Below are 96,485 nucleotides of genomic sequence, written 5' to 3'. Positions count from 1 at the left end.
TAGAAAGGTACACCTTTTTAGCAATGCAATATGCTTGTCTCATTTTAAAATCCACCCTTTCTGCCATACTAAGAGGGACAGGAGGAAAAACAATATGAATAATTTTTATGGTTACGTCAGAGTCTCCACTCTGGATCAAAACGTTGAACGCCAGCTGATCGAATTGATTAAATGGGGTGTTTTAGAAAAAAATATTTATTGTGATAAATTATCGGGAAAAGATTTCAACAGACCACAGTACCAAAAACTGAAGCGAAAACTAAAAGAGGGCGATGTGCTGGTGGTCAAGAGTCTGGACCGTCTTGGGAGAAATTACGAAGATATTCAGCAGGAATGGAGAGACATTGTTAAAATCACAAAAGCTGATATTGTAATTATCGACATGCCGATTCTTGACACAAGGACCAATAAAGATTTAATTGGAACGCTGATCTCAGACATTGTGCTGCAGCTGCTTTCCTATGTAGCCCAGGCAGAAAGAGAAAGTATCCGGCAAAGACAGGCAGAAGGGATTGCCATAGCGAAAGCACAAGGGAAGCACTTAGGGAGATATCCCTCTCCTCTTCCTGAAGAATTCTTCCCAGTCTATGAGAAATGGCAAAACCGGGAATATTCACTGCGGTCAGCCAGTGAAACACTGGGAATTACTATCAGTCAGTTTCGTACGATGATAAAAAAGCATGAAAAAGCATTTGATAACCTGACTTGAAAACAAACAGCATTTTGTGTTACAATAAACAGATACGAAAAGAACTACTGAAAGAAGGTGACTGTTACGAAAATACAGGAATCTGCCGAAAATTATCTGGAAGCAATTTTAATGCTGCATCAACGCAACGGATATGTCCGTTCTATTGATATCGCCGGTGAATTGGAATTTTCCAAGCCCAGCGTCAGCGTAGCAATGAAGAATCTGCGTGAGAATGGTTTTATTGATATGGATGAAAACGGACATATTACACTGCTGGAGAAGGGACAGGAAATTGCAGAACGGATGTACGAGCGCCACACCTTCCTTTCCGACTGGCTTATGGCTCTTGGGGTGGAACGTAAGATTGCCTTAGACGATGCCTGCCGGATTGAGCATGTGATCAGCGCTGAAAGTTTTACAGCAATTAAAACATTTGTCAATGGCAGGCAAAAGGGATAACAGATAAGCAGCATTGCAAAGGAGAGTATGTTTTATACTGACTGCCTCCTTTTCAATGCTGCTTATTTATTTCATCTTCCATTGGATGACATCGGGTCTTAATCCGGTCCAAAAGTTCCAGAAAATCCGTCCTGTATTCCAGTGGCTCAAGAATCCTCACATGATCCCTGAAACCAAGCAGCCAGCTGAATAAAGACTCCTTATCTGACCAGCTGACTGTCATTGTCAGCCTGCCATCATCGTCTTCCGTAAAACTGTTGATTCCGTACTCTTCGATGAGACGCCATTTCATGATTCCATCAAATTCTGCCGTTACATGTACTTCATTGGTCCAGGAAACCTCACGCGGATCCATTTTGTATAACTGAGGTGCTCTCTCCTCTATGTCCTCATTGGTACATATGATCTGTTCCATACGGTTCAGCTTGAACATACGCAAATCATCTCTCAGCAGACAATATCCCCAAACATACCAGGAAGACCATTCAAATATCAACAAACGAGGTTCAATAATCCGGTCATTCTCCCCACCCGGACCATAGTAATGAAACTTAATTCTCTTTTTTCTCTCTATGGCATCTTTAATCAGCTCGAATTTAGGTGACAGAGAGGACTGGTACCAGGAACTCAGATTAATGACAACCGGACCGCTGGCTCCCACATAATCGCTGCTTCCAAAGGAAAGCTTATCCATGAGAAGCTGGTAGCGGTTGCTGCCTGACACGCTGTCTAAACTCTTTAACCCTGACAGAATTGCCTGCATCTCTGAAGAAGTGAACAATGTTTTATCCACCTTATAGCCTTCTGCTATGGATATTCCCCCATTTTTCCCCTGTTCGGTGACAACGGGGATTCCGGCTTTACACAAATCCTCCACATCACGGTTTATGGTTCTTCTGGAGACCTCGAACTTATCTGCCAGATAGGGTGCTGTCACCTTTTCTTTCTGAAGCAGTATGGATATTATACCAATCAGCCGGTCAATTTTCATCTTTTCGTCCCACCCTTTTTTTGCAATTATATCATGAACTCTTCATTTGGAACACAAAAAATATGGCTCACTGCAAATCCCGTAGAATTGCAGTGAACCGCTAAATTTAATATTTCGCCGAGTCGTGTATATTAGCCGAAGGGGTTATATATGTGTGGTCAGGTTCGATAACCGGTACTTCAAAGGCAGCTGCGGCCTCATAACGAACGCGTTCTTCTTCAGCCTGCGGGTCTGTACCCTGAAGCCTGAATTTCTCTACTTCCTGTTTTAATAACTGGGCCTGGGCATCCAGTTCTTCACTGGAAGCAGAACTTTCCTCTGCTGTTGCCGCATTGGTCTGAACAACTGTAGAGACCTGGGTCAGTCCCTGGTTAATCTGATCGATCGCCTCCACCTGTTCATTGGAAGCAGCTGCAATCTCCTGAATCGTATGCTCCACCTGTCCGGATTTCTCCGCAGCTGACTTTAAAATACGGGTTGTCTCATAAGCAATTTTTACACCTTCTGACACGGTCTGAACCGAATGTCCGATGAGATCTGCTGTCTGCTTGGCAGCCTCTGCTGATTTACCTGCAAGATTACGTACTTCATCGGCTACCACTGCAAATCCTTTGCCTGCTTCTCCTGCTCTGGCTGATTCCACCGCTGCATTTAAAGCCAGTATATTGGTCTGAAATGCAATATCCTCAATTACTTTGGTAATGTTTGAAATCTTCTCAGAAGCCTGTCCGATTTCCTTCATGGAATGATCCAGCTTCTCCATATAGGTATTGCCTTCATCCATTCCGGTAACCGCCTCTCTTACATAGCCGGTTGCCTTCAGAACATTCTCTGCATTCTGCTGTGCCCGGTTTGAAACGCTGCTTACCGAAGCGCTTAATTCCTCAACTGTAGCTGCCTGTTCCGTCGCACCCGAAGCCAGTGCCTGGGAAGCATCGGAAATCTGCCTTGATCCCTCTGCTACTCTGTCAGAAGATTCTTTAATCTTAGTAAATACCGAATTTAAGTTATAGGTAATACCATTCAGCGAATCCTTGATCTGTACAAAATCACCTTTATAATCCTGAGTCGCTGTAATCGTGCAGTCTCCCTTTTCCAGACCGCTTAAAATCGTAGAAATTTCATTAATATAGCTATTAAGGGTATTGATCGTTCCGGTAAATGAACGGGATAAATCCTCAAGTTCATCTCCAGTATTGATCTGAGGTACTTCAGAATGCAGATCTCCCTCATCGAGAGCTTTGATACGCTCTGCCAATCCGATAAGCGGCTTAACGATCGGACCTGCTATCCGAAAAGCCATATGTAAGGATGCAAGAATCATCAGAGCCGCCAGAATGATTGTGATGATCAGTGACTGATAGAAGCCTGCCATCATCTCGGACTGATTTGCTGCAACTCCGATGGACCAGCTGTCTGTGTTGGTTATAGGTGTGTAACCCATGACCAGAGTCTTCCCCTTAAAGCGGGCTGTCCGGATATCAGACTTTCCTGTAATCATCTCCTGTATATTGGCGGCAACCTCCTTAAGTGACGAATCGCTTTTTGCCAGCTCAATATAATTGGTCTCATTTGACACGACGTTTCTGTCCTTATGGGCAACTACCTTTCCGGCTTTATCTGTAATGAATCCATAACCGGATTTTCCTATGGAAACTCCGTCAATCATCTTACTGAATACATCTGCATCCAGGGTTCCTGTTACAACCCCGTTATATTCCCCATTATTCACCTTAGCTGCAATTACCAGAACTGTTTTGCCCAGTTCCTCGCTTTGCATGGTGGTTGATATGTAGGTTTCCCCATTTATTGCTTGGCTAAAATATTCCAACTGGCTGATATCTGCACCATTGGAGGCCTTTCCGTTGACATCCGCTGTTGTAACCTCCAAAAAACCATAATCCTTCGCCAGCTTATCCATCACTTCTTTTCTCTGCCCATCACTTTTATTTCGGTCTGTAATGGAAGTGTATTGTGCTATGGCCTCTATTTTAATCTTGTATATATCTATTGCGTTCTCAATCGCCTGACTGTAAGCCTCTGCTGATTCCATAAGTCTCATATCAGTATTGTTTTTCGCATCACGGTAGAACAGAAAACCATTGAAAGCACCAAACAAAATAGAAATTACCACGCACATAGCAATGATACCAGACAGCAATCTCCCTTTGATGGATCTGTTCTTTCCCGATGAGTCAGACCCCTCCTCTGACTTTTTTATGACCCTCCGAAATGCCTTAAATTTTCCCGCCACAGTCATATCCTCCTAATCATTATTTACGTGCTGGAAACTACTCACCTTTTCTGTAAAATTTTTACTGAATTTTACTAATTAATATTATATAACAGAGGGCAGATATTTGTCAATTATGACTGAATTTTGTAGAATATTATAATAATTTGTAACTTAGGCTATAAAATGTGATAGTTTTACTCTATCTGGCCCAGGAATCTTCCAATATTTCAAAATTACCCTTTATTATTGGTCCGTTCAGATCAGCATTCAACTGGTACATATCATTGAATTTTTCAATAGCAGCCTTTTTTTGCTCCATCAGGGAATGTGCGTAGACATTTAAGGTGATGGATACGGTGGAATGTCCCAGAAGTTCACTGATGGTTTTAATATCCACTCCCAGTTCCAATGCCCTGGTGGCAAAGGTGTGGCGGATGGCATGAAATTTCCGGTCTTTGACATGTGCCTCCTTTAACAGTCGTTTATAAAGTTTCTGAAAGCACCGGGGATCAAAAGGGACATCTGCTTCCGTAAAGATATAATTCTCCTGATTTTTATTTTTATAAGCAGCCATCACCGGCATGTTAAGCAAAAACTGGGGAAGGGGTATTCTCCTCATGGATTTACGGCTTTTGGGGGCTCCCACAAACAATGCGGTTTTTTGCTCCTTCTCATCAAAATGCCGGATCCGGGAAACGGTCCTGCTTACAAATAAGGTCCCTGTCTCCATATCAATATCTCTCCATTTTAATGCGCATAACTCCCCAAGACGCAGGCCGGTATAAAAGCAAAGGAGAATTCCCATTGCACGCCTGTCGCTGTTATGAAAAGCCACCAGCTCGATCTGACGCTGCTCTTTCATTGAGAATACTTCCACCTCTTTATCATCCGTTTTGGGATATTTAATCAGATCTATAATTGCAAGACAATCCGCCGACCCCTTTAAGATCTCTTTTACTGCTATCTTAAATATGGTCAGGTTTTTCTTTTTAGAAGAATCTGCAAGCTCCTCATTCTCATACATTTCTTTCACAAAACGCGAAACAGTATCCGTTGTGATTCTCTGTTTTTTCTCCTTTTCAAAAAACGGAATCACATATTTGTATATGCACCGGTAATAACTTTCATAGGTAGATGGCTTTACTCTTACAGAGACATCCTTAAGCCAGTTTTCAAAAAGTACAGACCCTTCCTCTGCTTCTCCCGATTTCTTAGCTCTGTAATTCACCTGGGTATCCTTGAAATTCTTCATCTTTTCCTTTACACCCTTATAGCTTCTGGAATAAAAGTACTGGTACTTCCCTGTCTGCTTTAAAGTTCTTCCTTCCCATCTTCCATCTTTGCGTTTATAAATATTTTCTCCTCTTCTTGGCATGGTAAAACTCCTTTGCTTATAATAGTTTATTATATGATGGTTTAAACTCTGGAAAATAATCCAATTATTTCCATATATTACAAAAGGACCAGTTTACTTTCAATCAAAAAATGGCGATCCATGATAGCTCTGGGTCGCCCTAACTCTATTTATATCAGCTGTTTTCAAATGATTCAATATCATATGGTTTTATTTTTCCTCTTTTTACCATTAAAAGCGCAGTAATTAAAAGGGTATAACCAATCATTACTACTCCGGAAGTAAACCAAAGTCCAGATATATCAATCTGCTCCACAAATAGACTGCTGAAAATAGAGCCAAGCATGGCGCCGGTTTGTAAGAGAAAAGAGCCCAAAGATAGAACACTGGCTCTTAGCGGTCCCGGCGTATACTGATTGACCAGTGTATTTTCAGCCACATTGCCGGTTCCAAGGAGTAAGTAAATGCCTCCGTATACAATTGCAAAGATCCAGGCAGATTTAATAATCGCCAGAATAAGTAAGACGCACCCAAGGAAAACACGGCTGATACTGTAGATACGCCACTGTCTTCCGGGGAATTTTAAGAGCAGCCTGCGGCAGAGAGAATTTCCTGTTGCTGACAGAAAGAACCCTACAAAAGACAGTATTCCCAGCACCCAGGTCCCCTGCGACAAATCTGACGTTCTAAGATAAGCCGGCTGCCAGTACGTCTCAATCGGCATAACAAGAAATCCAGTGAACAACATCCCTGCCAGGATAAATGGAAAATCCCGTCTTGAAAAAACTGTCCTGACCCCTTTCTTTAAATGGCGGATAAGGGGTGTCCTCTCTGCTTCACCACCCCATATCCGTACTTCTCGTATTCCAAATATACAAAGCCCCATGGTTACCACGGTCAATATAAAACGAAGCGAAATGTTCGCGTTATAGGCATCACCCAGGCAGGATAGGAAACCTCCAAGAATACACCCCAATGCCAGCCCAGTCTCTTGCAGAATGGCAAGGCGGGCTGTTACATCAGGCAGACAGTCCTCTCCTCTTTCCTCCAATGCCTGATCTACAATTAAGGCATCCAGGCTTCCAGAAGAAAAAGCCCTGCCGACACCGTTCAGTATAATGCAGCAAAATAACCCGACCAGATTGTGTACAAAAAATAGCAAACCCACAGATAACAGCTGGCAGACTCCTGATATAAGAAAAACCGATTTTCGACCATACAAATCCGCACAAATTCCACTTGGAAGCTCAAAGCATAATACAGCGGCTGAATAACTGGCTAATAAAAGGGGAAGCGTCTTTAGATCTGCCCCCCTTTTCAAAAGAATTAAGTTCAGCACCGGCAGAAGGATTCCTAACGAAGCGTAATTCAGGAAAATAATCAGCTGCTTTATCCTACTCATAAAGATTTTCCTCCGCATTATAAAGAATAAATGCATATTCCCACGGAGATTTCTCCCCGGATGGAATGGCGTGTGCGTCCAAATAATCTCTGATCAGCTTTAATAATTCCTCGCCCTCTCCAGGCGCCAGATGAATTACGCCAGTCAGAATATCTCCTAAATCCCACCTGGATTCTAAATCCTCATCATAATAATGCTCAATAAATTTTTTTTTCTGTGTTAAAAAGCCTTCATAAGTTCTTGCAACCTGCGCCTGAACCAGAACCTCTTTTTGCATCTGCGTATCATCCGGGTGATCGAGGCCGATCTGGACATTGACATAGGTTGGACTATAATATCTTGCAGTAATACCATTAATAGCCTCTGTATGATCCAGAGTAATGACCCCAAGTGACTCCAGCTTTTTAATATGGTGCTGAACACTTGATGGGGAGATCTCCAGTTTTTCCGAAAGCTGCTTTGGTGTCATGGGCAGCTTGGATCGCTCCAGTAGCCGGAGAAGATTCTGCCTTACCGGGTTCATATAAATTTCCAGTTCCTTTTTGGTAGATAACTTAATTTTATCCATTATACAGATTTCCTTCCTTACTTATTCATTACACAAATTGTAACATTATACATTATGTAACGTCAAGTCAAAAATCAAAGGGGACTACTCCCGCAGTCACTCTGCGATCTTCATCCCTTTTTCATATACTCTTACAGAATTGCGGTCTTTCTTAGCATCATATAACGCATAATCAGACAGAACAAAAAGCCTGGCTGCATTAAGCTGGCTGGAATAAGCAGACAATCCAAAACTGGCAGTAAAGCGGATTTCTTTTTCTTCCTCTATCCGAATCTTTTCGGTCAGTTGTCTGATCTCCTCACACATCAGGACAGCTTCTTCCATGGTTGTATTGTGAAACAGAAGACAGAATTCATCACCGCCGTAACGATATGGTGTATAGTTATAGGATTTCTCCATTAACACTCTGGCAAACTCAATTAAGCATCTGTCACCCATATAATGTCCGAACCGGTCATTGATATTTTTAAAATTATCAATATCCACGACAGCCAGAATATGATCTTCTAAGGGGTTTTGAACCTCCATGTCAGCCATGGCTTCATCAAGGGCCTTGCGGTTATATATTCTGGTCAGCTCATCTATCTGAATACTCTGTTTTAACTGGTGCCTCTCAAGATCTGTTCTTATGCTGGCCAGATTCTTTTTCTGTTCAAACCGGATTACTACCATGCTTGCAGCGGAAAATGCAATCAGTATTATCATGGATATCAGAAAATTTCCCATTCTCATGCTGCTTTCAAAAATTGTGATCTTATCCGAGTCCCATTTAATCAGTATTTCGGAAAATGCAGCTGACCAGATACAGAGTGAGGCTGTAATCCCTGTAAGCCTGTAATCTGCATACAGAATCGTCATCATAATTGCTCCCGGAAATATATAATAGGTTGCTGTAAATGCGCTATGAACCGTAAACAGGACAAATGTTATTAATACCAGTAACAGGGATACACAATAGATTTTCTGCTTCTGGGTAAATGCTTTTGATTTCATAATCAGGGTTTCTGCCAGAACACAAGTAATATTAATTCCGGAGGGTACTATGATGTATTTTAAGATGTAGCGTTCCATCGTTGTATGAATCAGACCTGACTGGGCAAAAAACAGACTCATGAGACATTCCATTACCAGAGAAAAAGCAACAATACCCACAGTGGTCTTATAGTGCAGCTTCAACCAGTCATAATCTATAATCTGATACTGCTTTTCTATTTCTATATTACGGATATTATCCGGTATCATGTTGGAAACCGCCTCCTGTCTTTTCCATTTACAACATCATAGATTCACCTGTTCATCCTAGAATATTCCTGATTTTCCATACAGTGAACGTAATGCAATTCTCCGTATGAAACAAAAAACAGTATAGCATACCAATAAAAAAAACGCACTTCATTTATTCCGGAGTCCCGGCATAAATGAAGTACGGTTCTTATACTAAGCCTGCTGAGCCTGAACGGAAAAATAGATTGCTGCCAGTTCCCTCTCTCCTTTCAGCTTCTTTTTTAATGCTTCTGCTTTTTTCTCATCATCTCCCTCCGGATTATTAAAAAACAGCTTCATTCCTGACTTTTTTATAAAAACAAGTCCGTCATCCTCTGCATATTTTTGAAACAGGTCCTGTTTCAACGGTGCATTAACAATAATCATTTTATCTCCTTTATTATAAAATTCCGCCGGCTGCCGCCATAATTGCAGGTATGGTAATTAAAGACAACGCTGTTGTAATAGTTAAAAGATTTGATGCGTACTGACCGTTCCTTTTATACTGCAGCGCAAACATAGTACCCATGGCTCCGCTTGGACAGGCTGCCGCAGTTAAAATAGTTATGGAAATGCTTCTTTCCGCTCCTGCTGCCAGTAAAAGGAGTAACGTCAGGCCGGGAACCACGATCAGCTTGGCTATACTTATTATATAGGTCCGTTTATTCTTTAATCCGCCAAGGAAGTCACTTTGAGCCAGATTAATACCGGAAATCAGCATGGCCGCCGGAGTATTCATTCCAGCGATTAATGCAACCGGTTCCGTGAATATTTCAGGCAGCCGGATTCCAGTTAAGAACAGGAATATCCCCAAAATAATTGCAGCATTAGAAGGGTTGATCAGGCTTCTTATCGTCTTTTTCATGCTTTCTGATTTTCCGCTCATCAGCATGATTCCATGGGACCAGACAAATATATTAAACACAGTCAGATAAGCCGTCATATAAAATACGCCTTCTCTTCCCAGAATACCATCGATAAGAGGAATTCCAATAAAACCGCAATTAGAATAAACAATTGACATTCGTTCCACAGCCATATCCGGTCCTGCGTCCTTTGGAACTGCAAATCCAGAGACTGCAATGGCAATCAAAAAGCTGGCAAAAGACAAGATGGCTGTGACTGCAAGACCATACAGCCGCTCTTTATCATAATCAATCTGATAGGACAAAAGTATCACACAGGGTGAAATAATATTAAGCAAAACACGGGTCAGCCTGCTGCCTGTCTCCTCATCGGCGATTCTCGCTTTGTATGCGCCTGCACCAATTAGCAGAATGATAAACATTTCAATTATTTTCGTTGCTGTAATGTAAGCCAGATCCATGTTTCTCCTCTGTCAGCTGCCTGTTACTGCTTATGTTTCCCTGTTGTCTGAAATTAATCTCCAAGTGCCTTTTTCACCTGTGCAATTACCTTGGTTCCATTCATGGTTCCATAAGCCTGCATATCAATGCATTCTACAATTTTTCCAGGGCATTCCTTTTCGACTTTCGCTTTGCTAAAACGAACCTGAGGCCCCAGGAGAATGATATCCGCATCCGGTCCTTTTTCTCTTGCACTGGCCAAAGCATAAGCGTTAATCTGGCATTCGTAATTTTCTTTCGCAGCTGCTTCTTTCATCTTATTTACTAAAAGGCTTGTTGACATGCCTGCGGCACAAAACAAAACAATATTTCTCATTTTAACAACTTCCCTTCTTTGAATATTTTAACTTATTTTCTTAAAATATCAATCATTTCTTTGCTTAAATCCATGACCGTCATGGCATTCATCAAATGATCCTGGGCATGAACCATCAGAAGTCCCACCTCCACTTTATTGCCGTTTAATTCATTCTGGATCATCTCTGTCTGTATCTCGTGAGCTTCCTTAAGTATGGTGTCTGCCTCCTCCATGAGTTCATCTGCCTTCTTAAAGTCACCGGCCTTCGCCGCACGCAGGGCCTCAATTGCAGTACTTCTGGCATTCCCTCCGTTTACTACAAGTTTCATAACAATCATTTCAATATCCATCACTTAGCTGCCTCTCTCTCCTAACCAGCAATTATGAGTTTCACAAATGTAACCAGGGTGCAGATCGCGATCATGGTCCATACCCATTTTTCTGGTCTGCGAAATTCAGACGAAGGACTCCATACCCGGAAAAGTCCATAAGGCGGACAAATTACAATCCACAGATAAGTAATAATTCTTGATTTTGAAAATACGTCTGTCATCTGAAGTTCATGCTTTTCCTTCATATTAAGATTTCCTCCTCTTTCTGTCAAACTCATAATTACCTCATTCTGTTTAAAACTGTTATTCTTCTGTTACAACCTGCTGTTTGTTTGATATCAGGACAAAGGGGATATACACAACAAATGCAAGGAGAATACAGATAATCTGTGTCACTGCTGCCCCTATATTCCCGCCGGAGCAAAGAAATGCCATAAGCCCCGGAGGTGTGGTCCACGGTGCATTTACCACCATTCTTCCGCAAAAACCAATCTTTGTCATGGCGTATGCAAAGGTAGCGGATACAGCCGGTGATATCATAAACGGAATGGCAAGCACCGGATTCATTACAATGGGAAGACCAAAAACCAGCGGTTCATTGATATTGAAAACTGCACAGGGAAGCGCCAGCTTTGCAATTGCCTTATAGTCCGCACGCTTGGAAAACAGCATGATGGCAATGATCAGACCTCCTGTAATTCCTGCTCCGGTAACGGTTGAAAAGCAGGACATGAACGGAGTGCTGATAATATTGGGAATTGCTGTTCCTGCTGCATATGCGGCCTCATTCTCTGCAAAGGCGGCCAGAAGTATGGGCTCATATACTGCCTTTGTCACCTGGGTTCCGTGAATACCAAACGACCATAAAACAGTGGTGATGAAAACCAAAGTAAGATATCCTGGGAAGCTGGTTAAGATTTTGGACAGCGGTCTCTGAATAAAAGCAGTTATTGCATTAAACAGTGTCACGCCTGTGACCATTTCAAATATCATTCCCAGCGCTGAAATAATGACTACGGTAATCAGGGAAGGAAACAGAATCGAAAAGGATCTGGCTACGTTTGACGGAACACCTTCCGGCATACGAATTTCCAGCTTCCCGCTCTTTACCAGCCGGCAGTAAATTTCCGTAGAGGCTATGGAAGCGAACATTCCTACAAACAACCCCTGTGCATTGGTATAGACTCTTGAAAGAACATTGGTAACTAGCACTTCTGTTCCGTCAGCTGCCTTTCCGCTTGCAGTAAAGGCACAAAGTGAAATATAGGCCCCCAGTGCCACAACTGGAAGTGCCTTATCAGTGATTCCGTAGTGTTCCCCCAGTTCCATGGCAATTAAGATTACACACCCGATTGCAATAAAATTCATGGTTCCGTAGTTAGCGGCTGTAAACATTGGATTCAATTTTCCAAGGAAGCTTAAACCCGGAATGTTTGCAAGACTGAAATATCCTGGTGTGGTGTTGCAGATAACATTGGAAAACAGTGTACAGAATGATCCGATAATGATAATTGGCAGAAGGCTCATAAATGCATTCTTAATTGCTGCCAGATGTCTTTGCGTCTGCATTGCCCCTGCTACAGACAGCATGCCGTTCATTAATTTGTCTTTCATCTTTCCCTCCATCTCCACCGTATAAAACGGTATTTACATTAAAACGTTTCGCATATACCCTGATTTTGTGCATCTCCCCTGATTTTTTTGTTATTTCCCCGGTTTTGTTATGCGTATTGACATATTATCACAGCTATCTTTTAAACTCCATGTTCAATTTTTCCATTTTCATAATGGCATTTTCTTCTTCTCTCCAAAAGAAACAGACACCACCACCAATTTGGAAAAAGTGTTCTTGGATATTGATTTTGCGCTCTGTTATAATGATAGTATGAATATTTAAAACAGCTAAGGAAAAGGGAGGGAATCATATGAATCGCAAACAGACATTTCCGGAAGGTTTTCTCTGGGGCGGTGCAACTGCTGCCAACCAGGTTGAGGGAGGATGGAAAGAAGGCGGAAAAGGAATTTCCGTATCAGACTGCGCCAGAGCACATTTTGATACAGACGTGACCAATTATAAGGCTCACAACGCAGTAACGACGAAAGATATTGAAGATGCTCTTGCTACCGATGATGAGGTATATTATCCCAAACGCCATGGATCGGATTTTTATCACCATTTCAAAGAAGATATCAGACTTTTTGCAGAAATGGGCTTTAAGGTCTACCGCCTGTCCATTGCCTGGTCCCGCATCTTCCCAAACGGAGATGAGGAAACCCCCAATGAAGAAGGACTTCAATTCTATGACAATGTATTTGACGAGCTTAGAAAATACGGAATTGAACCTCTTGTAACCATGTCTCATTATGAACCCCCTTTAAATCTGGTGTTAAACTATCAGGGCTGGTACTCCAGAGAGGTCATTGGCTTTTTTACCAGATATGTGGAGACAATCTGCACCCGGTATAAGGATAAGGTAAAATACTGGCTGACCTTCAATGAAGTGGACTCTATGATCCGCCATCCCTATACGACAGGTGGTTTAATCGAGGACCGCTTCCCAGGCCAGAACTTTGAAGAGGTGATCTTTCAGGCAATGCACCACCAGTTTGTGGCATCCGCCCATGCAACCAGGATCTGCCATGAGATGATTCCCGGCTCTTTGGTTGGGTGTATGCTGACAAAACTGACCTATTATCCCTACACCTGTAACCCGGAAGATGTATTAAAAGCGCAGCAGATGATGCGGGGGACTTATTGCTACAGTGATACCCAGGTGTTTGGAGAATATCCAGCTTACTTACTTTCACGGTTTAAAAGCAATGGTATTACCATCCGAAAAGAGGCCGGAGATGATGAGATCATGAAATCCTATCCTGTGGATTTTGTTTCCTTCTCCTACTACAATTCCTCTTGTGCAGCTGAGGATACTTCTAATTTAAACGTGACATCAGGCAATACAATAACTGCTGTTAAAAATCCTTACTTAAAGGCTTCCGACTGGGGATGGCAGATTGATCCTACCGGACTTCGTATTTCCATGGTGGATCTCTTTGACCGCTACCGCAAGCCTCTGTTTATTGTAGAGAACGGACTTGGGGCTGCAGATGTGGTTGAAGAAGACGGGACCATTGACGATCAGTACCGGATTGATTATTTAAAGGAACATATGAAGGCTATTTTAGATGCAATGGAAGAGGACGGAGTGGATTGTCTCGGCTATACCTCCTGGGGCTGTATCGATCTGGTTTCGGAATCCACCAAGCAGATGTCAAAGCGTTACGGATATATCTATGTGGACTGCGATGATTACGGTAAGGGGACTTATAAACGGCTGAAGAAGAAGTCTTTTTACTGGTATAAGAAAGTCATTGAAACAAATGGACTCAGTCTGTATACAGATGAAGAGCTTTAATTAAAAAGAATAAATGGTATAAAGGGGTAGTTCTGTTTTTTGAGCTACCCTATAATTATGAGTCTTGACCCTGTTGAGCACGCGAAGCGTGCGAAATATAAACCACTCGTCTTTAGGCACTGGCCGGTAACAGAGGCTTATAGCCTCAGGACAAACCACCCGTTAAAGGGTGGTTATGATTATATTAATTGATCATAATTTACGGGAGGTACTCGTTATAATATCAAAAGTTACATATATATTCGTAATAATTACATGTAAAAAGAATTAAGATTTTACGTTATATAATATTAAATGAAAGAGAGGTGATTCTAATGTATAATAGAAGGTATTAAATATTAGCTATTTATTTTTTTTTGTAAAGGAAGTGGATATCTATGAAAAAAACAAAAGATATTGGATAATCAGTATAATAGTAATTTTATTAAGTATCATAACGTTACTGCTTATGGTTATTGGAAAAAAGACTATAATAGCTTGTTCATTTTTTATCTATGAATTATTTATGATGTTACTAGTTGGAAATGTAGCATCATACTTAACTACATATTGGTCTCAACGTAATGTATTGAAAAAAAAGGACATGTTTTATATTTACATATTTTTAATAATTAATTTAATATCAGTATTAATATATCTATATTTTATTACAATATCTTATCTTTTTAACTAGGAACATAAATATGAAGAAACCAACAGTATAATGTTACTATTGATAATGTCATTAATAATGTTGGGATAGTTATTTTGATGATCCTCGTTTGACAATTACAAGGCTCGCAACGCAGTAACAACTAAAGATATTTAAGCCGCTCTTGCCACCAATGATGATGAGGTATTATATCCCCCGGGCATTAATAGCAATTGAACAGACCAGATTCGTAATGTAGGAAGTCCTCCTTCGCCATCCCACAATACCACATTTACAGAATAAAATGTAGGGAAACTTTTATACATACACTAATTAATATACGAAATTCTAACAGTAAAAGTTACACATATCCTCGTAATTATTACATCTTATAATATTTTTATAAAATATTATATAATATAAATATAAAAATCAGATGAAGGGAATTACCAAGCTACATAATTATATTATACAAACTGAAGAAAAGTTAACTGTATAAAAATAATTATTATTTCTGTATAATATAATGATTATAAGAAAACTAAAGGCATAAACTAGTAACATTAAGGAGAAAATCAAATGAAAAGTAAAATTATAACATATAGGCTTGCAGTTACGGCTAGCATTATACTAGTGTTGATATTATTAATTTATTTAAATATAATATCTTTTAATAAAGATCATCACAAAATAAATGTTACTACAAATACTGAAGATTATGGTGATTTTAGAGGTTTTAGAGGATTCAGTAATTTAGATATTTTTCCGGAAAAATTGTTGAAATCAGCCCAGAATATAAATTTTTATTACAATGATGATTCATCACCTATTTTTGACGATTCCTGCCAAATATATCTAAAATGTAGTTATAATGAACGTGAATATATATCTGAAATACAACGGCTAAAATCAATTAATGAAAAGTATCAGGGAATAGAACAGAAAACATGGGAAGATAATGAGAATTTTAAACTTCCTGCCGTGGTAGCAATTTATAATAATAACCATTGCTATGAATATGCACTCTTGGATGAAAGTAATTTAAGTATTATATATATTTTTTTACAATTTATTTATAAAGATAAAATTATTTTTGACAATAATTTTTTACCAAATAATTATGTTAATCCAGATGATATAATTGACAATTCTAAAGAAGGACTATCAATTTATTTGTTTCCTCAATTAAATGGAGATAAACATGGAACATATGGAAAATGGCTAGAGGTAGAAAAATAATATGAAAAATCAATTTACCTTAGTTAGACAACAAAAAAATAATGATTGCGGAATTGCTTGCATAAAAATGATATGTAAATATTATTTAACCGATTTTAATGAAGAAAAAGATTTAAAATATGTGCAGTTTTCACCTAACGGAATTAATATAAAAGATATTAGAAATGTATTAAATAGATTAGGTTTTAAAACTGAAGCAGTAAAACTACCTAAAAGCAAGATATCTGCTAGTAGTATAACACTTCCAGCAATTGCATGCATTAAATTAGGAAATATTGATCTATATCATTACATAATAGTTTATAAAATTGAAGAGAATTATATAAATTATGCAGATCCATCAAATGGTTTAATGAAAAAAACTTTTGATGAGTTTAATATAAATTTTACTGGAGAACTAATTCTAATTTTAAAATAAAGGTTTACATTTTCATATATTCTTCCTTTTTTATTAATGTAACTTAGTAAAAATAAGAGGAGGAAGATGACATGAATAATTTTATATTTCCTAATGGAACCGAGTTTTTAACAAATGAAGAGCAAGAAAAAAGAATTTGTGGAGTGGCCCATATTGAAATGAGTCCGTTATATTTAGCGAAATCTGCTTGTGAGGTTAAAGCTACCCAGTTAATTGCAACCAAACAGGTAACTAGAATGTCAATTCTTGGAATTGCACAAGAGATTTTTGCTCACGCGTGTGCATATTACGCATCAAGTACTATTATTGCGCTAGGCGTAGATATTAGCAAAGTTAATGAAATAAAATCCAGAGCAAATCCAGTCGACATTGCTGATGGCGGAGATACTGCAAATAGAAAAGCAATTTATAGACATATTTGGCGGATAACTCCCTCTATCATATCTCCGATTTAAATAAAAAAAGAACTTAATAAAATTCAATATACTAAGTTACAGAAAACAGGCCCTCTAAGACTGATTTATCCAGACCTTAGAGGGTCTATTACTATAAAATTATACATTACTTTAATGTCTAGCTTACATAGCATTCGTCTCTTCTATCTGAGTCATCGACTTAAGAAACGAATCGTAATCCTGCTTTTTAGTTAACTCCTGGATCTGCCATTAGATTATTCCCGCATCTTTGGTTGGGTGAAATTTTTACCAGTATTGAAATCTCTGTAAAAATGGGCAATCGAATATGAAAAGATGACAAAGTAAATATTCCAACTGTAAACGCCTTTATTTCACACCAATTTTTCTATAAAATTACATCGGATGAGTTTCTTCCATCTGTGTCATAGCCTTAATAAAAGCATCATAATCCTGTTTTTTCACCAATTCCTGAATCTGCTTCTGACTTAACAGAAAAGATGCAGTCAGCTGATAAAAATGCTGCAGCTCTGCGCTGGTATGGTCCTTGTCCGCAATACACACCAGGAAAACAGCCCGGATTTTCTGATCTCCCCACTCCACTGGCTCATCAAGAATTCCCACGCAGACAAAGGTCTCACTGCTCATGGCTTTATAGGCATGAGGCATTGCCACCTGATTGCCAAAGGCTGTTTTTGCCACCCGTTCCCGCCTGAGCACCGATTCATAGAATTCCTCTGGCAGATTCTTCTTTTCAATGACAAACTGACACATAAAGCGAAGCACATCAGTTTTTGTCCGGAAGTTTAAGTGGGGCAGAAACAGCGCACGTTTATAATAATTCCGTACAGAAAACGATTTCTGAGCACAAAGTACTTTCTTAACATTTACAATATCCTCATCACCGAGAAAATATTCTACTTCCAGAATGGGAAGCGGAACAGACAGGGTGATGGGTACCGTGGTAAAGATATAGTCATATCTGGAAAAATCCATTTTATATAAGCTTCCAACGTCGCAGGCAATGATATCATCGATATAATCCTTAAAGGAATTCTTGTATTTGTACTGCAAAAGCTGGGCACTTCCCCTCCCGGAGGAACAGACCAGAATAATATTTTTCTTCTTAATTTCTGTTTTCTTCCGTTCAAGGGCCAGTGCAAAGGCGAAAGCAAAGTAAGCCACCTCATCCTCAGATAAGGAGACCTTAAAATGTTCGTTAAGCACAGTGACAGCATTACAAGCCATGGTATAGGACAGACAGAATTTTTCCTTTACATCACGCAGCATGGGATTTTTCATATCCATGTCAAACCGGATCCTGACACTTAACGGCACCAGATGCTGGCTTAAGATCATTCTCAGTTCTAAATCACTTCGAAAATCAAATTTAAACAGATCATATACCCGTTCCAGCATAGCAGTTACAAGATCACTGATCTCCTGGGTAATAATTACATTTTCTCCTGAACCTGCTTCCTGCAAAAACATCTTTTTCCCAGCCAGATGAATGGCAATGTAGAGGATCTCATTTTCAGGAAAACTTAAGTGAAACCGTTCTTCCAGCTTTGCTGCTATCGTTTCTGCTATGTGATATTCATACCGCTCTTTGGGATTATCAAGAAGCCCTTCCGGCATAGGAACGTAGTGGCATTCCATAATCCTGCTGATGGCAATATAAAGATGAACAACCAGATTCTGATATGCCGCACCAGTAATCAAAAAATCATTTTCTTTTAGAACCAGGGATACAATGGCAGCAATTTCATCCATGCTCTCATTTCCCTTGTGAAGCCTCTTTCCGGAAAATGATGCAATACACAGCCTGGTATCAAATTCTTTTCCTTCCAGACGAATTCCATAGTTGGGCTTACGTATAATACGGATATTAAATTTTTTCAGGAACTGCTCTACTTCTTTAAGATCTTCCGTCAATGTTCGCTTGGAAATAAACAGGCTTTCGCTTAATTCCTCCAGCTTTACATAAGTTCCCCGATTGATTAAGTACTCAAGTAAATATTGGACCCGCTCTTCTGAGGTAGAAGGTAAGTATTCTTCAAAACCACAGGCACGGCTTTTACGGCAATAAGTTTCATATCTTTCATGATCCTGTATATTCAGGAAATAACCCACTCCGTATTTTGAGAGTATACCAGCGCCATAAGGCTCGATCTCCTGATTAATCTCTTTTAAAAGATTACGGACTGTTTTCGTCCCTGTATGAATCTCTTGCGCAAGCAATTCTGCTGTACAGTAATCTCTGTCTGATAAAATCTCCAAGATCCGTTTCATTCGCCTGTCCATTTTTTCACCCCTGTCAATCACTGTCGGCAATATTTTGTGCGTTTTTCATCTTTTAATTGTAATTGCGTTTATATTTTTATGCACATTTACATGATATCATATATCACCATTTAACTGAATGAATCTTTTTTCCATTTTCAAAGTGGTAAAATCTGCTCTTTGGAGGTTCATACATAATAGAGCTAAGATATGTAATAATTTCCTTACCATGCATATAATGAAATAGAATCTTTTTATCAAGGGAGATCGACTAAATGATGGCAGAAAGCGGGGACACAAGAGAAACGATTACAGTAAACGGAAGTATGATAGAAGTGAAAAATGCCCTTGTGGAGGAGATGTATACTTCCAACAGCAGAACGGGATACTTAATTATTTCTTATGCCGTAGCCGGCGAGAATGATATGGTAAATATGGAACTGGTCCAGTTAAATATTGGCTGGGACACCATTCTGATTGATCAATTCGGAGAAACGATCAGTTTATGCAGTATAGTAAAAGGAACCTATGTCAATGCGGCTTTTTCTGCTGTAATGACAAGAAGCATTCCTCCCCAGTCAAACGCCTACCGGGTCATAGCCATGTTAGAAGTCACTTCCTATGTCGTAACAACAGACCGCATTGTCCGGATTGATCCAGATAACCATTTTGTTTATACAGGCAACCCCAATGATGAAAGGGGGCAGATGCGTTTTCTCATTACCAATGCTACCAAGATCTTAGATCAGAATGGAGCCCCTATTACCCAGGCTGATTTAGAGCCAGGAGAAATGGTACGAATTAAACATGCCAGCTTCCAGACTGCGAGCATTCCTCCCCAAACCAATGCATATGTGATTGAAGTGTTACCCAGTTAAAAGGAGCAGCCGGCAATTTCCTGTTGGTAATTGCCGGCTGCTCCTGCATACTTCTATTATTCTATATCAAATCCCCTGCCTATGATGTTGTTGCTTAAATTTGCGCAGATAAAGCTGTCATCATGAAAGGACCTTACAAACTCTTTGATTGCAATTAACTCCTGCTGATTTACCACTGCCTGAATCAGCATCTTCTTCTTAACATTGGTGGTATCCATTCCCTGTATAAAAGTCGCTCCCCGGTTTAAATCGTTACGGATAAACTGTGTAATCTCTAAATACTGATCTGACATGATATTAACATTATAATATTTCTCAAATCCAATGATCAGCTTATCAGTAACCACGCTCTGAACAAATGTACAGATCAGGGAATAAATGATCATCGTAATATCTCCGTAAATGATAGAGGAACCGATTACTACCGTGTTAAGAATTAAATAGTAGGATCCGATTGACAAACCCCTTTTTTCTTTCAGATACAATGCCACAATGGATTCCGGCCCGTTGGCAACCCTCTGTTTCATAATTATACCACCGGCGATACCTCCCACAACGCCGCCGCTGATGGCTGCTGCGATAGGATCTGTATGAAGCTGCGGCAGAATCTGGTTTACGATTCCCACATAAAAAGTAAACATAAAATAGCTGAATGCTGCATAAAAAATCTGTTTTCTGCTGTAGCTGAAAAATGCCCAGATAAATATAGGCAGTGCCATGATAATTAAAAGCAGCTGTACATTAGCTCCGGTCAGGCGGTTAAAAACTGTTGCCAGTCCTCCAAGTCCGGTGGCTACTAAATTGTTGGCGTTTAAAATCTGGCAGTATGCACATGCAGAGATAAACTGGCCGATTGCTATCCAAAATAGCTTTTTTTTCATCGTTGCTCTCCTCATTCCAGTAGGTATGTCATTACACCGACACCTATTATATAGATTTCATTCCTGTTAAGCAACAACATTAATTTGTTAATTTTTTGACTATTTTCTCTTTTCAGGCCATATATAAGGCTATTTTCCGAATATATCATACCAACAGATGTCAATGTATCAAAACACCGGAAGACTATGGTGATATAAGTCCAGAAAATAAACGTTTGTGGGAAAAAGTTTGTTAAATCTCTACAAAATCGCCTCTCTTTTCTACCACGTTGTAACCGATAGAAGAAACCCGGTTTCTCAGGCACACATTACACTCCGCAGCCTCTTCTCCTGTACAGATTTTATTGTCATAAAGTTCATATTTCTTTCTTACACCGATGGGCGATAAATTGGGCATTAAAACATTGGAACCGGATAAAATCCCTTTCTCTCTTCCTTTTGGATCAATGGTTCCCAGCGCAGTGGTAGCTGGTATTAAGGCATTGGGAAGCATGAGTCTGAGCATTCCGATCAGAAACAGGGTTAGATCCATGCTGCCCGCCGGGAAATCCTTAAATGGAGTCTCCTTATGGGGTATAAAAGGTCCGATTCCCACCATCTGCGGAGACAGCTCTTTAATAAACTTAAGATCCTCTGCCAGACATTCAGGGGTCTGGTAAGGAGATCCTACCATGAAGCCGGTTCCCACCTGATATCCGATCTTTTTTAAATTCCATAAGCATTCCTTACGGTTCGCAAGGGAAAGAGATTCCGGATGAAGCTTTTTATAATGCTCTTCATTGGCAGTTTCATGGCGCAGAAGGAAACGGTTGGCACCAGCCTCATAATATGCCAGATACTGCTCATAGCTTTTTTCTCCGATGGAAAGGGTGATGGCACAGTCTGGGTAGCCCTCTCGTATTTCTTTAATAATATCAATCATGATTTCATCTGTAAATGCCGCATCTTCCCCGCCCTGAAGGACGAAGGTCCGAAATCCCAGCTCATAACCGTTCTGACAGCAGGAAAGAATCTCCTCTTTGCTTAAACGGTAACGGCTGACATTTTTATTGCTTCTTCTAATTCCGCAGTAAAAGCAGTCATTCTTGCAGTAATTGGTAAATTCAATCAATCCTCTGATAAAAACTTCCTTTTGAAAATGCTCCTGACTGGTAGTCTGGGCCAGGGAAAAAAGATATTCACTGGTATCTTTATCAAAATTTTCTATTAGATATATAAACTCTTCCTTTTCAAGGTCATGATTTTTATATAATTTATCGATCAGTTCTCTCATATGCATCTGCTCCTTCTCCTGAAACGGCTACGTGTCCGTGCCTCATGTGTTTATTCTAGCATGTTTCCCCTTACCTGCAAAAATGAATTTTCTGGCAGTTTCGTGTACATTCATAGTACATTGGTATGTTTATACTATCATTTTACGGAGCTGAGGGGAAGTGGTTTTATCTTCTTGACTAAAAACTATACATTCGCTACAATTATATCATAAATGGAGGAGGTTTTTTGTCTCATTTTACAATAATCTTTTCCATTTCGGCTCCTATCACTCTCAAACTTATACTTAAGGAGACCCGTTATGAAATATTTTAATCAGGAAGACAGTGCTTACGCTGTTTATGGTGACAGAGACAGAGAAGTAGTCGCACTGCTTGCCAACCGTTTTATCGGAGAAAATCCCCAGGTGCCTTATCAGTACAGGCTGGATTTTACTTCCGGAATTCTATGTGATACAGAGGGCTGGTATTTATTCGATTTTGGCAGCCGCTTTCCACAGGCGCAAATAGGGAAAATCTGTTATGGGGCAGGTAACCTTTACAGCCATGAGCAGACACCATCACACTTTGAGGTCCGCTGTCAGGGACCAGTTGTATGTTACGTTAATGGAGAAGAGGTGTTCCGGTCCCAGCCTGGAGATGAGAGTTATAAAACCTCTGCGTTTTTCACCATCACCCTGTTACCAGGTCTTAACCATTTTGTCCTGATGACGGAAAAGACAGAGATCGGCTTTGGTCTGAAACTCCGGAATGCGAAGCCTCAATGGGAACCGTCTCATTTTCTCTCTCCCATACCTGCCAGGAACGGACAGGCAGGCTTTGTTTACAGTGAACCGGACCAGTGGAGCCTGGAACGTCAAAACTCCATTCTTTCCGGCTGCTATGACGGCATGACCTGGTTTCCCAGCGAAGAATATGAACAGCCACAGTCCTGCTGCCCCATTACCCGTGTCTTTGGGACCTCCAGTCATGGAACAGCTGCTCTGAAAAGCCACGTTTACCTTGATGAAACAAAAACCATACATGGAGTGATTCACTGTGATACACAGGCATCCCTTTATATAGACGGAGTTTTAAAAGGGGAATGGCGTGGCGGTACCTGGGAATCAGAAATGAAGCTTACTGGCGGCACTCACACCATTCTTATCTTGTGTCAGAAGTGTACGGGAGAAGAGACCGGGCTGACTGTCCTGCTGGAGACAGGCGGCAATGCGCTGTCATTATATTCAGGAGTAAAAGGATACGAAGGCCAATGGATTTATACCGGCATGTTTGGAGATGACCTCCCGCCAGTCTCCGATCTTTTGTCTATGGAGAAGGTTTATGAAGGCATAGATGGTACGTGCTTTTGGAAGTCAGATCTGCCGGATTCGTTTGTGAGAATGTTCGCAGAAGAACAATTATACGGAAAATGGTCTTATCCCTGTGGCGTTACTCTATATGGTCTGTTAACTGCCAGCCGCTGTTTTAACCGAGCTGACTGGCAGGAATACGTTCTGGAATATGCCCGTATGACCGCTGCTGCCTATGATTATTCCGTCTACGACAAGTCTGTTTTCGGCTATCCTGGAGTTAATACCCAGCTTTGCTGGTTAAGTGAACTGGACGACTGCGGCTCTTTTGGATCTTTCCTGCTGGAAGCATACAAATACCGCCCGTCCGGTGAGGCAAAAAAACTTGCTGATGTGATTGCTGATTTTATGAGAAACCATCAGAGAAGAGAAAAAGACATGGTATTTTCCAGAAACAACAATACCATGTGGATCGATGATATGTATATGAGCATACCGTTTTTATGCCGGTATTATATGCTCAGCAAAGACCGTGCATATTTAGATGATGCATGCCGCCAGGCAAAGCTTTTCAGACAATACTTTTTTATGGCAGATAAAAATCTGATGTCCCATATCATTGATCTGACTTATGGAAAGATGAACCGGATCCCCTGGAGCAGAGGAAACGGCTGGGTGGTTCTGGCCCTCTCTGAACTCCTTCTTATTCTGCCAAGGGAACATGAGGATTACGATGCTGTCACTTCCTTTTTCCTTGAAATGACCAAAGGCATATTACAGGTACAGGATGAAGCAGGAATGTGGCATCAGATTCTTGATGATCCCTCCACCTATGAAGAGGCTTCTTCCACCTCCATGTTCATCTGCGCTTTTTCCCGGGGAATCAGGCTGGGCATCATTACCGAAGATCTTCGCATCCGATGTATGACTTCCATAACCAGGGCCTGGACTGGTATGAAGAAAACAGTGATTAACCGGAAAGGGGACTTATACGGCGTATGCCGTGGGTCTGACTGCTCTTATAGCAGATCGTATTACCGTCAGCTTGGCTGGCGCTATAACGATCCTCATGGAATCGGTATTGCCGTGCTGGCAGGTGTGGAAAAACTTCTGCTGGATGAATTCCTGCAAAATCCAGCTTCTATTTAATCAGACGGGCGTTCCTTATGGAGCGCCCTTTTCACATACTGTCTTTCCCTATTAAATACTGATAAACAGCATCAACACCTTCACTGATAATTCTTGAATCATCAACGGGATTATCCTGAAAAACGATCTGATCAACCAGCGAGCTGATTAGATTATCTGCTACGATGGCGGCCGCCTCCAAATCTTTCACTCTCAGCATATCATGAAAGGCTTTTAAATAGTCCAGTGTCATATGCCGGATTGTTTCCTGCTGCTTTTCCATCACTGCATTTACCTCCGGCATGGAATAGCTGAGTATCTTTAATTCCTTGTTAAATTCTTTGGAATCTCTATGACTTTTTATCATTTCTTCCATAAATTTCGTAAGCCAGAGCCTGGGATTTACCCGGTATGATTCTAGCTCAAGGTTCATCGATTCATGTACTTTCAGGAATGCTTCATTGTAACGATCCAGTATTTCTACTAAAATCATATCTTTATCCCGATAATAGAAATAAAGGCTTCCAATAGAGACTTCCGCCACTCTGGCGATTTCATTGGTTGTGGTTTTAAAATAACCTTTCTCACAAAAAAGCTGATAAGCCACATTTCTTATTTTTTCTTTCGTCTTTTTGCTGCGCGTTTGCTTGGGCTGCCGCGTTTCTTTATTTGATTCCATAATATCTCCTCCCTTTTTTGAATATATAGAACCGGGATCCATTTGTCAATAAATACTGAGCAATTATTCAATTTCTTATTGACTTTCTTGAGTCGGAGAGTATAATTTGAGTAAATGCTCAATTATTAACAGGAGGTAATGATATGATTTTCTTAGTTATCTGGATTCTTGGACTATTAGTCGGAACTGTTACAGCGGTTATAAACCCAGCCGTCAGAACATTTCCCTCATTCTGTCAGAATCTGCTGTTTTACCAGCTGACAATCACGCTTACACTTTCCGGTACTGTCAGCTTTATCGGTCATGTATTCCGGTCTGATATGGTGGCTGAATCAATTGGCTGGAAAAAGGGCAGTCCTTTCCAGAAGGAACTGGGGTTTGCAGAAGCAGGATTTGCTTTAGCCGGACTTCTTTGTATTTTTTATCATGGGGAATTCTGGCTGGCTGCCATAGTGATGGCATCTCCTTTGTATTTATTAGCCGGGATCAACCACATCTGGGAAGTTGTTAAAAAAAAGAACTACGCTCCTCACAATACATGGACCATTTTACCAGATCTGATGATGCCCATATCCTGGATACTTCTGTACCTTTTTTCAACTCCTAACATTTAATAAAAGATAAAAGATATCTCCAACTGCTATTGTGCCGCCGAAGATATCTTTTATATTTTATATGCATTTATAAACCCATTTCATCTGCTGCCTCTTCCCAGTACTGTTCAGGAAGTATGTACCATGTCCCTTTTCCACCACTTCTCTCCCACTTTTCCAATGCGGCTGTCAGACAGACTCTTGAATAATCCCTTCCCGTAAGCAGAGTTTTCTCTACCAGCTTAGTCCAGATCCTGGCTTTTTCATTCAAATGGCTGTCATACAACTCTTTTACTGCCAACGATTTATCGTAATCCAACTGAATCAGCTCTGCCGTCCACTGTCCATTCTTCACTTGAAGAATGCAAAACTGTGCGTCTCCGTTATAATCCCAGGGAACACCAACCGATCCTGCATTGACATGAGTTTTACCTTTGTATTCATATATCCCCTGCCTGTGGGTATGACCACAGATGATAAGGTCTGTATCCAGTTTTTCAAGAACTTCCTTTTCACTTTCACTTCCCAGATGAAACACACCTTTTGTATTGTCCATTGTTCCATGGCAAAATTGAAATTCAGGATAACCCTCCATCTGCATTCTGCCTGATATTCCCATGCTGTCAAAAAACTCCAGATCCTCTTTTGTCAGATGTTCATAGGTATATAGAAGACCTCCTGTAGCAGAGGAAGGTGTGGTCCATCCATCTTCTGCCCCTTTCTGGTGATTTAAAAGATAATCTTCCCGGTTCCCGCGAATGAATTTGCAGGGATATCGGTCTCTGATATGGTACAATAGTTCCATTGTTTTCTCAGGATATGCACAGTCACTAACATAATCTCCCAGAAACAAGAACTGGTTTACTCCTCTTTTTACCGCCTCATCATAACAGGCTCGAAATCCATGATAATTACTGTGAATATCCGCAAATATCCCAATTTTCATCTGGCTCCTCCATTTCATTTGATTCTTTTAAATTACCCTGCTTTCTGCATAAAATTGCTCTCTCTAATTCTTCCATTCTGTTCCTTTCTCCTGTCTGAAGGGTTTTCAGAAGCAAATGGTATCGCGCCCTTTTTCCTTTGCTTCATAAAGCTTTTGATCCGCCCGTATCAGTGCCTCTGAAACCGTCCCTGATCCATCCTCAAATTCTGCTAATCCAGCTGAAAACGTCACCCGGCCCGGCTTCATCCCATTGCTGTTTTTATCCCTTAAAGATTCCACTCTTTTATAAGCCTCTCCTAAGCCAGTCTCAGAGAGAAAGACTGCGAATTCTTCCCCACCATAACGGCATGATATATGATCCGGAAATGTTTCCTGAATTAATTTGCCGAAATCTCTCAAAACCCGGTCTCCTTCAAAGTGACCGAAGGTATCATTGATTCTTTTAAAATGATCCAGATCCATAATCACAAACACACCATACAACCCAAAACTCTTCACCTGTTCCATGAAAAATCTACGGTTATAAAGTCCGGTCAGGGAATCTGTGGTAGCCAGAATCTCCAGCTGCTGTTTTGCATTTTCCGATTCAGTAATATCACTTGCTACATAAATATGGACTCTGTGGGATTTCATTCTAATTGCTTTAAAGCTGTATTTTCTTCCGCAAATATCATGCACCGGATCAGGCCGGTCCAGATTATGATCTTTTAATTCTTCAATAAGAGAAAACGGCTGTCCGATTTTCAAGTTCACAAGTGAGGGGAAAAAATCTTTAGACACATTATTAAATCCAATCAGCAATTCATTGCTGTCAATTACAAGAACTGCTTCATTGATGCTTTGAAATATCATTTCATACGTGATGGGATTCAGAACCAGTATGTCATATCTGAAAAGGCCTATAGTAATGGAAATGCTCATGATGAAATAAGAGAACGGGGTCAAATCCAGGTAAACAGGTCCAAGACCTAATAGATAAATTAACATTGTTGCTACAGGTGCAGTTACACCAATTAGAACAAGTACCAGCTTATGTCTGTAACTGCCGCTGGAACTTTTCAATTTTATTATCAGAATTGCCAGACTGTATAAGATAGAAAAGCTGAGAACTAACATATGAATCTGATACCAGACTCCCCTATGTGATGCCAGTACGGGAAATCCAGGCGAATAATCCACGCCCATCGAAGAGTAATAAAGGAAATGATAGTTATTCGTGTATACAAGCACCAGCGTGATGACATCCACCAAGAATACAAGCGTCACCACAAATCTGTTTGCAAAGCTTTTTTCTTCTGCATATTCCCTGGTAAACATCATAATGAGAAATGGATAAAACGACGCTCCAATATACTCAACCCTAATCCAGAAATACATGGTATTCACAGTATCCGACAGCAGTTCAAATGCATATCCTACGGAATGAAAAATCATAGCCGTCATTAAAAGGCAAAAATAGTAAACACCGGGAGTTTTTTTTCTGGCCAGACCATAAATAACAAAATTACCGATCAGTGCAGAAGATATGATCAGTAATACGCTCAGAAATACATTATTCATCTATAAAACTCCTTTCCCGCTTGTTATTTTAGAGAATCCGCAGACAAATGTCAATGTCCTCCCGGCAGGAATTGAAGAAATCAATACCAAAAACGCACCCTCCACGTTAGAAGGTGCGCTTTAATATTCTTTTATTTACTCTTTTATAAAACTCATAATATGAGGAAAAAATTCATTTGGCCTGTCATGATTTACCCCATGTGAAGCTTTTTCGATAAAGACTGCTCTGGTATTTGGTCTTTTCTGCTCCATTTCAAGAATATGCTCATCAGATACCACCCATGACTTTCTTCCATGAACAAGTAACATTGGACAGCTGCTCGCCAGGAAAGCTTCCCAGTGGTTTCCATTTAGATTACTCTGGGCTTCCGGTATATGTTCCCGATCGAAGCGGAACCCCCAACCATTCTCATCTTCAAAGGCGCTTTCCACAAAATAAGAGGAATCCTTAATATGGAATGCCTTCAGGCTGTTTCCTAAGGCTTTCAATGACATCGCACGGGTGACTATATTACTTGCAAAGGAACAATCATCCTGTTCTACTGCTCCTATATCTTCCAAAATCACTTTCGTAATTTCCGGACGGCTGACTGCTCCATAATAGGCTATGATTCCTCCCAGGGAATGGCCGACCACAATTACACTGCTGCTTTTCACCACTTCATCCATAAAAGAATAAAAGTCATTTAAAAAATGCGGAATTGTGTACTCTCCTGATCGCGCATGACTGCTGAATCCATGTCCCCTTTGATCCAGGCTATATACATGATACTCCTTCAGCTCCAGAAGATTTGCATAATATCTGGCGTTTCCAAAAAGTCCGTGAAGGCAGATAATCACCGGTTTCCCATTCTGTTCATTATCAAGATAAGACAGTCTTAACTGCCCGCATAAAAAATATTTTCTAATCATCCTTTTCCTCCTGTACTGTTTAACAGATCTATGTTAGTATTATCTCATATATTGGTGTCATATTCTGATACCATTGGAGGAAAAATGAAAAAAAGTGAACGTCTTAACTGTATACTGCGTTTTTTATCAGATAAACAACAGTTTCATATATCCGACCTGATGAGCGAATATGGCATTTCAAAAAGTACTGCTCTCCGGGATATTGCCTCCCTGGAAGAGATGGGACTGGCTTTATACAGCGAGCCTGGGCGGTACGGAAGATATGTTCTGCTAAATAATAAGGTTTTGCCTGCCATCCGCTTTACCCAGGAGGAATTGTTCGTGCTTTATCTGTCCCTCATGACCATGAAGGGATACCAGACGCTCCCCTTCTCCGTAGAGTTTTCCCATATTCGGCAGAAATTCCTGGACTTTGTATCTGCATGGTCCAGAAAAGAATTTGAAAAGCTGGAAAACATCATTACTTTTGAAAATGCGTACCATCCTTATAAAAGTGCATTTCTGAAGGAAATTATTTACAGTATCTTGGAAAATAATGTGGTTTTAATCCGCTATAAAGACAAAGATTACCATATTCAGTTCTATCAGGTATCCACCAGTTTCAATCAGTGGTATGGCTGCGGAATTGACCGCAGCACAGAAACATATAAGGTTTTCCGATGCGATAAAATTACATCTTTTAAGCAAACAGACTGCTATCCGCCTCTTAACAGAGAACAGTTAAAAAGCTTTATCCCCGATTTTTCCCAACGCAAGAATCATTTTTGTGCTCAGATCGATCCTTTCCTTGCCGATGTGTACTATAAAGAAAATTATCCTACGATTCAACTGGTGAAAGAAAATGATTCCCTTTATTTAAAAGGGAGCTATAATGACGGTGAGCTTCCCTTTATTCTCCGGTACTTATCCAGATATTCTGAGGGCATCATAAGCCTGAAGCCCGAACGGTTAAAAAAGGAATTAATCCGATATTTTGAAGCCCAGGTAAAACGGCTTACTTCGCTTTAATATCTAAATTTCCTTACCCTCTGAAATATGAAGAATCTGATAGATTTTACGGTCTTTTATATTTTGAGGGCGGTCTTTCATAAAAGAAAACAGGCTGTATCTCCATTTATCAGGATTATATATGCATACCTGCCCTGTAATATCCATTTCCCCATCTGCCATCCGTCTGATCTTCTCCGGAATATTACTCAAAGACAATTCTGGAGAAATGCTGCCTGTTGTTTCCGTCACATAGCGTGAGCTTAAAAACGGATCATTAAAATAATGGAATAAAGGAATGCCGATATTGACATGCTGCCAGCCAAAGGATTTTATGATCTGATCGTAATATCCGCCAAACAGAAAGTGATTCATACCCTCTTCCTGATTCCATAAATAAAGAGGTGCATAAACCTGTTCAAACCCATCAACTCCTTTTTCGCGTATCAGATAGCATTTGTATTTCAAACCAGGAAATCCATCTGTCTTACTTCCATTTTCTGCAACCCTCTTCCTGATTATATTCATATCGTAATCAACTGGAAGTGTAACTTCATACTGCATTCCTATCATCTGTATATCCCTCCAAACTATTTTATAGTTTTATTTTACATTATCATTTCGTAATAGTATAATAATTAATAATGTATTTAAACATCATTTTCAATGATGAATAGCAGGAGGAATAGTATGGAATTAAATGATATAACTATCTTTATGGAATTATACAGAAACAGATCCATAACGAAAACAGCGGAGTTCCTTCACTACACCCAGTCCAATGTTTCCACCCGCCTTATGAGGCTGGAAAAGGAATTTCATGGCACATTTTTTCTCCGCACCAGATCGGGGTTGGAACTTCTTCCTGATGGGGAGCGTTTCTTTCAATATGTGAGCATGGCGGATCAGGCCCTGAAAAATCTGTACCAGGAATTTCAGGTAAAAAATACGGAAATCCATATTGGCTCCACGCAGCTTCTTTCCCGGCTGTATTTTCCCGGGCTGTATGAAAAGAACAGCCAATATACCATGCATACTGATTCTGTAAAAAAATTGAGCCGGAACTTTAGCAGTCATATTTATGATGCAATCATTACACATATGGAACAAACTCCGGAACAGGGCATTTTTCAGATTCAAAACTCTGAGTCCCTTTTATGGGCGGCTTCCTCCACTCTGGATGCTATTCCTGAAGAAGTTTTACCTGTCATTGTCAGCCGTGATAAGTTATGCCCCCTGCGTCATTTAACCTTACAGCTGTTTAATCAGGAAAGAAAAGAGAAATCTCTGATTGAGGTGGATACACTGGACTTAATGATTTCGCTGCTGTCAGCCACACGAACTATTGCACTACTGCCGGAAGAACTGATAAAAGGGGAAAAACAACTGAAAGCTCTGCCATTCCTTTCACCAGTCACTCTACCGGTATACGGATACTGCAGAAGTGAGACGGAAGCTGAAGTTATAAAAAGACTTTTTCAAAGAATTGGTCAATAGACTACCAGATAAAGGGTATTAAGCTGTATGTATGCTTCTCCCATACATCAGATTTTTCCATGTAACAGCTTTGCTTGCTGAAACGCAGTTATTACCTCTGAAAGCCGTTCCAGACTCTGGCTTGTAACTCCTGAAAGGCACAACCGGTAACACTGATTTCTGTTCTCACTTAAAACCCCCGGAAGAAAACAATCCTCCGCATTCTTTACGATAATCCCCTGCTCTTTCAGGTTTCTTTCCAGTAAGGAACCGTTAATCTTCCTTTTATCTGTTACCCATATAAAGATTCCGTTATCTGGAATGTACCAGTTCATATCCTCAGATTTTAGAGAATGATAAATTGCCGAAGCTTTTTTCAACTTCTCAGAATAAATCTTCCTGACTTTGCGAATATGCTTTTCATACATTCCGGTTTCGATAAAAAGCTCCAGCGCATATTGGAATGGTTTGGATGTGTTTAAATCTGCAAGCCGCTTTCGTTCTGCTGCTTCATCAGCCATGTATTTGGGAAATACACCTGCTCCAATGCGCAGACCTGGCATAAACGTTTTTGAGAAGCTCCGGATATATATCACGCTCTCCTTGTCTCCGTAGTAATGAACAGGCATAGTATTCTTACCGGAACCTAAATCTGCCAGATAATCATCTTCAATCAATAGAATGGAATAAATATTGGAAAGATCTGCAACCTTTCTCTTGTCCTTTTCGCTTAAACTGTATCCAGTCGGATTATGATGTCTGGGAATCAGATAAAAAGCCCTGATCTCTTCCTCTTTCAGCAGTTTTTCCAGCTTTTTAAAATCATATCCAGTACTGGTACGTTCAATTCCAATCATCTGAATTCCCATCATCTGTGCCTGTTTTATTACCAGGCTGTAAGTCGGTATTTCTACCAGAAGTTTCCCTTTCCGCTCCTGAAAGATACACTGAAGGGCAAGGCCAATCGCCTGTTGGGCTCCGTTTGTCACCAGAATCTGGTCCGGACTGGTATAAATTCCACCAGTCATCAGATAGCTTTTAAGAACGTTTCTTAAGCTCATAAGCCCCTTTGGTTCTTCGTAATCATAAGCACTGGTTTTATACAGCTCCGTGGATTTATTCATGACATGAGTAAACTCCCGGTAAGGCAAGAGCCTTTTATCCGGTCTTACTGCTGTAAAGTCCACGACTGTTTTCTCCTGTTCAGATTCCAGGTCAAAGTCTGCAAGATAAAACCCTCCTCTTTGAATCGAATAAACCTTATGTTCCTCCTCAATCTCCCTGTAAGCTCGGTTTACTGTGATCTTATTCATTTCCAGCTTGGCTGCTGTTTCTCTGCAGCTTGGAAGCCTGCTGCCATTTTTTAATTTTCCTTCTTCAACCAGGTGTGAAATATATTTTTTTACTTCTTCCGATTTCTTCATCTGCTCAACCTTCCGCTGTAATAGTACAGTTATATTTTGCTGACATTGTACTGTTTTCGTCTCTATTATATACTATCTCCATATCAAACATCCACCTGAAAGGAGATTTCATAATGAAAAACAAATGTGATAAAAGGCTTCGCCTGTTTGCACGGCCCAAAACAACACTGACGCTTTCCCCTTCGGAACATGACATGCTGGTTACAGAAGAATATGGGGACCTTGTGGATCTGGAATCCGGCTGCTGGTCAGCCGTTTTGGGACACTCTAAATATACCCTGCAAGAGGCCATCCGGGATTTAAAATATCCGGTACATACCCATCAGTTTTTTGACTGCCCCCACTTTGACAAACTGGTCCAGCGCCTCACAGACTCTGCCAAACTTCCAGTTCCCTACTGTGCAGCCTTTTTGTCTTCCGGTACGGAAGCCGTATCACTGTGTGTCATGCTTACTGAGCTCTTAACCAGCAGGCACAAGTGCCTGAGCCTTACCATTTCCTATCTTGGTGCCGCATGCGGACTACGAATGCCCAGAGACCCGGAGAAATGGACGGATATTAATCCTGCTGACTGTTTTCACTGTCCTATGGAGAAACACTGTGATCACTGTACAAAGTTTCAGTCCATTGATTTCTCTTCTTATGCCTCATTCGTGCTGGAACCGGGAAACTCTGGGGGACTTCTTTTATTTCCTCCTAATAAACTGATAAAGTTTATTGCCACCCGTATAAAAGCAGCCGGGGGAATGCTTATTATGAATGAGGTCACTACCGGTATTGGTAGAACTGGAAAATTTTTTGGCTATCAGCATTATGAAGAATTTTGTCAACCGGATCTCTGTCCGGATTTTATCGCTATGGGAAAAAATCTGGGAAATGGATATCCCATCAGCGGAGTACTCGTGGCATCCCGCTATCAGTCTCAACTCGAAAAATCCGGTTTCCGATATGTACAGTCACACAGCGATGATCCCCTGGGCACAATAGTCGCTTTAAAGACATTGACTGCCATTGCCCAGCAGAACTTAGTCGCACAAGCGGAAAGAAAAGGGGAACTGTTACGAATGCAGTTAAATGATTCACCATTTATTAAGGAATTCCGGGGAAAGGGACTGATGAACGGAATTATTTTACAGCCCAACATCCATGCTGAAAATGTCTATGAGGAACTCCTGAAAGAAGGGTTCTTTACCGGATTTTCAGAAAATTACAATCTCATACGGATCTATGCTCCGCTTTCGACTACGGAAGATACCCTGATTACATTCTGTCATATATTTTTAAGGATTTTAAAAGAGCAGGGGAAAAGCTCATAAATCGCTCTTCTCCTGCCCCATATCATTACTTGATTCAATGCTCTTTGTTTTGTCTTATCACCCTCCATATTTTCTCCGGAGTTGCCGGTATGCTTAACTCTTCCGGATAGGTTCCCAGCGAGCTAAGAGCATGTGTGATTGCAAAAAATACGGCTTCACCATAGATAAAGGGCGGTTCTCCAATCGCCTTAGAACGCTTGATCCCCAGTTCATTCATACAGCCTTCCATGAGTTCAATATGAAATTCCTCGGGAATATCACCAATCGTGGGTATCTTGTAGGTAGCCGGTGAACCACTGAGCAGCCTTCCTTTCTCCTGATACACCAATTCTTCCGTTGTCACCCAGCCCACACCCTGGATAAACGCTCCCTGGATCTGCCCGATATCCACCATGGGGTTAATGCTGCTTGCGCAGTCGTGAAGGATATGGGCTGAGTCAAGAGTGGTACGGCCAGTAAGTAAATCTACTGTCACCTCTGCAACTGCAGCGCCGAACACATAATATAAAAACGGATGCCCTTCCCCTTTATCTCTGTCAAAATGGATGCCTGGAGTTGCGTAATAACCATGATCGCATAAATCAATTCTTTCAAAATACGCCTTTTGGACCAGCTCTTTAAAAGTAATCAGAGGATTCTCATATTCTGTCTCTCCCTCACGCACCGGATAAACAAATCCATTTTCAAATACCGCATCATCTCCCGGATAAAGTTTTAACACCAGTTCCTTCAGCCTTCCCAGTATCTTAAGTGAAGCATTTTCCACCGCATGACCGTTTAAATCGCATCCGGAAGACGCCGCTGTCGCAGAGGTATTCGCAACCCGTTTGGTATTATTGCTTTCTATTCTGATTGAAGAAATGGGAACTCCCAGAGTGGTCGCCGCAATCTGAGCAATCTTCGTATTTACCTCCTGCCCCATCTCGATGGCTCCATGGGTTACGGAAACGGATCCATCAGTATATATGTGAATCAGGGCACTGCCCTGGTTTAAATGAGCAGCGGTAAAGGAAATGCCGAATTTTACCGGAGTGATTCCTATTCCCTTTTTCTTATACCGGTTGTTTTGATTAAACACAGCAATTTCTTTTCTTCGTTCATCCCACCTGCTGTCTGATCTTAACTTCTTAAATATTCTTCCGATATCTTCCCCATGTTGGATTTCCTGACCGTATGGAGCAATATCTCCTTTCCGGTACATGTTCTTCATTCTGACATCATAAGGATCCAGTCCCAAAGTATATGCGATTCTCTCAATCACGCTTTCAATTGCGAAAATTCCCTGCGGACCGCCAAAGCCACGAAATGCAGTAGCAGGGTGTAAATTTGTTTTGCAGGGTCTTCCAATGATTCTGATGTTTTCAATGTTATAGCTGTTTTCCGCATGGAGCATCGCTCGTTCTAAAACAGAGGTGCTCACATCTGCAACAGCCCCGCAGTTGGAATTAAGCTCTACACAATAAGCAAGAATCTTTCCTTCTTTATCAAATCCCACCCGGTAATCGCTTTCAAATGCATGGCGCTTTCCGGTGGAAAGCATATCTTCGTCTCTGGTCAGACGGATCAGGGCAGGACGGCCGGTCTGATATGCGGCAAGTGCGGCAAGGCAGGCCCAGGAAGTGGCCTGAGATTCTTTCCCGCCAAATGCTCCACCCAGTCTTTTAATATCCACCGTAACCATATTCTGAGGCATGCCAAGGACACCTGAGACCATCTTCTGAATCTCGTTTGGATTCTGAGAGGATGAATACAGGGTGATACCGCCGTTATCTTCCGGTACGGCCAGGGCACTCTGGGTTTCCAGATAAAAATGCTCCTGTCCTTCATTTCTGATCACACCCTCCAGATAACAGGGACAGTCGGAAAAAACAACTTCCACGTCTCCCCGTTCAATTTTTCGCACCGGACCAACATACTGTTCTTTTCGGATTGCTTCTCTTACTGTCAGTACAGGAGTTTCTTCCTCTATCTCCAGAAGAATCTGTTTCATTGCTGCCTCTGCTTCCTGTCTGCTGTCAGCAGCAATGACAGCCACAGGCTCTCCCACAAACTGCACATGACCATGGGCAAGACAGACCTCATCCTTAATAATACCACCGATCTGGTTCTCTCCCGGTATATCCTCTGCTGTCAGAACAGCAGCCACCCCCGGCATCTCAAGAGCTTTTTGTGTATCCAGCTTTTTAATACGCCCGCAGGCAACAGGGCTGACCATGACTGTTACATATAACAGGTTTCCGGGTTTTGGTATATCATCAATAAACTGGGAACGTCCCATCACGTGATCACGTCCGTTTATATGCAGGGGAGAGGTTCCTGCCTGCCCCCACTGAATACTTTTCTTTATCTGTTCACTTTTCATGGCCATCTGCCTCCTGACTGCTTTCATAAGCCAGATAATGTTTCATTAAAAGATTCTCCATTACAGCTTTCCGATAGTCTGCACTGCCTCTCACATCGCCAATGGGGGAGGCTTCCCCTCCAATGATTTCATAAGCACTGATAAATGTCTCTTCTGTCATGCTCTTTCCCTCCAGATAACGTGTGGTTTCCGGCATGAAAAGTGTGGTTGGGCCAACACCTCCGCAGGCAATGGATGCCTTTACAATCATACCTTCTGAAATCTTTAAGGCTATGGCAGAATTCACTGCAGATATATCCACTTCTTTTCTTTTGCTAACTTTCTCAAAGTGGATATAATCGTACTCTCCCAGAGGAATGGTAACAGAAGCAACCCACTCACCGGATTTGTTTTCCGTCTGTTTATAACCATGATAAAACTTCCTGACAGGTACGCTTCTCGTTCCTTCACAGCCTCTTAACGTAACAACTGCATTTACTGCCATTAAAAGAGGTACTGTATCCGCTACCGGAGATGCATTAACAAGATTGCCTGCCAGCGTAGCAGAGGATCTTATCTGCTCCGAACACATATTTAAAACTGCATCGGAAAACTGGGGAAATAATGGTTTTACGGTATCTATAATGGCGGATAAAGTAACTCCTCCTCCAATCGTCAGATGGTGACCTTCTTCGTATGATATTTTCTGTAATGATGAAATCCTGCTGATATCCACAAGAAGCCTGTAATGCTGGTCTCTTTTTTTGATTCCCACTACTACATCACTTCCGCCATTTAAGAAGCGCAGATTCTGACCGGAGACAAGCTCCCTGTGATCTCTCAAAAAGGCTTCTAAGTTTTCCTCTGAAACAGGGGAATAATAAGCGTTTTTCCCATCATCAATAAAAATATCCTCATGGACGAACGCCAGCTGCTTTTCTTCTGTCTGATCCAGATAATAAGGGCGGATATTTTCATTGGAAATGGTGATATCTTTTAAGTATTCCGGTACTTTCCGAATTGCTGCATAACCTGTACACCTGCAGAGATTCCCCTCTAAATATCTGCGGAATTCTTCTCTGTCAGGGTTCGGTCTCTCCAGATAAAGTGCCAGTATGGACAGAATTACACCCGGTGTGCAGAATCCGCACTGAGTCGCATGTGCGTTTAAAACAGCTTCCTGTATGGGGTGAAGCGTTTCCTTTTGTGCAAGTCCTTCTATGGTAATGAGATGCTTTCCCTCCAGCTTAGCTGCCAGGTACAGACATCCTGCCGCTGACTTATAGTGTACCTTTCCCTCTCTTACCTCCCCAATCACTACCGTACATGCTCCGCAGTCCCCTTCGCCGCAGCCCTCTTTGATTCCGTTTAGCTGGAAGCGGCTGCGAAGAAGCTCCAGAACTGTTGTTTCCCCATTGACTGAAATCTCTTTCAATTGTCCATTCAGAAAGAAGCGAATCGTTTTCTTCATACCTTCCTTACTCCTTTTCATTCCTGTTTTCCCGATGGTCTGCATACATCCCCTGGGGCTTTTGGATAAAAAAATCCCCAGGCACACGAAACACATCAGAACAACAACTTCTTTTGAAGCGGCAGTTCAGTCTGTGCTCATGTAGCCTGGGGCAATTTAAGGTCGCCTGGTCGAGACGCTCAAACCATATTAATGAGCTTATACAAGAAGCAGTCCATATTCTAATACTTCTTTGTATCTTTACAATAAATTATACCGGATTATGACAGATAGTCAATAAAAATTATCTGATTTCTAATATTTTCCTAACTTCATATGACCGGCAAGCTCTGTCTTGGATCTCTGCTTAATGGTCCATGCTTCATCCTTTGCCTGTGTAAATGCAGATACACATTTAGGATCCAGATTATCCTCGATTCCTTCCTTGCATAACTCGATCATCTTCTCTGCCAGTGTAATCACTTCCATGTGAATGGCATTGGTACGGTCAGAACGATATATCTTTTCAGCATCTTCTTCGCTGAGTTCTTCAAACTTCTCTGCTCCTACTCTACATTTCGGGCAAACTTCCGGGGGTGTCTCCCCTTCATATACATATCCGCATACAGTACATTTAAATAATTTCATATCCTATACCTCCTACTAATTGAAATTTTTTAATCAATACTTGAAGATTACTAATAGTATCACCCATATAAAATCATTTGTCAACCGCTGCAAAAAAAATTTACCACTTTTTAACAATTATAAAACCTCAAGCATCTCCGTTTTAGAATCTGGTGCAAATGCCCGAATTCGCTCTTCCAGCTTCATCAGAGCTTTCCTGACTTCATGAGTGCCGATTCCGGGCGGTGCATAGATTGTAAACAGGACATTCCTTGTATCTGGTGTTATCCTGGTATCATAGTCCGGCCCTTTCAGAATACTGGAAATTACTCTGGTTATCTGCCGTATATCTCACTCCGTCTCACCAGTTTCCCTTAGGGGGTATTCTGCCTGCTGTGCGCCGTGCATCTTTTATTCGTCTGGCAGCAGAAAAAGATTATTATATTATTGAGGATGATTATGACAGCGAATACCGCTATTGCGGCTCACCGGTAACCCCTCTTTATTCTATGGACCCTTCCAGAGTAATTTATGTGGGAACCTTTAGCAAAACTTTGTTTCCAGCTCTGAGAATCGGATTTGCCGTGCTTCCGAAAGAGCTTCAGAAAAAATGGAGGCATTACCGTAACTACCTTGATGTACAAAATCCCATTTTGGAGCAGGCTGCTCTGGCTGAATTTTTAAGAAGCAGGAAAATGGATAACCATATCAGACATATGCGAAGAGTATATGCAAAGAAGCGCGAAACCCTTCTGCAATCCGCGAAGGAGACATTTGGAAGTCAGATTCGTGCCTGGGGCGACGAATCCGGACTTCATGTGGCTCTTGAATTTCCAGAAATGAAATTTGGAAATGAATTCGTATCTGACTGCAGAAGTAATGGGATTCAAATACAGACTGTGTCCCAGTACTGCAGCGATGAAAACAGCCATGCAGATAAACTTTTATTGGGCTACGGACATCTGAACGAAAAAGAGATTCATGAGGGTATCGCAGCGTTGAAATCATTATTGAACATAAAAACATAAAAACCAGCCAGGAGTTAAGAAATGAAACACATCTTACTCCTGGCTGGTTTTAACTTTATATTTGTTACCTTTGAAAGCTCCAGCATGTTGGAAGCCACCTCATACCGAGATTTTCTGTAGGCTTCCATGGTCGGTAATGCGTAAAAAGAGAATAGCTTTCTTTATATTACATTTTTTAATCTATAAGCGTACAGACAATATTTGATAAAAAATACTATTAAAAAAGGTTTATAGCCTTATTATGCGATTAAATAGCCAGAATTGCAATTGACTACTCACATAAGAAGTGAGAATATATATATAGTAATTAAATCCCTATAATAATTACTAAAAGATATCTTCTTTAGGGAGAAGAATCTTTGCTATAACTAACAATTTCAAAATAAAAAGAAAGGAAAAGTATGGTTATATAGAAACCATGCAAATAACATCTATGAGAAAATTGATAGCTTCAATTCTAACTATTGCAATTTGTCTTACATCTTTTAACTCAACAATAGCTTTTGCAGCAACTAATGAAACAAATCAAGAGATGAACCAAAGTCTTCTATCCTTAAAGAAAAGTAACTTTAATTATCTTGAAGGTAAACCTGGGGATACACATTTAGTTTATACGTATGAGAGTAATAATGATAAATACAAAGTTATTGAAAATGCAAGTGATAATTTTGAAAAAGTAAATACTACGATCTATGTTGAAAATACTGAAGGAGTATTTGTCAAATATGCGACTCAAACTCTCACAATTAATAATTTTACATCTACGCTTAGTACAAATGAGAATGGATATGTTACAACAGAAAAACAGGATTTATCATCAGTAAAAAAATCAGAGTTACTAAATAACAATTTTATATCATCAGCCCTTGCATCCGGTTCATATCAAGGTTATAAAGTTTCAAACTGGAAACAAATAAGTACGACAAATTCCTCAACTAGAATAACCAATTATTCAGCCACTGCTGTCTTTGCAATAATTGCATATATAGCAGCTGATGGTGCAACAGAAGGTCTTTCAGGTGCGGTTGTTGCTGCAATTAGTGCAGTAGCTGGAAAAATAATAGATGAGGCAATTCCAATTGTATATTACAGGCAAATCTACTCTGAAAAAAAATTGATTAATCCTCCGTTAGCGTTAAGAAACTTTGTCGTCGGATCAAAATGGCTCACTTATTTTTATAGTGATAAGTCGCATTCCCAATTTATCAGAAGCGTAACTGATATTGTTTATGCAAACGGCTATGAAGAATAAAATTATTACGTTCATAAAATTATTTTTACTTTATTTTTTTATATGCACCATTACATTAATCATATATGATGCGATAATACATCATACATTTATTACTAATTATGATTTCATAAATGATCTCCGAATAAGCATACCTATAAGTTTGGTATGTAGTATTGCTCAGTTAAGAAAATAATCATTTTTAACATTAATCATAATTCTGTCAGTGTCTTACTATAGGCTCTTTTGTATACATTTTATATTTTTTTCTCAAGATGTGGCTGCTGAAAAGTAAGTACAAATAGAGCGCTGAAGAGTAGCTGTTAAAAGTATTTAAATTGAAAAATATAGTTAACCAGACTCAGATCAATTGAATTTAACAAAATTAGACTGGAGAAAAGACAACCACTGTCTTTTTCTCCGGTCTAATTTTGTTGAGCTTTCTCAATCCAATATCAGTTTCACTCCAAAACCTTTCTGGATGTAAGTTAGAAATTTTAGATCCTTTTCTTTAATCTGCCCAATCACATTAAGCCGCTCATCCATAGGTAAATCCACACGGGCAATTTCAAGCTCACCCATATACCGTGCATATTTCCTATTTGAAATACAAATACTTCCTGCCTTTCTGAAACGCATCTCATTTTCCACAGGTTCAATATCCATCTGATATAATCTGGATTCCTGGGAGCGGAATATAAATTCACTGGAATCCGGCCTGTCATGATGGATCTGGTCTCTGACAAATTCATACTCCGGGAGTAAGTCAGCTTCCAGTTCCACATATCCCCGGCTGATGCAATTTACCGCTTCCCAGTCCTGTTCTTTAATGTCCACATCGCCGATCAGAACCACATCACAGTCACCGCCCATGAAAAGCTCCAGCATGTTGTAAGCCACCTCATCCCGGCTGTTCCTGTGCGCCTCTATGGTAGGCAGCCCTTCGAAGAGCGGCCCCCTGAGTATTAAGTTACCAGGCACAAATGCCATGGTTGTAAATCCCAGATACTTTAATCTGCTGTTGATCTCTTTCACCTGATTTAAGGACAATGCGGTAAACTGCTTGGGATAAAAGTTATGACATGCTGCAAATCTGGTAAAATCTGCTCCATACCGTTTCCATTCTAAAAGCTCCTCTTCCATAATGGTGGAGGCATTAAATACCACATGAAAACTTTTGGAGATTTCCACCACTTCCCTGGGGGAAAAACCATAATCCAGTCTGACATGGGTAATCCCCAGAGATTTTAACTCCTCCATATTTGCAACACCAAGCTTTTCATATGTTTCAGGTCCCACATCCGCAATCAGGTTCAGTTTTGCTTCCCTGCAGCAGTTTAAAAGCTGCCTGATTCCCTGCCTGTAGTCCACTCCTGTCTCTTCTGGAATGTGGAGGGAAGTAAATGCATAGGCGGCCCCGTTTTTTACCGCTTTTTTAATCAGTTTCTCATTTTTCTCCATCTCATTGGAGAAATAGATGGAAATTCCAGTTTTCATTCCTCTTCTCCGTAAATTTCATTAATTCTGTTTTCATCTACTCCAAAAAAGTAAGTAACCAGGAAGCCCCCTGCATAGGCAGCAAGCATAGCGATGATAAAGGCCAGCTGCTGCCCCGGCTTTACAATCAGAAGACCAAACAGGCCGGATACTCCCTGGGAAACAGTTCCCAGATGAAGAAGTGCTGCCAGCGCTCCTCCAAATCCACTGCCGATGCAGGCAGTCAGGAAGGATCTGCCAAGAGGCAGGGTAACTGCGTACATCATTGGTTCTCCGATTCCCAGAATTCCTACTGGAATGGAATCTCTTATGTATCTTTTTAATTTTTTGTTCTTTGTTTTTACATAAAGAGCAATTCCAGCTCCTACCTGGCCTCCGCCTGCCATCATTAAGATGGGAAGCAGGTAATTGATGCCGCCTGTGGCACCTGCCGGGTCATTTAACATGGCATGGATAGGCGTAAGAGCCTGGTGAAGTCCCACTGCTACCAGCGGAAGGAAACCTGCAGACAGGATATAGCCGCCCACTACTCCCATTTTTTCATATGCAAAGCTTAATACTGCAAAAATCACCTTAGTAAGACCAGCTCCCAGAGGCTGTATCACTAACAGCGCAACAATTCCGCCAATGATCAGCACCAGAAGCGGGCTGATAAAGGTATCGATCAGATCCGGCATGTGCTTTCTGATCCGTTTCTCCAGCACTGCAAAAAACATACCTGCAATTAAAGCTGCTAAAAGACCGCCGGAAGCAGGGTTAAATGGTGCATTGGTAATTGGAAGCAGGATCTGCTTCTCCTGAATCACTGCAAGAAGCGGCATTCCCGCATTGGATATGGACATAGCTCCTGCAATGGCTCCCAGTGCTCCGGAGCCGCCGAATTCCCTTGCCGCATTGTAGCCTACCAGAATAGGGAGGTATGCAAACAGTGCCCAGCCCATGGTCCTTATGCAGGCAAACCACCACACTCCTGCCAGTGCTCCGTGAGTGGAAACATTGATGACGTTGCAGATACCATTAATTAAACCAGCCGCTATAATTCCCGGCAGAAGCGCCACGAAAATATTGGCGATTTTCTTTAAGAATCTCTGGACAGGCTTATCATATTTCGCCTTCTGTAACTCCTTGTTTTCTCTTGTAACGGTCTGAATATCCTCTCCGGAACCACCGTCATCTGCCTGACCTTTTGGCAGCCCCGTAAGCTTATAAAATTCTTCCAGTACCTTATTCACCTTCCCCGGTCCAAATACGATCTGAAGGGTATTGCTTTCCACCACCCCCAGGACTCCCTCAACCTTCTTTAACTGCTCTAAGTCCACTTTTGATAAATCCTTCACTCCAATCCGAAGCCTGGTCATACAGGCAGCATTGGATGTGATGTTGTCTTTTCCCCCCAACAACAATAACAGTTCTTCACTGACTTGTTTGTAATCCATAGTTCTCCTCCTTTTATAATTGTTCTCTATTTCAAAGCCTGACGGACATTCCCGCCTGCTATTAATAACTTTTCTCTTGCCTCCTGCGCATCACAATCGGACAAAATCATGATTACAGCGGTTTTTACATGACCATCTGCCTGTTCCAGTACCGTCCTTGCTTCCTTCCTGTCACAGCCCGTGGCAGTCATTAAAATATTTTGTGACCTTACCACAAGCTTTTCATTGCTCTGTCTGACATCCACCATTAAATTCTGATAAACCTTTCCAATTCTGATCATGCTGCCGGTAGATATCATATTTAAGATCATTTTCTGTGCAGTCCCTGCTTTCAGTCTGGTAGATCCGGTAAGAACCTCCGGTCCTGTGACTGGTTCAATGGCAAGATCTGCTTCCTTTCCAATGGCGGAATCCCTGTTGCAGGAAATGGCAACGGTTTTGCAGCCGGCCAAGCGTGCATACCGGAGTCCATAAATCACGTAAGGGGTTCTGCCGGAGGCAGCCAGACCGATCACAATATCCTCTTTTGTCAGACCTATGGACTTTAATTCCTCCCCGCAGAGAGTCTCGCTGTCTTCCGCCCCTTCCACAGCCTGCACAAATGCATTTTCCCCTCCTGCTATCAGCCCCACAACCATCTGGGCCGGTACGCCGAAGGTGGGCGGACATTCTACCGCATCAAGGACTCCAAGCCGCCCCGAAGTTCCTGCTCCCACGTAGATAATTCTGCCGCCTGTTTTCAGGCTTTCACCTGCCCACTCGATTGCCTGGGCGATCTGGGGAAGAACCTCCTCAATTGCCTGAATCACCGTTTCATCCTCCCGGTTCATAATACGGGCTATTTCAATTGGAGTCATCTCATCCAGATTCATGGTAAGGGGATTCCTGGACTCCGTTGTCAGCTTTGATAAATCAATCATTGTTACGTTCCTCCGTACTTTTGTATGTGGGTTCTGCCAAACTGATTCATGCAGAACTCGTAATTCCGATTTACATAAGCGGTAAACAGCACATCTACCACATTTAACTGTGAGATCCTGGAAGACATGGCGCCGCTTCGGTGAATAAGCTCCGTTGCAGCCACAGGCAGGACAAAGTCCGCCTCCGCAGCAAGCTTTGACTCAACTGCTCTTGTGATTGCAATCACCTTTGCACCGTTTGCCCTGGCTTCTCTGGCACACTGAAGCATCTCTTCTGTCAGACCGGAATAGCTGATAACGATCGCCAAATCACCGGCCCGCAGGTTCCTTGCAGTCAGGAACTGGGCATGCCAGTCATCACATAAGCTACAGATTACATCTGCCCGAAGAAGTTTCAGATACAGATCCCTTGCCACAAGAAGGGAGGTTCCAAGGCCATATAAGGAAACCGTTCTGCTGGTTTCCAAAAGCTTTACACACTCTGAAATCGTCTTTGGTTCCAGAAGTTTTCTGGTGGTCTCCAGTGATTCAATATTTTTCTTCGTCACCTTATAGATAATATCCTCCACAGTGTCTTTCTGGGTAATCTTTTGAAATGCAATATCGCGGCTCTCCCGAAACAAAGCCACTTCATAGGCAAGCGTGCTCTGGAAATCTTTATAGCCGCTGCACCCCAGCTTTTTGCACAGTCTGACAATCGTGGCAGGAGAGGTATACGTTTCCTTTGCAATCTCCTTAATGGTTTTTCTTAACACTGATTCCGGATTTCTCTGAAGCCTTTTTATCAGCTGTTTTTCAGCATCTCCTGCATTTTTAACATAATCATCAATTCTAACAAGCAGACCTTTCATTGTGCCTTCCTCTCTATAAGAGCCGGAATGAATTCACCGAACTTCACAGTTGTGTTGAAATCATTCTAGCGGGTTTGTATTGTAGTTTCAATATGCAGCAAAAACTATGAAACTTATTTTCATTATATGATGGTTTCACGGGGATTACCAGAAAGAAATTTTCTAAGGACAGGCAAAAAAATCCCGGTTCCGTCTGGGATAACCCAATCAATGGAACCGGGAGCTTTCGGTGTTTATTTTCTTTTTGTACCGACGTAGGAACCCATTCCGCCAGCCACATTTACAATATCAAAGCCTTTTTTCTGAAGAACGCCGCAGCTTCTTTTGCTTCTTGCACCGGACTGGCACATAATATAATAGGTTTTGTCCTTCATTAAATATTTTTCCGGGTTGTTTAGCAAATTTCCCATGGGGATATTTTTTGCCGTTCTTATGGTTCCGCTTTTGTATTCATAAGGCTCCCGGATATCAATTAATTCAATGTTTCCAATGAGCGGATCTAAATCATTGACATGAATCACTTTTCCTGTATTTCTTTTTAAAAATTCAAACATAGTTATCTCCTCTTATGTTGTTCTTCATATTTAACAATATAATTATTATAGATCTTGTTTTATTATTATCCGTGACTTACTCACATATACGCCTCAAAACAGCAATAAAATACCCGGACATCACCTGCCCGGGCTCTTATTTATCTATTTACTTATTTACACATACGTTCGATCTGTTCCTTTGTAATACCGCCGTCAATCTTCTCCTGTATCTTACAGTCCTTAATCCAGACTGTACAGGGTCCGCTTTGAACTCCAAGACGTTTTGCAAGACCGTCTGATTTATAAGTATCGATGCAGGATACCCGAATGCTCTGGTTGCACTGCTCAAAGTCCTTAAATACAGTTAAAAGCTCCCTGGAATGTGCATCAACCGCATTATAGATATAGACCAGAGAAGGCTTTCCTTCGTTCATGATCTGCTGCTCAAATATCTCACTTTCGGAAAGATATTTTTCTGCACCGTATCCTGCCACGGCTCCGTCTCCCACAGCTGTTGCTACCTGCTTTAGGAACTTATCCCTGACATCACCAACTGCATAAACTCCAGGAATGTTTGTTTCCATCCGGTCATTGGTAATTAAATACCCGCCCCGGTTCATATCTAAAACTCCCTGGAATATTTCGGTATTTGGCAGATAGCCGATGAACAAAAAGCAGCTGTCAACCGGAACCGGAATCAATTCTTCCGATTTTACATTTTTTAAAACTACCGAGTGAAGCCGTTCCTCTCCTTCGAAGCTGTCCACAACCGTATTCCACATAAACTCCATTTTAGGATTCGCAAGAGCCTGTGCTTTTGCAATCTCATTACAATCCATCTTTCCGGTGTCATGCATAACGGAGACAATAACTTTGTCAGCGAATTTTGTTAAAAACATTCCTTCTTCAATGGCTGCGTCACCGCTTCCGATTACCATGACGGTTTTTCCGGTGTTGGCCGCTGCATCACAGGTAGCGCAGAAGGAGATTCCTTTATCATAAAGATACCGTTCCTCATTCTTTGCACCAGTCAGACGAGGCTTTCCGCCGCTTCCGATAATAACTGCCTTTGCTTCAAATATATTGCGGAAGGTTTCAACCTTTTTCACATCACCTTCAAGAGATACGCTTCTTACATCGGTTAATTTAAACTCAACTCCAAACTTTTTGGCCTGTTTATGAAATAAATCCATCAGTCCAAGGCCAGTGGCTCCTTCCGGAAAACCAGGATAGTTTTCAATCTCATTGGTATAGGTCGCAAGTCCTCCTACCAAAGTCTTTTCAATAATCAGCGTCTTTAATTTTGCTCTCCCGCAATAGATTCCTGCAGTTAAGCCGGCAGCGCCGCCGCCGATAATGACTACATCATACTGTAATGTTTTCTTTTCCATGGTAATATGCTCCAGTCATTACATAAAATAGTTTGCCAGTAATTTACTTCCTATAAATGCTCCCACCAGAAGGAACGCTCCGAATATCCAGCCGGATAAGGAAAAGGAAGCAATTGCAGTGAATAAAGCTCCGATATTACAGCCGTTTGCAAGCCTTGCTCCGTAGCCCATAAACAGACCTCCCAGAACTGCTGCAACCACCTGACGCAGGGTTTTAATCTTCTTAATTTTAAACTGTGATGCAAATAAGGTCGCAGCCAAAGCCCCAATGATAATGCCCAGATTGCGGATGGAACCGCCGTCTGCCAGAAAACTGGTATGAAGCTCTTTTTGCATCTTTTCTGATGCAAAGTATGCCCAGCTTCCTGCATCTCCGCCTAGTGCGTTATAAATCCAGGTTCCCCAGACAGCAAATGTACTTGTTACTCCCCAGCCTTTTGAAAATACTGTGAAGTGCGCAATCTGAAATACAGAAAGTAAAACAGCTCCCGCCACATAGGTCAAAGGTTCCTTTAACAGTTTTTTGTAAATCGGATGATCACCCAGTTTAATAAAAAACTCTTTCAATTGATTCACCTACTTTCACAGCGGTATTTACTTCGCTTTCTCAATAACGATTTCCCATTCTCCATCATCTACTTCTTCGATTTCTACATTGTGTCCCTGTTTTCTTGCCCACTCAGGAACATTCTTCATTGCACAGCTGTGGTCTATGGAAACCACCAGAACATCACCTACAGACATCTCATTGATCTTTTTTTCTGTTTTCATTAACGGTACAGGACAAGCCTCGCCTAAGCAATCCAAAGTAAATTCAGCCATTTTTTTAATCTCCTTTAATTTATAATTTTATTCAATACTTCCCATTTTCTTTTTCTGCCATTTAACAGCAGCTATGTAGAGCAGAACGATGATCAGCCCCTGAACGATAATTGCTCCAAACCAGCCAAACACATCTGGTAAAAAAATCTTTGGAGCATGGGCATTTAATTTTCCCCAGAATCCCATATCATGAGCGCCCCAAGCAGAACCCACAATAAAGAATACTAAAGACAGAATCTGCATGAGGAAGCCTTCACCCACACGCATTAATGTTCCGGATGCACAGCCTCCTGCAATTACCATACCAATTCCAAATAAAACGGCGCCGATGATTAACGGCAGGCCGATAGGGGATACCCCAGCCATGTTTAAGTTGGTTTCTCCGCCTCCGATGGCACTGGTATACTTAATCGCAAGAAAGCCTACGCTTGATACCGCAAATGCCACCAGAACCGCTCTTGTCACTGAGGTGCTTCCCGTTATACAGGGATCACGGAACGCTGCCGTAAAACAGAACCTGGATCTCTGCAGGATATAGCCAAACGCGATTCCAAATATCCAGTAAACCGGAAGCTTATTGCTCCCCTGCCCCAAATAGAATCCAAAAGCAATAATAAGTGCTGTAAGAAATAATGCATATGGAATCTGGCTCTTTTTCGGCTTTCTTGCCTTACGCACTCTTTGTGTACCTGTTTCGGTACTTGAATTAGTCTCTGACACTTGAATCCTCCCTTCCACATTGATAATTATATAACAATCTTTACATTTAAATTATAGCATAATAAAAAGAAAGCAGTTAATCAACATTCTGATAGGGCATAAGATATCCTTATACCCTAAGCAATCTTGCCACTAGTCATAATGATTTATATTTGTTATAATGAGCCGGGGAAGGGCTGTATGATGAAAGGGGGATATTATGAATGTTCAAAATCTGAAGATGTTCATAAAGATAATAGAAACGGGCAGTATTTCGAAAGCTGCGGAACTGATGAATATCAGCCAGTCCGCTTTAAGCCAGCAGCTCCGTGTTATGGAGACAGAAATCGGCACCCGGCTTTTTGAACGCAATTATAATGGGGTCATTCCCACCGATACAGGGAAAATCGTATACAACCACGCCATGGAAATTACATCTTCTTATGACCGAATGTTTCTTGATATCTCTAACTCTCAGAATCAGAATAAAACCATACAGATTATAGCCAATCCCTGTGTTTACTCCTACGCCCTGCCCTGTACGCTTTACCATGTAAAGAATAATTATCCCCAATATACCCTTCAGATGGAGGTCATGTCCAGTCAGGCAATTGAGGATAAAATAGCAAAGGGTCAGGCGGATATGGGGATTATTATCGGTAAACCCAAGGATAAGAATCTCTCACACAAAAAGGTATTCACGGACCGGCTCTGTCTGGTGGCAGGAGAAAAGATGGAGGTTCCCGGACAGCTGACTTGTGAGGAACTTTACAATTACCCCCTCTTAATGCTTGTGAAGAACCAGAGAACCAGACAGCTGATGGATAAGTCCTTAGTAAAAAGCGGGATACAGATCCCCAGACTCCGTATCCTTTATACACTGGAATCTACTGAGTCCCTCAAACTGTCGGCCATTAATGGCTTTGGGCTGGCTTTTCTTCCGTATATGGCAATAAAAAAAGAGCTTTACCATAAACAGCTTCGCATCATTCACTGCCCTGGGCTGGAGTTTGAGAATGATTATTTCTCCATTAAACGCCCCAATGATGTTCCAGCTTCTCCCGAATCGGCAAAGCTCATAAAATACATTGAAAAAATATTAGAGGATACTATCTGCTAGCAGTTATGGTGATCTCCCATACGCCGTTCATCACCTCATCCAATTGGTAATTTAGCTTATTGGCTTTACAAAAGGACTCCAGATTGGTAATGGTGCAGCTATGATCCGTAACCAGCAGATAGTCCTCTCCCTTTTGTATGGAATCCATAACTGCCTGCAGTTTCATTACAGGAACCGGGCAGATCTCGCCCAGACAGTCAATTGTTTTCACTCCCTTTACCCCTCCCTTTTTTTACCCCAAAACGCATGGGGCAGACAGTTCTGCACCGGTTGCATTCTACTGTTTCAAAGCCCCGCTTTGTTTTTCCATAACTATACTGTCTGCATGGTCTCTGCTCCACAAAACCTGGCTTAATAGCTTCCTGAGGGCAGTTCTCTATACACAGCCTGCAGCTGTCCGGACAGATGGAAACAGCTGGTTCATCTGGTTCTATTACCAGGTCAGTAAGAACGCACCCCACCACCAGGCGGTTTCCATAGTCTTTATTCAGAAGCAGCGTATTTTTCCCCAAGGTACCAAGACCTGCCAGATATGCGGCGTGCTTCATGGATATGAGACCGCGCCCTTCCAGCTTCTCTTCATCCCAGTATTCATAGGGAGAATCACAAGGCAGCGGTACTGCGCGGGCTTCAAACGTATCTTCAATCAGCTTTGCAGTCTGTAACGCGATATGGTCTGCCTGCGGACAGGCCAGACTATTGTAATGAGAATATACAAAACGGGAATCAACCTCATATAGCCCGCGAGGTAAAGCGATACCAAATACCACAACGCTTTTACAGTCAGGAAAAATACTGCATGGATGAAAGCCATCTGGTGCCTGATGAAATTCTTCTGCGCCTGCAAAACCGCACACATCCGCGCCTGACTGAAGAACCATGTTACGAATCTTTTCCTTAATATCAAACTACCTCCTCTTATGCGGATTTATGAATTGCCTATCTTATTCTTTGACCCAATAAAGAGTTCCATCGTTTGTACGGTCCATAAATCCGTATTCAATAAGCGCTCTTCGAATGGCGGCATTATCCTCATAAATCCTTTTTAAAATACGATTTAACTCCTTCTCCTCATATTGTTTATCCGGAGTAAAATTCTTTACGATTTCTCTTAAGACAACCAGCTTTTTCTTCTCTCTGGCCGGTATGCTTTTTAAACCGCCTTTGTCATCAAAATAATTTTTTCTGATACTCTCAATTTCTTTATCCGTGATATTATAGCGGTCATCCACCATGGTGGCGGAACTGTGCGCATCATGCAGCACACTTCCTTCCAGACGGCTGATTTCCTTTTGTGACTTTTCAGACAGCAGTTCCATCATGACCAGAAAAACCCTGGCCTGCTTTTCTTTTTCCCTTAATTTGTACTTGTGATTTCGAATGGTTGAATCTGCAACGCCTAATGAAGAAGCCACCTCCTTATCCGACAGCCCCTGTGCAATAAGCTGAAGAACCTTCTGCTGTGCCTGGGTAATTCCAGTATTGGCGCAGCTCATATTCAGAACATAGGTAAGCATGGATTCATGCTTTTCTTTTATATGCTCCTTCATTGATCTTTCTGCGTCATAGAGTAATCCGGCCTTTTCATATATCCGGCCTTCCAGAAAGCTTTCTTTGCAGATAACACAGGTATATGTTTCTCCTTCTTTGATATACCCGTTCTTTAGTTCATCCTTTGACACGTCCCAAAAAATAGTATCATCTCCTTTATACTTTATATTACCAACATAATAACATTATTATTTATTTATGTCTATATATTTATAGTCTTTTTTTACATTTGTTTACCTTTCAAAGATCAAATCTCTATTATGTAAAAAACCACTGCAGAGATTTTCTTTGCAATGGCTTTAAATCTTTAATCTATTTTCTTAACAGCTTTTTATCCGCAATCCCTGGTTTCGTCATATTCATGGGATTCAGCACTATACTTACGTCAGCCGGAGACAGAATTCCTTTTTTAATAATCAGCTCTCTTACCGGTCTGCCAGTGCGAATGGCCTCTTTTGCAATCTCCGCCGAATCTCTGTAACCGATGTGAGGGCATAAAGCGGTAATGACTCCCACACTGTTTTCTACTAATTGACGGCATCTCTCCTCATTTGCAGTAATACCGGTTATACAGTGATCTACAAATGTCTGCACGGCATAGGTTAAGGTATCTATAGATTGAAACAGAGAGTAAAATATAATGGGTTCAAAAGCGTTTAGCTCTAACTGTCCTGCTTCAGCAGCCAAAGTTATAGTCAGGTCGTTCCCAATAATATGAAAAGCCACCTGATTGACCACCTCAGGAATTACCGGATTGACTTTTCCCGGCATAATAGACGATCCATTCTGCCTTGCCGGAAGATTGATTTCACCAAATCCAGTTCTTGGTCCAGATGACATCAGACGTAAGTCACTGGCTATCTTTGACAATGTAACAGCACAAGCCTTAACCGCTCCGGAAACAGCCACAAAGGAATCCAGACTCTGGGTTGCATCAAAAAGATCGGAAGCCTGTATTACATCAATGCCGGATAATTCTTTCAGATTTGGTACAATTCGCTTCATATACTGTTCATCAGCATTTATTCCAGTTCCTATGGCAGTTCCTCCTAAATTTACATATCTTATTTCTTCAATCACCTTTTCTATACGGATCATATCCCTTTTGACAGCAGTTGCATACGCGTGAAATTCCTGCCCCAGACGAATGGGTACCGCATCCTGCAGCTGGGTTCTTCCCATCTTAATCACATGGTCAAATTCCTCTGATTTTTTATGAAATGCCTGATAAAGACGGTCTAACTGCTCTAATGCATTCTTTAAAAGAATATAACTGGTCATTTTGCCTGCTGTGGGAATCACATCATTGGTTGATTGACCGCAGTTCACATGGTCATTAGGATTAACCAGGCTGTAATCCCCTTTTTCTCCTCCAAGGATTTCTATGGCTCTGTTTGCAATTACCTCATTAGCATTCATATTCAGGGAAGTCCCTGCTCCCCCCTGTATGGGATCCACAATAAAATATTCCAGAAGCTTTCCTTTCAGCAATTCATCGCATGCCTGGACAATCGCCATAGCAATTGTTTCATCCAGTAAGCCAGCTTCAAAATTTGTAATTGCAGCTGCTTTTTTAATATATGCCAGATTTTTAATGATCTCCGGATGCATCTTCAACCCTGTAATATTGAAATTTTCTTTTGCTCTTAAGGATTGAATACCGTAATAAGCATCCTTAGAGACTTTCAGTTCTCCAATGCTGTCTTTTTCTAAACGATACATATCCGCTTTATCAATTAACCTGTTTTTCATGGAATCCCCTCACTTTTAATAAAAGTTTTACTATGTAAATCTTGTAATAAGTATATAATCCATTTATACTATAATCAAATATCAATTGATTTATAATTATCATAACTTTACACTTATAAGGAGGGATTATGTTTTCCGGCAGAAAATACGTTTATGAGGTATACAAAGAGAAAAGTTTCACCAGAGCAGCCAGCAATCTCTACATTTCCCAACCCTCTTTGAGTTCCACCATCAAAAGGATTGAAGCTAAAATCGGCATGCCGATATTTGACCGAAGCACCACACCTGTGGGGCTGACTGAATGTGGTATCAAATACATACAGGCTATTGAATCAATCATGTCCATTGAGCAGGACTTTCATAATTATCTGGATGACGCAAGGAATTTACAGACCGGAACCCTGGCCATCGGAGGCAGCAATTTATTTGCTTCTTATGTCATCCCTCCGTTGATATCCAGCCTGCACCACTACTATCCGGGAATTAACGTTAACATTATTGAGGACAATACCAGCAATCTCGAATCCCAGCTATTGTCAGGCTCACTGGATTTTATTGTTGATAATACTACTTTGTGTGAAACCCAGTTTGATTCATTTTTATATAAAGAAGAACATCTAATGATTGCAGTACCTGAAAAATATAAAATTAATAAATACCTTAAGGAATATCAGGTCACTCTGGATCAGATCCGGACAAGTGCCTGTCAGAACCCGGAGGTTTTGGTTGTTCCGCTGGCCAAATTCAAAGACTATCCGTTTATTATGCTGAAACCTAACAATGATACGATGAGAAGGGGAACTCAATTGTGTAAGGCAAATGGTTTTAAGCCTGATATCCTATTTGAACTGGACCAGCAGTCAACCGCATATCACATAGCCTGCTCAGGGATGGGAATTTGTTTTGTCAGTGATACTCTTTTATGTAAATCACCGGCGCTGAAAGACATGGTATATTACAAGCTTGATGAAGAAAAAAGCAAACGCAATATCTGTTTCTTCTGTAAGAAGAACCGGTATATTACGTTTGCCATGTCTGAATTTCTGAAATTGATCTCTTAGCTGGTTAATATTTTTTTATTTCATCATTTCCGCAATCTGATCTGCTTCCAGAACATCATCGATTACCTTTGCATAATGCGCATATGTTACTGTAAGATCTGGCTGCAGAATAAATGCCGCCGGCAGCTGCAGTTCTTCCCCTTCATATCTTCCATGAGCGAAGCCTGCTGCCATTGCTTTCCCCACTTTCACCATGGTTTTCATTCCGGCCAGATCTTTTTTGCTTGCTGCAGGAAGAATCTCAAACTCCCTGTACAGCTCTTCTTTCGGATCACAGACAATCTCAAACGGAAACATATCTTCTTTTCCCATATCTTCCCTCAATAAGTCCGGATCACTCTGAAGAACTACCAGTAATTCCCCGCCGGCTTCCCTGATCTTTTCATAATTCTTAGCGTACTGGGAAAGATCATACTGGCACAGCGTACACCCGTAATAACGGAGAAATATAAGAGCCAGCTTTTTCCCTCCTGCGGCTTCACTCAGCCTTACATTTTTACGAAAAGGTGTATCAAATGTAAAGTCCCGCATCTTGTCATTTACATTAATTTTACCCATATTCTGCACCTCGCTTCTATAATTTATTTCGCATTAAAAACATATTGATCCAGGCGCTTCATTGCCTCCTCAGCTCTGCTGAAAGGAAGGGCAAGATTCAGGCGAATGGAACATGGTCCGTGGAACATGCGTCCGTCCTGCCATGCAACACCTACATCCCAGCCGCTCTTTTCCAGCTCATCTATGGTTTTTCCATTCTCTTTACACCAATCCGTACAGTCCATAAACAGCATATAGGTTCCCTGTGGTTTAGAAAGCTTCACACCTTTAAAATGCTGTGTTATATAGTCATAAGCATAATTGACATTATTTGTGATCACTTCGCACAGCTGATCCACCCACTTTGCACCCTCTGGTTTATATGCACCGATTAAAGCATGCATGCTCAGTACATTCATATCATTGTAATGGGATTTGCTGCTTTGTGCACGGACACGGTCTCTTAAATACGGATCATAAATAATATGATAGGAACCAATCAGCCCTGCAAGGTTGAACGTTTTGCTTGGTGCGTAAAGAGCAACCGTCCGTTTACGTGCATCTTCACTGACAGACTGTACCGGAGTATGCTTATTACCGTCCAATATAAGATCTGACCAGATTTCATCTGAAATAACGATACAGTCGTTATTCTTATAAACCTCCATTGCTTTCTCAATCTCCCATTTTTCCCACACCCTTCCGCATGGATTGTGAGGGTTGCAGAAAATAGCGGTATGGATCTTATGAGCCTTTATTTTTTTATCCATATCTTCATAGTCCATTCGCCATACACCGTCCTCATCCAGCTTTAAGGGACTATGTATGATTTTGCGTCCATTGTTCTCAAGGCTCATGGTAAAGCCGATATAAGTAGGGGAATGAAGGAGTACTGTGTCTCCAGGTGCTGAAAATGCATTCAGTACAGAGATCACGCCTCCCAGTACACCATTTTCATAACCGATGCACTCTTTGGTCAGACCTGTCACCCCGTTACGCTCTTCCTGCCACCTGATAATGGATTTGTAATATTCTTCAGATGGACTGAAATATCCAAATGCCGGATGCTGCACACGCTCTGTAATCGCTTCACAAATGGTGGGAACTGTAGGAAAATTCATATCTGCAACCCACATGGGAATGGTGTCAAAACCTTCTTTCGGAAGATCTGGAGTAAAACCTGGTAAGGTTCCAAGTCCATCCACGGCAATCGCATCTTTCCCTCTGCGGTCCATAATTGTTGTAAAATCGTATTTCATAGCAATATCCTCCTTCTACTAATATGATCTTTATTCTTATGCCTCATCATCTGCAAGCGCCTGAATAATAATCGCCTTTTTATTTTCTTCCAGGAACTCCTTCTTTACTGCTCCTGTATAAATACGAAACAGTGAAAAACCACCGCACACAGCCAGTATCAGAATGGAAGCAATTATATCCTTGCCTTTTAAATCTTTGAATAAATTAAATGCTACAATGCCCGCACAGGCTGCTGAGAGTATACAAATAACATTATACAACGGAACCGGCATACGTAGTGCACATTTTTTCCACTGTTCCGGATATTTTTTTGGCAGTGTAATGCAGGCCATATTCAGATATACGTTCATCAGCATGGACGGAATCATAACAAGAGATATAATGGAATCAAGACTGAATCCCAGCAAAATCGGCAACACACTGAGTAAATAGAATGCCAGCTGAATGACCCAGGGGAAACCATTCCTGGTGGTTTTCTTAAATACAGGGGGCAGCCAGCCATCTTCCGCTATTTTCATCAGCGGATAGCGGAACATAGCGATACCGCCTAACAGACTGGTTGCAATGGCAAATACACCTCCGCCTAAAACAAACATGATATAGATACTATTCGGGAAAATAGCTTTGGCAGTTGCGCCTAAATTGACACCGGCCACCTGATCATAAGGCAGAACACCTGCTGCAACAATACTCATCAGACCGTATATTCCTGCTAAAGCAAGGGTAATCCAGAGAATCGCAAGGGGAACGGTCCTCTTTGGTTTGTTGGTAACTGCAACCATGGATACAGGTGCCATAGTCGTTCCCTGGCAGGCCCAGCCCATAATTGCTATCGCACTGATAAAGCCGCCAAAACCGCCATGGAAAAAGCCGCCGTCTGCATTAGAAAAGTAATCCGGGCGGATCTGCGGCAGACCAAAAAACACAAACAAGGCAATTGCAGCAATCAGCACTAAGGTCATTGCATTTTCTAACAGTGTAATAAAACGGGAACCACGAAGAGTGCTGGCAAAAAAAAGTGTCATAATGAACACGGCAGCCGGTCGTGTATAAGGCCCCACGCCTGGAAATACCGCTGAAATATAGTTTACAATTGCAAGTGCATAGCTTGACATTGCCATGCTGTTAACCAGTGCCATTGTTGCCGAGAAACCTGTCATTAAAGGATTAAACAGCAGTGCTTTCTGACTGTAATCCCCTCCCTCAAATACAAACATCGAACTCATAATTACATTATACATATAGGCTAAAAGCATAAAAAGGCATCCGCCTACACATACCAGTACGATTGATCTGCCAGTATATGCAATTCCATACCCAAGTAAAACAAATATGCCTGTACCGATTGCCCCACCCAAACCAAGACCGAAAATATTCAACATATTGAGCTTTTTCCCGTGCTCTTCCATTATGTTACCCTCCTCAATGGTGTTTTACAATACCGCTACCACTTCAATCTCTACCCGCGCGTCCTTTGGAAGACTTCCCACCTGAAATGCTGCCCTGGCAGGGCTGTCAGCTGGAAAGAATTCTGCATAAATCTCATTCATCTCTGTAAATTCCCCAATATCCTTTAAAAAAACGGTGGTTTTCACCACATTCTCCATGCCGGCTCCGGCAGACTCTAAAACTGCCCGGATATTCTGAAGCGACTGCCGTGTCTGCGCTTTGATATCCTCCCCAGCAAAGGATCCGGTAGACGGATCAATGGGAAGCTGTCCCGATACATAGATGGTTCCTCCCACCTGAACTGCCTGAGAATAAGGTCCAATGGCAGTTGGTGCGCAGTTGGTGCTTAATACTTTTTTCTGCAATAAAATCATCCTCTCTTTTTAATAATTTTTTTATCTTTTTGATTGTAATTTTATCATATCACTTATTTTTCATTTTGACAATATTTTTATCACAATGACAAAATTTTTATATATTTTTTTGTATTATAATTGATACTTAAGAAAAAAATGTTATAATGGGAAAGGAGTATGAGAGGAATGTGAACAAAAATGACAGATAAAGAATTATTAGAGATGTATAAACCCATGGTATCTTTTTTATCCAGCCTGTGCGGTCCGGGCTGTGAGGTTTTGCTGCACGATGTTTCAAAATCAGAGAGCGGCACTGTGATCGCTGTTGCCAACGGGCATCACTCCGGGCGCGGCATCGGCTCGCCCATGACGGATCTGGCCAATCAGATCACCAAGGACCAGATTTATAGAACCCAGGATTATTTAACCAACTATCACGGTGTCAGCAAAAGCAAGAATTTTATATCCAATACCTATTTTATAAAAAATGGGGACAGGCTGATCGGTCTGCTCTGTGTTAACCGCAATACAACCGCCATTCATGATTTAGACCTGGCACTGGATAATTTGAAAAAACATTATAATCTGACGGAAGGGAGAACTGATATACAGGAAGATTTAAGTACTCCTGTAGAAGAAATGCTCTCTACCCTTGTCGCCCAGGCTGTGAAAGAGGCGGGAGTATCACCCCAGCGTATGTCCCGGCAGGAGAAGATACAGATTGTACATAAGCTGAATGATCAGGGAATCCTGACTATGAAAGGGGCGGTTACTGAAATTGCAAGACAGCTGTTCGTTTCTGAACCCACTGTTTACAGGTACTTAAACCACAAATAATCTGTTATACACAAATGAAACTGCCATTATAAGCCAGATTTCCTACGGCATATATGGCAGTTTCATTTATTTTACGAATTAGATACAAATGCCTGAATCATCATTTCAGATATTTCCTTTGGCGATGGCCGGTTTTCAGTCTGTATCCATTCGGCAAGAATATTCCAGAGAGCACCTGCACTGGCGAGAAGAGCGATTTTCTTTTCTAATGCACTGCCGTATAAATTTTGATTTCCACGAACAATATCATGAATGGCAGGTAACATCTCGTTTAATTCTTCCAAAAGATAATAGAACATGTGGTTTCGTTGCAGCATAAGCAAAAAATCAATCCTCTTTTCCCAGAATATAAAAAAGGCCTCAACAATCTGCTCCAGCATATAAAGCTTATCTTTTTGAAAAGAAGCAATATATTCATCACATATCTCTAAAAAATACTGTTGTAATACCTGCTCTTTGGAATTAAACAGCCTGTAAAATGTTCTTCTTGATAAGAGCGCGCGTTCTGCAATTTCTGTTACAGTAATATCTGCGTAGTTTTTTTCGTTCATTAATTCTAATAATGATTTTATCAGCCATTGACGGGATTGCTCGGCAATCGGATTCTTTTTTTTCTCAACCATAGTAATTTCACTCCTCCTGGCACACATTTTGTTGATTGTAGCACTTAATCCAGTTCTATTGACAATGCCATTATTTTGATTATACTATAAAACTGTAAGTGTCACAAGTGTGAAGGAGAAAGGAGATATATATAATGAATACATTAAAAACAATCGTTTGGTTATTCCCAATTATTTTTATGCTTCATGATTTTGAAGAAATAATTTTGGTAGAGGCATGGAAAAAGAAATACAAAAAAGAATTAGTAACAACAAAAATGAAAAAAGTTCCATTTTCTGATTTTCGCAGCGCTGCTTCATTCTCCATCGGAGTTGTAATTGAGTTTTTTATCTTTTCAGCATTACCGCTTTTTGCCTGTATATTTAACTGGTACTTTTTATGGTTTGGCCTGTTTTTTGGTTTTACATTTCACCTGGTTATACATTGTAAAATGTCATTACAGTTTAAACATTATGTACCAGGTGTAGCAACCTCAATCCCATTTCTTCCAATTTGCATTTATCTGCTTTGGATTTCTGCTGAAATGATTTCTTTTTCAACAGTTCAATTAATTTTAAGCTGTATAACAGGTACTATCTTGATGCTCTTAATTGTAGCTTTCCTGCATAAATATATGAACTCATTTGCAGGTTTTATCAAGAAGATGGAACATTAATTTTTTCAAGTCAAAATGAAACTGCCAATTTAAACCGGTCTCCATCCGGTATAATTGGCAGTTTATATATTATATAACTGATATTTTATTTTTCAGATTCATAGGCTTCCTGTAAAGCATGAATAAACGTATCGGGATTCTGAGCACCTGAGACAGCATACCATTGATTGATTAAAAAATACGGTAATGAAACCCGACTTCGGCGGCATCTTTTACAATCCTGTCATTGTTTTCTCTGGCATCTTCATAACTAATATGATATTTATCCGCAATCACCCGGTGAATATCCTTTCCCTTTACAGACTCTGTCGACATACCCAGTTCAAAACTTCTATATATGACTTCTACTTCATCTTTATGTTCAAACTCATTCAGCGCCATTTCAAACTTCTTTTTGCTCATATAACAGAAAGGGCAGATAAAATCGGACCAGATTTCTATTATCATACGTTCAGCTCCTTTACTTTTTCCTGGATATTATAAAAAAATATCTTCCAATGGCAGAGGATATAAATTATATGGTATTGTGGCTCTTTAAAATCCGCCACAAAGTGCTTCGGCTTATTCCAAGCCTGCTTGCGGTCTTTTCTTTATTTTCTTGTTCTTCAGCCAATACATTTAGTATAATCTGATAGTTGATTTCGTCTAACGTCTGGCTTAGATCCAAATCGACCGACGGCATTGAGGGCAAAGCAGGTGTCTCCTGATCAAGAAAGTATTTTACATCATTATAGGTTATATAAGGATTCTTTGTGACTACGGCAAGCTCCTTAAGTACATGCTGCAGCTGATCCAGATTATGAGTCCAGTCAAAAGCAGTGAACAGATCCATTGCCTCTGCCTCTAAACCAATAATCTGTTTTCCAAGTGATACATTTAGTTTGTGGAGATATAACGCAGTTATACTGGGAATATCCTCTCTTCTTTCTCTAAGCGGCAGCAGATTTAAGGTTAAACAGGAGAGCCGCTTTTCTAAGTGGTTTTTCAAAGTTGTAAATTCTGGTGATATCTCACTGGTAACCAAAAGAGAAAAAATCAGGCGATTTCGTTTTATAAGATCCGTGTGGTCAATATAGTTAAATAGCTTTTCAAGCTGTGAATGAGATAGTGTGCAGACATTTTTGAAGTATATAGTGGAATGTACATCTGCAAGAGGGGAATTTTCATTATTAATGATATAGTTCCATTTACGCTCACTGATAAATTTGCAGTCTATGACATAAAAAGGTGATGTACCATATGGACCATTTTCGTAAATAAGGGATGCCACTTTATCTTTGCCGGTACCGTCTTCCCCAGTAATTAATACAGGCAGGCAGCTTTTGCTGTATTCCTCTATAATGTGGGCCGTGTTCCCAATTTTATTGGAACTCCCATAAAAATTTGAAGAATATCTGTTATCCGAATCTGGTTTATTATAAATTGTAATTCCGATATCATCCTCTGTAAAAAGTGCAGGCTTTTGATCTATGATAATAGCGGTATATTTTTGTTCATCAATATAGAGATGGCGGCATGTGAACGTATATACTTTATCACGTATCTGTCTGGCAACACTTTGGTTTGGAACCTTTAGGAATGCTTTTAGGTATGTTTGAACCACATTCATCAGCGATACATTCATTCCGTCAATAGAAAAACTTGAAAACCATAGAGAACCTGCAGGATCATAAATCAGAAACTCTCTGTCCTCATCTGTTAAGAGGCTTTGGAATAAATTCTTTTGCTTGTGTACATGTTTGGAGGAATGGACTAATTTAATCGCTTCATTGATTGCATCGTTAATGCTTTCCGTACCTGAAGTTATCAGAATGGAGTTCATATTTAATACATTTGCGTAATTTGCTCCTGTCATATCACAAAGTACAAGTGATGCTCCATCGTTTCTTGCAGCGCGAAGGGCAGCAAGAGCGCCCTCTTCGCTTGTAAACGTAATAATATTGATATCATATTGAAGCAAATCACAGAGTACCCGTGCATGCTTGGTAATTCCGGAAAATCCGGCAATAACAAGCTTACCGGAGTAACTTTCTGCCAGTTTAATACCACGAAGAATGTCATAGCCTGAAATTGATATATCTACTACCGGTATTTCAACAGAGGACCGGATCAGCTCAGCGGTGCCACCTCTTGAAATAATAACATCGTAGTTTTTGTGCGCTAATTTCTCAACAATTTTCCGCCCGGTATTTAAATCCCCTGTTTGAATCGTCAATTCAATATCATCACGATTTTTATAAATATTTTCAAAAATTTCTGTCATTCCCTGGTATGGAGCAATGACAAGTATCTTAACCTTCTGCATAAACTCTCCTATTGTATTTACCCCACTTTTTATAGTTGTTTTTAATGCTATTATAATATCATATGTCTCAAAAAGCAACAGCTCAAAGATATTATGTATTAATATAAGACGCAAATTGGAAAACAAATGGCTTGAACAGCTATGTTCTGATAGTATAATATAAGTATATTGACAAAATGTTTTATATTGAGACGAAGAATGAATAATAACCAGGAGGACCTGAAATGAGCTATCAAATAAAAATTCCATCTTGTGTATATGGTGATGAAGGAAGTATTGAAAATGTTAAAGCCATAATTAAGAAAGAAGATTCAAAGAAAATAATTATATTTACAGATAAAGAAATTCGCGAACACGGACTCCTTGATATCTTAACAAAACTATTAGATGAAAATAATACGGAGTACAGAGTTTATGACAGCTTAACACCGGAACCTGCTTACCAGGATGCAGACAGAGTGATAAAAGAAGCAGAGGATTACAATGGTGATTTGATTATTGCCATTGGAGGCGGCAGTGTTATGGACGTTGCGAAACTTTGCTCTGTTTTAAAGGGTGCATCATACTCCGTAAAAGATTTATTAGATGATCCGGCTCAGGCAAGAAAACAGCTAAAAACGATTATGATTCCGACTACCTGCGGCACTGGTTCAGAAGCGACTTGTAATGCAATTGTTGCAATTCCAGAAGAGCAATCAAAAAAAGGGATTGTTAATGATAATATGATACCGGATTATGTAATTCTTGATGCAAATTTTATAAAAAAGCTTCCCAAACCAATCGTGGCGGCTACCGGAGTGGATGCGCTGGCTCATGTAGTAGAATGCTATACATCAAAAAAAGCAACACCACTATCTGACACATATGCACTTGCAGGAGCAAAATTGATCTTTCAAAATATCAGAGAAGCGTATGAGAATGCTGATAATCTGGAAGCGAAGAATCGTATGCTCTTAGGCGCTTTTTATGGTGGTGCAGCCATTACCGGAAGTGGCACAACCGCAGTTCATGCCTTATCCTATCCTCTCGGAGGAAAATACCACATTGCTCATGGTGTGTCGAATGCAATATTGTTTGCACATGTTATGGAATTTAATAAAGATGCATGTGAAGACAGACTAGCAAAATTATATGATGCTGTATTCCATGGCCTGCCTGCAAGAACCATGTCTGAAAAGGCACAGTATATCATTGATCAGATTGCCGACATAGTAAAGGTTACCAATATTCCTACAGATTTAAAAGAATTTGGTGTTAAGAAGGAAGATCTGGAAACTTTAGTAGAAGCAGGAAGCAAACAGCAGAGATTGCTGATTAATAACAGGAAGGAATTAAGCCATGACGATATTAGAAATATTTATTTAAAGGTACTTAAATAAGGAGGGTGAGACGATGAAGAAAAGACCGATTATTGGAATAACGATGGGTGATCCTGCCGGAAATGGATCTGAGTTATCAGTGAAGGTTTTGCTGGATAAAAAGGTATATGAAACATGCCGTCCTATTATAATTGGTGATGCCAATTGTATGGAAGCGATCGTAAAGATACTGAAAAAAGAAAATGATATAAAAATTCATACAGTTAAAAATGTGAAAGATGCATTCTTTGAATATGGAACCATCGATGTATACGACATGGGTATGGTGAATATGGAAAAACATATTTATGGAAAAGTGTCTAAGATGTGCGGCGAAGCAGCTTTTCAATATGTTGTTAAAGTAATTGAACTGGCTATAAATGGGGATATTGATGCGACAGTTACAAATGCACTAAATAAAGAAGCAATCAATATGGCCGGACATCATTACTCCGGACATACTGAAATTTATGCAGATTATACTCATACAGATAAGTACACGATGATGCTGGCACATGAAGATTTAAGGGTGGTACATGTATCCACTCACGTCTCCCTTCGCCAGGCCTGTGACAAGGTAAAAAAAGCCAGAGTGTTAGAAGTGATCCGGATAGCAAATGAAGGTTGTAAAGCAATTGGCATCGAAAATCCTAAAATTGGGGTGGCTGGACTAAACCCCCATAGCGGCGAAAATGGTTTATTTGGTACAGAGGAAATCGAAGAGATTCAACCAGCAATTGATGAAGCGATTGCAGAAGGCATCTGTATTCCAGAAGGAATACCAACACCACCTGATACTATTTTTTCAAAAGCGCTAGGCGGGTGGTATGACATCGTTGTTGCAATGTATCATGATCAGGGACATATTCCTTTAAAAGTAGAGGGCTTTCATTATAATAAGGAACTCAAAAAATGGGATGCAGTCTCTGGTGTAAATATAACACTTGGCATTCCAATTATAAGAGTATCTGTGGATCATGGAACCGGATTTGATTTGGCTGGAAAAGGAATATCCAGCGAATTAAGCCTTGCTAATTCAATTGACTATGCGATTCGTCTGGCATCAAATAAGTAATCCATGGAGGGAATCGTATGGTAAAGATGCTGATCATAGCAGATGATATTACCGGAGCGTTAGATACGGGGATACAATTTGCTAAACGTGGTATTCGTACTCAGATTTTCACGGAAGGTAAGCTTAATGAAAGTGATATAAAAACAGACACGGAAGTTATCGTAGTCGATTCAGAGTCCAGACCGATGACAGCGAATGATTCCTATCGGGTTGTATTTAACATTGCTGATTGGGCACACAAAAAAAATATTGGAATTATATTTAAAAAAACAGATTCTGCTTTACGCGGTAATATTGGTTCGGAACTTCAGGCAGTAGCTGATGCAGTGAAAGACTTCCCGATTTATTTTCTCCCGGGGCATCCTGAAATAGGGAGAATTACAAAGGGCGGAGTACATTATATTTCAGGAGAACTGCTGGAGAACAGTGTGTTTGGAAAAGATCCATTTGAACCAGTTACGAAATCTTATATACCAGACATTATTAAGGAGCAGAGTGACATACCTGTTATTTGCAAAAGTCCAGATGAACCGATTACGGCTGAGATGAGTTCTAAGTCAGAAATTATTCTTTGCGACACACAAAAAGTGAAGGATATCGATCATACATTAGATGAATTAGTCAAAATGAAAGGGCTTAAGCTGATTGCAGGCTGTGCAGTGCTTGGAGAGCGATTGGCAGAAAAAGTTTTATGCAATTATAACCAGGTGTCCACATACGAAAAAACAGATGGTCTGTATGTGGCGTGTGGAAGTTTAAATAAGATTACGCTTAGACAATTAGAATATGCAGAACGAAATGATGGTTTCTTAAGAATAAAACTCAATATGGAGCAAAAGTTCTCTGCTGATTACTACAAAACTCTGGATGGAAAGAAATTTTTAAAACAAATTACAGATTTGTGTAAAACAAATAAAAAGGTAATAGTAGATTCGTTTGACACGGAAGAAAATATAGCTGGTTTCGTGGCTGACAAAAGAAGGGATATTGAAAAGCTAAGAACAATGATACCAGAAGCGCATGGTCATATTGTAAAAGCTCTTGCAGAGGAACATATGAATCTGACGTTCCTTATGACTGGAGGAGATACACTTATGGGGTATTTGAAACTGATTAAGTGTACACAGATAGAGCCAGTGTGTGAGATAGAACCGGGACTGGTTGTTTGTAAGCTTATTTGGAAAGGACATTGCCAACAGATTATCTCTAAATCTGGAGGATTTGGAACTGAGGATACATTGTGCAGAATTGCACTAAAAATAATTAAATAAAACCAGGAGGGTTACAATCATGAAGAAAGTAGAATTAAAAGGTATCATTACACCAATTTTAACACCAATGAATGCAGACGAATCTGTAAATCTTACGGAACTGCGCAATCAGGTTGAACGTCTAATCAGTGGTGGAGTACATGGAATTTTCCCATTTGGAACCAATGGAGAAGGTTATATTCTAAGTGAAAAAGAGAAAATTGAAGTCCTGGAAGCGACAATCGATCAAGTAAAAGGAAGAGTACCGGTATATGCCGGGTCTGGTTTGATCTCCACAAAGGATACAATCCGTATGAGTAAGAAAGCAGAAGAACTTGGTGCTGATGTATTATCGATTATTACTCCTGGTTTTGCAGTGGCATCACAAAAAGAATTATATGATCATTATGTTGAAATTGCAAAGCATGTAGATACACCAATCGTACTTTATAATATTCCTGCCCGCACTGGAAACAAGCTGTTACCGGAAACCGTTGCTAAACTTGCAAAGGATGTAGATATCATTGTCGGAGCAAAGGATTCAAGTGGTGACTGGGATAATCTGAAAGCTTATATTGCTCAGACACGCGAGCTTGATAAAGACTTCTATGTTCTTTCCGGTAATGATTCACTGATACTTCCCGGCCTGAAAGAAGGCGGATTTGGCGGCATTGCAGGTTGCTCCAATGTATACCCACAGGTATTATCATCCATTTACAATTTATTTATTGAGGGTAAATTAGACGAGGCGGAAGCAGTTCAGGAGTCCATTGCAAGTTTTAGAGCTGTATTTAAATATGGCAACCCGAATACGGTTGTTAAAAAAGCGGTAGCTATGTTAGGGTATCCGGTTGGAGACTGCAGAAAACCATTTAATTATCTTTGCGAGGAAGGCATTGAGGCTCTTTCAAAAGTACTTAAGGAGAATGCAGATAAGGGTATGAATTAATTTTTGTGAATGAAAATCCTCTGATGTTCTATGGTCTCATACCGATTATGGAGGCAATGAAGTTTGTAAAACGGAAACAGATTTTTATCTGATTTCCGTTTTTTGTAATTATCTGATATAAATATAAAATTTTTAGAAAGAAAATGTGATGTTATTATAAATTTCATTTCAATTTTAAACACCATTTTTATTACTATTGTTCTAAAATGCAACATTTTTGATATTTTTTTTGATGTAAATCACTAAATGATATGTCATAATGTCATCAAGAATAAAACAGTTCTTCTCAAACAGCGATTTGTCTGGCAGTAGAAGAAAAGAGAGGGGATTACAATGCAATATCCTAAACTTCCAGGTCTTACCTGGGACGGAACTATCTACGAGAATGAAGAAATGGGAGTATATGAAGCTTTGCTGCCGAATGGTGGTTATCCTACCGCACACGCTCCGGCAATGCTGGAACTTCCCAATGGTGACCTGCTTTGCTGTTGGTTTGCTGGCAGCTATGAAGGCAGCGCTGATGTTCATATTATCTGCTCAATTCTTCCAAAAGGAAGCATAAGATGGCTGCCGCCGGTAGATATATCTAACGATCCTACCCGAAGCGAGCAGAATCCATCCCTGTTTTATGGTCCGGATAATAAAGTATGGGCAATGTACACGGCTCAGCTTGATCGGCAAGAGGGAAAAGATAACATGCAGTATACTGCAGTAGTCCGCTGTCAGAAAAGCAGTAATGGGGGGAAAACATGGGAACCGTATGAAACATACTTCCCTGAGGAAGGTACATTTTGCCGCCAGCCGATCCAGATTCTGTCAAATGGCGATTGGATATTTTCAAACTGGCTTTGTACCGATTCTGCGGAAGGGTTATCTGGTGATCCAACCGTTTTTCGCATCTCACATGATCAGGGAAAAACCTGGAACATGGTAATGATGCCTAAGAGTAATGGACATGTTCATGCCAATGTTGTTGAGCTTAAACCGGGACACTTGATGGCATTTATGCGAAACCGCGAAGCCTATCGCATTCATCGAAGCGAATCGTTTGACTGGGGAGAGACCTGGAGCGAGCCGGTACCAACACACTTGCCAAACAATAACTCCAGCATAAGTGCAATCAAACTTCTAAGTGGCCGTATCGCGATTGCTTACAATCCAACCAGCACACCATTGCCTCAGCCTGGAAAAGCTTCCTGGCCAGGACTGCGTTGCCCTGTGGCGGTAGCTTTATCAGAAGATGGAGGGGTAACGTTCCCTATTATACGCTATATGGAGCGGGGCGAAGGATTTATGGGTGATGAGAATAAGACAAACAATAAGCAGTACGAGTATCCATATATCATGCAAAGTCAGGATGGACTGTTACATCTTGCATATGCTGCTCGTACTCGGCAAGGAGTAAAGTATATACAATTCAGTGAGAAGGATATTCTTGGGGACAAACGTGAGCGGGTTGGTTTGTACAATCCAACAGCTGCTAAAAGCCACTGATACATTTTACTGAGGAATGAAAAAATAAAAATGACATCAAGAAAGGCTAGGGTGAAATAAAATGACACCTCAAATGATTATTGCTTTAGCAATTACTGTATTCATGATTATACTGATCATGGCAGATAAACTGCCATTTGGCGCCCCCCCATTACTAGCATGTCTGTTGCTTGTCATATTTGGAATCACTGATATTAAGGGTGCATTTGCTGGTTTTTCAAATTCTACTATTATTATGCTGGCTGAATTTATGGCAATTATTGCAGCACTTCAAAAGACAAGCTTTATTACTGCGTTTAAAAGATCCATGTTTAACATAGCAAATAAAGGGAAATTTAAGGCATTTTTGTTTATCATTTTAATTGTTATGATGGGCTGCAGCTTGTTCGGAACTGGTTCAACTGCATATTACGTTCTGACCATTGGTTTACTTTCAACATTACCAGAAAACAAGCAGCTGCCTCCTTCGAAAGTCATTATGACTGCCGGATTCGCAGCTAACCACCCATTACTGCCATTTAATACTGCGTTGCAGTATGGTATTGTAATTGCTGTACTGAATAGTGCAGGTGTTATTGCTGAAGTATCTGTAGTGAAGTTCGCAATCATAAACTTAATACTGTCTCTTGGTTTTCTCTTTAACTGTGTGATTCAGTATAAGTTCCTTCCCAATCACCCCATTGCTGAGGCTACAGATGCAGCAAAAGATCAGGGAGAAGCTGTCAGCACCCTGCCCAAGTGGAAAGAGCAGGTAACCTATGTTGCTTTCGTAGCAGCAGTAATAGGTATGATACTCCAGAGTTTTATTGGCGATGCAGGTTATGCCATTCCTGGTCTGTCTGTAGCAGTTATCCTTGTCATTGGGGTAATGGATTTTAAAGAAATACGTGATGCAATAAGTGCACCAATCATACTTATGTCAGCCGGTGTTATCGGTATTGCTGATGCACTTGGAAGTACAGGTTTAACCAGTCTCGTTGGTTCAACAGTAGCAGGTATGCTTGGAGCAAACATCAATCCGTTCTTTATGATACTTGCGTTCTGTATTCTTACAAGTTTGCTTGCAACTATGACTGGATCTACAATTGGTACCGTTTATGTATTTACACCTCTTGCCATTGCAACATGTACAAGTCTTGGGCTTGATCCTACTGCAGCCGCATGTGCAATTGTAATATCTGGCTGGTGTGGACATTTCCTTCCGATCGACGGTATGCCAGCCATGGTTATGGGCGTTGGAAATTATAAGATTTCGGAATTCTGGAAATTTACGATACCGCAATACTTTATCCGGTTAATTGCATTGACAGCTGGTGCACTCTTAATGTTCCCTATGTAGGGGAAAGAAGGATCTTAACAGAATATTGTTTTAGAAAGAGGTATAATAATGACAAATAAGTTTGAATTAGAGCATGTTGGTATCAATACACCCAATGCAGAGGAGGCAGAAAAACTTGCACAACTTTTGGGAATAATGTTTAATATTGAAACGCGTCATGGACAGAAATCTGAATTTTCAGGTCCTTACTTTGAATGTATGAAAGCTCCATTTCTTGGTTCAAATGGTCACATTGCCATGCGCACACCTGATCTGACTGCTGCCGTAGAGGAATTGAAAGGAAAGGGGTTTTCCTTCAATATGGAAACAGCTGCTTATACAGATGAAGGAGCATTAAAAAATATTTATCTAGATGGAGAATATGGTGGTTTTGCCATACATATTATGCAGAAATAATTCATTATTTAAAAATGGGCGTCAGGATACGGATCCTGGCACACGAACAAAGGAACCATGACCTCCCGCGTCATGGTTCCTTTGTTATATTGTTATATTGTTCATGATCCAATCGCATTTACACATCTTTAACCATGCTGCACAATCTGAACTTCCATCCCATCCGGGTCTTCCACAAAAAAGAAAGTTGTGGATGGAACTGGTAAAAAGGGACCGCTTTTAATTCCTATGTGGTTCTTTTTCAGCTGTTCCATCGCTTCATCAATGGATGCTACTTCAAATCCAATTGATATTCCTCTGCTCTCCAGGGAGATACCCTTCTGTTCGATTAATTCAATCAGCGCATTGCCCTGTTCCCCAAGCATCGCGATCTTCATATCCGGTCCGGTCTCAAATTGTTTTATAATGTTAAGACCGATGATCTCATGATAGAACCGAATTGATTCCTCTAAAGATTTTACATGTAAAGTTGTCCAGCAAAACTTCATATCACGCCTCCTTATTTCCTCATTATTACCGATTTCAATAATATCTCCGTCTTTCATTACCTATGGTGATCAGCTGCTTCTGCCCTTCTGACAGACTTTCCTTATCATTTAATATTGTATCATACCAATTTGGCAATGTCATGATAAAATGATGCAGCCCCACCGTTTTGCAGGCATTTACCACATCCTCATTCGTCACTCCCTTTTTACTGTAAATAATATTATCCCGTATGGTTCCCTCAAACAGCCAGGTAACGATTATATTAAAGTATCTTTGGTTGACATATTTATTAATCTATGATAAATTATGTACTTGTTAGTCATCGCTAACTAAAAATCCCGAAATATAAGGAGAATCATATGAAAAGAAATCAACTATTAACTGGCGCATTCAGTTTAATTATAGCAGCATATTTCTTAGCGGCCTGCAGCAATACTAAACCGGCTGAAACACAGCCTTTCGCCAATATTCCGGAAGAGGCATCTGACGATTCAGCTTCTGACTATCCGCTGGTCATTCCTCACGCATATGGTGAAACCGTAATCGAAAGTAAGACGGAAAGGATCGCTGCTATCGGCTGGGAGAATCAGGATACTCCACTGGCACTGGGAATCGTCCCTGTGGGTATTTCCGCAGCAAACTACGGATTTGTAACAGAGAACCGTCTTCATCCATGGACCTCCGATGCCATTACTGCATTAGGCCAAGAACCCCCCGTTGTGTTTGATGATATAGATGGACTTGACTATGAGGCGATTAATGATGTGCAGCCGGATGTAATTCTTGCTTCCTATTCCGGAATAACGAAAGAAGAATATGAAATGCTCAGTCAGATCGCTCCTGTTGTATCATATCCTACGGCTCCATGGCAGACCTATTGGCGTGAACAGACTATCATGAATGCTGCCGGAATGGGAATGAAAAAGGAAGGAGAATCTAAGGTTGCTGAAGTAGAGGCGCTGATTCAGGAAAAAACAAGTGCTCATCCGGAGCTGGCAGGTACACGAACCGCTTTCTGTTTTATCAGTCCAGATGACTTCAGCACATTTTATGTCTACCTTCCTTCAGATCCCAGAGCCGCCTATTTAACAGATCTGGGATTGGCATTTCCGGAAAGTGTCCTGAAACTGGCAGAAGGTACGAACGACTTCTCAATTGCTTTAAGCCGTGAAAATGCAGACAAGTTAAGCGATGTGGAGATGATGGTGGTCTACGGTGATGAAAATCTTTTAAGTGCATTAAAGGCTGACCCGCTGATGTCAGAAATACCAGCCATTAAAAACGGAGCAGTTGCATTGGTTGAAAACGATTCTGCACTTGCAGGTGCCTGCACCCCTTCCATCTTATCGATTCCCGCTGAAATTGACGAATATCTTGATCTATTGTCCGAAGCACATGGTAAAATACAATGAAACGAAAGAAATTAATTACAATCAGCCTGTTCAGTTTTCTCTGTCTGCTTGCCTGCGCTTTCGCTTCCATAAGTTATGGCGCTAAATCATTAAATATTTTAACTGTAATTCAGTCACTATTTGGTAATGGAAGTTATGACTTTTCAGGATCAGTAGTACAGGCACGCATCGGACGAACTGTATTTGGTATTCTTGCAGGTGCTGCCCTTAGCATCTCCGGCGCTCTGATGCAGGCTGTAACAAGAAACCCGATCTCAGATCCAAGTATCCTGGGGGTGAATACCGGTGCCTCTCTATTCGTTGTCTGCGGTATATCTTTCCTTCATATCAGCACTGGAAATCAATACATTCTCCTTGCATTTTCAGGAGCTGCCATTACCGCGATACTTGTTTATGGCCTGGCTTTTATAGGCTATGGCGGAGCAACTCCCATGAAACTGGCTCTGGCAGGGGCTGCCGCAAGCACAGCGCTTCAGTCTCTGGTAAACACGGTTATGCTGCCAAATACACAAGTTATGGATCAGTTTCGTTTTTGGCAGACAGGAAGTATCAGCGGTGCTACATGGGAAGATATCAGAATTATTCTCCCCTGGCTCATGGCAGGCTTTATCCTGAGCTTTGCTCTCGCTTCCTCCTTAAACACCCTGGCTCTGGGCGATGAAACAGCTGCCGGCCTTGGTCTGAGAGTAAACTTAATACGTGGTCTGGCAGCTTTGGCAGGAGTCCTTCTTTGTGCTGCTACAACTGCATTAGCAGGTCCCATCGGATTTATTGGTCTGATGGTTCCTCATTTTATGCGTCTCATATTCGGTCCTGATATGCACAAGGTTCTTCCCTTTTCTGCAATTGGAGGCAGCTGTATTCTCCTTCTTGCTGATGTAGCCGGTCGTCTTCTTGGCAAACCTGGAGAGCTGGAATCCGGCATTATCACCGCCATTGCAGGTGCCCCTGTGTTTATCCTGATCATCAGAAAGGCAAAGGTTTATTCCTTATGAAACCAGATGGAGCTAATTCTATAACGGAAGGTTATCAGAAAAGAAATAAAAAGTATTTTTTCACATCACTGATATTATTAATGATCACACTCTGCCTTGCATCATTTATGATGATATACGGCAACACCATTTACTCCCCTGCAATCATTTTTCAAGTACTCATGGGGGAAGAAATTAAGGGAGCTGGCTTTACCATTGCTTCACTGCGGTTTCCCCGTATGCTTTCTGCCATCTTATGCGGTTTTGCTTTCGGTCTGGCTGGAAATACGTTTCAAATGCTTCTTGGAAATCCTCTTGCCAGTCCTGATATTATCGGAGTCACCTCCGGTGCCAGCGTTGCCGCCGTATTTGGCATTCTGGTCCTGGGATTAAGTCAAAACGAAGTTTCCCTTCTTGCAGTTGCTTCCGGCATAATCATTTCAAGTCTGATCTATTTTCTTTCCAGAAAAAATGGCTTTTCCAATGGCAGGCTGATCTTAACCGGAATCGGCATACAGGCATTCCTGAATGCAGTCACTTCCTGGCTTCTTTTAAGGGCCTCCGAATATGATGTTGCCAGTGCACTGCGATGGCTGAACGGAAGCCTGAACGGAATTAAAACAGACCAAATACCAAGGCTTTTCATTGCCGTCATATTATCAGGTGGCATAATTTTACTGTTAAACCGGCATCTCATGACGCTTCAGCTGGGTGAAACCTATTCCATCACGCTGGGTGTGCACATAAAAACCATACGACTGCTTCTGATACTTTGTTCCATCGTGCTGATTGCATTTGCTGTCTCTGTAACAGGCCCCATCGCTTCCGTAGCATTTCTTTCCGGTCCTATAGCAGCAAGGCTGGTTGGCAGTGGCCGAAGTAATTTAATCGTCTCTGCCCTTATGGGCTCCGTACTGGTTCTGACCGGTGATTTAGCAGGCCAGTTTGCCTTGCCCTCCCGATATCCGGCAGGTGTGATTACCGGTATCCTTGGGGCTCCATACTTATTGTTTCTGCTGCTTCATACAAACCGCAAAGGAGAAAACATATCATGAACAGCCACATACTTTCCGCAGACAGAGTGTCTGCCGGTTATGATAGCAAAAAAATCATTTCCGATATCAGCCTTACTATTCCTGATAAAAAAATCACCGTCATTATCGGTGCAAACGGCTGCGGTAAATCTACTCTCCTTAAGTCTTTTTCAAGACTGATAACTCCCTCCCAGGGACACGTTCTTCTGGATGGGAAAGATATATCTGCGCTTCCTCCAAAACAGGTCGCACAGAAGCTGGGACTCCTGCCCCAGTCTCCTACGGCACCTAATGGTATTAAGGTTACTGATTTAGTGGCCCGCGGTCGTTTTCCTTACCGTCAATTTATGAAAACTATGACCAGCCACGATTTCCAGGCTGTAGAAGAAGCCATGGAAATTATGGGCATCACGAAACTGGCCGACCGCAGCATTGATGAACTTTCCGGCGGTCAGCGCCAGCGCGTATGGATTGCTCTGGCACTGGCACAGCAGACCGATATTCTGCTTCTGGATGAACCGACTACATTTCTTGATATTTCCTATCAGATCGAGATACTGGATCTGCTTACAGATTTAAACAGAAAGAAGATGACTACCATCGTTATGGTTCTCCACGATATCAATTTATCCGCCCGTTATGCAGACTATCTCTTTGCCATGAAGAGAGGATCACTGGCAGCGCAGGGACACCCCAGAGAAATCATCACACCAGAGCTGATGAAAGAGATCTACGGATTAGACTGCATGGTTACGGAAGATCCCGTGTCTCTCACACCACTGATAGTACCAAAAGGCAGGCATCACCTGAAAACAGCCCTTTAAGCCGCTTCAAACTGACTATTATAAAGCTGCGCATAAAACCCGTTCTTTAATAGCAGTTCCTCGTGATTACCGCTTTCAATAATATCTCCATCCTTCATCACCAGAATCAGATCTGCATTTTTAATCGTGGAAAGCCGGTGCGCAATAACAAAGGAGGTTCTCCCTTTTGTAAGCTGATCCATGGATTCCTGAACCATACGTTCTGTACGGGTATCAACAGAGCTGGTAGCTTCATCAAGGATTAATAACGGAGCGTTTTGTATCATGGCTCTGGCTATGGTAATCAGCTGCTTCTGCCCTTCTGACAGGCTTGCCTTATCATTTAATATTGTGTCATACCCGTTTGGCAATGTCATGATAAAATGATGCAGCCCCACCGTTTTGCAGGCATTTATAACAGCTTCATTTGTCACTCCCTTTTTACTGTAAATAATATTATCTCTAATGGTTCCCTCAAACATCCAGGTATCCTGTAAAACCATGCCAAACTGTGCATGCACACTTTCTCTCGGCACCTGATCAACCGGAACTCCATCAATCGTGATTTCGCCTCCATCTGTCTCATAAAATCTCATGAGCAGATTGACCATGGTGGTCTTTCCGGCTCCTGTGGGTCCTACGATTGCAACCTTCTGCCCCGCCTCTATTCTGGCAGAAAAGTTGTTAATCACAGGTTTATCCGGTGTATAACCAAATCTCACATTCTTAAATTCCACCGTTCCTTTTACATCAGCCAAAACCTTATTTTTGCCGGACTCATTCTCAAGCTCTGGTTCATCAAGGAACTCAAAAACACGCTCACTGGCTGCTGCAGTTCTCTGAAGATTATTCATTGCCTGGGCAATCTGGGATAGAGGCTGTGTAAATAAACGAATGTACATCATAAATGCCACAATCACACCAAAGGTGATTCTTCCTTCCATTGCAAGAGCTGCACCAACTACACAGACTGCAACATAACCAAAGTTTCCGATAAAGCTCATAAGCGGCATCATCAATCCTGATAAAAACTGTGATTTCCATGCACTTTTATATAAACTGCGATTGCTGTTTTCAAATGCCTCTTTCGCTTCCCTGCTTCCGTTATAAACCTTTACAACATTATGACCCGTATATACTTCCTCAACCAAGCCATTGATATGACCTAATTCCATCTGCTGCTCTTTAAAATATTTCTGTGATCCTTTTATAATAAACATCATGAAGCCAAAACCAGTCACACTGGAAAACACTGCAGTCAATGCCAGAATCCAGCTGTTATAAAACATCATGATTAAGGAACCGGACAACATCGTAATCGCAGTAATTAAGGTACCAACACTTTGATTTAACGTCTGGCCAATGGCATCCACATCATTAGTCACACGGCTTAATACATCACCAAAGCTTACAGTATCAAAATATCTTAATGGAAGGCGGTTCATCTTCTTAGAGATATCACTCCTCATCTTTTTTGATATCGCCTGTGTAACGGTTGCCATAATCAGACTTTGTATATAGTTTAAAAGAAAGGAAAGCACATAAAGTGCAACCAGCATCCAGCCTATTTTGGAAACTGCGTTCATGTCAATGGAACCCAGAACTGGTTTCCCGTTAATCATGGCAGGAAGCCCCTTCATGATTTCATTGGTTAAAACCTTCAGTCTGTCCGGTCCTATAATCTGCAATACAGTTCCTGTAGCAGCCGCTGCCAGGGCAAATATAATAGCTGGAAGATACCGCCTGCAATACTCCAGAAGCTTTTTCATCGTTATATTAAAATTTCTCGGTTTCTCCACCGCCTGACCCATGCCACCTTTTCCCATCGGTCCATGGGGCATTGTACCTGCCTGTGAACTTTTTTCTCTTTTTTCACTCATGATATCAGTTCCTCCTGACTAAGCTGAGACATCGCTATTTCCTTATACACCTCACAGGTCTGAAGCAGCTCCCTGTGAGTGCCCTTCCCTACTACCTTGCCTTCATCAAGAACGATAATCTGATCTGCGTCCATAATCGTTCCGATCCGCTGTGCGACAATCAGACTGGTTGCTCCTTTGGACTCCTTTTTCAGAGCAGTTCTCAACACCCGGTCCGTCTTATAATCCAGTGCAGAAAAGCTATCGTCAAAAATATAAATCTCCGGCTTACGGCTGACCGCCCTTGCAATGGCAAGACGTTGTTTCTGTCCTCCGGATATATTGGTACCGCCCTGCGCAATTTCTGAATCATACTGTTTTTCCATTTTCTCCACAAATTCGCTTCCCTGAGCTGTCCTAACTGCTGAATGAATCTCTTCCGGCAGCGGTTTTTCTTTTCCGTTGTCCCCAAATGCCACATTGCTGCTTACCGTACCCCTAAACATCACTGCCTTCTGGGGCACATATCCGATTTTATTATGCAGCGCCTCTTGCGTATAGTCCTTTACATTCACCCCATCAACCAGAATCTCACCATCTGTTGCATCATAGAATCTGGGAATCAGGCTGATCAGTGTGCTCTTTCCGCTTCCGGTAGACCCAATAAAAGCCACAGTTTCCCCTTTTCCACCCGAAAAGCTCACATTTTCCAATATATAATCGGCAGCTCCGGGATATCGAAAACTAACATTCTTAAACTCTACTGTTCCTTCCAATTCCTTCTCCCCGTTTTCTTTATGTCCATCGATAATAGCTGGTTTTGTTTCAAGTACCTCATTAATACGTTTTGCGGAAACGGCAGCTCTTGGAAGCAGGATAAAAATCATCACCATCATCATGAAGGACATAATTACCTGAACCGCATAAGAGGAAAATACCACCATATTGGAAAACAGTGTCAGGCGGTCCATGGCCTGTGCTCCGTTAATGAAATAAGCTCCGGTCCAGTAAATCGTCAGGGAAAGACCGCTCATTAATGCCCCCATTATGGGCTGCATGATTGCCATACCACGGTTCGTGTATAACTGGGTGGCAGTCAGTTCTTCGTTTGCCTCTTCAAATTTCTCTTCCTGGAAGTTTTCTGCATTGTATGCCCTTACTACACGCAATCCAGTCAGATTTTCTCTTGTAACACGATTTAAATTATCCGTAAGTACCTGCATTTTTTTAAATTTGGGCATAATAAACATCATAACAGTTCCAATAACTGCAACCATGATTCCTACTGTGATACCCGTTTCCACTGTCCATGCATAACCTTTTCCCGCTATTTTTGTAATGGCCCATGCTGCCATAATCGGAGCCTTAATAAGCATCTGCAGTCCCATGGTAATTAACATCTGCACCTGGGTAATATCATTGGTGGAACGTGTAATCAGGCTGTCTGTAGAAAATCGGTTGATCTCCTCCATAGAGAAGGAATCCACTTTAGAGAACAAAAGACTTCTGATTCTTTGTGAAAAGGAAGCCGCAATCCGTGCCGCAAAAAAACCAACTGCCGTCGCAGATACCACGCTGCCTAAAGCGCAGATTAACATCTTTGCGCCTGCCCTCCATATATCTGCTATCTCACCGCCGGGAATCTGTGTTAATTTCGTAATCTCAGACATATAATCCGGAAGCCTTAAATCCAGCCAGACCTGGGCAACAATGAAGATAAGGCTGGCGAATACCTGGACCCATTCTGCCATTTTCAAACGCTTCAGCAATTTTATCATATATTTCCTCCTTTTTCCTAACCTAGTTATATACTAATAGTATTAGTTAATTTTGGTAAAATATGCAGCCGTTATACGGCCGCATATCTTAATTATTCTTCCGGACTTCTTTCCGCAAGTCTCTTCATAATCCGAATCAGTTCCGTGGCATCCTCTTCTCCCAGATACTGAAGCATATTTATGGTTATTTTCATAATCGCATCACGATGCTCTTTCACATATTCTCTTCCCGCCTCTGTCAAATCAACGAGAATTCTTCTCCGGTCCTCTGTATCAATCCTCCGGGTGATCAGGCCCTTTGCCTCCAAACTATTAAGAGCTGCTGCGATCCTGGCAGAGGTAATCCCCATTTCATTGCTGATTTCACTTGGAATAATACTGCCTTTACGCATAGAGATATAAAAGAGCATAAAATGCTCACCATGCATGGAATCATGAATCTTCTTCTGTCCACTTTTATTGCGCATCTGATGCATTACCTGAATATATTCTCTGGCCAGGCTTGTATAATCCATCTTTTCACCTTCTTAAATAATGTTTGTTTTACCTAACACAGTTAACTATATACACTATTAATTAATTTGTCAATACCTGTTGGCAATTTTATTTTTTATTTATAATATAATCAACTACTGTTTGAATATCCTTATTATTTCCGGAATCATTGATTTCCTGGCAAAGCCCATAATCCGTCACAAAGGTTCCATCTTCTTGCTGGAAACAGACATTTGCAATGGGTGGTCCCGAAGGACCTTCATAGTTGTCCGAAACAATTATGATAATATCCTTTAACCCATCCTTATTTAAATCCTTAAATGATACAGCCTTTACATCCACACTGTAGGGAAATGTTGTACTAAACTCGTACAAAATGTTTCCTTCTTCATCTGTAAGATAAAATACGGCAGGTATATGGCTGCCTGCGGTAAGTTTCCCTGATACAAACTTTACTTTCCCCCATGAATCCAGATCCACCAAAAAGGACTGTTCTTCGTCTGGCTCAAAGCCCTCTACATTTTTGAGATTATCGGGTGAAAATTCAAAGGTTCCTTCCGGAAGTGTCATAATATTATCATCTGACCTCTCTGTAATTGCAACTGAAGCTTTAAGAATGTCCGGAGATTCAAATATAAGTGTGACAGTCCCTTTATTTCCCCTGGAATCGTCCACCAGCTGACACTGTGCCTTGTCTCCATCCACAGTTCCCTCAAATCCGGCGCTGTCCATATTATACGCAGGTCCACTGCTCACAGCCGAGATATCCCCTTTAATTTTACCATCCTCTATGCTGGAAATAAGGATGGACAAACCTCCGTTTTCCGGGAAATTGGTGTCTGTGTTTCTGATCCAGATCTTTTTTAAGTATTTCGTGTAATCCGCTTTTTCCACTGACTCTTGGGTAGCCTGGGAGCTGCTTTCCTGGGAAGATTGTATTGAGGCGGCAGACGTACTTTCTGTTTCCTGTAAATGGTCTGTGGCTCCACCTTTTTTGCATCCTGTCGCCAGACAGGACACTGCAATTATAATAAACACATGTTTTTTATTCATGATGCCTCCATATTTGTGTAATTTTCTGCAATCTGAGAAATTTCCGCCTGTCTCTTTCCTTTATTTCAAAATATTGGATTTACCTGTTTCAGTCAGATAATCATATACAAGAAATGACAGATGCAGCCGAAAAATTGTTTTATCCGAAAAAGCCAGATCAGTGAGCTCTATGATCTTGTTAATCCGGTATTTCAGAGTATTATAATGAATATGCAGAGCCGATGAAGTCAGCTGCAAATCCTGATTGTTTTTTATATACTCTTTTAAAGTAGGACATAATTCACTGCCATATTCCGTATCATGTTCTTTTAAAAACTTAATGGCAGGATGAATTAATACCATCGGATCACTGTGTTCCGAAAACAGACTCACCATATGATGAACGCAGTATTCATCATAGTACGCGGCTCGCTCATTACTATTTGTTTCCGTACTAAGCTCCAACGCCGTCAATGCCTGGCGGTAAAAAGACTCGAACATATATATTTCCTTAAATGAATTGCTTATGCCCGCTTTAATATCATAATCAGCACATAATTTCTCCAGATTGATCAATTCATTTTCAGTAAACGGGGCTTTTGTTTTGCAGTCATAAAGAATAACCAGATTACCCTTAAACGTGATGACAGTCTCCCTATTTAGAAAATTCTTCATTTTTTTCTTTATAAAATATATTTTATCCGTGACCAGTCCCCTGGTTCCCAGTACAATTACGGAAAGATTTTCATATAACTTCAGTCCAAAGCGGTTTACTCTTTCGTCAATTGCATATTTGTCATACAATCGCTGGGTGAGCATAGAGGTCAGGAGAGTATCAATCAGTGAATTCTCCTGGTCTAATGTTCCCATGGAAGAGTTCATACAAATTGCAAGAAATTTACATAATATTTTCAGCTTGTTCACTGCCTCTTCGGTTATTGGCTGGTTGTATTCCAAAAGCTTCAGATATCCGATGGGAATTCCGTTTCTGTTGATTTTACCTACCAGCTGTCTGTGGTGAAGAAGACCATCCTGCCAGATAAGCCTGGAGTCCCCCGTGGACCATTCCTCGCCGGGATCATACTCCGTATTATCACCGCTTAATACATATTTTACGTATTCTTCCGTTACATAGCCTTTGGAAAGTGTCCAGTCCCAAAGTGGTTCATCTGTAATGAGACCTCCCCCAGTCTGTGCAACAAAGCAAAGGGCAACGTCAACCAGCAGCAGAGGATTACCAAGCTCCTGATATCCAATGTCCAGCAGCAGCTGTATGTTATGACTGCTGTTTGATACATCAAGAAGCTTATTAATAAAATCCTCATTATTTTTTCCAGTTTCAGTATCAGTCAGCATAAATCGTCATCGCCTTTCTTTTCCTTCTGGTAATCGAGTCGTCTATATTTATCAATTTTATCACACTTATCTGCCTGCCGGTTGTAAACTTTCAACAAAATGCACAGGCGGTGTTTGTCTGTCTTAGACAAACGCCGCCTATCTGATAATGACAATTTCCGGTCGGTAATTTCATCATCTGTACCATTGCAGGCACCTCTTATAATTGTTACACTGAGCAGAGAGATTGTTATTATCGTAACAAACATGTTCTACTACTATCATAATAAGGAGATGTCACAATGTCAAGATATTCACAATTATGCCCGGTTTATTTTGGTTCAGGGGAAGTTAACAACACAGGCACCATAGCAAAAAAATTAGGGATGACCAATGTACTTTTGGTAACAGAAAAAACAATTGTTGAAACAGGAATTCCACAAAAAGTCATAGACAGCCTTTTAAAGAGCGGAATAACAGTCAGTGTTTATGACGGAGTAAAAATGGATGCTCCCGACACAACCGTTATTGAAGGCACAAAGCTTGCAGAAAGCACAGGTGCAGACGGAATCATTGGATGCGGCGGCGGTTCCAGTCTTGATACAGCCAAAGGAATTGCTTTATATTTTACAAATAAGAAAAACGTTGATATTAAAAAGATGATACATTTTGATCCGGCAAATCCAATCACATTAAATCCAGCCCTTAAAACAGTTATGATCCCGACAACCTCCGGAACCGGCTCAGAATCCACTTTTGTCGCAGTTATCACAGACACTGACACACATCAGAAGTGTGGTTGCATCGTATGGGCAAATGCTGCTGTGGTTGATCCCGATTTAACGTTGGGTCTTGGCAGAACAATTACTGCTTACACCGGCATGGATGCATTTTCACACTGCAATGAATGTCTCTGCAACGTAATGCCAAATCCCCATTCGGATACATTAGCCCTCAACAGCATAGAACGAATCTACAAATGGCTGCCTGTGGCGGTTGAAGAACCAGATTGCAAAGAGGCCCGTTATAATCTGGCCATAGCCAGCAACTTTGCCGGAATCGCCTTCCAGGATTCCCAGGTAAACGTAGGACATGCCATGGCACATGCACTGGGCGCAAGATTACATATTCCTCATGGAATAGGCTGTGCCCTGGTTACCCCCTCTGTCATCGAACTGGTTGCCGGCGCCAGACCGGAAATCTACCGCAAGATTGCAGAAATATTTGAACTGGAGATTTCCTCTGATGAAGAGCTCCCCACAAAGCTCGCAGATGCTGTCCGTTCATTCAACCGCAGAATCGGAATTCCTTCCATGAAAGACCTTGGCATCACCAGAGATCAGGTTTTATCCACCGTTAACTACGCACTCAGCGAGATGATGCGCATGGGATGTATTGTCGCGCAGGACGAAGCCATTATTACGGATATGATGGCGGAGGTTTATGACAGTTACCAGTAAAACAAACAGAAAGGATTTATTATGAACTATCCAAATTTATTTTCTCCTTTAAGAATAGGCTCTTTAACAATCAAAAACCGCGTAGTAATGGGCGCAATGGGAAACATGACCGCAAATCCGGACCAGACGGTCTCTGATAAGGAAATCGCATACTATGCCGCCCGTGCAAAGGGAGGGGTCGGACTGATCGTTAACGAAGTAACCCGTGTAAATGATGAACATGGTATGATGGGCGACCGCCAGACTTCTGTTACGGATGACAGATTTATCCCCGATCTTGCCAGACTTGCCGATGCAGTTCACTACTATGACGGAGCCATCTTCGTTCAGCTTCACCACCCTGGACGCCAGACCGCAGTACCAGGCGGTATGTGCGCAACCCCCAGCGGCGTGAAAAGCCTGCTTATAAACTGGCCCTGCTTTGAGATGACAACCGAACAGGTAGAAGGGCTTGTAAAACAGTTTGTAGACGGTGCAGAGCGGTGTAAAAAAGCCGGAATTGATGGAGTTGAGATCCACGCTGCCCACGGCTACTTACTCAATCAGTTCCTCTCCTCCTATACCAATAAAAGAACGGATAAATACGGCGGCAGCCCTCAGAAACGTGCCCGTATCATTCAGGAAATCGTTACAGGCATTCGTGAGAGACTTGGCGACTACCCAATTATGCTGAGAATATCAGCAGATGAATTTCTCGAGCGCTCTGTATTCCCTATCCCAGAAAACGAAACAGGTTTAAAACTGGAGGAATCCATTGAGATTGTTAAGTATTTAGTACCGTTTGGAATTGATGCTGTAAATGTCTCTGCAGGTGTTTATGAAACTATGAACGAAGCCTGGGAACCAGTATCCTATCCAGAAGGCTGGAAAGTATATCTTGCGGAAGAGATTAAAAAAGTAATCGACGTTCCCGTGTTTGCAGTAGGGGTAATCCGAAATCCCGAATTTGCGGAAAATATCATTGCACAGGGACGCACAGACGGAGTGACCATTGCACGCGGAATGTTAGCAGACCCGGAATGGTGCAATAAAGCCCAAAGCGGACGCACCAATGAGATCCGGCGCTGTATCTCATGCCTTAACTGTATGGAAACAATGTTTGACGGCATTAACTGTTCTGTAAACCCCCGTACCGGACAGGAATGGTTCTATAATGACATGGAAAACAACGGAGATGGACGTTGTGTTGCCGTAGTCGGAGCCGGTCCTGCAGGAATGGAAGCCGCACTGACGCTTGCCCAGAGAGGCTTTGACGTTACATTATTTGAAAAATGCGATCACCTTGGCGGCCAGGTATGGCTTGGCTCAAAACCCCCATGCAAAGAAAAAATGGGCTGGATGGGTGAATACTATGAAAACATGTTTAAAAAGCTGGGTGTAAACGTTCGGCTGAACACCCCCGCCACTACAGAGGAAATCAAAAAACTCACCCCCCATGCTGTATTTGTTGCAACCGGCTCAAAACCAGTCATCCCCGGATCTATCCCTGGTGTGAATGGTTCCAATGTCTATACACCAGAGGAGATTCTCAGCGGAACGGTATCATTTTCAAATAAGAAAGTCGCAGTAATCGGTTCCGGACTGACCGGTATGGAAACAGCAGAGCTGCTTGCAAGTTCTGGAAATACTCTGAAAATTGTAGATATGGCAGAGGAAATAGGACCAGGGGCCTACTGGCAGCCGCTGACTGATATTAAGAAAAAGCTGGGTGCATCTAATCCAGAATATTATCCTGGTCATAAACTGCTTGAAATTTTACCCGACGGAGTTGTTACAGAAGATAAAGACGGAAATGAAAAGAAGCTGGCTGCTGACGGCGTTGTACTTTCCCTTGGGGTAAAACCAGATAACCATCTGGCCGATGAACTGAAAAAAGAATTTGAAAACGTGATTGTGGTCGGTGATGCCAATCACATCGGCAGAATTAAGCAGGCCGTTGCTTCCGGATACCGCGAGGCATACAAACTTCACTGATTCTTTCTCTTGCAGTGCATAAGTGCCCTCCTCCTATATCAAAGAGGGGGCACTTGAATTTTAATGCAGCGGCTGCGGCTCCTGCAGTAGCACCATTCCGCCCTTACGCTTATAGCCAGTCTCCCACAGTTCATTGAAAGAAAGCCATCGAAATCCGCCATAAGTGGCAATTTTTACATAAAATTCATTCTCAGATTCTTCATATCCCACCAGCATAAACCAATGCCATACCAGATCCTTAAAATTAACGTTCCTATGCCGGAGCTGTAAAAAGGGAATGGGAATTCCCCTGTCAATCTGATCTTTCACTTTATTTGCAGCTTCCTTTACCGGAGTATCACCAGGACAGCCGGACAGCTGTATTCTCTGCTCATTTACGTATTCTAAATATTGATTAAAACCATTCATAAATATATCAAGGGTATCGATACCCCCGAATCGCGGTCTTAAATAAGGTTTCATAATGCCGGAAAATTTAATATAAGCTTCTTTGTCAAGTCTTTGTATTTCAAATGGATACAGATGAGTTTTGTTGTGATGGAATGCCAGATTAACGCAGACATCACATGCAGCTGCTGCTCCGCAGCCGCCTAAATGCATCATCGGATCCCGGAACCAGTCCTGATTTCCCCCAAAGGAATCTCCAATACTGAAATAAGGTAATTCTCTCTTCATCTTTCTCCTTTCATTTTCCTGATATAAACGTATTATAATACCGCATTCCTTTCTAGTAAACATAAGATCAAATAACTTAAGAAATAAAAGCGTGAAACAAGGCACCCTGACCGATTGTCAAAGCACCCTGCCTCATTTCTGTTATATGTACCTGATTATCTTAGATTTGTAACAAAGGTTGTGACGCTTCTGCCTGGAAGCTGAGCTGTAAATGAGTTCCCGGATACGTTGTAACCGGGGCCTGCTGCAAGATTTCTGCTTCCGTCTGTAATCCAGGAAGAAACCGAACCTCCCGTTCCGTTCTGGAATGTAAATTTCTGGCTGACTGTATATGTGTTTTTATTAATCGCCACAATTACTGCCTTATTATCTCCTTTATAAGCAGACACATAGACACTGGAAGCCGGATTTCTGGTGGCGTCCACTCTCACGTATCCAGGTCTGACAAACTTGGAGAAATGAGCCATATTATAGCCACGTTTACTGATTGTACCATCCTCCTTCATCGGACCGTACTGCCTGCGGATATACCACCACACATAAGTCTGAAACTCTCCTAATACCATGGCATTGTGAATATGATAGGAAACCTCAAGCGCCTCCGGCCACAAATCTGCAGAGTTATTGTTGCTGTTTGGATAATATACCTCCGTCATCCAGAGTTCTTTATTGGCTCCCTTCTGCTTAAACAGCGGATATGCAAAGCTGCTCTCAGGCGTGCCGTAAAGATGGGCTCCAAGGATATCCAAATTGGCAAGTGCCCTGGAATCATTTAAAATTGGATCTGACATGTTTTTCATATAAGAAAATGACTCCGGTGCAATAACCCTGCAGTTAATGGATCCTGCGTAATCCCTCATGAAATTCAGCATCTCGGAAGGAGTCCACCAGGTCCAGGTATGAGCATAATCCGGCTCATTCTGAACAGATATGGCATACAGCTCCGCTCCGTTATTTCTCATATAAGAAACAAAATCATTGAGATGCTGGGCATAGGCAGCGTATTTATCGCGTCTTAACCGTTTCTGCCCTTTCACACCGTCACGGGTGAACGTTTCTACCATGTCACTGGGCGGATTCCATGGGGAAGCAAACAGTATTGCTCCTTTTTCCTTTGCCTTTCTCGCAGTTGCCAGCTCTCTGCTCCAGTTATTCCTGTTTTCGTCTATATAGATTCTTAAAACTGTAAATCCCAGCTGGTTATTTCCGTTTCCGAAAGCAGTTTCTCTTTGGGCTGCAGTTAAATCTCCAATCCAGGCAGGATGGTTGATTCCGCCAAACCCCCTGATCAACTGTTTCTGCGCTGCCAGATTAATTGCTGCATCCCCCCCTGATGCGGCAGCTTCCATATCTGCTTCCAGCATTTCTACTGTAACTACAGTCTCTGCTGTAACGTCAGTCTCTGCCATACCTGAAGTTCTTCCTCTTGAGGAAGCAAAACGGAACCAGTTGACATCAACGTATCCGCCCGAAGAAGCTGTATTAAAGTTATAGATACCAAACTTATCTCCCTGGAAGAATCCCAGGTCGAACGGCATATTCAGCTGTCCGCCAAGACGGTTAAAGTTAATATTGTCAGTACTGTAGGAGAATACTGCCTTATTGGTAAGAAGGTCTGCATCCGCCCGCAGGTAAACAATCTGATTGTAAAGCACCGGACCATTGGTGATCACTCCCTGTCCGTCTTCTTTTGCATTGATATTAGCTGTAATCCTTTTCACACCCCCTGATTTTACCACACCAATGGTTCCATAAGGAATGTTAAGGAGGCAGAGTCCGGCCTGATCTCCATCTGCCATATTGGCAGTATCCAGCTCGATGGTTCCCTGACAGCCAGGGCCCTGTACTCTCTGAGTTAAGGTATTGGCAGCTCTCCATAAGTTATTTGCCTGTTTCGCATGAAGCCTTAAGTATCCCGGACGCTCACGTAATGACCACTTGCTGTTATCCGGATAATGATTCCACTGCCACTGAACACCCAGAACAGGGGAATTAAATTCATCGGTATCAGGTATGGTACGAACCGGATAGGAAGCACCTACATTGGGTTTTCTGTAGGTAATGGGAACATTGCCCATTGTATAGTTTTTTCCGGCGATTGTTACATTCCGGACTGTGGATGGGTCGCCAAGAACCGGCCAGTCATTCTGCCACTGCATAGGTAACAGAATATCTCTGCGGCCTAATCCGCCGCCATCCTGAAATACATAGAACCACCACTCTCCGGTTGGGGTATCAATGGGACCTCCCTGATGAATCTGGCTTCCGCCTGGTATACTTGGTCCATTTAAAAGAATTCTGGTCTCATATGGCCCGTAAATATTTCTGGACCGCAGACAATAGGTAAAGGATTCCGGCGGTGTAGAGTTTCGGAATATGTAGTAAAACCCGTTCTTTTTAATCACATGGGTTCCTTCCACCAGATATCTTCCGGTAGCACCCTCGATACGGGTGGATACTCTGCTGTCAACCACAGATTTATAATCCCCGCTCAGTCTGCTGATTCTCACATCATTTGCTTCTGAAATGATATAACCCGTTCCGTCATCGTCAAGAAACAGTGCAGGATCATGAAATCCCCGGTTAAATACTGTTTTTGTGTAAGGGCCTTCCGGATTCGTGGCGGTACACAGAATGAATCTGCCCTGCGCCTGATAAATCCCTACATAATAAACGCCATTTCGATATGCAATAGTAGGAGCCCAGCATCCATGTCCATAATCCTCAAAGTTGTTGGTTAGCGTATAGGATTTTCCGGTTCCGTTTAAATCTGTTGTAACATATCCGATTATTTCCCAGTTTATCAGATCTTTTGAGTGCATAATTGGTATGCTGGGAAAGGATACAAACGTAGAGCTGACCATATAGAAATCACTACCAACCCGGATTGCCGCAATATCGGGATAATCCGCATTTAAAATTGGATTGGTGTAGGTACCGTTTCCATTATCAGACTGCCATGCTGCTTTCATCTCATCTTTCATTACATCTTCCATAATAAAACCCCTTTCCGTTTAAGAAAACTGCCAATAATCAAAATTAAACAAGTTTCCGTATCCATTTCCAGTAAATACAAAGAACAGTTTATGTACGCCTGTGGCTCCATTAATGGATGTCTCCACTGTTCTCCAGTTCTGCATACCGCCGGTATTGGGAACATTCAGCGTTCCTACAAGCCTGCCGTTCACGCTGTCAAGACGTACCTCGATTTTCCCCCCTGAAGTGGAGGCAACGTTTGCGTTAAAGCTTCTGGCACCTCTGGATCCAAAATCTGCATTACCGACTGCAACCCAGTCTCCGTTTTGAATTCCGGTTACATTCTGATTGTTTTCAGGACCTCCCCAGGCATAGCTTTTCTCTGTTAAGATTCTGCCGTTCCAGCCAATGGTTTCCGCCTCAACCCGATTATAAGGATTTAAATTGGAAAGCTGACCCACTCCTGCGTAGTTTGCCGCAACCTCACGGATGCTTCCGTCACCGTTATGATACAACGGATTGATGTGGGGAGAACGGTACCCTCTTCCGGAACCGTATAATGCCAGACTTACGGTCTGGGCATGATAAACCACATACCACTGATTCTTAAACTGGAAAACACAATGGTGGTTATTTCCGCCAGCTCCGAAAAAGCTGCCTGGATTCTTTAAGAAATGGCCTGCATAGGTAAATGGTCCCATGGGACTTCTGCTGGTCATGTATCCGATTTCTCCCGCAGGTATATTGCCTGGGTGAGAGCCGGAAAAGTTGATACAGTAAGAGTAATAGTAAACTCCATTCAGTTTATGAATTCCCGAATCCTCAAACATGAAAGGTGCGTCAATGGTGACGGCACTTCCCACAATACTTGTCATATCCGCTCCCAGACGGAGCACTCTGGCTGTCCTGGGATTTGCTATCTGGGACTGTGACGGTCTCTGACCTCCGGGAATACCGCCGCCGCAGTATAAATAACCAGTTCCATCACTGTCTACAAATACAGCCGGATCAAAGAGCCATACCACACCGGCAACACCAGGTGTGCTACTCGTGACAAGTGCTCTTCCTAATGGGTCACGCCACGGTCCTATGGGACTGTCCGCTGTAAGTACGCCGATTCCACCGCCTCCATTGGCAAAGTAAAGGAAAAATTTGTCCTTTCCATTGATATTTTTCACAGCAGCAGCCGGCGCCCATGAACCGCCTGCCCATTTTGCAATACCCTGTCCTCCGTTTGCTCCATTTGCACCTGCAACAGGAATGGCACCGTGATCAGTCCAGTTCACCATATCTTCTGATGATATTACAAAAACACTTTTTAAATTACTAAAACTATTCTCCCGGATTGATCCATCCGGATTGTACTCGTAATTATCACTGGACATATAGAGATATACTCTTCCATTATAAGTCAGTGCAAAGGGATCCGCTCCTAAGTGATGATCAATAAGGGGGTTGGAATTACCTACCGATTTTGCAATTGTTGTACTCATGATTCATTACCTCCTATAATTTTTAATTTCAACTGATCCCCCTTAGCCGGCATAGACGGAGAAACAATTGATCTGCAAATCTAGTTAATAGAAAGAATGGAGGGGGGGAGTTTGTAAACTGGAATAAAATATTTTTTAAATATAAAATGCTTTATTTTACTTGCAGGTACCGGATATTATATGAAAGATGACAAGCTTCGTTACAGTGCAGGAGTAAAGACCATGCAGGGAAAATTAAATGCTGCAGGACATAGCTGCGGTACTCCCGATGGAAAATTTGGTAATAATACCGATACTGCGGTTAGAGGTTTTCAGAGATCCAGAAGTCTTACTATAGACGGCAAGGCTGGGAAATCCACGCTTACTGCTCTTGATAAGGCAGGCTCTGGCGGCAGTGCCAGTACTGCTGCCAAAAACTTAAAAAAGAAATTAGGTTCAATAATCTCATCTTTTGCTTCAAAACACGCAATTGGCGAAGATGTATTGGGCGGTTTTATCCTCACAGAATCCTCCGGATCAGGTTTTTCCGGAGGAAAGCTGTTAATTCGTTTTGAAAATCATATTTTCTTGAAGAATGTTCCAAGTGCCTCCAAGACCTTCAAGGTTGAAAACAAAGTACATTATTATTACAAAAACGGGAAATGGAACAAGACTCATACAGGGAAACGCAGCCGATTACGCGAATGCCTGACCCCTTGAATTTATTAACAAGCGCCCTAAGTGTCCTTGAACACCTGGGGCGCTTGTTTAAAGAAAGCCTGAAAAAAATCAACAGCTATTTATTTTTCAGATACTCATAAATGTGATCGATACTCATATCTTTTTCTTCAATATGATCGTTTACGTCATCTGTCAAGTCCTTTGCCAGAATAAAATCCTTTTTATCTGCCTGGAATATCCTGGCTTTAGGGCGAGCCTCCATACCCTGAGGACCGGCACCGGAAATATAGTTAATAATAACGATTACGTCCTTTAATTTATCGCCATTTACATCCCTGAACGCCACAGATTCCACGCTGTCAAAAAGCCCGGCATATTGGTCGGTTTTATTATTTTCTCCATAATACGGGAATGAGAAAACCACCTTATTATCTTTTGTCAGGTAAAATGAGACGTCTTCAAAATCTGAACCAGCCCCTGGACCATAGGATACAAACCTCACATCACCCCAATCATTTAACTCAACCTGAAAGGACTGATCCTGTATGATCCGGTTTTCGTCCAGAGATAAATTTAAACCGGAGGATACCCCTGGCTCAGATGAAGCGGATTCTGTGTCTCCGCTTTTTGAGCCGCCAGCTGTTTCATTATTAACTTCGATTCCGTTTGTGCTTTCTGACTCCAAAGGGATGTTCTCAGCCTTTAGCTTTTGGCAACCGGTAGAAAAACATAATGTTAAAATTGCTACTGTACATAAAATCACTTTTCTTTTCATGCTCTATCCCCTTATACTATTTTTTAAATCAACTTCATACTCTATTAAATATACAAATTATTATATATTTGACTGAAAAACTTATCAAGTCTATCTATTGCTATTTTCTCAAACATGGAAATGATAGGACTGATCCACAAGATTTACCCTTTTTAAAAGCTCTTCATCCTTGAGCAGTTCTTCTGTCTTCCCATCTGCCACTATTGAATGGGTTTCATCAAAGAGAATGGACCTTTCGGAAATTTCCTGTACCAGTTCCAGATTATGAGTGGAGGTTATTAGTGTCTTTCCCGCTTTGTTCAGTTTATTTAAAAAATCCACCAGCCATCTTTGCGTTTTAGGATCAAGCCCGTTCATTGGTTCATCAAGCACAAGAACCTCCGGATTTAAAGACATCACACACGCAATTGCAACTTTGCGTTTTTCTCCGCCGCTTAAATGATAAGGAGTTCTTTTACTGAATTCCTGTATGCCCAGCAAAGCAAGGCAGTCATTCACCCTGCTCTCCACCTCTGATTCCGTATACCCCATCTGTCTCGGTCCGAAAGCGACTTCATCATAGACACTGGAACAAAACAACTGTGTATCGGAATTCTGAAATACGAATCCAATTCTCTGATGGAGGAGTTTAGAGAATCTGGTATCCTGAAGCTTTTTATGGGTCACTTCTTCACCGTGAAACAGGTAACTGCCTCTGTCTGGTGAAATTATTCCATTTATCAGTTTTAACAGAGTTGACTTACCGCAACCATTGGCCCCCATTAATGCAATTGCCTCACCTGTTTTTATACTGAGATTAATGTGATTTAATGCAATTGTATCCGAATAAGAAAAGCAGATATCATTCAAGTCAATCATGTTACATCCTTCCGAAGTAAATAAACAGTATTAGAAAGCCAATATTCAACACGATATAGAGATAATCCGGCCATTTTAACACTGATTTATTATTAATGTGATACTCACCTGTAAATCCCCTGCATTCCATAGCATGGTACATATCTTCCGCAAGTTCCTTTGACTGAAGAAACACAGATCCTGTTATACCTGCCATTGACGAATACTTGCTGCGGTTCTTCCCAACAGACCGGAGTCTTAAAGCGTAAAACATATTCAGCGACAATTCCCCCAGCAAATATATATATTTTATCGTAATATCCAGAATAAAGATAAAAATATCAGGAATATAAAATTTCTTCAGTGCTTCCGTAAGCGCACTCCATTTTGCTGAGTGGGAAAGCAGCCCCATTGCAGTAATTGTTGCAAAAACCTTCGTCGTAATCATAATACTGCTATAAGTATTACCCAGAATAAATGCCGGAAGCATTACTACAGAAGTGCATAAGGTAACACCTGCACTCATCTTTAAGATTCTTACCAGCCGTTCTGAATCTGTCATACTTAAAACCGCCAGCAGCCAGACATTTATAATGATTACAAATATAAAACTTCTCGTTAGCGAAAGCAGCACAATAAGAAGAAATGTACCCAAAACATGAAGAGGTACATGAATCCGTGATCCCGTTACCCCTTGTGAATCCTGCTTCTTTATTCTTGATATAACCTTAAATACAGACAGGATACTTTTATTAACAAAAGTATCCTTATCCGCTAACGGTATATAGTTTTCATCTTTTAAAAGCCAATCCGGCAGATCAGCCGGCTTATTTTCTGCACTATCCAACGTTGTTTCCAGCCTTGTCTTTTTTCAGATTACTGAGTATCTTAAAGAAAATGATCATAATTGCCACACCAGCAACTGCAGATAACAGATATCCGGCAACTTCAGGCAGACCGCTTACAGCATAATCCGGCATGGCCGCATTAAAATTAAAACCTTCCCTCATACCGCGAGGGACAAATCCCAATGCATTCCCTCCGGATACAATCTCCTTAATTTCATCTGCGCCCCACTCTCCCCATGCAGTACCTGTTGCCAGAAGGCCCAGAGGAGTAAAGCAGATCAGTCCGGCTACCAGACCGTATACAGCTTTCGTTTTTTCTCTGGTTCCCTTGTAAAATGTACCTAGAGATACCTTTTTTATGTAAACAATAATTGCAGCTGTAAAGACGGCTTCTACAATTCCTGCAACCAGAAGATGGGGAATCAGCATCGCAGGTATGGAGACCGAAAAGGGATAAGGACAATAAAGTGCCTGCCCTGCACCATCTTTAAATAATAGCGGCTGAATTCCAAATTCTATTGCAGCACATAATGCGGCTACATTAATTCCTGCATAAGATCCCAGAATAATGCCCAGGTATTCTCCTTTTTCCGACCTTACATGATCTTTTATCAGTTTATAAATATAATATCCAAAAAACGGTAAAATAAATGCCATATTAAAACAATTAGCTCCAAAAGCAAGAATCCCGCCATCGCCAAATAACAGTGCCTGAATAAACAGTGCTACCGTAACGCTGATACAGGCAGCATAAGGTCCCATTAATATCGCCAGAAGCGTTCCTCCTACAGCATGTCCTGTGGTTCCTCCCGGAAGCGGTACATTAAACATCATAAGAAGAAATGAAAACGCCGCGCCTACACCAAGCAATGGTATCTTTGCTTTAGGAATCTCTTCCTTCACCTTTCTGACTGCCTTCGTCCAAACGGGAACCATAGCAGCCCCCATAGCGGCACACGTTGACGGGCTTAAATAATTGTCTGGAATATGCATCTTCCTACCAGCCTTTCATAATTTTACTTAATACTAAGTACAATTATAAAACATTATATCTTATCGGCAAGCCCCGGTGGAGGATATTATTTTTATACTTTTATGCTAACTAATAGCTCTGTTCTCATAAATCCGATCAATGATATAATTTTTAAATTCCTTACTAATTAACCATTTGCTATTATGGCATGCTTTTGATATCATGTTATCAGATGAAACAAAAAAGATATTTAATGAAGGCGGAATTAAAATGGATAATCAGGAACAAAAACATCAGCGGCGTCCCAGGTATAAAGGAACTCACCCAAAGGCTTTTAAGGATAAATATAAAGAACTGAACCCAGAGCTATACTCTGATACTGTAGCAAAGGTAATACAAAAGGGCAATACTCCTGCCGGCATGCATCGCTCCATCTGTGTAAAAGAAATACTTGAGATTTTAAAAATCACCCCTGGACAGACTGGATTAGACGCAACCTTAGGTTACGGCGGCCATACGTTAGAGATGTTGAAATGTCTGAATTCTAAAGGGCATTTATTTGCTACCGATGTAGATCCCATCGAATTACCCAGAACACAGGAGCGCCTGGAAAACCTGGGCTATGGTCCGGAGATACTGACAATCAGACAAACAAATTTTTCCAATATAGATCAGATAATTCCGGAATCAGGACCTCTTGATTTTATCCTGGCTGATTTAGGTGTATCATCCATGCAGATAGACAATCCGGAAAGAGGGTTTTCATTTAAGACTGAGGGGCCTTTGGACCTGCGTCTGAACCCTTCAAAAGGCATCTCTGCCGCAAAACGGCTGAAAACCATTTCAGAAAGCGAATTATACGGCATGCTTTTAGAGAATTCGGACGAACCTTATGCCGAAGAGATCGCCCGTGCTGTCTGTCTGGCGATTAAAAAAGGGGAAGAGATTACCACTACATCCCAGTTCCAGAAAATTATAAAAGATACATTACAGTTTATTTCAGAAAAAGACAGGAACAACGAAATAAAAAAATCCTGTCAAAGATGTTTTCAGGCATTGAGAATTGATGTGAATAATGAATTTGAAGTGTTATATGATTTTTTAGAGAAACTGCCTGCTGCATTGGCCGAGGACGGACGTGTTGCCATTCTTACCTTTCACTCCGGCGAAGACAGGCTGGTTAAAAAATCCTTTCAGCAATACTACCGGAAAGGGATCTATAAAGAGATTGCTCCTGAAGCAATCCGCCCCTCTGCACAGGAACGTAATTCCAACGGACGTGCAAAGTGTGCCAAATTACGCTGGGCTGTAAAATCATAAAATTGGTTCCATTTTATAAAAATACTGCCGCAAATGAGTGATTCCCATTTGCGGCAGTCTGACTTATTAATCAATCATGAAACTTGCTACACCGATATTATTCAATGTAATGATTGGTTTGCACCAGAATGTATTGGAGCAATTTTCAGCCAGCCTTACTTTTAAGATATAACACCCTTCATAAGGTACTGCAAATTCAAAACAGCCGCATACGTTAATCCGGGCACAGAATAACAAGGTATCCGTATCATGACATCTCTTGTATAATTTCACATCCCAATCATGGAATCCACCGCAGCAGCACCCCCAGATACATCCGCAGATAACTCCTGGTTTAATCAGACACTCCTGGCATACAGGACATGGCTCTGGTTTCGGGCATTTA

At 41.3% G+C, this 96,485-nt stretch carries 92 protein-coding genes, 1 pseudogene and 1 riboswitch; of the genes and pseudogenes, 33 read left to right on the top strand and 60 right to left on the bottom strand.

The features are described from left to right. Nucleotides 1-94 precede the first annotated feature (94 nt). Both RZO55_RS00860 and RZO55_RS00855 read left to right on the top strand, forming a co-directional pair. Complete coding sequence (locus RZO55_RS00860; RefSeq protein WP_318062411.1) at nt 95-709, top strand: recombinase family protein; 615 nt, start codon at nt 95-97, stop codon at nt 707-709. A gap of 57 nt (nt 710-766) precedes the next feature. Then, nucleotides 767-1,150 carry a metal-dependent transcriptional regulator gene (locus RZO55_RS00855; protein ID WP_318062410.1) on the top strand — a complete coding sequence of 128 codons (384 nt, stop codon included), beginning with the start codon at nt 767-769 and terminating at the stop codon, nt 1,148-1,150. 52 nt (nt 1,151-1,202) lie between these two features. Here RZO55_RS00855 and RZO55_RS00850 read toward each other — a convergent pair whose 3' ends face one another. The 12 genes from RZO55_RS00850 to RZO55_RS00795 all read right to left on the bottom strand — a co-directional run bounded on the left by RZO55_RS00850 (nt 1,203) and on the right by RZO55_RS00795 (nt 12,575). Then, nucleotides 1,203-2,141, bottom strand: a complete 939-nt coding sequence (locus RZO55_RS00850; RefSeq protein WP_318062409.1) for a helix-turn-helix transcriptional regulator — start codon at nt 2,139-2,141, stop codon at nt 1,203-1,205. A 106-nt stretch (nt 2,142-2,247) separates the two neighbouring features. Beyond that, on the bottom strand, nt 2,248-4,395 hold the full coding sequence (locus RZO55_RS00845; protein WP_318062408.1) for a methyl-accepting chemotaxis protein: 2,148 nt from the start codon (nt 4,393-4,395) through the stop codon (nt 2,248-2,250). Between the two features lie 181 nt (nt 4,396-4,576). Further along, nucleotides 4,577-5,752 carry a tyrosine-type recombinase/integrase gene (locus RZO55_RS00840; RefSeq protein ID WP_318062407.1) on the bottom strand — a complete coding sequence of 392 codons (1,176 nt, stop codon included), beginning with the start codon at nt 5,750-5,752 and terminating at the stop codon, nt 4,577-4,579. Between the two features lie 154 nt (nt 5,753-5,906). Then, nucleotides 5,907-7,133, bottom strand: coding sequence for an MFS transporter (locus tag RZO55_RS00835; RefSeq protein WP_318062406.1), 1,227 nt, complete (start codon nt 7,131-7,133; stop codon nt 5,907-5,909). Continuing rightward, nucleotides 7,126-7,701, bottom strand: coding sequence for a helix-turn-helix domain-containing protein (locus tag RZO55_RS00830; RefSeq protein ID WP_318062405.1), 576 nt, complete (start codon nt 7,699-7,701; stop codon nt 7,126-7,128). Before RZO55_RS00830 ends, RZO55_RS00835 begins: the two co-directional genes overlap by 8 nt. A gap of 96 nt (nt 7,702-7,797) precedes the next feature. Then, entirely contained in the window at nt 7,798-8,943 is a 1,146-nt protein-coding gene (locus RZO55_RS00825) for a GGDEF domain-containing protein (protein ID WP_318062404.1), read from the bottom strand. 195 nt (nt 8,944-9,138) lie between these two features. Beyond that, nucleotides 9,139-9,351: a hypothetical protein gene (locus tag RZO55_RS00820; RefSeq protein ID WP_318062403.1), complete on the bottom strand. Its 213-nt coding sequence runs from the start codon at nt 9,349-9,351 to the stop codon at nt 9,139-9,141. Nucleotides 9,352-9,364: 13 nt separating this feature from the next. Continuing rightward, nucleotides 9,365-10,291 carry an AEC family transporter gene (locus RZO55_RS00815; protein ID WP_318062402.1) on the bottom strand — a complete coding sequence of 309 codons (927 nt, stop codon included), beginning with the start codon at nt 10,289-10,291 and terminating at the stop codon, nt 9,365-9,367. A 53-nt stretch (nt 10,292-10,344) separates the two neighbouring features. Continuing rightward, nucleotides 10,345-10,647 carry a PTS sugar transporter subunit IIB gene (locus RZO55_RS00810; protein ID WP_318062401.1) on the bottom strand — a complete coding sequence of 101 codons (303 nt, stop codon included), beginning with the start codon at nt 10,645-10,647 and terminating at the stop codon, nt 10,345-10,347. 32 nt (nt 10,648-10,679) lie between these two features. Then, complete coding sequence (locus RZO55_RS00805) at nt 10,680-10,973, bottom strand: PTS sugar transporter subunit IIA (protein WP_336624235.1); 294 nt, start codon at nt 10,971-10,973, stop codon at nt 10,680-10,682. A 26-nt stretch (nt 10,974-10,999) separates the two neighbouring features. Continuing rightward, nucleotides 11,000-11,206: a hypothetical protein gene (locus RZO55_RS00800; RefSeq protein ID WP_318062400.1), complete on the bottom strand. Its 207-nt coding sequence runs from the start codon at nt 11,204-11,206 to the stop codon at nt 11,000-11,002. A gap of 58 nt (nt 11,207-11,264) precedes the next feature. Next, nucleotides 11,265-12,575 carry a PTS sugar transporter subunit IIC gene (locus tag RZO55_RS00795; RefSeq protein WP_318062399.1) on the bottom strand — a complete coding sequence of 437 codons (1,311 nt, stop codon included), beginning with the start codon at nt 12,573-12,575 and terminating at the stop codon, nt 11,265-11,267. Nucleotides 12,576-12,886: 311 nt separating this feature from the next. Here RZO55_RS00795 and RZO55_RS00790 point away from each other — a divergent pair, with 311 nt between their 5' ends. The 4 genes from RZO55_RS00790 (at nt 12,887) to RZO55_RS00775 (ending at nt 17,117) form a co-directional block, all read left to right on the top strand. Then, a complete protein-coding gene (locus RZO55_RS00790; protein ID WP_318062398.1) occupies nt 12,887-14,374 on the top strand; it encodes a family 1 glycosylhydrolase in 1,488 nt (495 codons plus the stop codon). A gap of 1,210 nt (nt 14,375-15,584) precedes the next feature. Then, nucleotides 15,585-16,244, top strand: coding sequence for a hypothetical protein (locus tag RZO55_RS00785; protein ID WP_318062397.1), 660 nt, complete (start codon nt 15,585-15,587; stop codon nt 16,242-16,244). 1 nt (nt 16,245) lies between these two features. After that, a complete protein-coding gene (locus tag RZO55_RS00780) occupies nt 16,246-16,662 on the top strand; it encodes a cysteine peptidase family C39 domain-containing protein (protein ID WP_318062396.1) in 417 nt (138 codons plus the stop codon). Nucleotides 16,663-16,733: 71 nt separating this feature from the next. Next, nucleotides 16,734-17,117, top strand: coding sequence for a hypothetical protein (locus tag RZO55_RS00775; RefSeq protein WP_318062395.1), 384 nt, complete (start codon nt 16,734-16,736; stop codon nt 17,115-17,117). Between the two features lie 354 nt (nt 17,118-17,471). Here RZO55_RS00775 and RZO55_RS00770 read toward each other — a convergent pair whose 3' ends face one another. Next, complete coding sequence (locus RZO55_RS00770) at nt 17,472-19,367, bottom strand: BglG family transcription antiterminator (protein WP_318062394.1); 1,896 nt, start codon at nt 19,365-19,367, stop codon at nt 17,472-17,474. Between the two features lie 266 nt (nt 19,368-19,633). Here RZO55_RS00770 and RZO55_RS00765 point away from each other — a divergent pair, with 266 nt between their 5' ends. After that, nucleotides 19,634-20,236, top strand: coding sequence for a hypothetical protein (locus RZO55_RS00765; RefSeq protein ID WP_318062393.1), 603 nt, complete (start codon nt 19,634-19,636; stop codon nt 20,234-20,236). 56 nt (nt 20,237-20,292) lie between these two features. Here the strand turns inward: RZO55_RS00765 and RZO55_RS00760 are convergent, their stop codons facing one another. Both RZO55_RS00760 and hydE read right to left on the bottom strand, forming a co-directional pair. Beyond that, nucleotides 20,293-21,117 carry a YitT family protein gene (locus tag RZO55_RS00760; RefSeq protein ID WP_318062392.1) on the bottom strand — a complete coding sequence of 275 codons (825 nt, stop codon included), beginning with the start codon at nt 21,115-21,117 and terminating at the stop codon, nt 20,293-20,295. A gap of 232 nt (nt 21,118-21,349) precedes the next feature. Next, a complete protein-coding gene (hydE, locus tag RZO55_RS00755; RefSeq protein ID WP_318062391.1) occupies nt 21,350-22,390 on the bottom strand; it encodes a [FeFe] hydrogenase H-cluster radical SAM maturase HydE in 1,041 nt (346 codons plus the stop codon). 300 nt (nt 22,391-22,690) lie between these two features. Here hydE and RZO55_RS00750 point away from each other — a divergent pair, with 300 nt between their 5' ends. Next, entirely contained in the window at nt 22,691-24,829 is a 2,139-nt protein-coding gene (locus tag RZO55_RS00750) for a glycoside hydrolase family 88/105 protein (protein ID WP_318062390.1), read from the top strand. A gap of 31 nt (nt 24,830-24,860) precedes the next feature. On the opposite strand, the gene RZO55_RS00745 is transcribed toward RZO55_RS00750, so the two are convergent. Beyond that, nucleotides 24,861-25,487 (bottom strand): TetR/AcrR family transcriptional regulator, encoded by a 627-nt coding sequence (locus RZO55_RS00745; RefSeq protein ID WP_318062389.1) that lies wholly within the window; start codon nt 25,485-25,487, stop codon nt 24,861-24,863. A 143-nt stretch (nt 25,488-25,630) separates the two neighbouring features. Here RZO55_RS00745 and RZO55_RS00740 point away from each other — a divergent pair, with 143 nt between their 5' ends. Then, the gene (locus RZO55_RS00740) at nt 25,631-26,101 is read left to right on the top strand and encodes a DUF6790 family protein (RefSeq protein ID WP_318062388.1); all 471 of its coding nucleotides are present in this window, start codon (nt 25,631-25,633) and stop codon (nt 26,099-26,101) included. 67 nt (nt 26,102-26,168) lie between these two features. Here the strand turns inward: RZO55_RS00740 and RZO55_RS00735 are convergent, their stop codons facing one another. The 3 genes from RZO55_RS00735 to RZO55_RS00725 all read right to left on the bottom strand — a co-directional run bounded on the left by RZO55_RS00735 (nt 26,169) and on the right by RZO55_RS00725 (nt 29,498). Continuing rightward, nucleotides 26,169-27,026: a metallophosphoesterase family protein gene (locus tag RZO55_RS00735; protein ID WP_318062387.1), complete on the bottom strand. Its 858-nt coding sequence runs from the start codon at nt 27,024-27,026 to the stop codon at nt 26,169-26,171. A 105-nt stretch (nt 27,027-27,131) separates the two neighbouring features. Beyond that, complete coding sequence (locus tag RZO55_RS00730) at nt 27,132-28,586, bottom strand: histidine kinase N-terminal 7TM domain-containing diguanylate cyclase (RefSeq protein WP_318062386.1); 1,455 nt, start codon at nt 28,584-28,586, stop codon at nt 27,132-27,134. A 135-nt stretch (nt 28,587-28,721) separates the two neighbouring features. Continuing rightward, nucleotides 28,722-29,498: an alpha/beta fold hydrolase gene (locus tag RZO55_RS00725; RefSeq protein ID WP_318062385.1), complete on the bottom strand. Its 777-nt coding sequence runs from the start codon at nt 29,496-29,498 to the stop codon at nt 28,722-28,724. An 84-nt stretch (nt 29,499-29,582) separates the two neighbouring features. Between RZO55_RS00725 and RZO55_RS00720 the strand changes: the two genes are divergently transcribed. Further along, complete coding sequence (locus tag RZO55_RS00720; RefSeq protein WP_318062384.1) at nt 29,583-30,506, top strand: helix-turn-helix transcriptional regulator; 924 nt, start codon at nt 29,583-29,585, stop codon at nt 30,504-30,506. Nucleotides 30,507-30,509: 3 nt separating this feature from the next. Here RZO55_RS00720 and RZO55_RS00715 read toward each other — a convergent pair whose 3' ends face one another. Beyond that, the gene (locus tag RZO55_RS00715) at nt 30,510-31,058 is read right to left on the bottom strand and encodes a DUF4865 family protein (protein WP_318062383.1); all 549 of its coding nucleotides are present in this window, start codon (nt 31,056-31,058) and stop codon (nt 30,510-30,512) included. 117 nt (nt 31,059-31,175) lie between these two features. Here RZO55_RS00715 and RZO55_RS00710 point away from each other — a divergent pair, with 117 nt between their 5' ends. Next, nucleotides 31,176-31,982: a LysR family transcriptional regulator gene (locus RZO55_RS00710; RefSeq protein ID WP_318062382.1), complete on the top strand. Its 807-nt coding sequence runs from the start codon at nt 31,176-31,178 to the stop codon at nt 31,980-31,982. A gap of 47 nt (nt 31,983-32,029) precedes the next feature. On the opposite strand, the gene RZO55_RS00705 is transcribed toward RZO55_RS00710, so the two are convergent. Further along, nucleotides 32,030-33,385, bottom strand: coding sequence for an aminotransferase-like domain-containing protein (locus tag RZO55_RS00705; protein ID WP_318062381.1), 1,356 nt, complete (start codon nt 33,383-33,385; stop codon nt 32,030-32,032). 113 nt (nt 33,386-33,498) lie between these two features. Here RZO55_RS00705 and RZO55_RS00700 point away from each other — a divergent pair, with 113 nt between their 5' ends. Continuing rightward, the gene (locus RZO55_RS00700) at nt 33,499-34,701 is read left to right on the top strand and encodes an aminotransferase class III-fold pyridoxal phosphate-dependent enzyme (protein ID WP_318062380.1); all 1,203 of its coding nucleotides are present in this window, start codon (nt 33,499-33,501) and stop codon (nt 34,699-34,701) included. A gap of 34 nt (nt 34,702-34,735) precedes the next feature. Here RZO55_RS00700 and xdhB read toward each other — a convergent pair whose 3' ends face one another. From xdhB to RZO55_RS00685, 3 genes are all read right to left on the bottom strand, one after another. Beyond that, nucleotides 34,736-37,063 (bottom strand): xanthine dehydrogenase molybdopterin binding subunit, encoded by a 2,328-nt coding sequence (gene xdhB, locus RZO55_RS00695; protein ID WP_318062379.1) that lies wholly within the window; start codon nt 37,061-37,063, stop codon nt 34,736-34,738. After that, nucleotides 37,053-38,513 carry a xanthine dehydrogenase small subunit gene (locus RZO55_RS00690; RefSeq protein ID WP_318062378.1) on the bottom strand — a complete coding sequence of 487 codons (1,461 nt, stop codon included), beginning with the start codon at nt 38,511-38,513 and terminating at the stop codon, nt 37,053-37,055. Before RZO55_RS00690 ends, xdhB begins: the two co-directional genes overlap by 11 nt. A 122-nt stretch (nt 38,514-38,635) precedes the next feature. Continuing rightward, nucleotides 38,636-38,739: riboswitch (purine riboswitch) on the bottom strand. Nucleotides 38,740-38,807: 68 nt separating this feature from the next. Next, complete coding sequence (locus RZO55_RS00685; RefSeq protein WP_318062377.1) at nt 38,808-39,140, bottom strand: rubredoxin-like domain-containing protein; 333 nt, start codon at nt 39,138-39,140, stop codon at nt 38,808-38,810. A 374-nt stretch (nt 39,141-39,514) separates the two neighbouring features. On the opposite strand from RZO55_RS00685, the gene RZO55_RS00680 reads away from it, so the two are divergent. Together RZO55_RS00680 and RZO55_RS00675 are read left to right on the top strand one after the other, a co-directional pair. Further along, nucleotides 39,515-40,147 (top strand): aminotransferase-like domain-containing protein, encoded by a 633-nt coding sequence (locus RZO55_RS00680; RefSeq protein ID WP_318062376.1) that lies wholly within the window; start codon nt 39,515-39,517, stop codon nt 40,145-40,147. Between the two features lie 433 nt (nt 40,148-40,580). After that, nucleotides 40,581-41,399 carry a hypothetical protein gene (locus RZO55_RS00675; RefSeq protein ID WP_318062375.1) on the top strand — a complete coding sequence of 273 codons (819 nt, stop codon included), beginning with the start codon at nt 40,581-40,583 and terminating at the stop codon, nt 41,397-41,399. A gap of 423 nt (nt 41,400-41,822) precedes the next feature. Here RZO55_RS00675 and RZO55_RS00670 read toward each other — a convergent pair whose 3' ends face one another. From RZO55_RS00670 to RZO55_RS00630, 9 genes are all read right to left on the bottom strand, one after another. Then, a complete protein-coding gene (locus tag RZO55_RS00670) occupies nt 41,823-42,875 on the bottom strand; it encodes a MupG family TIM beta-alpha barrel fold protein (protein ID WP_318062374.1) in 1,053 nt (350 codons plus the stop codon). Further along, complete coding sequence (locus RZO55_RS00665; protein WP_318062373.1) at nt 42,872-44,311, bottom strand: PTS transporter subunit EIIC; 1,440 nt, start codon at nt 44,309-44,311, stop codon at nt 42,872-42,874. The genes RZO55_RS00670 and RZO55_RS00665 overlap by 4 nt, the downstream gene beginning before the upstream one ends. Before the next feature lie 26 nt (nt 44,312-44,337). Then, nucleotides 44,338-45,231: an N-acetylmuramic acid 6-phosphate etherase gene (murQ, locus tag RZO55_RS00660; RefSeq protein ID WP_318062372.1), complete on the bottom strand. Its 894-nt coding sequence runs from the start codon at nt 45,229-45,231 to the stop codon at nt 44,338-44,340. 2 nt (nt 45,232-45,233) lie between these two features. Further along, entirely contained in the window at nt 45,234-46,082 is an 849-nt protein-coding gene (locus RZO55_RS00655) for a MurR/RpiR family transcriptional regulator (RefSeq protein WP_318062371.1), read from the bottom strand. A gap of 233 nt (nt 46,083-46,315) precedes the next feature. Beyond that, nucleotides 46,316-46,636, bottom strand: a complete 321-nt coding sequence (locus RZO55_RS00650) for a rhodanese-like domain-containing protein (RefSeq protein ID WP_318062370.1) — start codon at nt 46,634-46,636, stop codon at nt 46,316-46,318. A gap of 152 nt (nt 46,637-46,788) precedes the next feature. Beyond that, nucleotides 46,789-48,009: an FAD-dependent oxidoreductase gene (locus RZO55_RS00645; RefSeq protein ID WP_318062369.1), complete on the bottom strand. Its 1,221-nt coding sequence runs from the start codon at nt 48,007-48,009 to the stop codon at nt 46,789-46,791. 18 nt (nt 48,010-48,027) lie between these two features. Beyond that, nucleotides 48,028-48,585: a YeeE/YedE thiosulfate transporter family protein gene (locus RZO55_RS00640; protein ID WP_318062368.1), complete on the bottom strand. Its 558-nt coding sequence runs from the start codon at nt 48,583-48,585 to the stop codon at nt 48,028-48,030. A gap of 18 nt (nt 48,586-48,603) precedes the next feature. After that, nucleotides 48,604-48,831, bottom strand: coding sequence for a sulfurtransferase TusA family protein (locus RZO55_RS00635; RefSeq protein WP_097003272.1), 228 nt, complete (start codon nt 48,829-48,831; stop codon nt 48,604-48,606). Nucleotides 48,832-48,858: 27 nt separating this feature from the next. Continuing rightward, nucleotides 48,859-49,551, bottom strand: coding sequence for a YeeE/YedE thiosulfate transporter family protein (locus RZO55_RS00630; protein ID WP_318062367.1), 693 nt, complete (start codon nt 49,549-49,551; stop codon nt 48,859-48,861). A gap of 199 nt (nt 49,552-49,750) precedes the next feature. Here RZO55_RS00630 and RZO55_RS00625 point away from each other — a divergent pair, with 199 nt between their 5' ends. Next, nucleotides 49,751-50,650 carry a LysR family transcriptional regulator gene (locus RZO55_RS00625; protein WP_318062366.1) on the top strand — a complete coding sequence of 300 codons (900 nt, stop codon included), beginning with the start codon at nt 49,751-49,753 and terminating at the stop codon, nt 50,648-50,650. On the opposite strand, the gene RZO55_RS00620 is transcribed toward RZO55_RS00625, so the two are convergent. From RZO55_RS00620 to RZO55_RS00605, 4 genes are all read right to left on the bottom strand, one after another. Beyond that, nucleotides 50,640-50,861: a sulfurtransferase TusA family protein gene (locus RZO55_RS00620; RefSeq protein WP_318062365.1), complete on the bottom strand. Its 222-nt coding sequence runs from the start codon at nt 50,859-50,861 to the stop codon at nt 50,640-50,642. The two genes, RZO55_RS00625 and RZO55_RS00620, sit on opposite strands and share 11 nt — an antisense overlap. Then, nucleotides 50,848-51,531: an epoxyqueuosine reductase gene (locus RZO55_RS00615; RefSeq protein WP_318062364.1), complete on the bottom strand. Its 684-nt coding sequence runs from the start codon at nt 51,529-51,531 to the stop codon at nt 50,848-50,850. Before RZO55_RS00615 ends, RZO55_RS00620 begins: the two co-directional genes overlap by 14 nt. A 63-nt stretch (nt 51,532-51,594) precedes the next feature. Continuing rightward, nucleotides 51,595-52,332, bottom strand: coding sequence for a DUF2087 domain-containing protein (locus RZO55_RS00610; RefSeq protein WP_439100007.1), 738 nt, complete (start codon nt 52,330-52,332; stop codon nt 51,595-51,597). Nucleotides 52,333-52,513: 181 nt separating this feature from the next. Further along, nucleotides 52,514-53,953 (bottom strand): aspartate ammonia-lyase, encoded by a 1,440-nt coding sequence (locus RZO55_RS00605; protein WP_318062363.1) that lies wholly within the window; start codon nt 53,951-53,953, stop codon nt 52,514-52,516. A gap of 128 nt (nt 53,954-54,081) precedes the next feature. Here RZO55_RS00605 and RZO55_RS00600 point away from each other — a divergent pair, with 128 nt between their 5' ends. After that, complete coding sequence (locus tag RZO55_RS00600) at nt 54,082-55,014, top strand: LysR family transcriptional regulator (protein ID WP_318062362.1); 933 nt, start codon at nt 54,082-54,084, stop codon at nt 55,012-55,014. Nucleotides 55,015-55,029: 15 nt separating this feature from the next. On the opposite strand, the gene RZO55_RS00595 is transcribed toward RZO55_RS00600, so the two are convergent. From RZO55_RS00595 to RZO55_RS00580, 4 genes are read right to left on the bottom strand one after another with little or no spacing between them, the layout of a single operon-like run. Continuing rightward, a complete protein-coding gene (locus RZO55_RS00595; RefSeq protein WP_318062361.1) occupies nt 55,030-55,572 on the bottom strand; it encodes a peroxiredoxin-like family protein in 543 nt (180 codons plus the stop codon). Nucleotides 55,573-55,595: 23 nt separating this feature from the next. Continuing rightward, entirely contained in the window at nt 55,596-56,810 is a 1,215-nt protein-coding gene (locus tag RZO55_RS00590; protein ID WP_318062360.1) for a MalY/PatB family protein, read from the bottom strand. A gap of 36 nt (nt 56,811-56,846) precedes the next feature. Beyond that, nucleotides 56,847-58,220 carry an APC family permease gene (locus RZO55_RS00585; RefSeq protein WP_318062359.1) on the bottom strand — a complete coding sequence of 458 codons (1,374 nt, stop codon included), beginning with the start codon at nt 58,218-58,220 and terminating at the stop codon, nt 56,847-56,849. A 24-nt stretch (nt 58,221-58,244) separates the two neighbouring features. Then, complete coding sequence (locus RZO55_RS00580; protein WP_439100006.1) at nt 58,245-58,625, bottom strand: RidA family protein; 381 nt, start codon at nt 58,623-58,625, stop codon at nt 58,245-58,247. Nucleotides 58,626-58,814: 189 nt separating this feature from the next. Between RZO55_RS00580 and RZO55_RS00575 the strand changes: the two genes are divergently transcribed. Further along, nucleotides 58,815-59,453, top strand: a complete 639-nt coding sequence (locus tag RZO55_RS00575) for a helix-turn-helix transcriptional regulator (RefSeq protein ID WP_318062357.1) — start codon at nt 58,815-58,817, stop codon at nt 59,451-59,453. 71 nt (nt 59,454-59,524) lie between these two features. On the opposite strand, the gene RZO55_RS00570 is transcribed toward RZO55_RS00575, so the two are convergent. After that, nucleotides 59,525-60,076: a TetR/AcrR family transcriptional regulator gene (locus tag RZO55_RS00570; RefSeq protein ID WP_242974351.1), complete on the bottom strand. Its 552-nt coding sequence runs from the start codon at nt 60,074-60,076 to the stop codon at nt 59,525-59,527. A gap of 134 nt (nt 60,077-60,210) precedes the next feature. Between RZO55_RS00570 and RZO55_RS00565 the strand changes: the two genes are divergently transcribed. After that, nucleotides 60,211-60,732 carry an HXXEE domain-containing protein gene (locus tag RZO55_RS00565; RefSeq protein ID WP_318062356.1) on the top strand — a complete coding sequence of 174 codons (522 nt, stop codon included), beginning with the start codon at nt 60,211-60,213 and terminating at the stop codon, nt 60,730-60,732. Between the two features lie 171 nt (nt 60,733-60,903). On the opposite strand, the gene RZO55_RS00560 is transcribed toward RZO55_RS00565, so the two are convergent. After that, nucleotides 60,904-61,179 (bottom strand): DsbA family protein, encoded by a 276-nt coding sequence (locus RZO55_RS00560; RefSeq protein ID WP_318062355.1) that lies wholly within the window; start codon nt 61,177-61,179, stop codon nt 60,904-60,906. A gap of 67 nt (nt 61,180-61,246) precedes the next feature. Continuing rightward, nucleotides 61,247-63,037 (bottom strand): sigma-54-dependent transcriptional regulator, encoded by a 1,791-nt coding sequence (locus RZO55_RS00555; RefSeq protein WP_318062354.1) that lies wholly within the window; start codon nt 63,035-63,037, stop codon nt 61,247-61,249. Nucleotides 63,038-63,261: 224 nt separating this feature from the next. On the opposite strand from RZO55_RS00555, the gene RZO55_RS00550 reads away from it, so the two are divergent. The 7 genes from RZO55_RS00550 (at nt 63,262) to RZO55_RS00520 (ending at nt 70,898) form a co-directional block, all read left to right on the top strand. Next, the gene (locus RZO55_RS00550; RefSeq protein ID WP_318062353.1) at nt 63,262-64,416 is read left to right on the top strand and encodes an iron-containing alcohol dehydrogenase; all 1,155 of its coding nucleotides are present in this window, start codon (nt 63,262-63,264) and stop codon (nt 64,414-64,416) included. Nucleotides 64,417-64,429: 13 nt separating this feature from the next. Further along, nucleotides 64,430-65,470, top strand: a complete 1,041-nt coding sequence (gene pdxA / locus RZO55_RS00545; protein ID WP_318062352.1) for a 4-hydroxythreonine-4-phosphate dehydrogenase PdxA — start codon at nt 64,430-64,432, stop codon at nt 65,468-65,470. 17 nt (nt 65,471-65,487) lie between these two features. Further along, the gene (locus RZO55_RS00540) at nt 65,488-66,741 is read left to right on the top strand and encodes a four-carbon acid sugar kinase family protein (RefSeq protein WP_318062351.1); all 1,254 of its coding nucleotides are present in this window, start codon (nt 65,488-65,490) and stop codon (nt 66,739-66,741) included. 19 nt (nt 66,742-66,760) lie between these two features. Then, entirely contained in the window at nt 66,761-67,669 is a 909-nt protein-coding gene (gene dapA, locus RZO55_RS00535) for a 4-hydroxy-tetrahydrodipicolinate synthase (RefSeq protein ID WP_318062350.1), read from the top strand. 333 nt (nt 67,670-68,002) lie between these two features. Beyond that, nucleotides 68,003-69,163, top strand: a complete 1,161-nt coding sequence (locus tag RZO55_RS00530) for a sialidase family protein (protein WP_318062349.1) — start codon at nt 68,003-68,005, stop codon at nt 69,161-69,163. Nucleotides 69,164-69,236: 73 nt separating this feature from the next. Next, the gene (locus tag RZO55_RS00525) at nt 69,237-70,502 is read left to right on the top strand and encodes an SLC13 family permease (protein WP_336624234.1); all 1,266 of its coding nucleotides are present in this window, start codon (nt 69,237-69,239) and stop codon (nt 70,500-70,502) included. Nucleotides 70,503-70,550: 48 nt separating this feature from the next. Next, nucleotides 70,551-70,898, top strand: coding sequence for a 2-dehydro-3-deoxyphosphogluconate aldolase (locus tag RZO55_RS00520; protein ID WP_318062347.1), 348 nt, complete (start codon nt 70,551-70,553; stop codon nt 70,896-70,898). Between the two features lie 128 nt (nt 70,899-71,026). On the opposite strand, the gene RZO55_RS00515 is transcribed toward RZO55_RS00520, so the two are convergent. Continuing rightward, nucleotides 71,027-71,386, bottom strand: a complete 360-nt coding sequence (locus RZO55_RS00515; RefSeq protein WP_318062346.1) for a VOC family protein — start codon at nt 71,384-71,386, stop codon at nt 71,027-71,029. A gap of 61 nt (nt 71,387-71,447) precedes the next feature. Further along, nucleotides 71,448-71,639: pseudogene (locus tag RZO55_RS00510) on the bottom strand (ABC transporter ATP-binding protein); the annotation flags it as partial. Nucleotides 71,640-71,746: 107 nt separating this feature from the next. Here RZO55_RS00510 and RZO55_RS00505 point away from each other — a divergent pair. From RZO55_RS00505 to RZO55_RS00490, 4 genes are read left to right on the top strand one after another with little or no spacing between them, the layout of a single operon-like run. Further along, nucleotides 71,747-72,799, top strand: coding sequence for an iron-siderophore ABC transporter substrate-binding protein (locus RZO55_RS00505; protein WP_318062344.1), 1,053 nt, complete (start codon nt 71,747-71,749; stop codon nt 72,797-72,799). After that, on the top strand, nt 72,796-73,794 hold the full coding sequence (locus RZO55_RS00500; RefSeq protein ID WP_318062343.1) for a FecCD family ABC transporter permease: 999 nt from the start codon (nt 72,796-72,798) through the stop codon (nt 73,792-73,794). Before RZO55_RS00505 ends, RZO55_RS00500 begins: the two co-directional genes overlap by 4 nt. Further along, a complete protein-coding gene (locus RZO55_RS00495) occupies nt 73,791-74,828 on the top strand; it encodes a FecCD family ABC transporter permease (protein ID WP_318062342.1) in 1,038 nt (345 codons plus the stop codon). The genes RZO55_RS00500 and RZO55_RS00495 overlap by 4 nt, the downstream gene beginning before the upstream one ends. Next, nucleotides 74,825-75,631, top strand: a complete 807-nt coding sequence (locus tag RZO55_RS00490) for an ABC transporter ATP-binding protein (RefSeq protein WP_318062341.1) — start codon at nt 74,825-74,827, stop codon at nt 75,629-75,631. The genes RZO55_RS00495 and RZO55_RS00490 overlap by 4 nt, the downstream gene beginning before the upstream one ends. Here RZO55_RS00490 and RZO55_RS00485 read toward each other — a convergent pair. The 6 genes from RZO55_RS00485 to RZO55_RS00460 all read right to left on the bottom strand — a co-directional run bounded on the left by RZO55_RS00485 (nt 75,628) and on the right by RZO55_RS00460 (nt 82,378). Further along, entirely contained in the window at nt 75,628-77,490 is a 1,863-nt protein-coding gene (locus tag RZO55_RS00485; RefSeq protein ID WP_439100005.1) for an ABC transporter ATP-binding protein, read from the bottom strand. The two genes, RZO55_RS00490 and RZO55_RS00485, sit on opposite strands and share 4 nt — an antisense overlap. Then, nucleotides 77,487-79,247 carry an ABC transporter ATP-binding protein gene (locus tag RZO55_RS00480; protein WP_318062340.1) on the bottom strand — a complete coding sequence of 587 codons (1,761 nt, stop codon included), beginning with the start codon at nt 79,245-79,247 and terminating at the stop codon, nt 77,487-77,489. The genes RZO55_RS00485 and RZO55_RS00480 overlap by 4 nt, the downstream gene beginning before the upstream one ends. A gap of 92 nt (nt 79,248-79,339) precedes the next feature. After that, nucleotides 79,340-79,762, bottom strand: coding sequence for a MarR family winged helix-turn-helix transcriptional regulator (locus RZO55_RS00475; protein ID WP_318062339.1), 423 nt, complete (start codon nt 79,760-79,762; stop codon nt 79,340-79,342). Between the two features lie 88 nt (nt 79,763-79,850). Beyond that, nucleotides 79,851-80,795, bottom strand: coding sequence for a hypothetical protein (locus tag RZO55_RS00470; RefSeq protein WP_318062338.1), 945 nt, complete (start codon nt 80,793-80,795; stop codon nt 79,851-79,853). 60 nt (nt 80,796-80,855) lie between these two features. Then, entirely contained in the window at nt 80,856-82,130 is a 1,275-nt protein-coding gene (locus tag RZO55_RS00465) for a PucR family transcriptional regulator (RefSeq protein WP_318062337.1), read from the bottom strand. Further along, nucleotides 82,124-82,378 (bottom strand): hypothetical protein, encoded by a 255-nt coding sequence (locus RZO55_RS00460; protein ID WP_318062336.1) that lies wholly within the window; start codon nt 82,376-82,378, stop codon nt 82,124-82,126. The genes RZO55_RS00465 and RZO55_RS00460 overlap by 7 nt, the downstream gene beginning before the upstream one ends. A gap of 33 nt (nt 82,379-82,411) precedes the next feature. Here RZO55_RS00460 and RZO55_RS00455 point away from each other — a divergent pair, with 33 nt between their 5' ends. Both RZO55_RS00455 and RZO55_RS00450 read left to right on the top strand, forming a co-directional pair. Beyond that, nucleotides 82,412-83,569: an iron-containing alcohol dehydrogenase gene (locus RZO55_RS00455; protein ID WP_318062335.1), complete on the top strand. Its 1,158-nt coding sequence runs from the start codon at nt 82,412-82,414 to the stop codon at nt 83,567-83,569. A 21-nt stretch (nt 83,570-83,590) separates the two neighbouring features. Next, on the top strand, nt 83,591-85,543 hold the full coding sequence (locus tag RZO55_RS00450) for an oxidoreductase (RefSeq protein ID WP_318062334.1): 1,953 nt from the start codon (nt 83,591-83,593) through the stop codon (nt 85,541-85,543). Nucleotides 85,544-85,603: 60 nt separating this feature from the next. Here the strand turns inward: RZO55_RS00450 and RZO55_RS00445 are convergent, their stop codons facing one another. The 3 genes from RZO55_RS00445 to RZO55_RS00435 all read right to left on the bottom strand — a co-directional run bounded on the left by RZO55_RS00445 (nt 85,604) and on the right by RZO55_RS00435 (nt 90,687). Beyond that, complete coding sequence (locus tag RZO55_RS00445; protein WP_318062333.1) at nt 85,604-86,218, bottom strand: hypothetical protein; 615 nt, start codon at nt 86,216-86,218, stop codon at nt 85,604-85,606. 155 nt (nt 86,219-86,373) lie between these two features. Continuing rightward, on the bottom strand, nt 86,374-89,214 hold the full coding sequence (gene xynC / locus RZO55_RS00440; protein WP_318062332.1) for a glucuronoarabinoxylan endo-1,4-beta-xylanase XynC: 2,841 nt from the start codon (nt 89,212-89,214) through the stop codon (nt 86,374-86,376). Between the two features lie 18 nt (nt 89,215-89,232). After that, the gene (locus RZO55_RS00435; protein ID WP_318062331.1) at nt 89,233-90,687 is read right to left on the bottom strand and encodes a glycoside hydrolase family 43 protein; all 1,455 of its coding nucleotides are present in this window, start codon (nt 90,685-90,687) and stop codon (nt 89,233-89,235) included. Nucleotides 90,688-90,867: 180 nt separating this feature from the next. Between RZO55_RS00435 and RZO55_RS00430 the strand changes: the two genes are divergently transcribed. Beyond that, on the top strand, nt 90,868-91,386 hold the full coding sequence (locus RZO55_RS00430; RefSeq protein WP_318062330.1) for a peptidoglycan-binding domain-containing protein: 519 nt from the start codon (nt 90,868-90,870) through the stop codon (nt 91,384-91,386). Nucleotides 91,387-91,462: 76 nt separating this feature from the next. Here the strand turns inward: RZO55_RS00430 and RZO55_RS00425 are convergent, their stop codons facing one another. The 4 genes from RZO55_RS00425 to cbiM form a co-directional block, all read right to left on the bottom strand. After that, complete coding sequence (locus tag RZO55_RS00425; RefSeq protein WP_318062329.1) at nt 91,463-92,122, bottom strand: hypothetical protein; 660 nt, start codon at nt 92,120-92,122, stop codon at nt 91,463-91,465. A gap of 108 nt (nt 92,123-92,230) precedes the next feature. Continuing rightward, nucleotides 92,231-92,980 (bottom strand): energy-coupling factor ABC transporter ATP-binding protein, encoded by a 750-nt coding sequence (locus RZO55_RS00420; protein ID WP_318062328.1) that lies wholly within the window; start codon nt 92,978-92,980, stop codon nt 92,231-92,233. A 1-nt stretch (nt 92,981) separates the two neighbouring features. Beyond that, the gene (locus RZO55_RS00415; RefSeq protein WP_318062327.1) at nt 92,982-93,806 is read right to left on the bottom strand and encodes an energy-coupling factor transporter transmembrane component T; all 825 of its coding nucleotides are present in this window, start codon (nt 93,804-93,806) and stop codon (nt 92,982-92,984) included. After that, nucleotides 93,799-94,800 (bottom strand): cobalt transporter CbiM, encoded by a 1,002-nt coding sequence (cbiM, locus tag RZO55_RS00410; protein WP_318062326.1) that lies wholly within the window; start codon nt 94,798-94,800, stop codon nt 93,799-93,801. Before cbiM ends, RZO55_RS00415 begins: the two co-directional genes overlap by 8 nt. Before the next feature lie 250 nt (nt 94,801-95,050). Here cbiM and rsmH point away from each other — a divergent pair, with 250 nt between their 5' ends. Then, nucleotides 95,051-96,100 carry a 16S rRNA (cytosine(1402)-N(4))-methyltransferase RsmH gene (gene rsmH, locus RZO55_RS00405; RefSeq protein WP_318062325.1) on the top strand — a complete coding sequence of 350 codons (1,050 nt, stop codon included), beginning with the start codon at nt 95,051-95,053 and terminating at the stop codon, nt 96,098-96,100. A gap of 66 nt (nt 96,101-96,166) precedes the next feature. Here the strand turns inward: rsmH and RZO55_RS00400 are convergent. Beyond that, a partial coding sequence (locus RZO55_RS00400) for a hypothetical protein (protein WP_318062324.1) occupies nt 96,167-96,485 on the bottom strand: 319 nt, incomplete at its 5' end.

It is taken from the genome of Clostridium boliviensis (assembly GCF_033342255.1).
Taxonomy (GTDB): domain Bacteria; phylum Bacillota; class Clostridia; order Lachnospirales; family Lachnospiraceae; genus Lacrimispora; species Lacrimispora boliviensis.
Note: the sequence above shows the minus strand (reverse complement) of the source record. Positions and strands in the feature narration are given on the sequence as shown.

Bases quoted from the DNA above. Each gene is read 5' to 3' on its own strand.
- RZO55_RS00860 (WP_318062411.1), top strand. From the start codon at position 95: ATGAATAATTTTTATGGTTACGTCAGAGTCTCCACTCTGGATCAAAAC.
- RZO55_RS00785 (WP_318062397.1), top strand. From the start codon at position 15,585: ATGAAAAGTAAAATTATAACATATAGGCTTGCAGTTACGGCTAGCATT.
- RZO55_RS00425 (WP_318062329.1), bottom strand. From the start codon at position 92,122: ATGAAAAGAAAAGTGATTTTATGTACAGTAGCAATTTTAACATTATGT.
- RZO55_RS00730 (WP_318062386.1), bottom strand. From the start codon at position 28,586: ATGAATAATGTATTTCTGAGCGTATTACTGATCATATCTTCTGCACTG.
- RZO55_RS00850 (WP_318062409.1), bottom strand. From the start codon at position 2,141: ATGAAAATTGACCGGCTGATTGGTATAATATCCATACTGCTTCAGAAA.
- RZO55_RS00760 (WP_318062392.1), bottom strand. From the start codon at position 21,117: ATGAAAAAAAAGCTATTTTGGATAGCAATCGGCCAGTTTATCTCTGCA.
- RZO55_RS00500 (WP_318062343.1), top strand. From the start codon at position 72,796: ATGAAACGAAAGAAATTAATTACAATCAGCCTGTTCAGTTTTCTCTGT.
- RZO55_RS00565 (WP_318062356.1), top strand. From the start codon at position 60,211: ATGAATACATTAAAAACAATCGTTTGGTTATTCCCAATTATTTTTATG.
- RZO55_RS00520 (WP_318062347.1), top strand. From the start codon at position 70,551: ATGACAAATAAGTTTGAATTAGAGCATGTTGGTATCAATACACCCAAT.
- RZO55_RS00480 (WP_318062340.1), bottom strand. From the start codon at position 79,247: ATGATAAAATTGCTGAAGCGTTTGAAAATGGCAGAATGGGTCCAGGTA.
- RZO55_RS00615 (WP_318062364.1), bottom strand. From the start codon at position 51,531: ATGGTTCTTCAGTCAGGCGCGGATGTGTGCGGTTTTGCAGGCGCAGAA.
- RZO55_RS00450 (WP_318062334.1), top strand. From the start codon at position 83,591: ATGAACTATCCAAATTTATTTTCTCCTTTAAGAATAGGCTCTTTAACA.
- RZO55_RS00570 (WP_242974351.1), bottom strand. From the start codon at position 60,076: ATGGTTGAGAAAAAAAAGAATCCGATTGCCGAGCAATCCCGTCAATGG.
- RZO55_RS00825 (WP_318062404.1), bottom strand. From the start codon at position 8,943: ATGATACCGGATAATATCCGTAATATAGAAATAGAAAAGCAGTATCAG.
- RZO55_RS00575 (WP_318062357.1), top strand. From the start codon at position 58,815: ATGACAGATAAAGAATTATTAGAGATGTATAAACCCATGGTATCTTTT.
- RZO55_RS00490 (WP_318062341.1), top strand. From the start codon at position 74,825: ATGAACAGCCACATACTTTCCGCAGACAGAGTGTCTGCCGGTTATGAT.
- RZO55_RS00795 (WP_318062399.1), bottom strand. From the start codon at position 12,575: ATGAAAGACAAATTAATGAACGGCATGCTGTCTGTAGCAGGGGCAATG.
- RZO55_RS00840 (WP_318062407.1), bottom strand. From the start codon at position 5,752: ATGCCAAGAAGAGGAGAAAATATTTATAAACGCAAAGATGGAAGATGG.
- RZO55_RS00465 (WP_318062337.1), bottom strand. From the start codon at position 82,130: ATGCTGACTGATACTGAAACTGGAAAAAATAATGAGGATTTTATTAAT.
- RZO55_RS00555 (WP_318062354.1), bottom strand. From the start codon at position 63,037: ATGCAGAAGGTTAAGATACTTGTCATTGCTCCATACCAGGGAATGACA.
- RZO55_RS00455 (WP_318062335.1), top strand. From the start codon at position 82,412: ATGTCAAGATATTCACAATTATGCCCGGTTTATTTTGGTTCAGGGGAA.
- RZO55_RS00515 (WP_318062346.1), bottom strand. From the start codon at position 71,386: ATGAAGTTTTGCTGGACAACTTTACATGTAAAATCTTTAGAGGAATCA.
- RZO55_RS00670 (WP_318062374.1), bottom strand. From the start codon at position 42,875: ATGAAAACTGGAATTTCCATCTATTTCTCCAATGAGATGGAGAAAAAT.
- RZO55_RS00765 (WP_318062393.1), top strand. From the start codon at position 19,634: ATGATGGCAGAAAGCGGGGACACAAGAGAAACGATTACAGTAAACGGA.
- RZO55_RS00430 (WP_318062330.1), top strand. From the start codon at position 90,868: ATGAAAGATGACAAGCTTCGTTACAGTGCAGGAGTAAAGACCATGCAG.
- RZO55_RS00650 (WP_318062370.1), bottom strand. From the start codon at position 46,636: ATGTTTGAATTTTTAAAAAGAAATACAGGAAAAGTGATTCATGTCAAT.
- RZO55_RS00585 (WP_318062359.1), bottom strand. From the start codon at position 58,220: ATGGAAGAGCACGGGAAAAAGCTCAATATGTTGAATATTTTCGGTCTT.
- RZO55_RS00705 (WP_318062381.1), bottom strand. From the start codon at position 33,385: ATGAAGAAATCGGAAGAAGTAAAAAAATATATTTCACACCTGGTTGAA.
- RZO55_RS00770 (WP_318062394.1), bottom strand. From the start codon at position 19,367: ATGAAACGGATCTTGGAGATTTTATCAGACAGAGATTACTGTACAGCA.
- RZO55_RS00830 (WP_318062405.1), bottom strand. From the start codon at position 7,701: ATGGATAAAATTAAGTTATCTACCAAAAAGGAACTGGAAATTTATATG.
- RZO55_RS00675 (WP_318062375.1), top strand. From the start codon at position 40,581: ATGAGAAAATTGATAGCTTCAATTCTAACTATTGCAATTTGTCTTACA.
- RZO55_RS00810 (WP_318062401.1), bottom strand. From the start codon at position 10,647: ATGAGAAATATTGTTTTGTTTTGTGCCGCAGGCATGTCAACAAGCCTT.
- rsmH (WP_318062325.1), top strand. From the start codon at position 95,051: ATGGATAATCAGGAACAAAAACATCAGCGGCGTCCCAGGTATAAAGGA.
- RZO55_RS00625 (WP_318062366.1), top strand. From the start codon at position 49,751: ATGAATGTTCAAAATCTGAAGATGTTCATAAAGATAATAGAAACGGGC.
- RZO55_RS00720 (WP_318062384.1), top strand. From the start codon at position 29,583: ATGAAAAAAAGTGAACGTCTTAACTGTATACTGCGTTTTTTATCAGAT.
- hydE (WP_318062391.1), bottom strand. From the start codon at position 22,390: ATGAGAGAACTGATCGATAAATTATATAAAAATCATGACCTTGAAAAG.
- RZO55_RS00595 (WP_318062361.1), bottom strand. From the start codon at position 55,572: ATGGGTAAAATTAATGTAAATGACAAGATGCGGGACTTTACATTTGAT.
- RZO55_RS00525 (WP_336624234.1), top strand. From the start codon at position 69,237: ATGATTATTGCTTTAGCAATTACTGTATTCATGATTATACTGATCATG.
- RZO55_RS00540 (WP_318062351.1), top strand. From the start codon at position 65,488: ATGGTAAAGATGCTGATCATAGCAGATGATATTACCGGAGCGTTAGAT.
- RZO55_RS00815 (WP_318062402.1), bottom strand. From the start codon at position 10,291: ATGGATCTGGCTTACATTACAGCAACGAAAATAATTGAAATGTTTATC.
- cbiM (WP_318062326.1), bottom strand. From the start codon at position 94,800: ATGCATATTCCAGACAATTATTTAAGCCCGTCAACGTGTGCCGCTATG.
- murQ (WP_318062372.1), bottom strand. From the start codon at position 45,231: ATGATTGATTTATCAAAGCTGACAACGGAGTCCAGGAATCCCCTTACC.
- dapA (WP_318062350.1), top strand. From the start codon at position 66,761: ATGAAGAAAGTAGAATTAAAAGGTATCATTACACCAATTTTAACACCA.
- RZO55_RS00635 (WP_097003272.1), bottom strand. From the start codon at position 48,831: ATGGCTGAATTTACTTTGGATTGCTTAGGCGAGGCTTGTCCTGTACCG.
- RZO55_RS00590 (WP_318062360.1), bottom strand. From the start codon at position 56,810: ATGAAATACGATTTTACAACAATTATGGACCGCAGAGGGAAAGATGCG.
- RZO55_RS00735 (WP_318062387.1), bottom strand. From the start codon at position 27,026: ATGAAAATTGGGATATTTGCGGATATTCACAGTAATTATCATGGATTT.
- RZO55_RS00605 (WP_318062363.1), bottom strand. From the start codon at position 53,953: ATGAAAAACAGGTTAATTGATAAAGCGGATATGTATCGTTTAGAAAAA.
- RZO55_RS00505 (WP_318062344.1), top strand. From the start codon at position 71,747: ATGAAAAGAAATCAACTATTAACTGGCGCATTCAGTTTAATTATAGCA.
- RZO55_RS00475 (WP_318062339.1), bottom strand. From the start codon at position 79,762: ATGGATTATACAAGCCTGGCCAGAGAATATATTCAGGTAATGCATCAG.
- RZO55_RS00725 (WP_318062385.1), bottom strand. From the start codon at position 29,498: ATGATTAGAAAATATTTTTTATGCGGGCAGTTAAGACTGTCTTATCTT.
- RZO55_RS00530 (WP_318062349.1), top strand. From the start codon at position 68,003: ATGCAATATCCTAAACTTCCAGGTCTTACCTGGGACGGAACTATCTAC.
- RZO55_RS00445 (WP_318062333.1), bottom strand. From the start codon at position 86,218: ATGAAGAGAGAATTACCTTATTTCAGTATTGGAGATTCCTTTGGGGGA.
- RZO55_RS00740 (WP_318062388.1), top strand. From the start codon at position 25,631: ATGATTTTCTTAGTTATCTGGATTCTTGGACTATTAGTCGGAACTGTT.
- pdxA (WP_318062352.1), top strand. From the start codon at position 64,430: ATGAAGAAAAGACCGATTATTGGAATAACGATGGGTGATCCTGCCGGA.
- RZO55_RS00745 (WP_318062389.1), bottom strand. From the start codon at position 25,487: ATGGAATCAAATAAAGAAACGCGGCAGCCCAAGCAAACGCGCAGCAAA.
- RZO55_RS00420 (WP_318062328.1), bottom strand. From the start codon at position 92,980: ATGATTGACTTGAATGATATCTGCTTTTCTTATTCGGATACAATTGCA.
- RZO55_RS00690 (WP_318062378.1), bottom strand. From the start codon at position 38,513: ATGAAGAAAACGATTCGCTTCTTTCTGAATGGACAATTGAAAGAGATT.
- RZO55_RS00800 (WP_318062400.1), bottom strand. From the start codon at position 11,206: ATGAAGGAAAAGCATGAACTTCAGATGACAGACGTATTTTCAAAATCA.
- xynC (WP_318062332.1), bottom strand. From the start codon at position 89,214: ATGGAAGATGTAATGAAAGATGAGATGAAAGCAGCATGGCAGTCTGAT.
- RZO55_RS00750 (WP_318062390.1), top strand. From the start codon at position 22,691: ATGAAATATTTTAATCAGGAAGACAGTGCTTACGCTGTTTATGGTGAC.
- RZO55_RS00790 (WP_318062398.1), top strand. From the start codon at position 12,887: ATGAATCGCAAACAGACATTTCCGGAAGGTTTTCTCTGGGGCGGTGCA.
- RZO55_RS00495 (WP_318062342.1), top strand. From the start codon at position 73,791: ATGAAACCAGATGGAGCTAATTCTATAACGGAAGGTTATCAGAAAAGA.
- RZO55_RS00665 (WP_318062373.1), bottom strand. From the start codon at position 44,311: ATGGATTACAAACAAGTCAGTGAAGAACTGTTATTGTTGTTGGGGGGA.
- RZO55_RS00560 (WP_318062355.1), bottom strand. From the start codon at position 61,179: ATGATAATAGAAATCTGGTCCGATTTTATCTGCCCTTTCTGTTATATG.
- RZO55_RS00820 (WP_318062403.1), bottom strand. From the start codon at position 9,351: ATGATTATTGTTAATGCACCGTTGAAACAGGACCTGTTTCAAAAATAT.
- RZO55_RS00775 (WP_318062395.1), top strand. From the start codon at position 16,734: ATGAATAATTTTATATTTCCTAATGGAACCGAGTTTTTAACAAATGAA.
- RZO55_RS00645 (WP_318062369.1), bottom strand. From the start codon at position 48,009: ATGGAAAAGAAAACATTACAGTATGATGTAGTCATTATCGGCGGCGGC.
- RZO55_RS00460 (WP_318062336.1), bottom strand. From the start codon at position 82,378: ATGTTTGTTACGATAATAACAATCTCTCTGCTCAGTGTAACAATTATA.
- RZO55_RS00550 (WP_318062353.1), top strand. From the start codon at position 63,262: ATGAGCTATCAAATAAAAATTCCATCTTGTGTATATGGTGATGAAGGA.
- RZO55_RS00835 (WP_318062406.1), bottom strand. From the start codon at position 7,133: ATGAGTAGGATAAAGCAGCTGATTATTTTCCTGAATTACGCTTCGTTA.
- RZO55_RS00710 (WP_318062382.1), top strand. From the start codon at position 31,176: ATGGAATTAAATGATATAACTATCTTTATGGAATTATACAGAAACAGA.
- xdhB (WP_318062379.1), bottom strand. From the start codon at position 37,063: ATGAAAAGTGAACAGATAAAGAAAAGTATTCAGTGGGGGCAGGCAGGA.
- RZO55_RS00685 (WP_318062377.1), bottom strand. From the start codon at position 39,140: ATGAAATTATTTAAATGTACTGTATGCGGATATGTATATGAAGGGGAG.
- RZO55_RS00600 (WP_318062362.1), top strand. From the start codon at position 54,082: ATGTTTTCCGGCAGAAAATACGTTTATGAGGTATACAAAGAGAAAAGT.
- RZO55_RS00780 (WP_318062396.1), top strand. From the start codon at position 16,246: ATGAAAAATCAATTTACCTTAGTTAGACAACAAAAAAATAATGATTGC.
- RZO55_RS00655 (WP_318062371.1), bottom strand. From the start codon at position 46,082: ATGAAAGGTCTGCTTGTTAGAATTGATGATTATGTTAAAAATGCAGGA.
- RZO55_RS00485 (WP_439100005.1), bottom strand. From the start codon at position 77,490: ATGAGTGAAAAAAGAGAAAAAAGTTCACAGGCAGGTACAATGCCCCAT.
- RZO55_RS00700 (WP_318062380.1), top strand. From the start codon at position 33,499: ATGAAAAACAAATGTGATAAAAGGCTTCGCCTGTTTGCACGGCCCAAA.
- RZO55_RS00470 (WP_318062338.1), bottom strand. From the start codon at position 80,795: ATGAATAAAAAACATGTGTTTATTATAATTGCAGTGTCCTGTCTGGCG.
- RZO55_RS00435 (WP_318062331.1), bottom strand. From the start codon at position 90,687: ATGAGTACAACAATTGCAAAATCGGTAGGTAATTCCAACCCCCTTATT.
- RZO55_RS00715 (WP_318062383.1), bottom strand. From the start codon at position 31,058: ATGATAGGAATGCAGTATGAAGTTACACTTCCAGTTGATTACGATATG.